This is a genomic window from Paenibacillus algorifonticola (assembly GCF_000971975.1).
GTDB classification, from domain to species: Bacteria; Bacillota; Bacilli; order Paenibacillales; family Paenibacillaceae; genus Pristimantibacillus; species Pristimantibacillus algorifonticola.
Genome location: NZ_KQ040778.1, coordinates 172,247 through 287,589, shown reverse-complemented (window position 1 = coordinate 287,589; position 115,343 = coordinate 172,247). Strand labels below are relative to the sequence as shown.

At 49.5% G+C, this 115,343-nt stretch carries 93 protein-coding genes, 1 pseudogene, 2 CRISPR repeat arrays and 1 riboswitch (1 of these 97 cut by a window edge); of the genes and pseudogenes, 28 read left to right on the top strand and 66 right to left on the bottom strand.

Going from position 1 to position 115,343, the window contains the following annotated elements; translation table 11 throughout:
• Both WH37_RS01265 and WH37_RS01260 read right to left on the bottom strand, forming a co-directional pair.
• Window positions 1-2,583, bottom strand: partial view of an AAA family ATPase gene (locus tag WH37_RS01265; protein WP_046228733.1) — the 5' portion only. 510 nt of this gene lie to the left of the window's left edge; 2,583 of the gene's 3,093 nt are visible here — the first part of the coding sequence; the start codon lies at window positions 2,581-2,583; its stop codon lies off the left edge, out of view.
• Window positions 2,580-3,755, bottom strand: a complete 1,176-nt coding sequence (locus WH37_RS01260) for an exonuclease SbcCD subunit D (RefSeq protein WP_046228732.1) — start codon at window positions 3,753-3,755, stop codon at window positions 2,580-2,582. Before WH37_RS01260 ends, WH37_RS01265 begins: the two co-directional genes overlap by 4 nt.
• A gap of 83 nt (window positions 3,756-3,838) precedes the next feature.
• Between WH37_RS01260 and WH37_RS01255 the strand changes: the two genes are divergently transcribed.
• Window positions 3,839-5,137, top strand: a complete 1,299-nt coding sequence (locus WH37_RS01255) for an amidohydrolase (RefSeq protein WP_046228731.1) — start codon at window positions 3,839-3,841, stop codon at window positions 5,135-5,137.
• A 1,185-nt stretch (window positions 5,138-6,322) separates the two neighbouring features.
• On the opposite strand, the pseudogene WH37_RS01250 reads toward WH37_RS01255, so the two are convergent.
• Window positions 6,323-8,173: pseudogene (locus WH37_RS01250) on the bottom strand (rhamnogalacturonan lyase); the annotation flags it as partial.
• 549 nt (window positions 8,174-8,722) lie between these two features.
• Between WH37_RS01250 and yhbH the strand changes: the two are divergent.
• Window positions 8,723-9,874: a sporulation protein YhbH gene (gene yhbH / locus WH37_RS01245; protein ID WP_046228730.1), complete on the top strand. Its 1,152-nt coding sequence runs from the start codon at window positions 8,723-8,725 to the stop codon at window positions 9,872-9,874.
• Between the two features lie 147 nt (window positions 9,875-10,021).
• Here the strand turns inward: yhbH and cysC are convergent, their stop codons facing one another.
• The 3 genes from cysC to WH37_RS01230 all read right to left on the bottom strand — a co-directional run bounded on the left by cysC (window position 10,022) and on the right by WH37_RS01230 (window position 12,625).
• Window positions 10,022-10,636, bottom strand: a complete 615-nt coding sequence (gene cysC / locus WH37_RS01240; protein ID WP_063837989.1) for an adenylyl-sulfate kinase — start codon at window positions 10,634-10,636, stop codon at window positions 10,022-10,024.
• Between the two features lie 12 nt (window positions 10,637-10,648).
• Window positions 10,649-11,488: an alpha/beta hydrolase family protein gene (locus tag WH37_RS01235; protein ID WP_046228800.1), complete on the bottom strand. Its 840-nt coding sequence runs from the start codon at window positions 11,486-11,488 to the stop codon at window positions 10,649-10,651.
• 99 nt (window positions 11,489-11,587) lie between these two features.
• Window positions 11,588-12,625, bottom strand: a complete 1,038-nt coding sequence (locus WH37_RS01230; RefSeq protein ID WP_046228729.1) for a glycoside hydrolase family 53 protein — start codon at window positions 12,623-12,625, stop codon at window positions 11,588-11,590.
• 247 nt (window positions 12,626-12,872) lie between these two features.
• Between WH37_RS01230 and glsA the strand changes: the two genes are divergently transcribed.
• The 11 genes from glsA (at window position 12,873) to WH37_RS01175 (ending at window position 23,349) form a co-directional block, all read left to right on the top strand.
• Window positions 12,873-13,790, top strand: coding sequence for a glutaminase A (gene glsA / locus WH37_RS01225; protein ID WP_231594079.1), 918 nt, complete (start codon window positions 12,873-12,875; stop codon window positions 13,788-13,790).
• 17 nt (window positions 13,791-13,807) lie between these two features.
• Window positions 13,808-14,209, top strand: a complete 402-nt coding sequence (locus WH37_RS01220) for a DUF4265 domain-containing protein (RefSeq protein WP_046228727.1) — start codon at window positions 13,808-13,810, stop codon at window positions 14,207-14,209.
• A gap of 273 nt (window positions 14,210-14,482) precedes the next feature.
• A complete protein-coding gene (locus WH37_RS01215; protein WP_046228726.1) occupies window positions 14,483-15,148 on the top strand; it encodes an RraA family protein in 666 nt (221 codons plus the stop codon).
• Entirely contained in the window at window positions 15,149-16,750 is a 1,602-nt protein-coding gene (locus WH37_RS01210) for an ABC transporter substrate-binding protein (protein ID WP_052736736.1), read from the top strand.
• A gap of 82 nt (window positions 16,751-16,832) precedes the next feature.
• Entirely contained in the window at window positions 16,833-17,642 is an 810-nt protein-coding gene (locus tag WH37_RS01205; RefSeq protein WP_046228725.1) for a carbon-nitrogen hydrolase family protein, read from the top strand.
• A 110-nt stretch (window positions 17,643-17,752) separates the two neighbouring features.
• Window positions 17,753-18,685: an ABC transporter permease gene (locus WH37_RS01200; RefSeq protein WP_143088448.1), complete on the top strand. Its 933-nt coding sequence runs from the start codon at window positions 17,753-17,755 to the stop codon at window positions 18,683-18,685.
• Between the two features lie 2 nt (window positions 18,686-18,687).
• A complete protein-coding gene (nikC, locus tag WH37_RS01195; RefSeq protein WP_082110606.1) occupies window positions 18,688-19,602 on the top strand; it encodes a nickel transporter permease in 915 nt (304 codons plus the stop codon).
• A gap of 16 nt (window positions 19,603-19,618) precedes the next feature.
• Window positions 19,619-20,602, top strand: a complete 984-nt coding sequence (locus WH37_RS01190; RefSeq protein ID WP_143088449.1) for an ABC transporter ATP-binding protein — start codon at window positions 19,619-19,621, stop codon at window positions 20,600-20,602.
• Window positions 20,599-21,570: an ABC transporter ATP-binding protein gene (locus tag WH37_RS01185; RefSeq protein WP_046228724.1), complete on the top strand. Its 972-nt coding sequence runs from the start codon at window positions 20,599-20,601 to the stop codon at window positions 21,568-21,570. The genes WH37_RS01190 and WH37_RS01185 overlap by 4 nt, the downstream gene beginning before the upstream one ends.
• A 70-nt stretch (window positions 21,571-21,640) precedes the next feature.
• Window positions 21,641-22,390, top strand: a complete 750-nt coding sequence (locus tag WH37_RS01180; RefSeq protein ID WP_046228723.1) for a creatininase family protein — start codon at window positions 21,641-21,643, stop codon at window positions 22,388-22,390.
• A gap of 23 nt (window positions 22,391-22,413) precedes the next feature.
• Complete coding sequence (locus WH37_RS01175; protein WP_046228722.1) at window positions 22,414-23,349, top strand: dipeptidase; 936 nt, start codon at window positions 22,414-22,416, stop codon at window positions 23,347-23,349.
• Window positions 23,350-23,471: 122 nt separating this feature from the next.
• Here WH37_RS01175 and WH37_RS01170 read toward each other — a convergent pair whose 3' ends face one another.
• From WH37_RS01170 to WH37_RS01135, 8 genes are all read right to left on the bottom strand, one after another.
• Entirely contained in the window at window positions 23,472-24,641 is a 1,170-nt protein-coding gene (locus WH37_RS01170) for a stalk domain-containing protein (protein ID WP_046228721.1), read from the bottom strand.
• 38 nt (window positions 24,642-24,679) lie between these two features.
• Window positions 24,680-25,348 carry a hypothetical protein gene (locus WH37_RS01165; RefSeq protein WP_231594075.1) on the bottom strand — a complete coding sequence of 223 codons (669 nt, stop codon included), beginning with the start codon at window positions 25,346-25,348 and terminating at the stop codon, window positions 24,680-24,682.
• 269 nt (window positions 25,349-25,617) lie between these two features.
• Window positions 25,618-26,847, bottom strand: coding sequence for a hypothetical protein (locus WH37_RS33225; protein ID WP_052736735.1), 1,230 nt, complete (start codon window positions 26,845-26,847; stop codon window positions 25,618-25,620).
• 55 nt (window positions 26,848-26,902) lie between these two features.
• The gene (locus WH37_RS01155) at window positions 26,903-27,460 is read right to left on the bottom strand and encodes an SLOG family protein (protein ID WP_046228720.1); all 558 of its coding nucleotides are present in this window, start codon (window positions 27,458-27,460) and stop codon (window positions 26,903-26,905) included.
• The gene (locus WH37_RS01150) at window positions 27,457-28,239 is read right to left on the bottom strand and encodes an RNA ligase family protein (protein ID WP_046228719.1); all 783 of its coding nucleotides are present in this window, start codon (window positions 28,237-28,239) and stop codon (window positions 27,457-27,459) included. The genes WH37_RS01155 and WH37_RS01150 overlap by 4 nt, the downstream gene beginning before the upstream one ends.
• A 308-nt stretch (window positions 28,240-28,547) precedes the next feature.
• Window positions 28,548-28,736, bottom strand: coding sequence for a CsbD family protein (locus WH37_RS01145; RefSeq protein WP_046228718.1), 189 nt, complete (start codon window positions 28,734-28,736; stop codon window positions 28,548-28,550).
• 88 nt (window positions 28,737-28,824) lie between these two features.
• A complete protein-coding gene (locus WH37_RS01140; protein ID WP_046228717.1) occupies window positions 28,825-29,373 on the bottom strand; it encodes a GerMN domain-containing protein in 549 nt (182 codons plus the stop codon).
• A gap of 41 nt (window positions 29,374-29,414) precedes the next feature.
• The gene (locus WH37_RS01135; protein WP_231594074.1) at window positions 29,415-30,905 is read right to left on the bottom strand and encodes an N-acetylmuramoyl-L-alanine amidase family protein; all 1,491 of its coding nucleotides are present in this window, start codon (window positions 30,903-30,905) and stop codon (window positions 29,415-29,417) included.
• A 247-nt stretch (window positions 30,906-31,152) separates the two neighbouring features.
• Here WH37_RS01135 and WH37_RS01130 point away from each other — a divergent pair, with 247 nt between their 5' ends.
• Window positions 31,153-33,678 (top strand): RCC1 domain-containing protein, encoded by a 2,526-nt coding sequence (locus WH37_RS01130; protein WP_143088450.1) that lies wholly within the window; start codon window positions 31,153-31,155, stop codon window positions 33,676-33,678.
• A gap of 325 nt (window positions 33,679-34,003) precedes the next feature.
• On the opposite strand, the gene WH37_RS35245 is transcribed toward WH37_RS01130, so the two are convergent.
• From WH37_RS35245 to WH37_RS01085, 9 genes are all read right to left on the bottom strand, one after another.
• On the bottom strand, window positions 34,004-34,423 hold the full coding sequence (locus WH37_RS35245) for a hypothetical protein (protein WP_143088451.1): 420 nt from the start codon (window positions 34,421-34,423) through the stop codon (window positions 34,004-34,006).
• 256 nt (window positions 34,424-34,679) lie between these two features.
• Window positions 34,680-35,590: a CRISPR direct-repeat array (repeat unit 33 nt; unit sequence GTTTCAATCCACGCACTCCATACGGAGTGCGAC).
• Between the two features lie 250 nt (window positions 35,591-35,840).
• The gene (locus tag WH37_RS01120) at window positions 35,841-36,818 is read right to left on the bottom strand and encodes an SWIM zinc finger family protein (protein WP_063837988.1); all 978 of its coding nucleotides are present in this window, start codon (window positions 36,816-36,818) and stop codon (window positions 35,841-35,843) included.
• Window positions 36,819-36,839: 21 nt separating this feature from the next.
• The gene (locus WH37_RS01115; RefSeq protein ID WP_046228714.1) at window positions 36,840-39,536 is read right to left on the bottom strand and encodes a DEAD/DEAH box helicase; all 2,697 of its coding nucleotides are present in this window, start codon (window positions 39,534-39,536) and stop codon (window positions 36,840-36,842) included.
• 309 nt (window positions 39,537-39,845) lie between these two features.
• Window positions 39,846-40,751: a CRISPR direct-repeat array (repeat unit 33 nt; unit sequence GTTTCAATCCACGCACTCCATACGGAGTGCGAC).
• 227 nt (window positions 40,752-40,978) lie between these two features.
• Window positions 40,979-41,554 carry an RNA 2'-phosphotransferase gene (locus WH37_RS01110; protein WP_046228713.1) on the bottom strand — a complete coding sequence of 192 codons (576 nt, stop codon included), beginning with the start codon at window positions 41,552-41,554 and terminating at the stop codon, window positions 40,979-40,981.
• 3 nt (window positions 41,555-41,557) lie between these two features.
• Window positions 41,558-42,976: an RtcB family protein gene (locus WH37_RS01105; protein WP_046228712.1), complete on the bottom strand. Its 1,419-nt coding sequence runs from the start codon at window positions 42,974-42,976 to the stop codon at window positions 41,558-41,560.
• A gap of 58 nt (window positions 42,977-43,034) precedes the next feature.
• Window positions 43,035-43,826, bottom strand: a complete 792-nt coding sequence (locus tag WH37_RS01100) for a nucleotidyltransferase domain-containing protein (protein ID WP_046228711.1) — start codon at window positions 43,824-43,826, stop codon at window positions 43,035-43,037.
• A 330-nt stretch (window positions 43,827-44,156) separates the two neighbouring features.
• Entirely contained in the window at window positions 44,157-45,275 is a 1,119-nt protein-coding gene (locus WH37_RS01095) for a slipin family protein (RefSeq protein ID WP_046228710.1), read from the bottom strand.
• 24 nt (window positions 45,276-45,299) lie between these two features.
• Window positions 45,300-45,581, bottom strand: a complete 282-nt coding sequence (locus tag WH37_RS01090; RefSeq protein WP_046228709.1) for a hypothetical protein — start codon at window positions 45,579-45,581, stop codon at window positions 45,300-45,302.
• A gap of 258 nt (window positions 45,582-45,839) precedes the next feature.
• Window positions 45,840-47,306: an RtcB family protein gene (locus tag WH37_RS01085; protein WP_046228708.1), complete on the bottom strand. Its 1,467-nt coding sequence runs from the start codon at window positions 47,304-47,306 to the stop codon at window positions 45,840-45,842.
• A gap of 222 nt (window positions 47,307-47,528) precedes the next feature.
• On the opposite strand from WH37_RS01085, the gene WH37_RS01080 reads away from it, so the two are divergent.
• The 3 genes from WH37_RS01080 to WH37_RS01070 all read left to right on the top strand — a co-directional run bounded on the left by WH37_RS01080 (window position 47,529) and on the right by WH37_RS01070 (window position 50,264).
• Complete coding sequence (locus tag WH37_RS01080) at window positions 47,529-48,848, top strand: WYL domain-containing protein (protein WP_046228707.1); 1,320 nt, start codon at window positions 47,529-47,531, stop codon at window positions 48,846-48,848.
• A complete protein-coding gene (locus WH37_RS01075; protein WP_063837987.1) occupies window positions 48,835-49,719 on the top strand; it encodes a WYL domain-containing protein in 885 nt (294 codons plus the stop codon). Before WH37_RS01080 ends, WH37_RS01075 begins: the two co-directional genes overlap by 14 nt.
• 164 nt (window positions 49,720-49,883) lie before the next feature.
• Complete coding sequence (locus tag WH37_RS01070; protein WP_046228706.1) at window positions 49,884-50,264, top strand: DUF4190 domain-containing protein; 381 nt, start codon at window positions 49,884-49,886, stop codon at window positions 50,262-50,264.
• Window positions 50,265-50,393: 129 nt separating this feature from the next.
• Here the strand turns inward: WH37_RS01070 and WH37_RS36180 are convergent, their stop codons facing one another.
• The 4 genes from WH37_RS36180 to WH37_RS01050 all read right to left on the bottom strand — a co-directional run bounded on the left by WH37_RS36180 (window position 50,394) and on the right by WH37_RS01050 (window position 53,935).
• Window positions 50,394-51,320: an HNH endonuclease gene (locus tag WH37_RS36180; protein WP_046228705.1), complete on the bottom strand. Its 927-nt coding sequence runs from the start codon at window positions 51,318-51,320 to the stop codon at window positions 50,394-50,396.
• Between the two features lie 97 nt (window positions 51,321-51,417).
• Entirely contained in the window at window positions 51,418-52,374 is a 957-nt protein-coding gene (locus WH37_RS01060; protein ID WP_046228704.1) for a 3'-5' exoribonuclease YhaM family protein, read from the bottom strand.
• The gene (locus WH37_RS01055) at window positions 52,371-52,934 is read right to left on the bottom strand and encodes an HD domain-containing protein (protein WP_046228703.1); all 564 of its coding nucleotides are present in this window, start codon (window positions 52,932-52,934) and stop codon (window positions 52,371-52,373) included. The genes WH37_RS01060 and WH37_RS01055 overlap by 4 nt, the downstream gene beginning before the upstream one ends.
• Window positions 52,935-53,224: 290 nt before the next feature.
• Window positions 53,225-53,935, bottom strand: a complete 711-nt coding sequence (locus WH37_RS01050) for an S-layer homology domain-containing protein (protein ID WP_046228702.1) — start codon at window positions 53,933-53,935, stop codon at window positions 53,225-53,227.
• Window positions 53,936-54,500: 565 nt separating this feature from the next.
• Between WH37_RS01050 and WH37_RS01045 the strand changes: the two genes are divergently transcribed.
• The 3 genes from WH37_RS01045 (at window position 54,501) to WH37_RS01035 (ending at window position 59,412) form a co-directional block, all read left to right on the top strand.
• On the top strand, window positions 54,501-57,377 hold the full coding sequence (locus WH37_RS01045; protein ID WP_046228701.1) for a 2-oxoglutarate dehydrogenase E1 component: 2,877 nt from the start codon (window positions 54,501-54,503) through the stop codon (window positions 57,375-57,377).
• A gap of 5 nt (window positions 57,378-57,382) precedes the next feature.
• Window positions 57,383-58,636, top strand: a complete 1,254-nt coding sequence (gene odhB / locus WH37_RS01040) for a 2-oxoglutarate dehydrogenase complex dihydrolipoyllysine-residue succinyltransferase (protein ID WP_074904707.1) — start codon at window positions 57,383-57,385, stop codon at window positions 58,634-58,636.
• 302 nt (window positions 58,637-58,938) lie between these two features.
• Entirely contained in the window at window positions 58,939-59,412 is a 474-nt protein-coding gene (locus tag WH37_RS01035) for a C40 family peptidase (RefSeq protein ID WP_046228699.1), read from the top strand.
• A 143-nt stretch (window positions 59,413-59,555) separates the two neighbouring features.
• Here WH37_RS01035 and WH37_RS01030 read toward each other — a convergent pair whose 3' ends face one another.
• The 5 genes from WH37_RS01030 to WH37_RS01015 form a co-directional block, all read right to left on the bottom strand.
• A complete protein-coding gene (locus WH37_RS01030) occupies window positions 59,556-60,464 on the bottom strand; it encodes an ArsR/SmtB family transcription factor (RefSeq protein ID WP_046228698.1) in 909 nt (302 codons plus the stop codon).
• Window positions 60,465-60,573: 109 nt separating this feature from the next.
• Complete coding sequence (gene arfA / locus WH37_RS01025) at window positions 60,574-62,082, bottom strand: arabinosylfuranosidase ArfA (RefSeq protein WP_046228697.1); 1,509 nt, start codon at window positions 62,080-62,082, stop codon at window positions 60,574-60,576.
• 219 nt (window positions 62,083-62,301) lie between these two features.
• On the bottom strand, window positions 62,302-62,607 hold the full coding sequence (locus WH37_RS33220; protein ID WP_052736734.1) for an ATP-binding protein: 306 nt from the start codon (window positions 62,605-62,607) through the stop codon (window positions 62,302-62,304).
• Window positions 62,592-63,074 carry a histidine kinase dimerization/phospho-acceptor domain-containing protein gene (locus WH37_RS33215; protein WP_052736733.1) on the bottom strand — a complete coding sequence of 161 codons (483 nt, stop codon included), beginning with the start codon at window positions 63,072-63,074 and terminating at the stop codon, window positions 62,592-62,594. The genes WH37_RS33220 and WH37_RS33215 overlap by 16 nt, the downstream gene beginning before the upstream one ends.
• A gap of 208 nt (window positions 63,075-63,282) precedes the next feature.
• A complete protein-coding gene (locus WH37_RS01015; protein WP_046228696.1) occupies window positions 63,283-64,461 on the bottom strand; it encodes an oxalate decarboxylase family bicupin in 1,179 nt (392 codons plus the stop codon).
• A 209-nt stretch (window positions 64,462-64,670) separates the two neighbouring features.
• Here WH37_RS01015 and WH37_RS01010 point away from each other — a divergent pair, with 209 nt between their 5' ends.
• The 4 genes from WH37_RS01010 to WH37_RS00995 all read left to right on the top strand — a co-directional run bounded on the left by WH37_RS01010 (window position 64,671) and on the right by WH37_RS00995 (window position 69,832).
• On the top strand, window positions 64,671-66,107 hold the full coding sequence (locus WH37_RS01010; RefSeq protein WP_046228695.1) for a SpoVR family protein: 1,437 nt from the start codon (window positions 64,671-64,673) through the stop codon (window positions 66,105-66,107).
• Window positions 66,108-66,750: 643 nt separating this feature from the next.
• A complete protein-coding gene (locus WH37_RS01005) occupies window positions 66,751-67,149 on the top strand; it encodes a RidA family protein (RefSeq protein ID WP_046228694.1) in 399 nt (132 codons plus the stop codon).
• A 165-nt stretch (window positions 67,150-67,314) separates the two neighbouring features.
• Window positions 67,315-68,028 carry an AAA family ATPase gene (locus tag WH37_RS01000; RefSeq protein WP_046228693.1) on the top strand — a complete coding sequence of 238 codons (714 nt, stop codon included), beginning with the start codon at window positions 67,315-67,317 and terminating at the stop codon, window positions 68,026-68,028.
• Window positions 68,029-68,188: 160 nt separating this feature from the next.
• Window positions 68,189-69,832, top strand: coding sequence for an Ig domain protein group 2 domain protein (locus tag WH37_RS00995; RefSeq protein ID WP_414811798.1), 1,644 nt, complete (start codon window positions 68,189-68,191; stop codon window positions 69,830-69,832).
• 132 nt (window positions 69,833-69,964) lie between these two features.
• Here the strand turns inward: WH37_RS00995 and WH37_RS00990 are convergent, their stop codons facing one another.
• The 5 genes from WH37_RS00990 to WH37_RS00970 form a co-directional block, all read right to left on the bottom strand.
• Window positions 69,965-70,855, bottom strand: coding sequence for a transglutaminase family protein (locus tag WH37_RS00990; RefSeq protein ID WP_046228691.1), 891 nt, complete (start codon window positions 70,853-70,855; stop codon window positions 69,965-69,967).
• Window positions 70,852-71,862, bottom strand: a complete 1,011-nt coding sequence (locus tag WH37_RS00985) for an alpha-E domain-containing protein (protein WP_046228690.1) — start codon at window positions 71,860-71,862, stop codon at window positions 70,852-70,854. Before WH37_RS00985 ends, WH37_RS00990 begins: the two co-directional genes overlap by 4 nt.
• Window positions 71,863-71,959: 97 nt before the next feature.
• The gene (locus WH37_RS00980) at window positions 71,960-73,417 is read right to left on the bottom strand and encodes a circularly permuted type 2 ATP-grasp protein (protein ID WP_046228689.1); all 1,458 of its coding nucleotides are present in this window, start codon (window positions 73,415-73,417) and stop codon (window positions 71,960-71,962) included.
• 248 nt (window positions 73,418-73,665) lie between these two features.
• On the bottom strand, window positions 73,666-74,676 hold the full coding sequence (locus tag WH37_RS00975; RefSeq protein WP_046228688.1) for a globin-coupled sensor protein: 1,011 nt from the start codon (window positions 74,674-74,676) through the stop codon (window positions 73,666-73,668).
• A gap of 270 nt (window positions 74,677-74,946) precedes the next feature.
• Window positions 74,947-76,842 carry a PrkA family serine protein kinase gene (locus WH37_RS00970; RefSeq protein WP_046228687.1) on the bottom strand — a complete coding sequence of 632 codons (1,896 nt, stop codon included), beginning with the start codon at window positions 76,840-76,842 and terminating at the stop codon, window positions 74,947-74,949.
• Window positions 76,843-77,111: 269 nt separating this feature from the next.
• Between WH37_RS00970 and WH37_RS00965 the strand changes: the two genes are divergently transcribed.
• Window positions 77,112-77,936: a DUF2161 family putative PD-(D/E)XK-type phosphodiesterase gene (locus WH37_RS00965; RefSeq protein ID WP_046228686.1), complete on the top strand. Its 825-nt coding sequence runs from the start codon at window positions 77,112-77,114 to the stop codon at window positions 77,934-77,936.
• Between the two features lie 44 nt (window positions 77,937-77,980).
• On the opposite strand, the gene WH37_RS00960 is transcribed toward WH37_RS00965, so the two are convergent.
• The 3 genes from WH37_RS00960 to trmL form a co-directional block, all read right to left on the bottom strand.
• On the bottom strand, window positions 77,981-79,180 hold the full coding sequence (locus WH37_RS00960; protein WP_046228685.1) for an aminotransferase-like domain-containing protein: 1,200 nt from the start codon (window positions 79,178-79,180) through the stop codon (window positions 77,981-77,983).
• A 354-nt stretch (window positions 79,181-79,534) separates the two neighbouring features.
• A complete protein-coding gene (locus WH37_RS00955; RefSeq protein ID WP_046228684.1) occupies window positions 79,535-79,783 on the bottom strand; it encodes an AbrB/MazE/SpoVT family DNA-binding domain-containing protein in 249 nt (82 codons plus the stop codon).
• Between the two features lie 177 nt (window positions 79,784-79,960).
• The gene (gene trmL / locus WH37_RS00950; protein ID WP_046228683.1) at window positions 79,961-80,425 is read right to left on the bottom strand and encodes a tRNA (uridine(34)/cytosine(34)/5-carboxymethylaminomethyluridine(34)-2'-O)-methyltransferase TrmL; all 465 of its coding nucleotides are present in this window, start codon (window positions 80,423-80,425) and stop codon (window positions 79,961-79,963) included.
• Between the two features lie 177 nt (window positions 80,426-80,602).
• On the opposite strand from trmL, the gene WH37_RS00945 reads away from it, so the two are divergent.
• Window positions 80,603-81,322: a response regulator transcription factor gene (locus WH37_RS00945; RefSeq protein ID WP_046228682.1), complete on the top strand. Its 720-nt coding sequence runs from the start codon at window positions 80,603-80,605 to the stop codon at window positions 81,320-81,322.
• Between the two features lie 81 nt (window positions 81,323-81,403).
• Here WH37_RS00945 and serC read toward each other — a convergent pair whose 3' ends face one another.
• The 11 genes from serC to liaF all read right to left on the bottom strand — a co-directional run bounded on the left by serC (window position 81,404) and on the right by liaF (window position 94,170).
• The gene (gene serC / locus WH37_RS00940) at window positions 81,404-82,489 is read right to left on the bottom strand and encodes a 3-phosphoserine/phosphohydroxythreonine transaminase (RefSeq protein ID WP_046228681.1); all 1,086 of its coding nucleotides are present in this window, start codon (window positions 82,487-82,489) and stop codon (window positions 81,404-81,406) included.
• Window positions 82,490-82,758: 269 nt separating this feature from the next.
• Window positions 82,759-84,183 (bottom strand): type I glutamate--ammonia ligase, encoded by a 1,425-nt coding sequence (gene glnA, locus WH37_RS00935; protein WP_046228680.1) that lies wholly within the window; start codon window positions 84,181-84,183, stop codon window positions 82,759-82,761.
• Between the two features lie 246 nt (window positions 84,184-84,429).
• Complete coding sequence (gene aroF, locus WH37_RS00930) at window positions 84,430-85,491, bottom strand: 3-deoxy-7-phosphoheptulonate synthase (protein ID WP_046228679.1); 1,062 nt, start codon at window positions 85,489-85,491, stop codon at window positions 84,430-84,432.
• Between the two features lie 193 nt (window positions 85,492-85,684).
• Entirely contained in the window at window positions 85,685-86,662 is a 978-nt protein-coding gene (locus WH37_RS00925) for a 4-hydroxy-3-methylbut-2-enyl diphosphate reductase (RefSeq protein ID WP_046228678.1), read from the bottom strand.
• A 31-nt stretch (window positions 86,663-86,693) separates the two neighbouring features.
• Window positions 86,694-88,202: a sensor histidine kinase gene (locus tag WH37_RS00920; protein WP_046228677.1), complete on the bottom strand. Its 1,509-nt coding sequence runs from the start codon at window positions 88,200-88,202 to the stop codon at window positions 86,694-86,696.
• Window positions 88,203-88,208: 6 nt separating this feature from the next.
• On the bottom strand, window positions 88,209-88,898 hold the full coding sequence (locus WH37_RS00915; RefSeq protein ID WP_046228676.1) for a response regulator transcription factor: 690 nt from the start codon (window positions 88,896-88,898) through the stop codon (window positions 88,209-88,211).
• Between the two features lie 117 nt (window positions 88,899-89,015).
• A complete protein-coding gene (locus WH37_RS00910) occupies window positions 89,016-90,644 on the bottom strand; it encodes a S1C family serine protease (RefSeq protein ID WP_046228675.1) in 1,629 nt (542 codons plus the stop codon).
• A 201-nt stretch (window positions 90,645-90,845) separates the two neighbouring features.
• Window positions 90,846-91,256: a YugN family protein gene (locus WH37_RS00905; RefSeq protein WP_046228674.1), complete on the bottom strand. Its 411-nt coding sequence runs from the start codon at window positions 91,254-91,256 to the stop codon at window positions 90,846-90,848.
• A 122-nt stretch (window positions 91,257-91,378) separates the two neighbouring features.
• A complete protein-coding gene (locus WH37_RS00900) occupies window positions 91,379-92,044 on the bottom strand; it encodes a response regulator (protein WP_046228673.1) in 666 nt (221 codons plus the stop codon).
• Window positions 92,041-93,075: a sensor histidine kinase gene (locus WH37_RS00895; protein ID WP_046228672.1), complete on the bottom strand. Its 1,035-nt coding sequence runs from the start codon at window positions 93,073-93,075 to the stop codon at window positions 92,041-92,043. The genes WH37_RS00900 and WH37_RS00895 overlap by 4 nt, the downstream gene beginning before the upstream one ends.
• A gap of 6 nt (window positions 93,076-93,081) precedes the next feature.
• Window positions 93,082-94,170, bottom strand: coding sequence for a cell wall-active antibiotics response protein LiaF (gene liaF, locus WH37_RS00890; RefSeq protein ID WP_046228671.1), 1,089 nt, complete (start codon window positions 94,168-94,170; stop codon window positions 93,082-93,084).
• Window positions 94,171-94,437: 267 nt separating this feature from the next.
• On the opposite strand from liaF, the gene WH37_RS00885 reads away from it, so the two are divergent.
• Window positions 94,438-95,733: an ammonium transporter gene (locus tag WH37_RS00885; RefSeq protein ID WP_046228670.1), complete on the top strand. Its 1,296-nt coding sequence runs from the start codon at window positions 94,438-94,440 to the stop codon at window positions 95,731-95,733.
• 107 nt (window positions 95,734-95,840) lie between these two features.
• Here WH37_RS00885 and WH37_RS00880 read toward each other — a convergent pair whose 3' ends face one another.
• From WH37_RS00880 to WH37_RS00835, 11 genes are all read right to left on the bottom strand, one after another.
• Entirely contained in the window at window positions 95,841-96,218 is a 378-nt protein-coding gene (locus WH37_RS00880) for a hypothetical protein (protein ID WP_046228669.1), read from the bottom strand.
• A gap of 168 nt (window positions 96,219-96,386) precedes the next feature.
• Complete coding sequence (locus tag WH37_RS36930; protein WP_269431252.1) at window positions 96,387-96,518, bottom strand: hypothetical protein; 132 nt, start codon at window positions 96,516-96,518, stop codon at window positions 96,387-96,389.
• A 65-nt stretch (window positions 96,519-96,583) separates the two neighbouring features.
• Window positions 96,584-97,231, bottom strand: a complete 648-nt coding sequence (locus tag WH37_RS36925) for a 3D domain-containing protein (protein ID WP_046228668.1) — start codon at window positions 97,229-97,231, stop codon at window positions 96,584-96,586.
• Window positions 97,232-97,306: 75 nt separating this feature from the next.
• Complete coding sequence (gene thrS / locus WH37_RS00870; RefSeq protein ID WP_046228667.1) at window positions 97,307-99,244, bottom strand: threonine--tRNA ligase; 1,938 nt, start codon at window positions 99,242-99,244, stop codon at window positions 97,307-97,309.
• A 436-nt stretch (window positions 99,245-99,680) separates the two neighbouring features.
• Window positions 99,681-99,884: a hypothetical protein gene (locus WH37_RS00865; RefSeq protein WP_046228666.1), complete on the bottom strand. Its 204-nt coding sequence runs from the start codon at window positions 99,882-99,884 to the stop codon at window positions 99,681-99,683.
• 19 nt (window positions 99,885-99,903) lie between these two features.
• Window positions 99,904-103,137 carry an efflux RND transporter permease subunit gene (locus tag WH37_RS00860; RefSeq protein ID WP_046228665.1) on the bottom strand — a complete coding sequence of 1,078 codons (3,234 nt, stop codon included), beginning with the start codon at window positions 103,135-103,137 and terminating at the stop codon, window positions 99,904-99,906.
• A 77-nt stretch (window positions 103,138-103,214) separates the two neighbouring features.
• A complete protein-coding gene (locus tag WH37_RS00855; RefSeq protein WP_052736732.1) occupies window positions 103,215-104,597 on the bottom strand; it encodes a sensor histidine kinase in 1,383 nt (460 codons plus the stop codon).
• Window positions 104,590-105,273 carry a response regulator transcription factor gene (locus WH37_RS00850; protein WP_046228664.1) on the bottom strand — a complete coding sequence of 228 codons (684 nt, stop codon included), beginning with the start codon at window positions 105,271-105,273 and terminating at the stop codon, window positions 104,590-104,592. The genes WH37_RS00855 and WH37_RS00850 overlap by 8 nt, the downstream gene beginning before the upstream one ends.
• Before the next feature lie 126 nt (window positions 105,274-105,399).
• Window positions 105,400-106,341 carry a putative sporulation protein YtxC gene (locus tag WH37_RS00845; protein ID WP_046228789.1) on the bottom strand — a complete coding sequence of 314 codons (942 nt, stop codon included), beginning with the start codon at window positions 106,339-106,341 and terminating at the stop codon, window positions 105,400-105,402.
• Window positions 106,342-106,444: 103 nt separating this feature from the next.
• The gene (locus WH37_RS00840) at window positions 106,445-107,416 is read right to left on the bottom strand and encodes a DMT family transporter (RefSeq protein ID WP_046228788.1); all 972 of its coding nucleotides are present in this window, start codon (window positions 107,414-107,416) and stop codon (window positions 106,445-106,447) included.
• A 150-nt stretch (window positions 107,417-107,566) separates the two neighbouring features.
• A riboswitch (FMN riboswitch) is annotated at window positions 107,567-107,715 on the bottom strand.
• 160 nt (window positions 107,716-107,875) lie between these two features.
• Window positions 107,876-109,375, bottom strand: coding sequence for an MFS transporter (locus tag WH37_RS00835; RefSeq protein WP_046228663.1), 1,500 nt, complete (start codon window positions 109,373-109,375; stop codon window positions 107,876-107,878).
• 127 nt (window positions 109,376-109,502) lie between these two features.
• On the opposite strand from WH37_RS00835, the gene WH37_RS00830 reads away from it, so the two are divergent.
• Window positions 109,503-110,342, top strand: a complete 840-nt coding sequence (locus tag WH37_RS00830; protein ID WP_082110603.1) for a MerR family transcriptional regulator — start codon at window positions 109,503-109,505, stop codon at window positions 110,340-110,342.
• 192 nt (window positions 110,343-110,534) lie between these two features.
• Here the strand turns inward: WH37_RS00830 and mqnC are convergent, their stop codons facing one another.
• From mqnC to metA, 4 genes are all read right to left on the bottom strand, one after another.
• The gene (mqnC, locus tag WH37_RS00825; RefSeq protein WP_046228661.1) at window positions 110,535-111,671 is read right to left on the bottom strand and encodes a cyclic dehypoxanthinyl futalosine synthase; all 1,137 of its coding nucleotides are present in this window, start codon (window positions 111,669-111,671) and stop codon (window positions 110,535-110,537) included.
• A 292-nt stretch (window positions 111,672-111,963) separates the two neighbouring features.
• Window positions 111,964-113,136: a trans-sulfuration enzyme family protein gene (locus WH37_RS00820; protein WP_046228660.1), complete on the bottom strand. Its 1,173-nt coding sequence runs from the start codon at window positions 113,134-113,136 to the stop codon at window positions 111,964-111,966.
• Between the two features lie 4 nt (window positions 113,137-113,140).
• On the bottom strand, window positions 113,141-114,304 hold the full coding sequence (locus WH37_RS00815; protein ID WP_046228659.1) for a PLP-dependent transferase: 1,164 nt from the start codon (window positions 114,302-114,304) through the stop codon (window positions 113,141-113,143).
• A 26-nt stretch (window positions 114,305-114,330) separates the two neighbouring features.
• Entirely contained in the window at window positions 114,331-115,248 is a 918-nt protein-coding gene (gene metA / locus WH37_RS00810) for a homoserine O-acetyltransferase MetA (protein WP_046228658.1), read from the bottom strand.
• Window positions 115,249-115,343: the final 95 nt, after the last annotated feature.

Here is a 115,343-nt window from a genome sequence, read left to right as displayed (position 1 = left end):
TTTAAGCATTTGATAAATGTCGAGCACCTGCTCCAGCTCCGCCTCAAGCTGCTTCACGCGCTCGCTCGTCGCTGTGAGCTGACGAATCAGCCGCGCAGCCTCCTCGCCATGCCGTGCAGCGGTTTGCAGTGCAGAGACAATCGTCTCTAACTGCTGCCTAAGCTCAGCGCCTGCTGCATGCAGCTCCTGCATATCCGCTGGCTGCTTTCCAGCCAGCTCCAGCTGCATATCCGTTACGCGGCTTGCCAGCGCCTGGACCGCAGATTTATATGCGTCCAGCTGCTCCTTAAGCGCTTGCCGCTCCTGCGGCGTTTTTGCAGCGGCGCGATAAGCCTCCAATGAATCAAATGCCGCTGTCCGCAGCTCGCTCAGCAGTCGCTCCTGAGCTTCTTCCCTGCTTCGCAGTGCTTCTTCGAATTGTTGGCGTGCCTGCACGGCATTCACGGAAGCTTCCGTCTCCTTAAGCTGCGCCTGCTGTAGTTGCTTGACAGCAGCCTGCCAGGCCTCTGCATGCTGACGAACCTTCATCCGCTGGGCCACCAGCGCCTGCTGCAATTGTTCGGGCCCGCGAAGCGGCTCTGGGATGCGCTCCAGCTCTCTGGCGAGCAGCGACTCCTTCGCGCCCAGCTCAATTTGCACCTGCTGATACGCCGCTTGCCGCTGCTCTTTATCCCGGATAAGCCGCTCCAGCTCCGCTTCCCGCTTTTCCGCCTGCTCTTTAAGCAGGCGCATTTCTTCATTTTGCTGCTGCAGCCTGTCCGTCTCATCCTTCAACTGCTTCCACTGTGTGCGCAAGTCAGCCTGCTGCTCGGCGAGATGCTCAACAGAGGCGCCGTATTCCGCAAGCTCGGCAGCGCTGCTTTCCCAGCCGGAACGGGCGGCGGCTACTTGCAGCCTTGACGCATTCAGCTCGCGCTCACAGGCAGCTAGCTGCTCCTTCGCCTGTGCGAGCTGCTCGCGAGAGGGCACGTCGGCAGCGGTTTGTATTTTCCCCGGATGCTCGACGCTGCCGCATACCGGGCAAGGCTTGCCGTCATGCAAATGAGCGGCGAGCAAGCCTGCCTGGCCTTCAATCCATTGCTGCTCCAGCCCATCATGCTGGGCACGAACTGTGGAGAGCGCCTGTTCCTGGCTCTCTTCCAGCCGCTTGAACTCAGCCAGCTCCTGCTCCAGCTTGATTAGCTTGGAGACGTATTTGCCTTGCTGCTCGACGCGCCTGAACTGCTCTTGCTTCGCTAGCAGCTGCTGGCCGTCGCTCTCCATGAGCTTCAGCCGCGCAGCGCTCTGCTGCTTCGCTTCCTTCTCCGCCGCAATAGCTGCATCTTCCCGCTCCAGCTGCGCCTGGCCCTGCTTCGCCCTTGCCCGCAGCTCCGTCACGGCCTGCCGCTGCTCGCCCATCTGCTGCACCGCTGGAGCAAGCTCCTCCAGCCGGTTCAGCTCACGCTCCGCCTCTCGCCGCTCTGGCTCGCGCTGCTCCTCGCTCGCATGCCGCTGCGAAGCCGCAGCCAGCGCTTGCTTCGCCGCCTCCGCTTCCCGCTGCTTCGCCTCGCTGACCTGCTGCTTCGCCTCCGCGTCCTTGCCGGCCCGGCTCGCTTGCTCCTCATAAGGCGTGAGCAGCGCCGCCTGCTCAGCCAATTGCAGCTCTCGCCCCTTCGCTTCCTGCGCGGCGCGGCCCAACTCCAACTGCTCCAGCTTGCTTCGCTCCGCCGCAAGCTCTTCGAACCTCGCGTTCAGCGCAAGCGCGGCGCGCAGCTTCTCTTCCTGCGCAAGCAGCTGCTCACCCATCTGCTGCCGCTGCACGTCTCCTTGCTGCACCAGTTCGCCGTAATAAGCAGCCTCCTGCTCCAAACTGGCAAGCAGTTGCGCCGCGTTATAAACCTCTTGGCTCAGCGTCGCTGCCAGCAAGCTCCCCTCGCGCTGAGGAAGCGCATCGCCCGCTTGCTTCATATACATGTCATTGCGCAGCCGCGCTTCCTTGAGCGTTTCATTCAGCTCACGGTTTTGCTGCTGAAACCTGAGCTCCAGCTTCTCATACAGCTCCGTACGAAAAATCCGCCGCAAAATCTCTTCTTTATTATCTGTATCCGAGGTAAGCAGCTTGCGAAACTCTCCCTGCGGCAGCATCACGATTTGATTAAACTGCTCCTTCGTAAGACCTATAATCGATTCCAGCTTTGCATCGACGTCGCGAACTTGAAAACGGTCGACAAGCGGCACAGCTTGTCCATCTACAAACTCATACAGCTCCGCCTTGCCGCCCGTCTCGCTTTTGTTCGAGCCTTTACGATGCGGAAGCTGACGAAATACTTGGTATTCCCGCTGCGCAACTGCAAAATGAAACTCAACCGACGTATGCGTATCATCTCCGGCAAAATGGCTGCGCAGCATGCGTGCCTCCGAGCGATCCTCCCCGCTGGCCGCACCATAAAGCGCAAAGCAAATCGCATCAAAAATCGAGGTTTTACCCGCTCCGGTGCTGCCGGAAATAACGAACAGCCGATGCTCGTCCAGCTGGGCAAAATCAATCGATTCCGCATCCCGATACGGGCCAAAAGCGTTCATCGTTAACTTGAGCGGTCTCATGCGCCCCCTCCTTCCTCGTGCAGCAGCTTCCCGAATACATCGGCGAAACGCTGCTTTTTACTCTCACTAAGCGGGCTGCCCTTGACCTCCTGATAAAAGGAAGCGAATAAGGCTATCGGATCAGCTTCGCGGCGGCGAACCGCCTCTATTTCACCATCAGCGGAAGCCTCCGTTTCTGCGAGCAGTCCCGCTTCCGGCCTGCGCTCAACATGCAGCGCATTCGGATAAATCGCCCGTACCTTCTCCATCGGAAACAGGACCGGATTTTCATTAAGCAGCGTAATAAATACGTAATCGTCGCTCAGCGCATGCTGCTCAATTTCCTCAATCGTTCCGGAAACGCGGCGCAAATCGCGCAGCGGCTGGAATGGCCGCTTTTCCACCATTACCGCGCCTTTATCATCCATCTCCACTATATAATAACCTTTGGCGTGATTCTCCTCAGAAATCGAATATTTAAGCGGCGAGCCCGCATATCTGATTTTATCGTCGCTGACATAATGAGCCTGATGAAGGTGGCCAAGCGCCGTATAATGAAATGGCGCAAAATAGCTGGCGCGTACATGCTCCGCCCCGCCAATCGCCAGCGGACGCTCAGAATCGCTCGTATTCGGCTCCGCCTCTCCGGTTGCCGTAACAAAGGCATGGCCGATAAAAACGTGGCGCGCAGCAGGATCAAGCTGATCCCGCAGCCGCTCCGTCAAAGCTTTCATCGCATCATCATGCGTGCGAATGCTCTCATTTTCCAGTGCGTAGCGCACATGTGCAGGATCGGCATAAGGCATGAGGTGAAAATGCACCTCGCCATGCTCATCGCGAAGCACGACAGGCTTCTGCTCCCGCTTCATTCTTCCGGCAATATGCAGCCCTCGGCTCGCCATCATCGCCGTGCCAAAATCAATCCGGTCCGGACTGTCGTGATTGCCAGCCACAGCCAGCACCGGCGTTTCAAGCTTAATAACGATATGCTGCAGCACCTCATCGAGCAGCTCTACTGCCTCAATGGGCGGAATGGCCCGGTCATACAAATCACCGGCAATAATTACTGCATCCGGGCGTTCGCGTTCAATATCGGCAATAAAATGCTCCAGCACATAACGCTGGTCTTCTGTCATATAAACACCTTGAACCAGCTTGCCGAGATGCCAGTCTGCGGTATGGAACCATTTCATAATGGCGAAACATCCTTTCTTGCCCTTGACCTTAACGCAGCGTCAACGTTTATCCTCCTAAGTATACCAAGGAGGGGACAAAGATGAGAACTCTAATTCAAAACGTTCAAATTTTAACGATGAAAAAAGGCGAAAAGTCTTTTCACGGCGAGCTGCTGATCGAAAATGACCGCATTTCGGCAATTGGTACGAATTTGCCTAAGACTGAGGCTAAAGCTAACAAAATCATCGATGGCAAAGGCATGCTAGCTATGCCCGGCCTAATTAATGCCCACCAGCATACGCCAATGAGCTTGCTGAAAGGTTTTTCCGATGACTGCAAGCTGATGGAATGGCTGGAGCATAAAATGCTGCCTGCCGAGGCGCGTATGACGCCTGAGGATATTTATTGGGGAGCCAAGCTTGCCATGGCGGAAATGATTAAATCTGGCACAACGGCATTCGCCGATATGTATGTGCATATGAATGAAATTGCTGCTGCTGTTCAGGAAACAGGGATGCGTGCCTCCTTAACACGAGGACTTGTATTTATGCAAAACGACGGCGGCAAACGGCTAACCGAAGCGCTTGACCTCATTGACCGCTGGCATGGCCAGGCCGACGGGCGAATTACAACGATGTTCGGCCCCCATGCTCCCTATACTTGCCCGCCAGAACCACTTGCAGAAATCATTAAGCTCGCCTCACAAAAAAATTTGCCTATCCATATTCACTTGGCGGAAACGGTAGAGGAAGTCGCCAAAATCAAAACCAAATACAACTGCTCGCCGACCGCTTATTTACACAATCTCGGGTTATTCACCGAGGCCCATACTTTGCTGGCTCATGGCGTGCATCTTACGCATGGCGACATTCAGCTGCTCAGAGGCATGAAGGGCGGCGTTGCTCACAATCCGGTCAGCAATATGAAGCTGGGCTGCGGCATTGCCCCGGTAGCAGCGCTTATCGATACTAGTGTTACGGTTGGACTCGGCACGGACGGATCAGGCAGCGCTTCGACAGTCGACATGTTTGAAGGGATTAAGGCGGCTGCCTGGATGCAAAAAATGGAAGCAGGCGACCCGTCCGTTTTTCCAGCCCACCAAGTGCTGGAAATGGCAACGGCTGAAAGCGCCAAGCTGCTACGCCTCGATCATGAGACAGGAACGCTTGAGGCTGGCAAAAAAGCCGATCTCATTTTAGTCGATATGAATAAGCCCCATTTGCAGCCTGTCCATCATGTGGAATCGCTGCTCGCCTACGCCGTGAATGGCAGCGATGTCGATACGACCATCGTCAATGGCAAGCTCCTGATGCAAGGTCGCAAGCTGCTGACGATAGACGAAGAGGAGCTGCTTCATCAGGCAGCGATTCGGGCACGGAGAATCGTAGACGGTATTTAGAACAGCAAGCATGCGGCAGCGCGGCTGCGTTTTTCGCAGTCCGCCGTTTGCCTGCCGTCGCGGAATGGCTGCTCTATTTTTCAACAATGGCTTGTAAGGTTAATTTGCATTTGCTATTCGTCGCATGGCTCAACAACGCTAACGTACCCTCTAGTTGTATCGTTTCTTTCGCCTTATAGCCATTATCCCCTTAGCTCAGAAAAGCCGCTTGAACGGTCCAATCCGGCATCATGCCTGATCACACCGCTCAAACAGCTCTCCAATTTCCGGATGACTTTAAAAATAATTTGGCATCAACTGCCAAGTCGCTTGAGTTGCACTCGCGAACCATTCCTTTTTCACTTGCTAGCGGTGCCTCCATCCAACTCACCTAAATACCGTTTCGCTGCTTCCTAGCTTTTTCGCTTCTTTTGTCATACAGTTCTTTAGACCTTTATTTCTTTAGTTCTTTAGTTCTTTAGTTCTTTAGTTCTTTAGTTCTTTAGTTCTTTAGTTCTTTAGTTCTTCAGTTCTTCAGTTCTTCAGTTCTTCAGTTCTTCAGTTCTTCAGTTCTTCAGTTCTTACTTCTTTAGTTACTACTTCCTTAGTTATTACTTCTTTTGTTATTTCTTCTTTTGTTATTTCTTCTTTTGTTATTTCTTCGTTGCTTCCCTCTATGCTGTTTTCTGTACGTTGTCTTAGACAGCCTTCCTATTCCGCTGTTTCTGAGCTAAGGGGATAATACCTCAAGCTTAATAAAATAGGAACAGTCTGTCCAAGGACGGCACTTACCGCTATACCTAAAGATGCTAGGGAAACTTGAGTCCGTTTAAATAGATGTGCCGGTTCCTCTTTTTGCGTTTCTGAGCTAAGGGGATAACAACCCTAGCTCTATGAAATAGGAGCAGCTTGTCCAAGGACTGCGCTTAGTGCTGCACCTGTGGCCCCTTGAGCTGCTGCACCCGGATCAACCGGGTCGGTTGGCATACTGTTGTCTGGCTGCTGCTCAGGAATGGGCGTCGTTTCTGGCTCTGTCTGAGGTTCTGTTTCTGTTTCTGGTTCTGTTTCCGACTCCGTTTGCGGGGCCGGCTCCTGCTCCTGCTCCTGCTCCTGCTCAGGGGCAACCACCGCTTCTTCCACAGCAGCCTGCTCCGCAAGCAAAGCATTGGCAGTATCTACTTCCGTAAACGATGCCTGTGGCAGCGTCGTGTACATGCTTGGCGCAGGAGGCGTGCTCATGCCATTTCCGAGAAAATAGCTCGTATGCGGCGGCTGGTTGTAGGCTACATTTTGCCACGCAACACCTAAGCGGTATACGGCATCATGCATCAGCGTGTAGAGACGATATGTCGTAACATCTGTCGTCGTATACAAGCGCAGCTTAGTGCTGTCCTCCGTGCGCCACAACACCTCCTCGCGCCAGTCGCCAATCAGATCGGCCTGCAAGCTCGGCGTACCTTTTGTCGTATTGTTCGAGTAAGTTCCCGTTGCCGTTAGCAGGCGGCTGACTGCACCGGTATTGTAATTCCATTTTTCAATTTTGCCGACGCCAACTCCTGCGCTTCCTGACCATACATGATCAAGCAGCTCGCGCAGCAGGTCGCCGTCCCACCAGATGCCGAAATTTTGCGAGGATGGAGGCGTGCTGGAAATGAGCTGCCCCGTACTCGTCCTCAGCCCTACACCACTGCCTGCCCAAACCTCAGCTCCCGGGTAACGAGGATCGATGTCGGCCGCCATGCCGCGCCCCGTATCAGCCCCCGTATAGGCACCCCATAAAATTTGACCAGTAGCCGCATCATGCACTTGGGCGCCATAAGGCTTGCTCGTATCCTCGTTTACCTTGAACACCTCAAGGCCAGCCCGGTTCGGGTCCAAATCGCTGACATGCATCGCATCGCCATGCCCCATATTTGTGTTATATAGCTTCTGGCCATTATCATCAACCGTCATTGCGCCAAATATAATTTCATCTTTGCCATCATTATCAACATCCGCCACACTAAGGCTATGATTGCCTTGTCCCGCATAAGCAGAATTGCCGGAACTGTTCGTATCAAACGTCCAGCGGCTCGTTAGCGAGCCGTTACGGAAGTCAAAAGCAGCAATGACCGTTCTCGTATAATAGCCGCGCGACATGACGATGCTTGGCCTAACGCCGTCCAAATAAGCAACACCAGCTAGAAAACGGTCGACACGGTTGCCATAGCTATCCCCCCAGCTTGATACAGTGCCTCTTGCCGGAACATAGTTCGTAGTCGCAAGCGCAGCTCCCGTCTGCCCTGAAAAAACAGTCAAATATTCCGGACCTGACAGCACATAGCCCGAAGAATTGCGGTAATCGGCAGTGGAGCTGCCTATCACCTGCCCTGTTCCATCAACGGTGCCGTCTGCTGTTTTGATGACGACCTCGCCTTTGCCGTCGCCGTCAAAGTCATAGACGAGAAATTGCGAATAATGGGCGCCTGCACGAATATTTTTGCCCATATTAATGCGCCACAGCTTCTCGCCATTCATTTTGTAAGCATCAAAAATAACATTGCCGGTATACCCCGATTGGGAGTTATCCTTCGAGCCCGACGGGTCCCATTTGAGCACGATTTCGTATTCGCCATCTCCGTCAAGGTCGGCTACACTCGCATCATTCGCGCTATATGTGTAGCTTTCACCGCTCGGTGTTGTCCCGCCAGCCGGCTTGTCCAGCGGAATATCTTTATAATTGTTCGCCCATACCGATACCGTGTTGGAGGCCGGGCGCTCAACGCCGTTAACAACGGCGCGGACATAATAGGTAGAGGAGTTGCTTCCGCCAGCATCCAGAAGATTCGTACTCGTTGTAATGACACTGCTGTTTACCTTCGTCCCGTTGCGATAAACGTTAAAGCCTGTATTAGCAGCCTCGCCGCCGAGCAGCCGCCAGCTGACAAATACGCCTCCGCTTACTTTTACCGCGACGACTCCTCTCGTTAAAGCTTCCATCTGCCTTGGGGCGGCAGCACTGACCTTCGGTTCAACAACAAAAGCAGGAATAACCAGCAAAGAAGCAACAGCGAGCATTACCGTTTTGCGAAATACGTTTTTAACGTTCATCTCTTCTTATTCAGCTCCTTTTCGCTAATGATATTTTATCGATACCTTCTAATGAAAGCGCTACCAAATTAATCGAAAATAAGTCTGTCTTATGCCTTTGAATTCCCGTAAGCACGAACGGTTTAGGACTCGGGCGAGCATCCACCTCCTTAATAAATCATACGATTTTATGAATCAAAACCATAATTTGGAATCGCTTTCAATGTCGATGATAGATTGTGTTCCGACATTTTACTACTTAAAAAACAGAGTTTTTTGTTAAAAAAACCGAGATTCATTCGATTAAATAGCTAGAATCAGATCGCTTTTGACTCACATATCCGCCCCGGACTTGAATATATTGAATAACAAGGTGAAACGGCTATCGCCGTCCTTTGGCGGCAAGGCGCGTTTCACTCCGAGAAATATAAGCCTAATGATAAGTGTGAAACTTATAAATTCTTATATTTCAACGAAAAATTAGATCCCCTGGCCCTGATCCAGATATTATTGATGAAAGATGGGAGTGTGGCGCTCATGGCAGAACCGTTATTTATCGTGTCACGGGAGGATTGGTCCTTGCATCGCAAAGGTTATGAAGATCAAGCCCGGCATCAGGAAAAAGTAAGAGAAGCTGTTCGGCAAAATCTTCCCGATATTGTGACGGATGAAAGCATTGTGTTATCCGATGGCAAGCAGACGGTGAAAATACCGATTAAAAGCATTGATGAATCCCATTTCGTCTACAACTACAACAAGAAGCAGCATGTTGGACAAGGCGATGGCGATTCACAGGTCGGAGATGTGCTCGGCGTTGATCCTGGGGCCACCAAAGGTCCGGGCAAAGGACAGGGTGCAGGCGATCAGCCGGGCGAGGACTATGTGGAGGCGGAAATTAGCATTGACCAGCTGGAGGATATGCTCTTCGAGGAGCTGGAGCTTCCTAATCTGGAGCAAAAACAGAAGGATGTTATGGAAACAACCGAGGTTGTCTTTCATGACATTCGCAAAAAAGGCATCATGTCCAACATCGACAAAAAACGGACGCTCATTCAAAATTTGAAGCGCAATGCCAATGAAGGACGCTCGGGCATTGGCGGCATCTCGCCGGATGATTTGCGTTTTAAAACGTGGAATGAAGTCGTAAAGCCCCAATCCAATGCCGTCGTATTGGCGTTAATGGATACTTCCGGCTCAATGGGATCTTTCGAAAAATATTGCGCCCGAAGCTTCTTCTTCTGGATGACGCGCTTTCTGCGCCGAAAATATCAGCATGTCGAGATGGTATTCGTCGCGCATCATACCGAAGCGAAGGAAGTAACCGAGGAGGAATTTTTCACTCGCGGCGAGAGCGGCGGCACGATCTGCTCCTCTGCCTATCAGAAGGCGCTTGATATTATCGACAGCCGTTATCCGTCTACTAACTGGAACATTTATCCTTTCCACTTTTCCGATGGTGATAATTTGACTTCCGATAATGAGAAATGCGTGAAACTCATCGACAAGCTGCTGGAACGCGCCAATCTGTTCGGCTACGGCGAGGTTAATCAATATAATCGCAGCAGCACCTTAATGTCAGCGTATAAAAACATAAGCAATAAAAAATTTATGTATTCTATTATTAAAGATAAAGGCGAAGTATATAAGGCGCTGAAAACCTTTTTCTCCAAGTCCGCAAGCGGCGCTTAATAACAGACATCAGGCTTCGCACAGCAGACAGCTGGTGAAGGCGGACCAAACGTAAAAAGCTTCCTCTTCGAGCGTTCCCGAAGAAGAAGCTTTTTTGCATCATTTTACTTAGCGTACCGCATAAGTATAAGCTGCCGTTGTCGCTCATTAGACCTGATCGGTTAAAATACCGCGCTGCTGCAAGCAGCGGATAACAGCCACAGCCGCTGTATCCGCATCTCCTTCACCAGAAAATAGCTCCAGCTCTGGGACCAGCGGCGCCTCGTATGGAGCAGATATGCCCGTGAACAGCGGAATTTCTCCCCGCCTCGCCTTGCTGTAAAGCCCCTTCGGATCACGCTGCTCGCATATTGCAAGCGGACAATTCACATACACCTCTACATAGGGCAGTGGAGCTGCAATCGCTCGCGCCAGCGCTCGATCCGCCTCAAGCGGCGAAACGAGTGCCGCAATGGCAATGCTTCCAGCTCCGGCAAACAGCTTGGCCACCTCCGCGGTGCGCCGCACATTTTCGCGGCGATCCTCTGCGCTAAAGCCAAGATCGCGGTTTAGCCCATACCGCAAATTATCGCCATCCAGTACCGTCGCTGACACGCCGCTAGCTTGAAGCTGTCTGTGAAGCGAAGCAGCAATAGACGACTTTCCCGATGCAGGCAAGCCTGTTAACCATACGATGCCGCCGTAATAGCCCCATTGGCCAGCCTGCTGCAATCCGCCAAGCTCATACGAATGCCATTGTACATTCGGGGATTTTTGATCCATCCGGTACTCCCCCTACTTTAGACGCTCATTCAGAAAAAGTACCGTCAGCCGGAGCGCTTCCTCCAAATTCGCAGTCGTACCGACAAAAGGATGCTTCGCGCCAAAGGTGTGGTCCGCTCCTGTCAGTGTAACGAACGTATGCTGCGGCGCAGCCTCGCGCATTCGTTCATAGCCTGATACAAGACGCTCCGAATCTTGATCCCCCTGTATCAACAGTGCCGGTACCGCAAGGGAGCCAAGTACCTGTTTAATATTAAACGCTGCTGCATTGCGCTCAAGGTCTTCAAAGAATACAGGCGATATCGGCATTTGCTGCTTCGTACGCATATTGGGCACATAACCGACGCCGCGGCTCAGTACCTCCTGCCGAAACGCCTCCGTAAAGAGATTCGCGTCGGCTATGCCATTCCACGTCACAACTGCCTGAAGCTGCGGGTATCTCGCAGCAGTCAAAATAATATTTCCGCCGCCACGGCTATGTCCAAGCAGAGCTATCCGGCTCGTATCCAGCTCCTCGGCAAAAGGCAGCTTCGCTTCCAGCAGATGCGCGATGATTGCATCAAGATCCAGCTGTTCACGGGAATACGTATTGACCGCGAATTTCTCCAGCTCGTCAAAGTCCGTTTCCCCTACGCCATTGCAGCTAAAATTAAAGGAAATGACAGCGAAGCCTTGCCTAGCAAGCTGCTCGCAGGTATAGGGCATAAATCCCCAATCTTTAAACCCTTTGAAGCCATGGGCAACGATAACAACCGGCTTCTTCCCCGGTTCGCCTGACACTCGAACGTCCCCGCGCAGCGTCAGGTTTGATTCCAAATCAATTGTAAAAGGTTTGCTATTTATGGCTTCCACCCACAAACTCCCCCGTTTCTCCAAATAGATTCGTCCTGCTTTCTATTATAAGTGAAAAAACAGGGGAATGAATAGCCGGGCTGCCTCGACGCCAAATCGCTAGTTCAAGAAGCCTTCCAATGCAATCGTCGGCTGGCCGTTTGCCTGCCATGCGCCTTTGTTATAGCCGCCATTGTAGCCCGGAGGCGCCTCCGGCTCCCAATAAAAGACACCTAGCCCCTTGCCGCCAGATATATTGCGAACCTTGGTTTTCATCGCGGCAACGAAGCTCTTGGTAGCCGCTGGCTGGTTATACTCAAGGCCAATTTCAGAAATCATAACCGGCTTGCCGTACCGGGCAATCATATCATTTGCATTGCTAATCGTTTGGTCAACCTTGGCAGACCAATCCGTAGCTGATGGATACAGCGACATGCCGATTATATCAAAGGTGGCGCCATTGCTGATCAGCCCCCCGATATTCCAAACGAATAGAGCATTATCATTGCCTCCTGCCAGATGAACAATCGTCTTCGTACCAGAAGAGATTGATTTCACCGCATTGTTCCCGGTATTAACCAGCCATGCGTAGTTTTGCATGCTGACAGTGGCTTTGCCGTCATTCCACAGCATGCCATTATTCGTCTCATTGCCAATCTGCACCCAATCCGGCGTCACGCCCTTCGCCTGCATCGCGGTCATAACCGCCCGCGTGTGGTTCCATACCGCGTCCATTAACTGCTGGAACGTGTAATTATTCCAGGCAGCAGGCTTTGTCTGTTGGCCTGGATCGGCCCATGAATCGCTGTAATGCAGCGTCAGCATAACGCTCATGCCTGCATTTTTCGCCCGCTCTGCTAGAGTTGCGGCCCGGTTCATATCCAAGTAACCGTTTGCATAATTGCTCGAAGGATTTACGAATACGCGAATTCGCACCGAATTAATCTGATAGTCATTTTTCAAAATTTGAATAATATCCTTGGTCGTGCCGTTTTTGTCCTTCCAGGTGTAGCCTTGCGCTTCAAGACCGGGAACCCAGCTGATGTCCGTCCCTTTCGCAAAGGCAGGAGCCGCCTCGGCCTGCTTGAGCGGCAGCTGTACCGTAATAAGCGCGACAATCATCATAGCGAATGCGAGCAGCCTTAGTCTTTTTTTCATTTTCAACATTCCCTCTTCCTTTAATAGTTTGCCGGATTACGTTTATGATTATAAATTCACGGCAAGCAGAAAAACAGGATGAAATGTGAATATAATGGATGATTTTACAACATCTTCTTCCTTCTTCACTCATGGTCACCCTGCATAAGCCTGATGCGTTTCACTACCAAAATGTATTATAATAGAGCCATTCATGCCAAAGTGGCGAGCAGGAGGAAACGAATTGTCAAATAGCGAGCTTAAGCATATGCAAACCCTGCTGCCCGAATGGGTAGAAACGAGCCGCCAGCAGGCTCTTCATGGCAAAGTGGCCTCCTACATACCCGAGCTTGCAAAATCCCCCAAGGACGCCTTGGGCATTCATATTGTGGGTGCAGAAGGTCAAGTAGCATCTGCTGGAGATTGCGGCATATCCTTTACTATGCAAAGCATTTCCAAAGTTTTCACGCTCATCCTGGCGTTAATGGACAATGGCGAGGAAGCAGTTTTCGCCAAGGTTGGCATGGAGCCGACCGGGGACAGCTTCAACTCCATGCTCAAGCTGGAGCTTGTGCAGCCCGGCATTCCTTTTAATCCGCTGATCAATGCTGGAGCGATTGCGATTTCTTCGCTGATTGCCGGAAGCAGCCGGGAGGAGAAGTCCGCCCGCGTGCTCGATTTTTTCCGCAATCTCTCGGGCAATAGAGCGCTGGATTATGATAACGACGTGTATCTCTCCGAAGCCAAAACGGCAAATTTGAATCGGTCGATGGCTTATTTTCTAAAGGATAAGCAGGTGCTGCAGGGAGAAGTCGAGGAAGTGCTCGACGTGTATTTTCGGCACTGCTCGATCAGCGTCACCTGCGCGGATTTGGCCCGCATGGCGCTCGTTATGGCGCATAATGGAACTGACCCAGTCACTGGAGCCGAGCTGATACCACGGCGTTACGTACAAATAGCCAAAACCTTTATGATTACTTGCGGCATGTACAATGCTTCGGGCGAATTCGCGATTCAAGTTGGATTGCCGGCCAAAAGCGGCGTATCCGGCGGTATTCTGGCGATCGTTCCAGGTCGTTACGGCATCGGCGTTGTCGGACCTTCCCTGCATCGCAAGGGAAACAGCATTGCAGGCGTGCATTTGCTGGAAACCTTGTCGCGAACATTTGACCTAAGCTTATTTTAACGAAGAAGGTGCCTATTATGAATCCATCTGTTGAGCTTGGCATTTCCTTTCATTCCTCCGGGCAGGAGATTGAAATGCTCAAGGTAACGCCGATTGATGATCAGCGCTACCGCATTGAAGAAAATCCATTATTTACGGAAATGGTATCATTCGGTGATATTATCAAGCTGGAGCAGCAAGGCAACATTTATTTTTATAAAGAGACAGTTCGCAAATCCCGCTTAAGAAGATATTCCTGGCTGCTCAGCCAGGACGTCGCTTCATCCGAGGAGCTTGCTGCTTTCAAAAATCGGGTCGCCGACAGCGGCGGCAACTGGGAAACGATTTTTGGAGGCATGCTCATTATCAACGTGCCAAGCCATATTGACTTTGATCCCGATGTGGAAATTAACAATATTACGGTGAGTAAGGACAGATAAGATACTTTCCAATAGCATTAGCCTCTTGCATCCAATATCGATTTGGATGCTTTTTTGTTTTTCTGCGCAATGAGGAAAAGAACAGGCGCAGCCTATTCTTTCAATCGTTCTATAGCAACCCGATAGTTTTTTCCAATTGGCTATTGAAATTATCTATATGTTTTTGCATTGACGGTCAAGAACGAGCAATGCTATTGTTTTCAACAAGCTAAAGCACACTAATCGCATCAGATTTATCAAGTTAATGTTTCGAGTGAGGGGAGAACACATCTAATGTTTCGCATCGAACCAAGAGTACAAGGAGTAACGGCTGAATTACTTGAGCTTTATGAACATATCAGCCCTTCCACGATTGGCCATTTGACGGATTTTGGGTTTCTCAACGGCTTGCAGCCGCTGTTTCGCCCTATTCGCCTATTAGGCAACGCAGTCACCGTACGGATTCCTCACATTGATGCTTCCGCCATTCGGCATGCTTTCGAGTTGGCACAGCCAGGCGATATTATTGTGGTCGATATGTCCGGTGATGACCAGCGTGCCTGCTGGGGAGAATTTGTGACGTATGCTGCACTGGACAAAAAGATTGCCGGAGCCATTATATCCGGCTCCGTCACCGACGTTCGGCCGATCACACAGCTTCGTTTTCCGCTCTATTCCAAGGGCATCAGCGCGCTGACTACCCGCTCGCTCCAGCTCGAAGGCGAAGTAAATACACCCGTCAGCGTTAGCGGCGTCAGCATTCAGCCAGGCGATCTCATCGTCGGCGATGATGATGGCGTATTCGTCATCAATCCGCTTCATGCCAGAGAGCTTGGGCTCATTGCCCAGGAAAAGCAGCACAAGGAACAACAGCGCCGGAAGGAACTCGGCTACGATAAGCTGTTCGCTGCACAGGCAGACCATCCAGCGGCAACCAATAATCAAGGGGGAAACAACTAGATGAGAAGGAATCTTTTCAAAAACAAGCTGGGCATTGCCCTTATAGCCTTATCCCTGTTCGCTGCTGGCTGCGGCAATGGCAGCGGAGCAAACAGCACCACAAATACGACCGCATCGCCGGATACAGCATCAAGCAGCGCAGGCGGAGCTTCTGATACTGCGGCAGCGAAGAGCCTGACTATCGCCTTGACGGGCGATGCCATCGGATTTGATCCGCAAAATGCGACCGACTCCATCTCCAGCTTTATTAATTACCAAATTTACGACCGTCTCGTTACCTTCAACGATAAGCTTGAAATCGTTCCTCAGCTTGCAGAAAGCTGGGAAGCCTCGGCAGACGGCAAAACATGGACCTTCCAGTTGCGGCAAAACGTGACTTTTCAAGATGGCACCCCTTTTAATGCCGAAGCGGTGAAAACCAATTTTGAACGCCTGATCAATCCGGATAAAAAGCTGTCCCAATACGCTACTTTGGGGCAATTTATTGAATCCGTCAGCGCGAATGGCGATTCCGAAGTCATTTTTCAGCTCAAGGAGCCGCAGGGCGCTTTCCTTAACAATATTGCCGTGACCTCCGGCAGCATCATTAGTCCTAAATCCATTCAGGAAGATGAAGCAGGCATTGCTAAAAAGCCCGTCGGCACAGGCCCTTTTAAGCTTAAAAGCTGGAGTTCAGGCAACGAGATTGTACTGGAGGCGAATGAGCAATATTGGGGCGGCAAGCCAGGAGTAAGTGGTATTACGTTCAAAACAGTAACCGAAAATGCTGCCCGCGTCATTATGCTGGAATCCGGCGAGGCCGATCTTATCGATAAAGTGCCGGGAACCGACATCGAGCGCTTATCGAATGACAGCCAATTTACCGTCAATACTCGCTCCACCAACCGCGTTGGCTATATCGGCATTAATACGAAGCATGCTCCTCTGGACAATGTGAAGGTGCGCAATGCGCTCAATCTGGCGATCAATCGTGAAACACTGGTCAACAAGCTTTATGAAGGCAGAGTCGAGGTCGCTACTTCGTTTATTTCAAAAAATTCCTTTGGCTACACCGATGTAGGCGCATACGCCTATGATGTGGAAGCAGCGAAAAAGCTGCTGCAGGAAGCTGGTGTGAAGGAAGGAACGACGCTGCGAATCGTGCTTGCAGCCAATGCTGTGCAGGATCGCCCGGCCGCCGAATTCGTGCAAAACAGCTTGCAGCAATTGGGCTTCAAAGCAGAGCTGCAGGTGCTGGAGCTTGCTTCTTATCTCGATGTGCTGAAAAATCCGGATAGCTACGATTTATTCGTCCGAGGCGCGTCTTCCGTTACAGGGGATGGTGATGCCCTGCTGCGCGACAGCTTTCTCTCGACGAGCAAATCCAATTATGCCTTCTATACCAATCCCAAAGTAGACGAGCTTATTCTTGCAGGAGGCCAAGCGCTTGACAAGGCGGAACGCCAGAAAAATTACAGCGAAGCTTTACAGCTCATCAAAGCAGACGCGCCTTGGATTCCCTTGTACGAGGATACGGTTCAAATTGCGTATTCCAGCAAAATCGAAGGCATTACGTTTCTGCCTTCCCTGCTCTGGGACTTGCGCGGCGTGAAATTCAAGTAAGTCTGGTGTTGCTGCGCGAGCGGCACCATTCGCATGGAAAGCCCGCTTTTTCAAAAAAATGACTATAGGAGTGAAAGCAGCAATGACCTTTCAAATCGTGATGGCACAGTTCGGTTCTTCAAGCAGCAAACAGGAAAATTTGGACAAGGCGGAAAAAGCGCTGCAGGAAGCGACCTCCCTTCACCAGGCAGATCTGGTTGTTTTTCCCGAAGCCTTCATGAGCTTCTATCAAATTGGAACGCCAAGGGAACGCAAGCTGGAGGACGCTGAGCCGCTGGAGGGACATTTCGTTACGACGATGCAGTCGCTTGCCAAGCGTTATGGCGTATGGGTCATTTTCGGAACGCGTGAGACGACGGAGGATTCAGAGGATGATCGGGTATACAACTCCACAGTTATTATTGATGCGGATGGCCAAATAACTGGCCATTATCGCAAAACGCATCTTTATGATGCATTCGGCGCGCAGGAATCACGCGATATTAAACCCGGCACGGCGCTGTTCGAGCCGATTGATACGCCATTTGGCAAGCTGGGACTGTTCGTCTGCTATGAGCTGCGCTTCCCGGAAATCGCCCGCTATCAGGCGCTGCATGGTGCCGACGTAATTATTGTGCCATCCGGCTGGGTGCGCGGTCCGGTCAAAGAGCGCCACTGGGAGAACCTCGTCACGACGCGGGCTCTGGAAAATACCGCTTATGTCGTTGCCGTTAATCAGGTCAATGAATTTTACATTGGGCAAAGCCTGATCGTGGATCCGATGGGCGTTGTCGTGGCGCGTGGCGCAGAGACCGAGACGCTAATCCCTTACCGGATTGATCTGGAGCGAGTGCATGAAGTCCGCACCAAGCTCCCTTCCCATATTCATCGGCAGGCGCATTTGTACGGCTAATCGCTTGGCCGCTTCATTCGAACGGGCAAGCGCTCCAACATCGATGCGTGCAGCCGCAGGCAGCTAGCAGTTAGCAGTTAGCTGCATACGGCCAGGAAGGAGTTTTTCCCTTGTTTAACTATGTATTAAAACGATTGCTGCAAATGATACCGACGCTAATCGGCGTATCCTTGCTCTCTTTTATTATTTTACAGCTCGTCCCTGGCGATCCCGCTGAATTAATTGCCGGGCTTGACGCCAGTCCCGAGGAAGTGCAGATCATTCGGGAGCGGCTCGGAACCGACCGTCCGCTCTACGAGCAATATATCGATTATAATTGGCAGCTGCTGCAAGGCGATTTCGGCACTTCGCTGCGTTCGGACAATCCGGTGCTGCAAGAAATTCTGGAGCGGTTCCCTAGCACGGTGAATCTGACGATATTGGCAACGCTGGTTACCGTCGTCATCGGGCTATTTTCCGGCATTATCGCTGCAACTAAACCCGGCAGTGTCCGCGACCATACCGCTATGGCTTTCTCTTTGTTCGGCATATCTATGCCCGTGTTTTGGCTGGGCATTATTCTGATTCTTGTTTTTGCCTATTATATTCCGATATTGCCTTCCGGAGGCAGCAGCGAGCTGAAGCATTTTGTGCTTCCGGCGCTCGTTCTTGGCATTTCCTCTGCCGCTGTGCTCTCAAGACTTACACGCTCCAGCATTCTTGAGGTCATTAATCAAGACTATATTCGCACTGCAAAAGCCAAAGGGGTCCGTCAGTGGCTCATCATTTACAAACACGCGCTTAAAAATGCCTTCGTTCCGATTATTACCGTCATCGGCATGGAGATCGGCAACCTGCTCGGCGGCGCAGTGCTTACGGAGACGGTCTTTTCCATGAATGGTCTGGGCCGCTATATTATTCAATCGATTCAGTTTAGAGATTATTCGGCTGTGCAGGGCAGCATATTATTCGTTGCGCTTCTCTTCGTCATCGTTAATCTGCTCGTTGATTTATGTTATGCCGCTGTAGACCCGCGAATCCGTTATGACCGGAAGGAGGCCTAACGATGAGTGAACCCAAAGCTGCATCCCTGCTTGCCCAAAGCATTCCATCCACTTATGCCGATGTGCCTGCCAAACGAGGGGCTCTTTACAAGCAAGTGCTCAAGCGGCTCAAAAACAACAAACGCTCCCTGCTCGGCCTATGGATGGTTAGCCTCTTTATTTTTATCGCTATACTGGCACCATGGATCTCCCCTTATGATCCACTGGAGCAAAATATGGATAAGCTGCTGCAAGCGCCATCCCTTAGCCATCCCTTCGGAACGGATGAATATGGGCGGGATATTTTGTCGCGGATATTTTATGGCTCGCGCATCTCGCTGATGGTAGGCATTGTTGGCGTCGTCATTTCTGTCGTTTTTGGCGTAGCCTTCGGTACAATAGCGGGCTATTTTGGCGGCAAAATCGAATCGGTCATTATGCGAGTCACCGATATTTTCATGGCCTTTCCCGGCTTTCTGCTGGCTCTTGCCATTGTAAGCGTGCTTGGTCCTGGAATGGTGAATCTAATGATTGCCATTGGCATTTTCTCCGTGCCGTCATTCATCTGGATAACCCGCAGCGCTGTGCTGTCGGTTAAAAACAAAGAATATATCGAAGCCTCGCGCTCCATGGGCGCCAAGCACCGGCGAATTATTTTCAAGCATATTATTCCGAACAGCATTGCTCCCATTATTGTGCTTTCGGCGCTGCGCGTAGCTACCGCCATTTTATCGGCATCAGGGCTAAGCTTCCTTGGAATGGGCGCTCAACCGCCATCTCCGGAATGGGGGGCCATGCTGAGCGCAGGCCGGGAATTTCTTCGCACCGCGCCCCATCTGTCCATCGTGCCGGGCATTGCTATTATGCTCGTTGTCCTTGGCTTCAACCTGCTCGGCGATGGGCTGCGCGATGCCCTTGATCCAAAAATGAAGGTTTAGCTAAGGAGGACCCGCTTTGAAACGCAAGCTACTGGAAATGAAGGCGCTCAAAACATATTTTTATACGGGGGATGGCGTCGTTCCCGCTGTCGATGGCATTGATATTACGATTTATGAAGGAGAGACGGTCGGTATTGTCGGAGAATCCGGCTCAGGCAAAAGCGTGACATCGCTGACCGCCATGCGTTTAACGCCGGGCAAAGTCGTTGAAGGCTCCGTCACCTTCGATGGCCGGGATATTCTTGCGCTTTCCGAGAAGGAAATGAGAGGCGTGCGCGGCAATGACATGGCAATGATTTTTCAAGAACCGATGACCGCACTCAATCCGGTGTTTACGATTGGCGAACAGCTGCTAGAAGCCATTCGCATTCATATGAAGCTCGGCCGCTCTGAAACGAAAGCAAGGGCAATTGAAATGCTGCGTCTGGTTGGCATTCCCCGACCGGAGCAAATGCTGCGGGAGTACCCCCACCGCTTGTCCGGTGGCATGCGGCAGCGGGTTATGATCGCCATTGCGATGGCCTGCAATCCCAAGCTGCTCATTGCCGATGAACCGACGACCGCATTAGACGTTACTATACAGGCCCAAATTCTGGAGCTCATGCAGCAGCTAAAAACGAGTCAGGGCACCTCCATTTTGCTTATTACGCATGATCTTGGCGTCGTTGCGGAAATGTGCGACCGCGTAGCCGTTATGTATGGGGGACAAATTGTCGAGGAATGCGACGTGCTTACCCTTTTCACAAGTCCCAAGCATCCCTACACACAAGGCTTAATTAAGTCGATGCCCACGCTTGAAACGAATGAGCGCAGACTGTATTCCATTCCGGGCAGCGTTCCACCGCCCGGAAGCTTGCGGGACGGCTGCCGATTCAGCCCCCGCTGCGAATTTGCGCAGGCGATTTGCCATGAGCGGCATCCGCAGCTGGAAGCAGTCGGGGCTGGGCATTCAGCCAGATGCTGGCTCCATGCAGCCGAAGCGAAGGAGGCGTTCCAATGAATGAATCGCTGCTTGAGGTGAACCATTTAACCAAATATTTTCCGATTAAAAAAGGTCTTTTCAATCGGACTGTAGGTCAGGTGAAAGCGGTAGACGGCTTGAACTTTACGATTTTCAAAGGCGAGACGCTTGGCCTTGTGGGCGAAAGCGGCTGTGGCAAATCCACGACAGGACGCTCGCTGCTGCAATTGCTTCGCCCGACGACAGGAGAAATTAAATATGAAGGACGAAATATGGTGGGACTCCCACCCGAAGAGCTGCGCAGGCTGCGGAAGGATATGCAGATGGTCTTCCAAGATCCTTACGCTTCCCTTAATCCTCGTATGACGGTAGGTGAACTGATTGCCGAGCCGCTCGACATTCATCAAGCAGCAAGCGGCAAGGAACGGACTAGACGGATCGATGAGTTATTGGAGATCGTCGGCTTAAACAGCCGTTATGCGGATCGCTACGGCCATGAGTTCAGCGGTGGGCAGCGGCAGCGCATCGGCATTGCCCGCGCACTTGCGCTGAACCCCAAGCTGATTGTCGCAGATGAACCCGTCTCCGCCCTTGACGTTTCCATTCAATCGCAAATTATTAATTTGCTTCAGGATTTGCAGGATCAGTTCAAGCTTACCTATTTATTTATTGCCCATGATTTAAGCGTCGTCAAGCATATAAGCAGCCGGATCGGCGTGATGTATTTGGGCGGTATTGTGGAGCTCGCGAACAAACGCGAATTGTTTGCAGAGCCGCTGCATCCCTATACCCAGGCGTTGTTATCCGCTGTACCCAGCCCTGATCCGCTTGCCAAAAAGAGCCGAATTGTTCTGCCAGGCGATGTGCCAAGCCCGGCCAATCCACCTCCCGGCTGCGCCTTCCACACACGCTGCCATGCCTGCATGGCCGTTTGCCGTACCGATAAGCCGGAGCTGCGGGATGTTGGCGGACGGCAGGTCGCCTGCCATTTATACAACCAAGCTTAGACAGCCCATCCTTGATAGAGCAAAATTGGTTATTCATGTCCTGAAACTCATACAAACGGGAGCGATCATTATGACGAAAAGCCGCAAATTACGAGACATCAGCTGGACCGTCTTCGAGGAATACAAAAAACAAACGGACCTGGCCATTGTTCCTGTAGGCGCAATCGAGGTATATGGCCCTCATCTGCCTCTTGGCTCGGATGGGCTGCTGGCAGACAAGCTGGCGGAGCTCGTTGCCGCGCGTGTTGGCGCACTGATTGGACCAACCGTAGAAACTGGAGATTCCACCGTACTGAATGAATTTCCCGGAACCATTACGATTCGCCCCGAAAGCTTGAAGGCTTATCTCGGCGACATTGTAAACAGCTTGTTAAAATGGGGCTTCAAACGTATACTCTTCATTAACGGCCACGCTGGAAATGTACCTGTTATCAATCAGATCGTGCATCAGATCAAGGAACAGCATAGCGACGTATTGGCCGCCCAGATCGATTGCTGGCGGTTCATCAAGGCACAGGATGACGGCATTTCCGAATCTGGAAAATTTTCAAACGGCCATGCCGGTGAAATTGGCACCTCGGTTCTGCTTCATCTTTACCCACAGCTTGTAAACCAATCCATTATCATCGACGAACTGCCTGCGATTGAAGATCCTTTTCCCGAAATCATCAAATACAACCGTCTGTCTTCCATTTCCAAATCCGGCGTCGTTGGGTACCCGTCTTTCGCGACAGCCGAGAAAGGCGAGACATTCGTGCAGCGCTCTGTTGACCGTATTATCGCTTTCCTAAGCGAGGCTTGGGATATTAAACCGCTGTAGATGGCGGTGAAGGGAGTCTTTAAATGAACATTATCGATTTGCACTGCGATGCTTTATTGAAGCTGTGGGAGAAAAAAGGCAGCCTTTCCTTCAACGATGCGCCTGAGCTGGATACGAACAAGCAGCGCCTGCTCACAGGAGGAGTCAAAGTACAAGGCTTCGCCATTTTTGTCATGCCGAACTTAACTGATCAAGAGAAGTTTCAATCGGCGCTCGACCAGGTGCATTATTTTTATGAGGAAGTATTAGGGAAAAATCCGGACATAAAGCACATAAAGGAATGGAAGGATATCGGCAAGCTGGCGGAGCACGAAATTGGTGCTTTTCTGACGCTTGAAGGCGTTGATCCGGTCGGCAATGATTTGCATAAGCTGAATATATTTCACCGTCTTGGCGTGTTGTCGGTCGGCCTGACCTGGAATTTCGCCAACCTTGCTGCTGATGGGGTGCTGGAGCCTCGCGGGGCGGGACTTTCCTCCCTCGGCCGCAAAATGGTACAGTTCCACAATGAGCACCGGATTTTGACCGACGTTAGCCATTTGAATGAGCGGAGCTTCTGGGACGTCGTGGAAACGGCCGATTATTTGATCGCCAGCCACTCGAACGCTAAGGCAGTATTCGATCATCCAAGAGGGTTGTCTGATGAGCAGGCGCAGGCGCTGTTCGCCAAAAATGCGACCGTCCATGTCGTCTATTATCCCGAGTTTATTAAGCCCGAGGCGGGAGGGATTACTACGATCCCCGATTTAATCAAGCATATTGACCATTACTGCGCTATTGGCGGCGTTCATCAGGTTGGCCTTGGTTCCGATTTTGACGGTATCGGCGCTTACGTGCAAGATCTCGAAAATGCCGCAAAAAGCCAAAACCTGATTAACGAGCTATTGAAGCATTACTCCGAGGAGCAGGTGCGGGGCTTCGCCCACAATAATTTCCTGCGCCGTGTCGCTTCCCTCTAATATTCAGGAACATAAAAACGCCGCAGCCCTCTGTCCTCCCCTTGCTGGGGAAAGATAGAAGCGCTGCGGCGTTTTGTTTTACATTTTGTTTCGGATCGTGATGCCGATTGTACAATCGGTTATTATTTGCGCTTCCAGACAGAGCCGTCGGAGAAGGCTACCCGATCGATTTGAATATTTTTGAGCTTGGTCGTGTCTTCATAGCCATATAAATCCCAAGTATACACTGGGCTTTCTCCACTCCCTATACTGCTATTTACAACCTTGCCATAATAGCGGTTCGAATATGGATAACCGCCCTTTACTGGATCGCCATAAGCATCATACGTACTGAAAGAAAGCTCGAATGAAATGATCTTTTTGGTCGTTAAATTCCAGAGCTTTATATTCGCTTCCGGATAGCCTAATGAATTATAAGTAATGCTGTAATCGACAACCTTAAACGGAACATTATTATTTTTCCTAAGCTCCTCTTTCAGCTGCTTCTTGTATTCCTCTTCCTTCTGTTCGTAGAGGGCTCTCATCTGCTTTTCAATCGTGCCTCCGTCGGCATAAAGCTGATTAGCGAGTCTATAGCTTTTGCTTACCGTTTCTTTTTCTCCCGTTACTACGCTATAGATCGTTCGGCCAAAAAAGACATAATTCGTACCGTCCGAATCGAAATTTTCGCCAGGCTTTACGGTCGTATTGTTAAAGGCAGCTTTGCCGCGCGCATTCAACGATGCTGAAAAATCATAAGCATGGACAGCGCCACCGGCATAATAATATTCTTTATAATTGACAACGATTTTTTCCGTGCCTAGATTTTTCACAGCGGAATTCGTAATTTGCAGCGGCAGGCCCGTATAATATTTGCTTTTGCTTGGGTCTACCGTTTTAATGCTGATTTGCTTGCCTTTCGTTTCCATAGATGCGCCTAGACCATCCGTCAGTAGACGAAGCGGAACCATGGTGCGGCCGTTCCTCTCTACAGCAGGCGTGCCCAAAAATATAGAAATGCCATTAACCGCAGCAACGGGCTCATTCAAAATAATCGAAATGGTCATTTCGCCGCTTGAAGCGATGATCCGCTTGTTGCCCTTGTCCCAGCTGAAGGCGAGGCCAAGTGCTTCAATCGTTTCTTTTGCCGATACAAGCGTTGTGCCGTTTTCGCTTATCGGTGCCTGCGCATAAGCGATTTTCTTGCCGTTCACAAAAACAGTTTGGCTCTCCGCCTTAGCGGCCGAAAGCCCCGTTGGGATTGCCAGCAGCATGACCATAGCCAGCAAAATGGAAACGAATCTCTGTTTCATGTTTAATTCTCCCTCTATTTATATATTTCGTGAAGAGACTATTCGCTGCGCAACGAGTAGACGTATTCCTTGCCTTCAATGGTAACGATAATATCAATCGGCTTCTTGTCTTTAGCGGCTTCCTTAGGCAGCTCGGCGATAAAATGAAGAACCCCCGTTTTTAATGGCTCAATACTCGTTATATTCGTATAGGTAAAGTTGCTTCCACCCGACTCTTCAATGGTTGAAAAGCTTTCATACTCATATTTGCTATCATATTTCACTTGTACAGAGGCAAAATCATCTGCACTTTTGGATGAGCTGAGCAAGCTTTTAAATTTAAGAACGACGTCCAAATAAATATTTTCGGCATCCTTCACCTCATAATAAGTGTAGAAGCTGTCCGGCTTCGGAGGAACGACTTTGGACGTAAACTCTGTCTTTGTGAGCGTAACCTCTGCGAAGTCGGCAATAACGAGCGCTTTTTTCAATTCTAGTACGCTGCCTGTGTTCGCGGATGGCTCCGGTTCTGGCTCTGAAGAAGCTCCGCTTACCGCAGCGGTATCAGCAGTTTCGGCGAGTTCAGCCTTCAGCTTCTCATTTTCGGCGCTCAACTGGCTAACCTGTTCCTTTAATTGGCTGACCTCTGCGGAAGAATCGGCAGCTGGACTGGCGCTGCAGCCGGCCATGACGAGCATTGCGGCAACTGCAAAAATCATTTTTTTCATAATGGTAAATACCCCCTATCATCTTTAACTATTTAATTTTCTACATAAAATGCTAAAATCCTCTAAAATCATTCCATTTTACTGAAAATTCATCAATTTTTTTTCGCTCTGTCATAATTTATCGAACTCTAGTTATTAACTGCTCCAATTAAGATCTTAAAATCCCATAACAAATTTACCAAAATAACGGTCAGAGGCTTTTGTAAACAAATAAAAACGTTGTTTCCACAAGGGGAAACAACGTTTCTTCGTTCATTAGGCTTATCGATTTACAAGATCAAATCAGCGAACAGGCCAAACAGCAATAAGTAAGCACAGACCGAAAGAACAATATACGACCACAGCTTCTCCTTCGTCACCTGGCTGGCTACCGACGCGCCGACCAAGGAAATGCCAAGAGTAGACAGCAAGGTGGCCGCCATTACAAAAAAGCCCAACTTGAAGCTAATGAGCGAAACGACGCCCGCTATTAAAAATCCGGCGCCAGCAAAGAGCTGCATCGCTCCGATCGACGTAATAAAAGCGCTGAGTGTTAGACGCTGAGTCGCTCTCCACAAGCTGATCCCCCATAAAGAACCGAGGAATGCAATAATCGATATTAGCGACAGCAGCAAGATTTTGCCGAATAGCGCTGCGCTCATGCCGCTTCCCTCACGCAATAGATCGGACGCCCCATAGCCGAAAAATAACCGGATGGCGCTGCCCGTCAGCAGCCCGAACAATAGGAAACCTATGATCGCACTGACGATGCCAATTATACCGTAGCTCAAATCTTTGGCCGGATTTAAATTCAGCCCCTCCAACGGGTTTTTCAACAGCTTCAGCAAAATTTGCGTATCTATCTGCTTGACCGAGCCGGATACATTTTGCAGCAGCTTGTTTGCCACCCCTGCTGCGCCACTTTTCGTTCCTGCACTTGCGCCAGCACCCGCAGCACCTGCCATTCCGGCAGCTTCATTCCTTCCTGATGCTGCCGTTCCAGCCGCTTCGTTTCTTGCTGGCGCCGCCGCAACAGCTGGCTCTGCATCCGTTGCTGCATCGTATTCGCTATTGTCATCGTCGTATTCGCCGTATTCGCCGTATTGGCCGTAATGCTTCTGTTGTCCCGGCTCTTCTTCTAAAACCGTGCGCTCCTGCAAAGCTGCTTGCTCGCGCGTTGCCCCAAGCAAGCGCGCATCTTCCTCCTGGCGCGCTATTTCTTCCTGCCGTGACGCTTCCGCCCGCCGCCGCAAAACCTCCTCCTGCCTCGCCGCCTCTGATCGGCGGGCTGCTTCAGCCTGCCTTTCCGCTTCCGCTTGGCGGGCTGCCTCGGCCCGCTGCGCCGCTTCTTCCCGCGCAGCTTGAGCTGCTGCATGCGCTGCTGCCTGTGACTGCTGCGACTCCCGCGGCTGGCGGAACACATGCACCGTCTGATTGGCTGGCTCACTCTTTTCTAAATCGAATGGCTGCGAATTATCCAGATCCTGCGCTTGCTTCTTATAATCATCCTGTTCATCCATCTCTGCGTCCTCCTCCTGATGTGACGAGCCCAAATCACTTAACTGCTGTCCTAGTCTAGTCCATATCCCGATAATTCGCCTCGTCAGCAATACTTTGGATATCATCCGAGCTGATGCTGATGTAGCGATAACCATCGGCCTGCTGCCGGCGAAGCGCACGCTCCTTGAAGTAGCGTGGACTGCCTTCCCCCGCATCCTCATCGTACACGAGCAAAATGCCATCGGTTTTGCGAAACAGCAGCTCATCCCTTGCCTGCAGCTGCCAGATGCCATCATAGGGCTTGTCACTGACCGACGCATAATAATCGACGCCCTTCAGCACCTGCTCGTAATATTCCTTCTTGTCATCCTTCCACTTCTCTTCCGGATTACTATAAGCCGTAATAATAGAAAGCCTGAGCTGCGGGTATTGCGGCTTAAGCGCGATAACTGCTTCACAAGCCCATAGATCAACGCCATATTGGCCGGGCGTAATGACCCATTGCAAGCCATCATCAATGAGCGGCAGCAGCTTATTCGTAATCGCCTGCTTAATATAGGCAATGCCTTCATGCTTTTGATTAAAAATATTTAACTCATGCGCGCGGTATCCCGACACTAGCAAATTGTTCATGCCTTCTGCGCATTTCTAAAGGTTCGTTCATAATCCTCGAACCGGATTTTACGAATCATTTTGCGATCAGCCGTTCGCGCAATGATCCCTTCTGATTTGCCTGCTGCATCCATTCCCACACGCGTGACCGCAAAATCGCCGAGAAAACGGCTCGTCTCCTCCAGCCCGACTGGAAATGCCGCTCCATCCAGTTCAGCCAGCAGCGGCGCAGCGTCGAGACTCCAGCGCGCGATAAACGCCGCCTTTTCTGCCTCTTTATAAAAAGGCTGACCGCCATGATCGCGCCATTTGGCAATTTGGTCAATGGGCAGTGCCAGCAGATGCTGAAGCTCCTCATGCGTCAGTGAAAACAGATCAAACACCCGGTAGCCTTGGCTGCCGCTTGACGTATAATTTTTAGATGCCTTTGTTTTTCCGCCGTAGCTTTCCTGAAAAATGACCGTCAGGCCGAGCTTCCCATCCGCCAAGCTGTCCTGCATCCGTTCCGCAATCGGAGTTAACAAGGTCGCCATATTGCCATAAGGATTACCGATTCGGTCCCCCTTGGCAAATAACAGCTCCTCCCGTGAGCCAATGAAATAATCCGTTCCTGCTTCACTATGCAGCAAAATCATGCGCGCATTTTCCCCGTCTACTTTTTCATAAACATAAACGGGCTTATCCGAATCGAAGGCTTGACCTTCGGTTAACGTGTCGTTTAAACGGCCGCGTTCCCCAAGCTGGTGATAGGTGAGGATACTCGGATATTTCGTTAAGGAATTCAGTTTCGTAAAATCCATTATTCATCTCCTGCATCATAATAAGTCTGTTATCCCATCATAATACCATCGTTTCCCGCTCTTGGTTAGTCTGATGGCAAGTTTGGGTAAGTAAATGATAAGCGAGAGGAGGGTTTGCCGGCCTGCACAGCAGCGGCGAACGCTCCTTTGCTTCGGTACGCTGTGCTTCACTGTACTTTATAATGCTTCGCGGGTACGCTCTCCACCTGCTTGTTCGTTATGCGCCGCAAGAAGCCAGCCTCCACGATTGGTGAAGACTGGCTTCTTGATGAACGATGCGGCTATATAGTCAAGCATTCGACCGCCGTCTACTTGCTGATTTTATTTTTTAGCTCACCGATTTTTTCCTGGGCGATACCTTTCACTTTATCCAGCTTGCCTTCTCCTTGCAACGATTCATTGTTCGTCGCTTTGCCGATCTGGTCTTTAATCTCACCTTTTACTTGATTGACTTTGCCTTTTATTTTATCGCCTAAACCGTTAGTTGAAGCTGTCATATGATCATCTCCTCTTTGGTTATATGTCTCTTTACCTCTTTAGAGAGAGGTTGAAACATTTCGATTGAGAGGTGAGCTGATATAGGAGCTATCTTGATCTCGTTCGCGTTATGGGATGATCTAAATCCGCATGTCCCATCAAGCTTTCGAGCTGTTTTCCATCAACCAGCAGATCGATTGTTTTGACTTCAACAAATTGAAACAAGGTCCAGGTCAAGGCATCCAAAGCAAGAATTTCACTGCCCGAACCGAGGCGCGCCGTGTCCGGCATACGAATGTCCAAAGTGAGCGCCCCGTCCTTGAAGCTGACCGATTTCAGCTTAATTTCCTGCGACCAGAGCGGAATCAGATTGACATTGTTACTGTTCTGCAAAGCTTTAAAGGCAGCCATATATTTTTCCCTAGCGGTTGAAAAAGAAATGTCCACCCCTGCTTTATCCAACCGTTCCCCTTGCGGGTCCGAATAAAACACTTCAATAGTCCGCGTTTTCACTTCTGCTGTGGGTACCGGAGTCTGGGCTATTTGCTGTGGCTCAGCCGCAGCCGCCGCGACTGTATGTGCCGACGACTTGTCCGCGCAGCCGGCTGTCATAATAATCGTTAGCAGGAGCGCTGCAATCGTTATTTTCGTGTTCATTCAAACTCCACCTCCTTGGGAATTGAAAGAAACAAGCTGTACTATTTAATACCCAAATATTCTTTAATTCCCTCAACGATGCCTTTTGCCATACGCATTTCCACCGTTTCATTCGTTATAACCGCCAAATCCGACGGGTTGCTCATAAAGCCTGTCTCGAGCAGAACCGCTGGCATCGTTGTCTCTCGTATGACGTGGTAGTTGGCGTATTTCACTCCGCGATCTCTCAGTCCAGTCGCTTCCACCAAATAGCGATGAATCGTCTTAGCTAATGGTATGCTCGAATCCCGCGCATAATACGTCTCTGTGCCCGAAGCTGTAGATGTCGTGTAGCCGTTGGCATGCAGGGAGACGAATAAATCGGCATTCAGTGCATTTGCCAGCTTCGCACGATTCGAAAGGCTGAGTGTAGTATCATCCTTTCGTGTCATCACCACATTAATGGCAGGCACCTGCCTCAGCAGTTGCTCGACTTTCAAGGAAAGCGCCAGGTTGATTATTTTTTCTTGCAGCCCTGTCAGCGCCACCTTACCCGGCTCCACTCCGCCGTGCCCCGGATCAATGACTACGATTTTTTTGCCGTCCGAACTGATTGGCGGAACAATCGGCGCACCGCCTACGTCGCCATCCACATTAAGGTCTACGACATAAAGGCCAGAATCATCGCTGACAAGCTGATAGGAGGTCGCCTGTCTCAAATCCAAAACGATGCGGATAGCCGATGGTTCGCGGGTAAACAAAGAATAACGCACCTTCGTAACATCTGAGCTGTCCGTAATGACAAGCTCGCCCATCTGGCTGCCATTCAAAGCTTGTCCATCGCCAAACGACGGTGCAAAAGCCGAATTTGGCAAATCGATGACAAGGCGATCCGGCGCCTTCATCGTGAAAATTTTCGGCCCTACTTTTCCGCTTGTCGTGACGATAAGGCGGTTGTCATTAAAGCTGATAGCGCTTACTGTTGACACGCCACTTGGGATAGCTCCATCAATAATGGTACCTCCCGTGTCGGAAGGCGACGGAATAACCGGGTCCGTTCCCCCCTCCTCGATGATCACTTCTGGAATCGGGCTCGTTAAAGTGACCGTCTTCGTCGTATTGTTCCAGCCGACCTTGAGATTCATCTGCTCGCCTACGAAGCGCAGTGGAACGAGTGTTGTTCCTTTTTTTATTACAGGAGGAACATCTATATCTACGGTAGCCGTATTGACCTTTGCCGCTTTCTGGCCTACCGTCATTTCAATGAGCGTGCCTTCTTTGCTAATTGTGACGGTCTGTGCCTGCTTATCCCAGAGCACGTCGTACCCCAAGCTTTCCGATACGACCCGAATCGGGACCATAACTTTTTTGTCAATAATTTCGGCTTTCGTGTTTTCAGGCTGGACAAGCTCCGTTCCGTCCAAAATCACCTTCGTATCCACTGCTGCTGCAAAGCTGTTGTCTGGAAGCGCCAACAAAAAGATAAATAATACCATCAAAAAACCAAGCTTCTTCATCATCCACTCCTGAAATTGTGTCATTTTTTGAATCATTGTTACCCCTCAATCCCAAATCATTTACAATAATTTCCCACAAAAAATTAGACGAGGATATTTTGAAAAAGTTGCATGAATCTAGTATTTATGATGGGATTCCTTTATAGATTAAAATAGGGAATTATATTGACCAAATAATGAGAACGAGTTATGTTTGTCACTGTGTTCGTCCTTTATGTTAGATTATGGATCAGCTAAAGTGAATAGAACATCTTGACTTTATACATAATCAGGGGGAAAAAAGATGAAAAAATGGTTCAGCAGTTTATCGCTTAGTCTATTTGTTATTTGCTTTATTTGTTCAAATACTATATTCGCTCAAGGCTTGGAGGACCATTCAAGATTGAATGCAACCCCAATCCCCTTCTCTTTGGAAGGATCGTACGAATACTATGTAAACTTTGACTCCAATCGGGTTGTAACGGTCGAAGGGATCATTATCAATAGCGCAAATTTAACCGTGGATTTAGAATTTATTGATCCAAGCAGCGGATATACATTAATCAAAACGCTGCAAGCCCCACTCAATGCTAAAGGCTACTTTAAAGTTGTAACTGAACCGCTTGATATTAGTGTAAGGCCCATTGTTGAAATCCAAAGTCCTACTGGCGCCCGCTATGGAACAGTGGATACAGAGCCTGGCACCCTGCTAAAAAAATATAAAAACAGCTTGGAATATGATCAAACAAAATCCAGCATCGACAGTACAAAAACGAGAGCAGAAATACAGGATTTAAAAAACCGTCTGGCTCTCGGAGATAGAGTTACTTACTCTGTTGATTCTAGCGGACAGTTATGGGCATGGGGCAGCATTCCGCAAGCACTATGTGATTCATCTAAAGCCTGCAAATCAACTGTTCCCAAAAAAATAACAAAGTTTAAAAATGTCAAACAAATAGCTGCCAACTATTCAACTGCCGCAGTATTGACAACAAAAGGCGAAGTCTATTTATGGCGCCACAATATTTCTTCTCCTATTTTAATGAAAGAGCTTCAAGGAGCTGTTCAAGTACAAGTAGGTGGGCAAGGGCATGGGATGGCTTTAAAAAAAGATGGAACGGTAATCGAATGGATTTTACCTTTCAATGAACCCTACCATGATGTTTACGAAACAGAAATAACGAAAGCACAAATTAAAACCAATCAGGTAAAGGGCCTGAAAAACGTCACAAAAATTTTGATCGGCCTTTCCTTCTATGGCGACTCCTATCTTGCATTAAAAAATGATGGGTCTGTCTGGGCATGGAAAGATGTAAGTGTGGCACTTAGCTATAAGCAAAAAGGGAAATCAACCGATACCGGCTTCTTGCAGCATGTATTAGCAAACACGGATACACCGCAAGAGCTAAAAGGTTTTCCCAAAGTAATGGATATTGGCTCACAGGATGCTGGGCCGCTACTTCTGACGGAAACCTATGATTTATGGGGTTATACAGATACAAAGGATAAGAAGGTTAACCTACCTGAAAAAGTTGCCAGCGGTGTCATTAGCACCTTTCAAAATATGAGATATGTGATGAAGGAAGATGGACGGTATTATCCGTTTGAAGCTGCGGGCAAACAAATATCGAATGAACCTTTCACCCCCTTTAATGACTACAAAATAATTGCTAGCGGTACGACATGGATTAATAATAGTTTGCATTATGCTGGAGTTAAAATAGATGGCACCTTAATGAGCTGGGGTGGAAATAATGGCGGTCAACTGGGGATTGGAAAAACGGCTGCCCTCAGTTTTGCTGTAAATCACATCAAAAGCATAAAAGACCCGATCGCTCTATCTGCCAATAGTGGGCATGCGCTTGCATTAAATAAACAAGGTGAGATTTATGGCTGGGGAAGCAATAAAGAGCATGAAGTTAAAAGCAGCAGTACGGAGGATGTTCTTGCTCCCTATAAAATTACGACTATCAAATCTACGATACAAGTAGCCGCAGGGAATGAATTTTCTCTCGCATTAACCAAAGAGGGCAAGCTTTACGGCTGGGGTAAACTAACTCGTTTAGGGGCAGCAGCCGATTCGGATAAGCCACTTCCTTTAGACCTAATCCAAGAGCCTATCAAAGAAATCGCAGCTTATAATAAGAGCGTCGTTATTTGGACATCAAGTGGGAAAGTATACCACCTTGGGGAGTGGGGCTCCAGTAACGTCACGAAAAATAAAAAGCCAGTGTGGCAGGTTAATATTAGCGATGTTATTTCTGTAGGTGTTAGCAACGACCGGGGATTTGCAGCCAAAAAAGATGGCTCTGTGTGGTACTGGTCAGGTCCAAAAAAAGAAGGCCCTATTACCGCTTCAAAAATCTCCGGCTTTTCAGGTATTACTAAAGTGTTTGCAGGCGGAGATTCGTTTAATGGAGATACGTTAATCGGAATCGATAAAAACAAAGGGCTATGGCGCTGGAATAGTTCGCAAAGTTTGGTCAGCAATATTAGGCAGAAGCCTTATCGAGCGACCAAAATCTATGTTGGACCCGTAAAAGAAAAATTAGATTATAGTACAGTTTCAACTACTGGACAATTAAGCCTTTATATAACGACACAAAAAGAATTATTATACGAAGGAAAGGCAATGGGCGGTTTGCTAGACCAGGACGGCCGGAATAAAAACGTTACAGCGATTGCAGCTTATGGAGAGAATTATTACTGGGTGTCTAAAGGCCGTTTATTGACCTATGGTTCAAGCAATAATGCTGGAGAGCTGGGTATTGGCACAAAAGGCTGGTATGAAGAGCCGCAAAAAGTAGTGGCTGCAACCAAGTTGTTTTAAATAAATAGCAATCAAACTTTAATTACGACCCGCAAGATGAACGCTTTGAAAAAGCGTCCATTTTGCGGTTTTTTATATTTTGATCACCTTAAATAAAATAAATAGAAAGTAAGGAAAGAACATTTTATTGAAAATATTGTTTCCCATCTTCAAAAGCCATGAATCGTTTCCTACATATCCAGTAACAAGACGCTACAGCCGTGAGTATCAATAATTCTCTTCATTTTCGCAAAAAAGCTTTCCTGCGAGTCCAGTCCGGAAATATCCAAAATCACATGATCAGGTGGATTAATTGCATCAGAATGGAGGATAGAGCCATGCCATGCTATGACGAGCAAGCGCTCAACCATGACAACTTTTGCCTTGCTGAAGGGAAATTTCTCCAGCTTATATCTGAGCAGCCCTCCGACCACGTCTTTAATATCCACATTTGCAGGGAGTCTACTTCTTGATAAACCAAAAAGTTGGCAGAAAACCATTTGCTTGCGCCTTGCTTTATCTGAAGCGGTTGATTTGCCAGCAGTTCAAACATCCCAAAGCTCAAGTCGCCACATTCGTAGCTAATTTCGATTGGGGCCTTCTTTTTTACTGAGACATTTTCTGGTGCATAGATATCCGAGAAATTCAGCAAACAGGTTGCAACCCCATCTGAATCGCCATTAGCATGAAAAAGATAATCGAATCCCTCAATCCATCCGGATGAAAATAAATGCCTTTCGGATTGACTAACCGTTATCTTAAACAAAGGGAACCCGCCTTTCCATACGAAGTGGTTAACGATGCGTTGTCAGAACAAGTATCTATGAATCTTAAGAGACTTGGGTCTTATAAATGATCTTGGCAGCTCAGTTGATATACATTGATAGCGGTGAGCAGAGACACTTGAAAAACGGTATTAGCCAATGTCTAAAAGAGCCTACCAGATAGATAGACTCTTTTATTTTGAGACTGTTCTCATGACTGCGACTGCAAAAGACAAGCATGCCCAGCAGCGTCGTAAAGTTTCAATCCACGTACTCCGTATGGAGTGCGACGGTAATGGTATTCAGACGTTATATGGCCATTTACAGTTTCAATCCACGCACTCCATACGGAGTGCGACATTGTCGAGGATTTCTTGCGCCGCATTAAGAAGCAGTTTCAATCCACGCACTCCATACGGAGTGCGACTCCTTGACCGAGGGCGGTCTATTTGTTTTTATTGTTTCAATCCACGCACTCCATACGGAGTGCGACCGACGGTGCAACAAGTCACAGGCCAAGCGGGGGCTGTTTCAATCCACGCACTCCATACGGAGTGCGACCCTCTAACACCGACTCCAAAATTACCGATTCTGGTGTTTCAATCCACGCACTCCATACGGAGTGCGACTCAGAGTGGAAGCAGCCAATTACGACGAATACCGGTTTCAATCCACGCACTCCATACGGAGTGCGACTACTAACAGGGGGGGTGCAAAAACCAAAATGGACTGTTTCAATCCACGCACTCCATACGGAGTGCGACTGAATCTATTATTAATGTTGGTCTCTTATCGCCTGTTTCAATCCACGCACTCCATACGGAGTGCGACGGGATACGCTCACCCGCTGTACGATTCAATGCTTTCGTTTCAATCCACGCACTCCATACGGAGTGCGACCTCCAACTGGATTAACTGGTACAGCTGGTGACGCGTTTCAATCCACGCACTCCATACGGAGTGCGACGACCTAAAAAGTCGGGAATTTCTTTTTGATTTTTGGTTTCAATCCACGCACTCCATACGGAGTGCGACATTCTCATAACCAACCATCCTATTTCAGTTTTGTGTTTCAATCCACGCACTCCATACGGAGTGCGACGAGGCAGCTTGAAGAGACTCAAATTCAGATCAAAGTTTCAATCCACGCACTCCATACGGAGTGCGACCGTGAAATTACATACAATTGATACCATCTTGGCATTAATTCATAATCTTTTCAAGAAAAATAATGCTAAGCGTATATGATTAAAACCTTGACTTTTTAAAGAATTTCTAAAATCCGACACATATCGACATTTTCTGAGGTGCGAATCCCCTAGGGATTTCATGGGAGCTTCACATTCGCACCAGAAGCGAACTTCGGGAAGCATCCCTTTTTCCAAGCCGCGCAGCAAGCAGCCACATGACCAGCCCCCTCTACAAACGTCTGCGACTCTTGCTCGGGACAGCGTCTGTTGCTACCTGAACTGCCTCAGCAACTGCCTTGTTTTTCGGCGGCCTTCCCCGGCGCGGCTTCGTTCCCTCGCTCCCTGCGGTCGGTTCAGCCTTTGAAGCGCTCGTCTCAGTATCCGTCTTTGCTCCGCCTATACTACGACCCGTTGCAGCCATGTTCCTGTCAGCCTGTTTCCCGATTCCTTTAGCAGCAGAAGTTCCCTCTTCAGCCCCCATATCCAGCTCAATTCCAAACTTGCTCCCCAGGTCACCGTCATCCACGACTCTCCGACTGCGGCGACCTCCCTTGCCAAGCATCTCTTGAGACTGCGCAGCAAGCGATGCTGAAATAAGCTCGTCCATCTTCACATTGCGAAGCTGGAAGAACAACGCCGAATCATGATCGAATCGGGCACCGATGCCATACAGCACAGCCGCTACATGCTTGCACATCACCGCATAATCCGGGCAGCTACAACGGAAGTGAATATCTTTGGGCGATGGAAATAAGCCTGTGCCCTTGGTTGTGAACAACTCAGACAGCCCTGCCGGAAACTTGCCCCCTACGAGTTCCTGCAGCGAGCTTATTTTGCCCGCACACTCCTTGACGATCTGCTTCCATACCGAACCAGGCAACGGACCCACTGTAATCTCTACCTTATATGGCTTAGTCGAACTGCCCTGAACAAGCGCCTCTACCTTGCCGCCAGCCATTTGCAAATCGAGTACCGCACCGTGCCTCACATAGCTGCGCCCACGATCAATCCGATTGCTGTAATCCGCATAGCTCTCCAGATTTGCACACCACGCCTTGCCCCACCAGGTTGCCGCAACGGTACGTCCCGTTATGACAACCGGCCATACTTTAGCATTTTTCTGCTGCAATTTTTCTGCTGCCGCCGCTGCCCTGCGCTTCCTCTCTGCAACTGACACATATTCAGGGAAGCCATTATAAAATGCCATTTTCCATCAACTCCTAAAGCTCTATTCCGTCAGCTTCATCAAATTCAACAGTTGGTCATTGTCCATTTCCGTTATCCAGCCCTCCTGAATATCTGGCACGATTTCCTGTGAAAGACGCACCTTGTCCTCGATGATTTGATCGATTTTCTCCTCAATCGTTCCTTGTGTAATGAATTTATGGACGATCACATTGTTCTGCTGACCAATCCGAAAAGCCCGGTCTGTCGCCTGATTTTCCACCGCCGGATTCCACCATCTGTCGAAATGAACCACATGATTCGCCGCCGTCAAATTCAGCCCAACTCCACCAGCTTTAATAGAAAGCACCATAAACGGCACATACTCCTTGCCCTGAAAAGCCTCCACCAGCTCTTGTCGCTTCCCAATTGGCGTTTCGCCATGCAAGACAAGCCCCTTATGCTGAAAAATCTGCTCTAGAAAAGCCTGCAACGCTTCCGTCACTTCCTTAAACTGGGTAAAAATAAGCACGCGTTCCCGCTTCTCATAGATCGTCTCGCATATTTCGCGCAGCCGTGCAAACTTGCCGCTATCCGGCTCCGCATACACCTGCTGCCCCAAATATTGATCAGGGTGATTGCAAATTTGTTTGAATTTCATTAACGCCGCAAGCACCAGCCCTTTGCGCTGAATGCCCCCTTCCGAAGCCATAAGCTTCTCCTGCAATTCCTTGACTAGCTTGTTATACAGCACGATTTGCTTTTTCGTAAGCACCGCATACGTTTTCATCTCGATTTTGTCAGGCAAGTCGGTAATGATCGTACGATCCGTCTTTAACCGACGCAAAATAAATGGACTCACCGTCTGCCGCAATCTGCCATAGCCCTCGCTGGAATCGCGTAGTCCACGCGTGAATGCGCCGAATTCCTTTACCGTTCCGAGCAGCCCTTTATTGAGAAAATCAAACAGCGACCATAGATCGCCCAGCCTGTTCTCTATCGGCGTACCTGTCATCGCGATGCGATAGGAGGCTTTGATTTGTTTGACCAGCTTCGTCTGCTTAGTGCCCGGATTTTTGATGGCTTGAGCTTCATCGAGAATGAGCATGTCCCACGCTTGCGCACTCAGCCACTCATGCTTGGCAAGCATGCCGTAGGTTGTAAGTACGAGCTGAATCCCCTCTCCAAGCGCATCAGCTTGTTGAATGTATTTATTTTCTGACGGATGGCATACGTAGTAATTCAGAGAAGGAGCAAACTTTCCCATCTCCCTCATCCAATTGCCGATCAGTGAAGCCGGAACGACGAGCAAGGCTCGCTCCTGCCGCACACTTCGAATGTAGTTAAGCAGCGCAATAATTTGTATCGTTTTGCCCAGACCCATATCGTCCGCCAGACAAGCACCCAGCCCCAGCGTCTTCATCATATGCAGCCAGCTTACGCCCCGCTCCTGATAAGCGCGCAGACTTGCCTGAAAATCCTCCCCGGCACCGCCAAGAGCTTCAATGCTGCCGGGCTGTTGCAAGCGATCCATAACCGTTTCCAGCCATTGCCCGTTCGTAACCTCGATCTCGACCTTGTCCGAATCCACTTGCAAGACGCGTTCCGCATTCATATGAAGCTTCATCGCCTCAATGATGCTTAAGCCCGAACCACCAGCGGTTTTCTCTGCCCGTTCGTAAGCATCCAGCGCCTGCTGCAAGCGCTTATGATTAACCTCCACCCATTTGCCCTTGATGAGTGCCAGCCCTTCCTGCTCGGTAAGCAATTGCCGCAGCTGTTCCGCAGAAATCCCTTCATCTCCCAGCCAAAGCTCAGCATTAAAACTCAGCAATGCGTCTGCACCTAAACGTGATGGCTGCTTTTCTCCAACGCTGACATTTAGCTTAAGCGAATGGGCTTTGCTGCGCCACCATTTGGGAATTCGGCACAACACGCCTGCGTCCTCATATAGCGCTACCTCACGCAGAAAATCATACGCTTCTTCAGAAGTCAATCCAATTGGATAAAAAAGATCGCCGGACTCCACCAGTTCGCTAATTAGCTCACTTTGCGCTGCCGCACGGTGTACCGTTGAAAGCAGTTCCAGCAGCTTGCCGCTGTTCTCACCATATTCCACCAGCGCCTGCTTGAGCGGCAAATGTCTTGTTTTGCCCGCTTCCTGCTCCTCTGCCGCATAAGTGGACAAGAAAGAAAAGGGAAACTCACTCCCTTCCTTGCTCTCTACGAGGTGGAAGTAGACACGCCCTGCTGGCTGGAAAGCAGACCCGCTATCCACAAACCATTGCGCCATGCTGCCGCTATGCCGATTTACACGAGCTGCAAAAGCGCGATGCAGGCCACCCCAAAGCTCCTCTATCCAGTTTTTGTCCAAAAATGGCGATCCAATCAGATACGGGGCAGCTGCCAGCCATTCCTGTACATCCTCTTTCTCCAGCGGAAGGACAACCGCATCGCGCTGCCCTTCCAATTCAGGATGGCGCGCCATTCCTCTCACGAATGCGGTCCCCATACGCTGCAAAAATCTGAGCGACTCCGACAACGTCTCCTTCTGCCGTTTTAAAGCCAGGTCTAGCAGAAATTCGTCCGGATTTTCACGAAACAGCTTGTACAGCTCATCTTGAAGGGCTTGCCCGCTGAATTCCGAATCGGACTGCAAGGTCTCCTCCTGCCAATCAAGCTCATATTGCCCGCCTTGGAGCAGAACGGCGATAAGCTGCCTCCTGCCGGTACCTACAGCTGTTTTGCTTTCCTGCTGCATCACTTTCACTCCTACTATATAGTAACGAGTTTACCTCTTTTCTCGTTTAAGCACCGAATCACGATCTCTTTCATTGACAAGCAAAGACGGTCATTACCCTCTATTTTCACACAACGCAAACTACGTTTCAATCCATTCGTCATCACAAAATGAAAACTTGCCCCATCTGTCCATAAATGGTCCAGTCACGCCGAAAAAGCCGCAAGCATCGCTTGCGGCCTTCACGATTTTAGCCTATCATCATACTGTTCCGTGCAGGTACGAAAGACGGGTTGTGTCTGGATGGAAGAACTGCGCCTTTGATATAACGTTTCAATCCATGCACTCCATACGGAGTGCGACTCAAAAACCGACATGATGCATTTAAAAAAACATTGTTTCAATCCACGCACTCCATACGGAGTGCGACCATTCATGCCTGTAACTCCAACGCCAATTTACAGTTTCAATCCACGCACTCCATACGGAGTGCGACTGGCATGAGGATGACCTTGTAGGCAGGTTGTTAAAGTTTCAATCCACGCACTCCATACGGAGTGCGACCTGAAAGACGCAGATGGCAAGCTAACGCAGCTTGTTTCAATCCACGCACTCCATACGGAGTGCGACGCAATTTATGATGTAGATTACCTGAGAGCGAGGTGTTTCAATCCACGCACTCCATACGGAGTGCGACAGCTGGGGATTAGCTCGGCGCTTGTACGGAAGTGGTTTCAATCCACGCACTCCATACGGAGTGCGACGCAAAAGAGCCTCATATCGAGCTGGTAGACGGCGGTTTCAATCCACGCACTCTATACGGAGTGCGACAAAAAAATCCTGAGAATTCAAATCTGAGTTTTCAAGTTTCAATCCACGCACTCCATACGGAGTGCGACGCTTGAGCATATCCAATTCCATGCATACCTCGTTGTTTCAATCCACACACTCCATACGGAGTGCGACTTTACCAGATTTTGAGCTGGTTACGAAACCCCGATGTTTCAATCCACACACTCCATACGGAGTGCGACACCTTCGCCTAATACTTTGACGTTGTAGGCCAAGTTTCAATCCACACACTCCATACGGAGTGCGACTGGTCATTGATCTACTTAATGAGACGGGTGACAAGTTTCAATCCACACACTCCATACGGAGTGCGACTTGCAGGGAATATGAGATGCTGGCGACAAAAGATTGGTTTCAATCCACACACTCCATACGGAGTGCGACAGCGAAAATACATACAATTGATCCCATCATGGCATCAATTCATAATCTTTTCAAGAAAAACAATGCTAAGCTCATATGATTAAAATGTTGACTTTTTAAACACTCCCTCAAAAACGACATCAATCGACATTTTCTGAGGTGCGAATCCCCTAGGGATTTCATGTGAGCTTCACATTCGCACCAAAAAACGGCTACGATTACCTCTGCTAAAATTGTAACTCTTTTGCCTAAGATTTCTCCGTATCCATCGGCAAATCATATATCCGACAGCATGCCGCCGGAATCTCCTCTGCAAGCCAAACCTCATTGCCTGCATAATAAAAAATAACGCCATGCTCTGCAGCGAGCTGCGTATCCACTTCCAAAATCACGAGCTTGCCCTTGCGGCTGCCCGCGAGGGCTGCAAAATCCAGCCCCTCCGACAGATGGCAATACTGGCGGCCCATCGCTTGAATGCCTTCGCGCAAAATCGCCGCCACTACCGCTTCATTCGTGCCATGATACAATACTTCAGGCGGCACCGCAGCCGGATAGCTCACCTTTTGCACGCTATGCCCATAACGGGCGCGAATGCGCCCGTCTGCAAGCTCAAAGCGCTGCTTCGAAGAGCGCTCCACAACATAACGAATATGCGCTTCCGTTATGCTGCTCCAATCCGGCTGCCGGTTAATGGCAGCCAGCAGCTCGCTAAGCAAGCAGGAGCCGTCGGCTTCATCGAGCAGGATGCCAAACTTTTCGGGCGCATGCCGCAAAATTTTGGTCATCATCTTGCTGAGGCTTTTTTCCCGTTTATCCGTTAACATCGCTTAAGCCCCCTTAACCGTTGCCAGCGGCTTGCATTTGGCCACAACCTCGGCCAGTCCAGCGCCAACGACGCTCTCAATAATTTGATCAACATCCTTGTACGCCTGCGGCGACTCATCGACCATCGACTCCAGCGAGCGCTGGTTGAGAACAATTTCGTCCTCCATCCCTACCCGCATCGATGCAGCAAACTCTTCAACTGTAATGAGCCGTTTGCTTGCACTCCGCGAGCGGATGCGTCCAGCGCCATGGCAGATGGAATGATAATTGTCGCGGCCTCCCGGCTTGCCCACCATAATGTAGGAGGAGGAGCCCATCGAGCCAGGAATAAGCGCCGGATGCCCGGTTTCCTTGTAAGGCTCAGGATTATCCGGATGCTGCGCAGGGAGCGCTCTTGTCGCCCCTTTGCGATGAACGAAATACGAATGCCCGTCATGCTCTTCCTCCCACGCGTAATTGTGCATGAGATCATAAAGCGTCGACATTTCAAATTTGCTGCCAAAAACATCCTTGCCCGCTTCGCGAATCGCATAAGCGATCAAATGGCGGTTGACGACCGCATAGTTGAGGGCGGAATACATCAGCTCAACATAATCTTTGCCAAGCTCATGCGCAAGCGGTGCGAACACCAGCTTTGGATCGGCAGTGCCAAGCCCTTCGGCTTTCATCATTTTAGTCATATTGCTGCTGCAATATTGGCTCACCGAGCCGCCCCATGCACGCGAGCCGGAATGAATCATGATGACGACCTGACCGTCGGTCAAGCCCCATGCTTCCGCGATTTCGCGGTTTTCCTCAGGAATTTCAATCGCCTGAATTTCAGCAAAATGATTGCCGCCGCCGAGCGTTCCCAGCTGCCTATGCGAGCGATGCCATACCCGTTCTGGGAACAAGCCCAGCGCACCGCCCTCCACATAAAATTTGCTGCTTTCCACATGCGTCAGCGAAGTCGCTTTGCGCGGTGTATAGGCGTCCGGAATATATTTTTTCGGCAAGCCATGCAATCCTTTTTTCACAACATGCTCTAAGCGAATATCTGAAAAATGGCCCCGCCCATGCTCTTCCATCGGCAAATATTTCTCAATTGCCTTCACCAGCTTGCGGCGCAGCTTCACATCCTTCAATTCATCCTTGTGCAAATTGGTCAAATGAACCCGCATGCCGCAGCCAATATCGCTGCCGACAATCGAAGGCGAGACGTAGCCGTCCTCCACATTCCATACCGCGGTCGTTCCAATGCACGTACCTACACCAACATGAACGTCAGGCGTGTAACCCATATAAACTTGATTCGGTATTTGCAAATTGTTGTTTGCAAGCTCAAAAACTTTATAATCCAGCGCAGCGAACAGCTCTGGCCCCGCATATACATGCACCTGCCCCGATGGCAGCTTCACTTGTTGATAATAGTTTTGTAACATAATCTAAATTTCCTCGTTTCTTATGCTGCGGCTGCGCCCTGCCGCCTTACCTGCTGCCCTATACCGCGCCCGGCCCCCATACTTCCCGAAGTGCCGAGCGAAATAGTTCATCCAGCGCTTGATCCTGCTTCTGCCCCGAAGCTGGCGCTTGCTTTGCCACTTCCTCATAATAGGCGATGCGCCTAGCTAGAAAATCGTTAATAACGCTGATTTTCGGCTCTAAATCCAGCTCAATGCCCGCTTTCTTGCGATCAAGCAGCGTCAGCACCTCATGCTTAAGCAACGATTCCGGCAGAAGTTCATGCACCAGCTCCTCAAATGACAGAGGCGGCACAGTGCCACGCTCTTCAACCCACTGGCAGGCGAGCACTGGGCGCAGCACGTAGAAATATTTTTTAATTTTCACTTGGTCGCCCTGCAAATACTCGCGAAAGTTTCCTTTCGCCATATGCAGGTAATGAAAGATGCTGGAACGTGGCGAGAAGCTCGCCGGGAGCAGCTTGCGAATTTGCTCCGCTACCGTCGTTTCCTCTAAATAGTTGATCGGCGATTGCAGCCATTCCAGCAGCGGCGGGTTCGATTTACGGAATAAATTTAGCGCCTTTTTCAAATCCCAGCCGTTAATATCGAGCATGTCGCTGATCGGGCGTTCGATCACATCGCGCTGCTCAAAAATCGATAAATACCAATCTGTCTCCCGTACATAAATAAATCTTACATCGTAATCACTGTCCTTTGATGGGAAGCCCCATGCACGGCTGCCTGACTCGCAGGCATACACAATACGCACGCGTTCCTCCACTTCTATTTGGCGCAGCTCGGCTGCTATTTTAGCTTTATAATCGCTCATCCGAAGCCCTCCTTTGTTTTTTTGGCAACAAAAAAAGAAGCCACAGACATTCGAGCATCGTCCATAGCTTCTTAAGTGAATAGAGCTATTGCAAGTCGGTATAGACAGCGCGCAGCTGGCCTATAACTCTTCGACTTACAGCAGTTGGTTCCGCTGAGGCCGATTCGCATGGACGATAGATATGAAATTGGTTTGTGGGATAATCATCATATTTACGGACATTTGTTTCGGCCTCCCTTCAAGTTATTTCGTTCATCTTACTTGCGTCCCCAGCATTTGTCAACCCATTTTCAGTAAAAAAATACCCCGATAGCCAGCAAGCGCCAGCTATCATTCATGCTTTGCGCTCAGCAGCGAATTAAGCTGCTCCAGCATATTGCCGCCGCTGGACAGCGAAATCGTGCCGATTTTCTCGCAAATTTTTTCCATGAATTCAAGCTCCTTGAGGCGGTACAGCGTCATATTCTCATCCATCAGCTTCGCTGTGTTCAGCAGGCTGCGGGTCGAAGCCGTCTCCTCGCGGCGGGTGATGAGATTAGCTTGCGCTTTTTTCTCGGCAATGAGCACGGTGTTCATAATGTCCTTAATATCGCCCGGCAAAATAATATCCTTCACGCCTGCGGACAAAAACTGGACGCCGTAATCATCGCCTTTCTCATTCAAGCGTGATAGCACGAAAGCGGCGATTTCCTGCTTCATCTTCAGCAAATCATCGAGGCGCAGCGTACCGACATATTCCCGCAAAATCAGCTGCAGCGCAATATACACCTGATCCTCGAACGATTTGATCATCAGCACTTTAAGTGGATCGATGATTTTGTATTGGCAGACAAAGTTGAGCCGCAGCGTCACCTTATCCTCCGTCATCATTTCCTGTCCCGTCAAATCGAGCTGCTGCTGGCGAAGATCCGTCTTGCGTACGAGCACCGTCGTAGGGCCATTCCAAAAATAATATTTGCCCGGCGCCAGCTCGCGCTGCATGACATTGTTGTAAAACAGCGCCGCTGTCTCATAATTCGCTACCTCCACGCACTGGTAGTAGCCATTCAGCTTCGACATAATCGCGAGATTAATGTCCTTGCCAATCTCAGGCTGGCGGATGTCCGCATGAACGAATGTATGCTTTTTCAGCACATTCCAGAAAATATGCTTGCCCGCCGTCAGCAGGGCACTAAACTTGCCGTCCACATAGTGCAGCACATATTCATAATCCTGTACCTCAACGATTGTAAGCTGGGCAAGCAGCTCCTGATCATGCAGAAACAGCTCGGCATCCTTGCCTGGAATTTGAAAGCGCTTCGTCACATTCAGCACGATCACCGTTTCCTCGCGCCATGCGGACAAGCGGTATTTGCCTGGCTGCAAAAGCTTAACATAGCCGCCTTTACGGAACAGCAGCGCACGCTCGTCGTCTTGTATAATCAATGGATTTTTGAGTTTAGTCGTCATATAAAGTCACCTCATTCAGGTTGGTTAAACGTTAAATGGTTGGTTTGATTTGTCATTTGAGTAGTTGTGATTCTTACAATCAGGAATGCTTCCTGCGGATAAAGCGGAATCAGGCTTAAGAGCATCGTCAGGCGCAGCAATCTGCGCGGTGCTCTGCGAAGCATAACGGTCCCGTTCAACTTCAACCGGCCGATCCTTCGCTTTGCGGGCCGCAAAATATACTCGCTTGCCCTGCTCGGTATCCACCGATTGCATAGCCGTGCCGCAGCGCCGCCGTACAGGCCGGCATGAGCATTCCTGCTGCAAGAGTCCCCTAATTTTTCGCTCCTTGGAAGGGAGTTGATGTGTGCTATAGCATAGCTACAGCTGCTCCAATGCTCCGTATCAAAACGGTTGGGATTCGAACCCCGATTCTAAAGCTGGTGGGGCCCAAGCTTCATGCACTTTGCAGCACACAAGCGCACAGCGTACGCCCGTACTGCTGGATCATATTGAAATCCATGCCATGGCAAAGCCATAAGCTAGCAACCCAATCTATTATTGAAGTTATCTTAAATAGCAATGTTAAGTGCCTTTAATAGCAGCCATCGGCTGGCATTTGGCAACGACAGCGGCAAGCGATGCGCCAACCACACTGTCGATAATTTGATCCACATCCTTGTAGGCTTGCGGACATTCATCGAGAATGTCTTGCAGCGAGCGGTGGTTGACCAAAATCTCATCGTCGCTCCCGACGCGTAGCGATTGCTCGAATTGATCGACGGTGACCAGCTGCTTTGTCGCCCGTCTCGATCTGGCGCGGCCCGCCCCATGGCAGATGGAATAGAAGTTTTTTAAGCCCTCATCCTTGCCGACCATAATATAGGATGCCGTTCCCATCGAGCCTGGAATGAGGGCGGGATGCCCCGTCTCCTTATAAGCAGGCGTATTTAGAAAATGGTTCGGCGGCAGCGCGCGTGTCGCGCCCTTCCGGTGAACAAGCATCGGCTGCTTGCGGTGAAACTCCTTCAGCGCGTAATTATGCATCAGATCATAAAGCACAGGCAGTTCCATCTCAGGGCCAAAAACATCCCTGAACGCTTGCTGGACGCCAAACGCAATCATATGGCGATTGCTCACGGCGAAATTCAGCGCCGAATACATCAGGTTGAGGTACATTTGCCCTTCATGGCTGGCAATCGGAGCATAGACCAAATTCGGATCGGGATTGCTGATCCCCCACTGGTGCATTGCTTCTTTAATCACTTTGTTGTGTTCACGACCAACCATTGCGCCCCATGCACGCGAACCGGAATGAATCATGACGACGACCTGCCCATCGAACAAGCCCCATTTTTCCGCCAATTCGCTGTATTCCTCGTTGATGTCCAAATATTGAATCTCAATAAAATGGTTCCCGTTGCCGAGCGATCCAAGCTGTCCGTGGGCGCTGCGTTTAATGCGCGGCGGCAAATGCTCCAGCGCTTTATGATCAAAGCCGAAGGCCGACTGCTCGACATGCGTTAGCCATTGCTCATTCGGCACATATTTGGCCGGGAGCCCTTTTAGCCCGTGCTGCACAACGCTCATAATGTCGATATCCTCATAATTCGTATTCGTCCGCTCATGGGTTGGCACGTATTTTTCGATCGCACTAATCAATGCTCGGCGCACCTCTTTATCCTGAATATCGCGCTTATGCAGCGGCGTTGTGTGCACCCGCATCCCGCAGCCAATATCCGAGCCGACAATCGAGGGCGAAATAAAGCCGTCCTTCATATTCCAAACTGCTGTTGTGCCGATGCATGTTCCTACTCCGATATGTGCATCTGGTGTATAGCTCATATATTGATTACGCGGAATGCGCAGATTGTTGTCAGCCATCGTATAAGCATTGGGCTCAAGCATTGCGAATACTTCGTCATTCGCGAACACATGCAGCTTGCCGTGGGCGAGACCAAGCTCGCGGTGATTTTTCCCTTTTAGCTGAATCGTCTTCTCCAAACCTTTAGCAGCTGCCTCAGCTTCTGTCTTTTCATTTGTTGTTTTCATCCTTGTTCCTCCTTCATGCTGCTGCGCCATTTGCGCTCCGTCGTCCGCCCTTGATAAATCTGATTTTGCCTTAAAAGCAAGCTCGCGAACATGGCGAAAGTATTACGATCAGGAAAAATATAACGATTTTTCACGCCTATGGTCTTTTTTTACAACCCTACTAATCCTTCATAGAATAATAGAATAGATAACGAGAGCAAGCCGGAAGGCAGGGGATCACAGTTGGCTAAAGAAAGCTTCGATAAAGAGATTCAGTTTCTGCGCATGCTTGTCTTAACGAGCGGGGCCTACAGTCGGCAGCAATTCGCAGACCGGCTCGGCATCTCCATTCATACATTTGATAAAACGATAAAAAAGCTCAAGGAAATTGTAAACGCCGTCTACCAGCAGCTTCCCGAGGAACAGGGCAAGGAATTTGCAGAGACGGTTCGTTATAGCTATTTTGATTCCGCCGATCATATGCTGCTCTTTCTGTTTCGCGCCAAGTCGCTGAAGGAAACCGAAAGCAAGCGCATTTCGCTGCTGCTGGAGGCGCTGCAAAGCGGCCGTACACTGACCGCCATGGAGCTGATGGACGCCTGCTGCGGCAATATGCCCGCTGAGCTGGCGCCCCCGGATGAGAAAACGGTGCGCAGCGATCTGAAATATTTGGAGGAGGTCGGCGTCATCCGTAAAGAACCGGGGCCTCGTCCGTACCGCTACCGGCTTGCAAACGAGCTGGTGCAGGAGCTGACGGAGGAGGAACTGCTGGATTTATACGATTTTGCCGACGTCATGGCGAATACGCATGTTCCTTCCGTGCAGGGCTATATGCTCCGCGACAGCTTGAAAAAGCATTTGCAGCGCACGCAGGAGGACACAGTCACGCTGGATGCTTTTTTATATAAATATCACTTTTACTCCCGCCTGCTGGATGAAGCCCATTTATTTAGCCTGCTGGCCGCCATTCGCGAGCGACGCAAGGTGAAATTTCTGTATTTTTCGCCGAAAAAAGAAACCAGCTATGCCTCCCGCAACACCAACCCTTTGTTCGAGCGTGATACAACGGGCAAGGAAGAGGTTGCCATACCGATTAAAGTCGTATACGACCATCAGTATGGACGCTGGTATTTGCTCGGCTTCCACTCAGGCAAAGGCATTGTGAAATACAGGATGGAGGGCATGACGCAAATTCAGGAGGGTGAAGCAGTGCCGCAGGAGCAATTTGAGCAGCATCTGGCGCAGCTCGAAGCGCGCACGGCGCGAAGCTGGCTCATTGATACGGGAAGAACTGTTACCGTGCGTGCCCGCTTCTTCCATCCTGTAGGAGCACCGCAAAACTTCATTAAGGAACGCGTGCAGCTGCAAGGCCAATGGGGACGCATTACCGAGGAGGATGGCGCGGATTCTTTCCTATATGAGATTGAAGTAAACGGCACGTTCGAAATCAGGCCTTGGCTGCGCAGCTTTGGATCAAGCTGTGAAGTGCTGGAGCCTCTCCATTTGCGCAAAGAGATGATTGACGAATGGAAGGAGATTGCTGACTACTATGAACCCGTTTGAGAAAATTTTCAATTATCAGCTCATGTCCCGCCTTGAAGACTCCGGCACCTTTATGGTGACGGGGAATGAACGAAGCTGGCTCAAGGCGATGCTGCAGCATTCAGAAGCGGTGCAGGCTTTTGCGCCCGGAACACTCGCAAAGCTCGAAAGCCTGCTTGAGCAGGACAGCTTGATGGAGACAGCCGGGCCGCTCATCCAGAAAGCCGCCAGCAAAGAGCTGCAAGTGTACCACCCGCTGCTGCGCCAGCTTAGACGCTCGATTATGCATCGCAACCAGATCAAGCTGAGCTATATGATCAAAAACGGCAGACAGCACGAACACCAATCCGGTGTGCCCTATAAGCTGGAATATTCCATGGTGAAAAAAGAATGGTATTTGCTCTGGTACCATCAGCGCCACAGGTCACTGATGAGCACGAAGCTGCAAACGATCCTCGCCATTCAGGATATGCCTTGCGAGCCCGAGCGTTATATCCAGCTTACCGCCTCCATCGAAGCACTGCTCGCTAAGCGCAGCACTAGCGCCGTCATTCAGGTTGTGGAAACGTACAACGCGGAGCTGTCGCGGATTTTGTATGCTTTTTCCTGCTTTGAGAAGGCCGTGTCCTACGATGACCAGCTTAAATCTTATACGATCAAGCTGACGTTCCTAAACAATGAAGCCGAATATGTATTGTCGAAAATCCGCTTCCTCGGCAAGCGGATTAAGGTGACCCAAGGCGATTATTTGCAGCGCCGCATGCGAGAGGCATCCTCCCTTGCGCTAGCGAGATATGGGGCGACGCCAGAACGAGAGAAAGGGGCAGTAACGGCGACAGGAATGAATACGGAAGCACAGGCAAAAGCGGGAGCAGACATCGTGCCAGAATAACCGGATTAAGCGAGCATCCAAGCCTCATCGGATACTCGCTCTGTCTATCACCGATCAATGGTTCAGCTCTTTACCAAGTAAAGTGTAGCCTTCGGGTAAAAAGAGACGTATAATAATGAAAACTCGCATTTTCATCATATTTCCAAGCTTAGGAGGAACCATCCTTGAACGACTATAACAATGGTCATAACTATCAAAATAATGCGCCATTCCAGCCACCTGTGCAGAAGACGAATGGTGCTGCAATTGCCGCGCTCGTTTGCGGCATTACATCTTTCATTCCATTCATCGGTGTACTGTTAGGCATTGTCGCTGTCGTAATGGGCATCGTTTCGCTTAATCAAATTCCCAAAACGCGAGAGCAAGGACGCGGCATGGCTATTGCCGGCCTCATTTGCGGAGCCATTAGTCTATTCCTCAGCTTGCTGTTGTTTCTACTTTTTATAATTGGCATGCTGAGCTACGAGGACAGCATGTACAACTATGGCTGGAACGAAAGCTACTATAATGCCTCGATCCAGCTTGTCAACGCACTGAACTTGTAGAGGCCAGCTCCACGTCCAACTCTTCCATACACAAATAAGCGCCAACATACCGCGCAGCACTTGCTGCCCGCTCGTATGTTGGCGCTTTTATTGTGTATGGTGACTGCCGCTGCTTTTCGTTTGCGGGAGCTACACTTCCCTCATAAAATCCTCAAGGTTTTTGTCTGCCTTCGACTGGTTGCATACATGGCAAGCGCAGACGCAGTTGTCCGGTGTCGTATGACCGCCCTTGGCGCGCGGAAGCATATGGTCGATCGTATCGCCATACTGCTTGCAGAAGAAGCATGTATAATTATCCCGCGTTAAAATATATTTGCGAAAATCTTTATTGCTGAATAGCCTGCGAATGGTCCTGCGATTCACGACAACCGCTGCATGCTCGTTAACGAGTATAACGGCCAGCTCCAGTTCAATTTCCTGATACCACTGCCTGCCCTTGTCGGTCTTGCCTCTCATCCATACCGTGCCTTGCCCGGAAGGACGCAAATACGTAGGATCCGTCGGCGAATGATTTGACGGCTTCGGCAAAGGCCGCTGCTTCGGCGAGCGGGCAGCTGTCTTCGCCCGCAGCGCCTTCTTCTCCGGCTTGCGAACGGCGCCTGGCCTGCTCGCCGCGCCTGCCTCCTGCGCCACTGCCGCCACCGCTGAATCCATTCCCGGTGGCTGGGCGCCTGCTTTCGGGGCTGCTGCGCTTGCTTTCGCCGCTTCCCTGCCGCCCGTCTCCTTCGCCGCTTGCTCAGCTGCGGCGGCTACTGCCGCTGCGGCCTTCGCCCGCCTTCTTCTCCCGCCGCGTTTCCTGCGGGACTTCTTCTGGACGCCAGCAGCAGCCGCTTCCGGCCTAGACTCATCTGCGGCGCCTGCTTGTACAACTGGCGGCTCCACAACAGCTGCTGGCGCGGCCTGCGAGCTCGCCCGCTCTTTCCTGCAGGAGCGGCAGGCGCCGCGCCGCGAGTCAGGACCCGAGCGCCTGCCTGTACGGCGCAAAAAATCGCCAAGCGGCTTGTCTTCGTTACAGTACGCGCACTGCTTGATCGGCGTTTGTATGATTTCTGCCATTGGTATTGTACGGGCCAGGCAAGCGTGAGCCTGCGTACCCGTTATTGTCACCTCAAATTTTTATAGATATGTTTGTTCCCTGTTCGTTTAAGTGGAGTTACAGCTTCATCCGATAGATAGGCTTATTTTCAAGCCCGCGAATAAATGGTGTCCACTGTTCCGTATCTGGCGTCGTATCTAGCGCATCCTCGACCATTTGCAGCTTGGCATCCATTGCATCAATATGATGCAGCGCGACCGCTTCTGCTGTCTGAGGCTGCACCGGACTGCCCCATTCGCCCAAATTGTGATGGGAAAGCACCAAATGCTGCAAGCCGAGCACCTTTTCCGATTCCAGATCAATATCACAGCGAATAGCCGCTTCCGTAATCCAGTTGGATGCGAGCGAAATATGCCCCATCAGCTTGCCAGACAGGCTGTATTCGGAAACGATGCCGAGTTGGGCAACCATTTCCTCGGGCTTGGCAATATCATGCAGCACAATGCCGGCCTTGATTAAATCGGCATTCAGGAATGGACGCTGCTTGCAAATAAAAGCGCCAATTTCCAGCATCCGCACAATATGATAGGCAAGTCCGGCGAAATACGCATGATGGTGCGTTTTCGCTGCCGGATAATGCATCAGTCTGTCCTCGACCTTATCCACGCAATACGTGACGATGGTCCGAATTTCCTGATCGGCAATGCTGGCTGTAACCTGCTTAATCGTATGCACGAGATCGACTGGACGAACCGGCGCCGAGCGGATGAAATCCGTCAGTGCTACCCCATCCTCTTCCGTAACCTTGCGCATGCGCGAAATTTTTATTTGCAGCTTCTCCCGGTACGTGTGGGCGTTGCCCTGGATTTTCACCAGCCCCATCGGGAAAAAGGTTTCTTTATCCGCACTCGATACATCCCAATATTTAGCGGAAAGCTGGCCGCTGGCATCGCATAATACGATATCAAAATAATCTTTCGGCGTTGCCCCGTTCGTCTGCTTCACTTCAAGCTCTCTGAGCAAATAAAATCCGGTAAAATCGTCTCCGCTCACCAGTTGGTTAATCAATGTCATAATGACCTGTCCCCGCTTTCCCTTTGACCAAACATCGCTTCAATTTTTTGCTTTAAAACGTCCAGCAGCGGAAAGCTGCCTTCATGGCCGAGGCTGTCCGCCACCGCCTTGTAATACCATTCCTGCTGCTTCCTGCCGCGGTTGAAGCGTTCCCATACCTTCTCGCCCTCCCGCTCATAAGCGGCAAGGGTCGAGCCCATATTATGAAGCTTATCCGCGCAGGCTACCGTCTTGATGTCGAGCGGTGCCTTTTTCAAATAATCCAGCTTATATTGCTTGCGCTCTTCCCAAGACAAGGATTTGTCTGGCTCCGTACAGCCAACGACAATGCGCGTCACTTCCGGGCCAAAGCGTTCCAGCAGCGCTTCCTCCGTCGCCTCCGTATCTTCGAGCGTATCATGCAAAATGCCTGCTGCAACCCACTCCGCCTGGCAACCAGCCTCCATTAATATCATACCCACACCGAATGGATGTGAAATATAAGGAATATTTGACCCTTTGCGAACTTGATTCCCATGCAGCACCGCTGCGTAATCAATCGCTTTTTGAATCAGGCTCATGAATGTACACCTCCAGGTTCGAGATCGTCCTTCCTTTATCTAATAGATGCATCGTGATTTCAACGCAAGCTGCTGTTGATTTTTTATGTTTGAAAAGCCGGAGTTATTCAGATAAATTCCCTATAACTTTAGTCTAGCATCTTCCTGTATATGCAAACAAGCACGCGTTTAGGCCTGAACGGAAAAATCCATCAATAAGACAGCGTTTTCAAGTCATAAACGCAAAAAAACCTCCAACCCCCATTTCTTACAGTAGGGTTGGAGATTCCTGTGCTGTTGTTAAATGTTTATTACTGTGCTGGCTTTACCCCTTGCTCTTCTAGAGACTGGTCGCCAGACTGTTCTTCGAGCTGTTCGTTATGCTCTTTAATGAATTGATGCGCATTGTAGAGCATTGCTGTAGATTCAGCACGGTTTAAAATTTGCTGCGGGTGGAATTCGCCTTTTTCATCCAAAGCAGTAAGCTTGTACAGCAAAGCTCGTTGAATGGTGCCTTGATATTCAGTCGTAATGTCACCCTCATCCGAAATGACGACATACATTTTGACGGTTGCATATTCGCCCGTCTTCTCCAGAGCCTGTACGAGGTAATGCGTGAACTGCTCGCGCGTCATTGGCGCATTCGGATCAATGTCGGCTGGAATGTCGAGTCCGTTGTAGTGCGCAATGATGAAGCTGTCCGCGTACCAGGCATTATTTTTCACATGATCAAAAATGCCTTCAGCTTCTGGACCTTTATTAAATGAAATGGCGGCAAGGCTAATTTGCGTCGTCTTCACAATAAGCGAAATACCTTGTGCATTTGTTAAGTTTTCTTCCGGCTGGAACAGCGATTGCGATACGCCATTTACGATGCCGAGCCCTTGTAGCGTCTCAATTTGTGCCTTTTGCGGGGAGGTTGCGATATCCTTAAATGAACTTGCTGCGAAAGCCTGACCTGTCAGCGCTACCGATAGAGCCACGGCAGCAGAAATAGATGCGGTTGCGATACGTTTCTTCATTAGAATCAATCTCCTTTAGTTGTTGAACGCGTTCTATTCCTATTAACGATGCCTGTTTCAAAAAGGTTGCAGCCTCCCCCGCTTTGAGCCGTTATCCCCTTAGCTCAGAAACAGATGGCCGCTTGCTGCAGGAGCAGCTCAAACCATTCCAACCGCCTGCACGCCCATTGCCATCCGAAAATAAGGCCCTGATTAAATCGTTGTTCGTTGCAAAAAATTCACATCGCCTCCCCCTTTTCTGAGCTAAGGGGATAACCCGCAAAAGAGAAAATGACCGTCGCCCATAAAGATGGATAATCGAAACTTTAGGCGGGCTGTCCCGTATAAATTGAAAGGGCATACATTTTTTACTCAAAGCCCTTAACAATCGGTTTTGAATAACCGATAAATGGGAGAGACTGAGAAGATGGACTGGCGGCTCACCGATTGATCTATTTTCAAGATAGTTATGATACATAATCGTTATTTAAGTTTCCATGTCGTTCTGTACTATAATGAAGTCATATGCTAGTTCTGATTCCGTCCATAAACTTACAAAATTCAAAGACGGAGGTATCTGTCGAAAATGTCGATTGGCAATGAAACTAACCCAAACCCGTGGGAAGGCTATTATGGTCCCAACTATGGGTACATCCAAGAACAATATGAGCTATTTAAACAAAACCCTGAAACCGTAACATCTGAATACCGCGATTTGTTTGCTCGCTTTGGCGAGCCGCCTGCTTATGCAGCAGGTCAAACTTCCGCTTCATCACAAACGGTGGGCGCCGCTTCAATCGATGCGAAAACGCTTCAAAATTTGGTCGCTGCCGGCAAGCTCGTATGGAACATCCGCGCTTTCGGTCATTTGGCGGCTGACATTGATCCGCTCGATATCGGACCTAAATCGAACACGAAGATGCTGAGCCCTGAAACGTATGGCATCACTCAGACGGATCTGCTGTCTTTGCCTGCGGAGCTTGTATGGACGAATGCCCCTTCCGATGTTGCAAATGCATGGGAAGCCATTCAGAAGCTGCTTAAAGCTTACACAGGAACGCTTGCTTTCGAATTCAGCCATGTGCATGATGAAGCGGAGCGTGCTTGGCTTAAGAAGCGTGTTGAGCGCGAGCTGCCTTCTGCTGCACTGAACAAGGAAGAACGCAAGAAGCTGCTCGTCAAGCTATTCGAAGCAGAGCAATTTGAAGATTTTCTGCAGCGCACCTTTGTTGGTCAAAAACGGTTTTCCGTTGAAGGCAACGACGTGCTTGTCGCCCTAGTTGATGAATTGGTTCACGAGCTGTCGAATGACGGTGTGAGCCAAATTGCGATGGGGATGGCACACCGTGGGCGCCTTAATATTTTGGCGCATGTGCTGGGCAAGCCTTACACCAAGATTTTCTCCGAGTTCCACAACTCGCCGAACAAGAAGCTCATCCCGTCCGAGGGCTCGATCGGCATCAACTACGGCTGGACTGGCGATGTGAAATACCACTTGGGCGCCAATCGTTCGTTCAAGACTGGCGAAACCGTTGAAACCCGCATTACGCTTGCGAACAACCCGAGCCATCTTGAATTCGTCAACCCGGTTGTCGGCGGCTTCGCTCGTGCAGCACAGGATGATCGCAGCAAGCCTGGCTATCCGGTAACGAACCTGGACACAGCTGCTTCCATCATTATGCATGGCGATGCAGCATTCCCTGGTGAAGGCATCGTAGCGGAAACGTTGAATATCGCCCAGCTGAAAGGCTATACAAGCGGCGGTACGCTTCATGTTATCGTCAACAACCGCATCGGCTTTACAACAGAAAGCCATGATTCCCGTTCGACGCAATACGCAAGCGATGTAGCCAAAGGCTATGAAATTCCAATCGTGCATGTAAACGCTGATGATCCTGAAGCTTGTATTTTTGCAGCGCGGATGGCCAGCGAATACCGTACTCTTTTCAAGAAGGATTTCTTGGTTGACCTAATTGGCTACCGTAAATATGGACACAATGAGACGGATGATCCGGAAACGACTCAACCTCTTATCTATAAAAAAGTACGGGCTCATGCAACAGTAAGCAGCATCTACTCCGATAGATTGATTGCAGCTGGCGCTATTACAGAGGCTGAAGTAGCAGAGCTTAAGCAAGGCGTCGTAGACCGTCTGAAATCAGCTTATGATGAAGTGAAAGCACGTGATGGCCAAGAGCCTGTTCATCAGACACAAGGGCTGCAAGGAGAAAAGGATAACACCACTTCCGTCTCCCCTGTATCCATTGAAACGCTGCAATCGATTAATGCTGAGCTGCTCCGTTTCCCTGAAAGCTTCACGGTGTATCCGAAGCTGCAGCGGATTTTGGAACGCCGCACGAATGCATTGAACGATGGCGAGAAGCTTGATTGGGGCCATGCGGAGACGCTTGCCTTCGCTACAATTCTTGCTGACGGCAAGCCGATAAGACTCAGCGGACAAGATGTGGAGCGCGCTACATTTGCTCACCGTAATCTGGTGCTGCATGATGCCGAAACCGGCGATACGTTCTGTCCGCTGCACCAATTGCCGCAGGCGAAAGCTTCGTTCGCCATCCATAACAGCCCGCTTTCCGAAGCAGCTGTGCTAGGCTTTGAATATGGCTATAACGTTCACGCGCCGGAAACGATGGTCATCTGGGAAGCGCAATACGGCGATTTCACCAATGTCGCTCAAGTGCTTATTGACCAGTTCATTTCTGCAGGCCGTTCGAAATGGTCGCAAAAATCCAGCATCGTCATGCTGCTGCCGCATGGATATGAAGGCCAAGGGCCAGAGCATTCCAGCGCACGTCTGGAGCGTTTCCTACAGCTATCGGGCGAAGAAAACTGGACGGTTGCAAACTTGACGAGCGCCGCGCAGTATTATCATATTTTGCGCCGCCAAGCTTCCATTACGGAAAGCGAAGCTGCACGTCCATTGATTATTATGGCTCCTAAGAGCTTGATTCGTAACCCGCGCGTCGCTTCCAGCGCTTCCGAGCTTAGCAATGGCTCGTTCAAGCTGGTCGTAGAGCAGCCGAACCTCGGCAGCAGACCAGAGCGCGTAGAGCGCCTGATTTTGTGCACAGGTAAAATCGCAATCGACCTGGAAGATGCGATTGAGAAGGAACAAGAGAAAGACTTGGATTGGCTGCACATTATTCGTGTCGAGCAGCTGTATCCGTTCCCTGAGAAGGAAATTGCTGAAATTATCGCCCGCTTCCCTCAACTGAAGGAAATTGTGTGGGTTCAAGAAGAGCCGAAAAACATGGGCTCGTGGCATTATGCCGATCCGCGCATCCGCGCGATTGCCCCTGTTGGTACAAGCGTAAGCTATATTGGACGCCCAGAGCGTTCCAGCACAGCGAGCGGCTTCCAGCAAGTACACGCTTTTGAGCAGCAGCATATTATTTTGCAAACATTGAAACATAGTCCGTCATTGACATACAACTCGGGGAGGTAGCCACTGTGCAACAAATTATAGTACCAGCAATGGGAGAATCGATTACGGAAGGCACGATTTCCAAGTGGATTGTTAAAGTAGGAGATTCGGTTAAGCAAGGCGATGTGCTGCTGGAGCTTGAGACAGATAAAGTCAACATCGAAATCAGCGCCGAGCAGGATGGCACGATTCAAGAGATTACACGCAGCGAAGGCGATACCGTTCAAATCGGCGAAGCTATTGGCTCCATTGCGGCAGGTGGAGCGGCTCCGTCCGCCCCTGCAGCTGAGCCAGCAAAAGCTGCACCAGCTGTTGAAACAGCAGCTCCGGCGCAAGCAGCACCTAGTGCGCCTCCTGTAGCAGAAGCAGACAGCAAAGGCGGTCAAGTTGCCGCTTCCCCTGCTGCAAGAAAGCTTGCAAGAGAAAAAGGCATTGACCTGACACAGGTTCAATCCCGCGATCCACTTAGCCGCGTTAGCTCGGATGATGTTCGCTCGCACGGCACACAGCCGGCAGCGCCGCAAGCACCAGCTGCTCCTGCTGCTAAAGCGCCAGCTGCACCTAAATTCCAATCGGCCAAGCCTTACGAGCGCAAAAAAATGTCGCGCCGCCGGGCAACGATTGCGAATCGTCTGGTTGAAGCTCAAAGAACAGCAGCTATGCTGACAACGTTCAATGAAGTTGATATGACCGCTATTATGGATATCCGCAAACGCCGGAAACAATCGTTCTTGGACAAGCACGAGGTTGGTCTTGGTTTTATGTCCTTCTTCACGAAAGCTGTCGTTGGCGCTCTGAAGGAGTTCCCGCTGCTTAACGCTGAAATTGAAGGCGAAGATATTATTGTGAAGCAGTTCTACGATATCGGTATTGCCGTATCGGCTAAGGAAGGTCTTGTTGTTCCGGTTGTCCGTGATGCGGACCGTCTGAGCTTCGCTGAAATCGAGCGCTCGATCGTTGACCTTGCTGGCAAAGCCCGTACGAACTCGCTCGGATTGTCTGACCTGCAAGGCGGTACATTCACAATTACGAATGGCGGTACGTTCGGCTCGCTGCTGTCCACGCCAATCATTAATGCACCGCAAGTTGGTATTCTGGGCATGCACAAAATTCAGCTTCGTCCAGTTGCTATCGATGCTGAGCGCTCCGAGAACCGTCCAATGATGTACATCGCCCTTTCCTACGATCACCGCATCGTAGACGGCGCTGAAGCGGTACGCTTCCTCGTTAAAGTGAAGGAAATGCTTGAAGATCCAGAAACGCTTCTGCTTGAAGGTTAATAAGCATAAGCGTTGAACGAATAGATTATGACATGCAAAAAGCACATGGCCTTTCAGGCCATGTGCTTTTTTACTTACAAAAAATAACTAATGAATGCCGAATCATTTATTGTTTTTCTCATTTTAGCCTTGATTTGAATGAGAAGTTTCTCATCTAATTTTAACAATTGGTATCAAAACACTATTAAATCTAGTTTTATGGTCTCAGAGGGAAATAATCTCAGTTTTAGTTGTGTTATTGTATAGCTATGAACATATAAGTAGACAAGCTATCAATCCAGAGAAGAGAGGGCATTCACATCATGAAAAAACTTCGTTTTGGTAAAATGGCTGCATCCCTTGCATTAACTGCATCACTTACTTTATCAGCAGTTCCTTTTACATCAGCACCATCAGCCTATGCGGCATCTGCTTCTACCCAATCGCAAATCGTATCAACCGCGAAAAGCTTCATCGGAACGCCTTACCAATTCAGCGCTTCCACTAGTTCGACTCGCGTTTTTGACTGCTCTTCTTTCACTAAATATGTTTTTGCCAAGGTCGGCGTTTCTTTGCCGAGAAGCTCGAAGCAACAATCAAAAGTCGGCTCGTTCGTATCTCGGAGCAATTTGAAGGTTGGCGATCTCGTTTTCTTCTATTCCCCTATTCATCATGTTGGCATTTATATCGGCAATAATCAAATCATTCATACATACGGTTCCCCTGGGGTGACCGTTACGAGTCTGAGTTCTAGCTGGTGGAGCAAAAATTACGCAACGGCACGTCGCGTGCTGTAGCTTACAAAGCCCGTTTTTAAGCCAGTATAAGAGCTATTCACACATTTGGTCAAACTTACACAAACGCCTCCTCAAAGAAAAGCCGTATCGCAATGGTCAGAGTCTCCCCCAATCTGACTGCGATACGGCTTTTCTTCATTTTCTTATTCCTCGTAATAAACCCGGAACATTATATCCTGATTGTAATTGCCGAAGCCTTTGCCATACAAGGTAAGGCCGCCTACATGCGCAGCATCCTTATCTACCGCGATTCGCAGCGTCCAGTGATTGCGATCCAGTGTAATCTGCTGCACGCTAGTGTCGCTTACCTGCTGCCCATCCACAAAGGTGCCGTCCTCCTGCACGCGAATGACTTTGAGCAAGCCATATTGATTCAGGTTGCCTTGCCACCAGGAAGGAGAAAATTTGCCGCGTGTATCCCCATAATCGCCAGGGCTTGTCCACTTGCCAATGGTCGTCCCATTTAAGCTGAAGCTGATATCAGACAGCCAGTTCGGATTGTAGCCTGGTGCTTCAGAGCCCAGCTCAAGCACAAGCTCGAATGCGCTCGGCCGCTGCCCCGGCAGCAAATAATTAGGGATTTTATATTCGACATATCCCCGGCCAAACCATAAAATGCCCGCATTCATCCGCTCCGGCTCTAGAAAAAAGCGCGGATCATCGAACTGGCCAATGACCTTCTCCACCGTTGCGATGCCGCAGGTCGGATGCACTTCATATTCTGTGTAATGTCCGATCGGCACAGTGCTTTCATGCATTTTTTTTACTTCGCGTGTATGATGGGGCAGCTCGATTTCAATATGCTGCTCGGCGAGCGTACATATTTTATGCGTGCCTCCCTGCTTGCGCACCATCTTCGTCTCGATAAGATTCGCTTTCTCCAGCTTGCGAATATGCATCGTCACAATCGCGCTGCTGAGCCCCAGCGCCTCTGCAAGCTCTTTGACATTCATCGGGCTTACTGCCAGCAAATCTATAATATGAAGCCGTACATGGCTCGACAGCGCCTCATAGAGTGGCAGCCAAGCTATATCTGTATTGGCTTTAATCATCCTGTTCACCCTCCTCTCCCTTATCATCGCATAAAATGAAACGAGAGGGAACAACCGCCTGAATAGCCCGTTCAATCAAGCTAAGCTTGCGATTGTTCCCCAGTAGACTTTACAGTTTAATTCGAATGACATTCCATGACGCTTTATTCAGCACAGCTTGGATTTGCCCTTTATCCGATAATGCGGCGCTGCCATTCGTGTGCGGCGTGACGCGGTTAGGTGCATCTCCTGTATTGGAAGCGGACAAATCATCATTTTCCAAAACAATATGCTCTAAAATTCGTCCCTGACCGAAGCTGCGCAGGTCGATATCAAACGAAATACTTTCTTCCAGATGACGATTCACTGCAAAAACAGTAACCTCTTGCTTCTCTTCATTATGCACCGCTACAGCCTCAACATAAGGCACATCTGTAAAATCTTTTGTGTCATGCTTAGGCGAGCTCACTAACGGTACGAGCACCTCGCCTCTGCCGAACACGCTCGCGTGCATATACGGATAATAAATCGTCTGCTTCCAGGCTGCTCCGCCATTTGTCGTCATAATTGGGGCGATGACGTTGACGAGCTGCGCGATACAAGCCATCTTCACCCGATCGGCACGCTTGAGCAGGCTGATCAGCATGCAGCCAACGACCAGCGCATCCTCCTGCGTATAAATATCTTCAAGCTGTGGAGGGGCAATTTGCCAAGGGTCAAGCTTTTTGTCCGATTCATTGGAATGGAACCACACGTTCCATTCATCGAAGGAAAGGTTGATTTTTTTCTTGCTGCGCTTCTTCGCCTGCACGAAGTCGGCTGTCGAAATGACTGTATTAATGAAGGAGTCCATTCCCACGGATTGCGCCAGGAAATTCGCCGTATCCTTCTCGCGGTTGCCGTAATACTGATGCAGCGAAATATAATCCACATCATTATAAGCTAAATCAAGCACCGTTGCTTCCCAATCCGGGAAAGTCGGCATGCCGATTGCCGAGCTGCCGCAAGCGACAAGCTCAATCGTCGGATCAACCCATCGCATAACCTTTGCGGTCTCGCTGGCGATACGTCCATACTCGACGGCGGTTTTAGCGCCAATCTGCCAAGGGCCGTCCATTTCATTGCCGAGGCACCAGGTTTTGACGTTGTGCGGATCCTTGTAGCCGTGCTGCACACGCAAATCGCTCCAATACGTTCCTGATGGATGATTGGAATATTCAAGCAGGTTGCGCGCCTCATCAGGCCCTCTCGTCCCCAAATTAACCGCCATCATCGCGTCCGTATTCGCTTTGCGGCACCAGTCCATAAATTCATTAAAGCCGATCCAGTTCGGCTCAATCGTGCGCCAAGCAAGCTCCAAACGTCGCGGACGCTGATCAAGCGGGCCTACGCCATCCTCCCAGTTGTAGCCTGAAACGAAGTTGCCGCCAGGATAGCGCACAATCGGCACATCCAGCCCTTTTACCAACTCCAGCACATCGGAGCGGAAGCCCTGCTCATCCGCCTGCGGATGATCCTTTTCATAAATACCGCCATATACCGCCCGGCCCAAATGCTCGATAAACGAGCCATAGATTCTTTTATCAACTTCACCTACTACAAAATCCTTATCAACGATCAGCTTTGCTTGTTTGGACATGTTCAGCTCACCTCATAAGATTAATGTTTTTGTTAACCGAATAATAAAATTACAATGTATATTTCCATTAAACACTATGCAGCAGCAGAACGCAAGCACGATTTAATAACGCTTCCATTCGTTTTGTCCATATGAAAAAGACGGTTGAAAGAGCTGCTTTTACAGCCTCCTTCAACCGTCTTTTTCCGCTATACGTTTCCTGTCATGCTATTTGATGCGCTATTCCGGAGCAGCAGCCCGCTCGAGCTGAAGCTCGCATATCGTACCTTGATTCAGTTTACTGTGAAAAAATATTTTGCCGTTCATTTCCTTGACCATATTCATGACGACCATCAGCCCGAGCCCGGTCCCGCGTTCCTTCGTCGTATAATAGGGCAAGCCTAATCGCTTAACCTGGGATCGATTCATCCCGCAGCCCGTATCGCGGACGAGAATTTGAATTTTATTGCGCACCAGCTCGGTCTGCACCGTCAGCTTGCCTCCTTCAGGCATAGCCTCAATGCCGTTTTTTATAATATTGAGCATACATTCTTGACCTCGCCGCAAATAATGAGCGGCTCCTTCGATAAATGGTAGACCTCAACCGTTATGTTCGACAGCGCCGAATAAGGCTTCAGCCAAGGAATGACTCCGTCGATTTCATCCTTCACATTCAGCAGCCGCCGCTCTTCTTCACTAGGCTTCGAAAAATTTAAATAATCGGTAATAATCGCATTGGCATGATCAATACCTTCAAAAGCATAGGTACGATAACGCTCGAACGTCTCATGGTCGAGCTGCTCCTTGTTCATCATTTGGAGAAAACCTCGCGTCGTTGTAAGCGGGTTGCGGATTTCATGTGAAATGGAGGCAGCGAGCTGGCCAACGATTTGATTTTTTTCGGAGATGATGAGCATTTGCTCGTACCATTCCCGATTTTTCACATTAAAATAAATAAAGCTGATCAGCAAAGACGAAAACGCCACTGCAACACCGATCACACTGAGCTGCATCGCATTTAAATCATGTATATTATCCCCATACTCTTTCTCATTTAATAATTTCTTACAAAAATTGTATTTAAAAATTTGATAAGATCACAATTTTATATTACTATACATAACCTTTCGTTGCCAATGGCAGCCTGTTTCAATTATAAAAAAAACCGGCTCGCCAGCAGGACATGCCCTTCAACTTTATTTGAAGGCATGTCCCGCTGTGTCAGAAGCCCGGGTAATCAACAACGGGCCATTTTTCCTTGCGCAGCTTGGACACAAACGCTTCATCTACGTTGAGATTGCTTTTTACAAGCTCCGTTGGAGTAAGCGCCATCCACTGGTTAAGGGAAACGTCTGCGAAGCGGTCGCTTTTGAACATTTCCAGAAACCAAAGGCTCGTGTTTCCGGTATTTTGCACATAATGGCCGCAGGCAAAGGGCACATAACCGACATCGCCGGCCCGCACATCATACGTCCTCGCATTTCCGTTGCCGGTAAATACAGTCATTCGGCCTTGGCCCGATAAATAATATTGCCATTCGTCGTTATTCGGATGCCAATGCAGCTCGCGCATAGCGCCGGGCTTAATTTCTACAAGCGCTGCAGCAATCGCTTTGGATGCTGGAAAGTTGGAGGAATCGACGATTCTTACACTGCCTCCTGGCGTAATGATAGGGGGCTGCTTCAGCAGCTCAAACTTAAAGGACTGCGGGATTGTTCCGTATGGAGATTCCACCTTCTGGCTCTCAATGGAGCCGGGAACCGTGCTTTTATAAATATAAACCTGATCATTAGGAATATGGTCGAAATCACTTTCAGGCACACCAAAATTGGCCGACAGCACTTCCTTCGGGGTATGGGCAAACCAATCAGAAATCGACAATGTGTTTAGATCAGAGAAATTCCCATCGTCAAACACGAGCAGAAACTCGCAGCCTCCCTCGAGCCCTTGAATCGAATGCGGAATGCCCGGCGGAAAATACCATAAGTCACCCGGCCCAATATCAGCTATGAAGTTTCTTCCGTTCTGATCCACCGCTGTAATCCTTGCATTTCCAAGCAGCATGTAGGACCATTCTGCCTGTTGATGCCAATGCATTTCCCGGACCCCGCCCGGAATTAGCGACATATTGACGCCTGCCAGCGTTGTCGCAATCGGCAGCTCTCGGGCCGTCACTTCTCTGGACCAGCCCCCTTGGTTCAACTGCATATGGGCATCCGAAAATGAAAATTTCATATTGGGAACGAGGCCTGCATCCGTTACAGGCGGAACAAACATATCCGGATTTTCCAAATCCCTCATCACATCGCGCGGTCCTAAATCCGGGCCTCCCGCCCCATCACTGCGAATCGGCTGTGGAATATGCGGATATCCCAGCCTCGTATTTTCAGATTCGCTCATAAATGACCATCCTCCTGCACATTAGTAGACTGCATCAGCAGTCACTATTTTCCAATATATGCTTGGTGGCTGGGATTATGAGCTATTCATTTCCTGCTCCGTAAACAAATGACGCACCTGGTAGCTGCCGTCCGGTTTCCCGTCATAAACTTGGCCCACTGCACATACCTATGGTATGAACGGTATTATCAAGTACGGGGGGATGGCTGATGAACCAGGATGAGATCCGCGCATTGGAGCGGTCCATCGATGAAATTACGGAAATCGCTCAAGGCTTTGGCCTCGATTTCTACCCGATGAGGTATGAGATTTGCCCAGCCGACATTATTTATACGTTTGGGGCCTACGGCATGCCAACGCGCTACAGCCACTGGAGCTTTGGGAAAACCTTTAACAAAATGAAGCTGCAATATGATTTTGGCCTTAGTAAAATTTACGAGCTCGTCATTAACTCGAACCCCTGCTATGCCTTTCTGCTGCAGGGCAATTCACTTATTCAGAACAAGCTGATCGTCGCGCACGTTCTGGCCCATTGTGATTTTTTCAAAAATAACGCCCGTTTCAGCACCTCCAACCGCAATATGGTCGAAAGCATGTCCGCTACAGCAGAACGCATTCAGCAATACGAAATGGATTACGGCCTGGAAGCGGTCGAGAAATTTATTGATGCCGTGCTTGCCATTCAGGAGCATGTGGACCCGGCTATTATTAAGCCATACCAGCTTGATAAAACCCGTTACATTGAAATGCTGACGACGGAGCAAAACCGTTCAGTCAGCACAGCTATCCCTTCCGAATACGAGGATTTATGGGGGCTTGACCCGGATGATGCAACTCGCCAGGATCAAACGCCGCCGCCGAAACATTTTCCGCCAGCTCCTGAAAAGGATTTGATCTGGTTTATTGAGGAGTATTCGCCTCAGCTTACGGACTGGCAGCGCGATATTATGTCGATGATGCGCGATGAGATGCTCTATTTCTGGCCGCAGCTGGAAACGAAAATTATGAACGAAGGCTGGGCATCGTACTGGCATCAGCGCATTATTCGCGAGCTCGACCTGACAAGCGAGGAAACCATTGAATTCGCCAAGCTGAACTCCTCAGTCGTGGTGCCATCCCGGCACACGCTGAATCCATATTATTTGGGGCTGAAAATTTTCGAAGATATCGAGCAGCGCTGGGATAAACCGACTACAGAGGAGCAGCGGCGCTTCGGGCGCGTGCCGGGCAAAGGCCGGGAAAAAATGTTCGAGGTACGCGAGCTCGATTCGGATATTTCGTTTCTCCGCAACTATTTGACCAAGGATTTGGTCAAGGATTTGGACCTGTATGTTTTCGAGAAGAAGGGGCCGGAGTGGAAAATAACCGATAAATCTTGGGAAAATATCCGCGACCAGCTTGTCTATTCCAAAGTGAACGGCGGCTTCCCCAGCCTGTTCGTTACAGATGGCGATTTTAACCGTGTAGGCGAGTTGTACCTGCTACACAAGTATGAAGGCATGGAGCTTGATCTGAAATATGTCGAGCGCACGCTGCCGCATGTGGTCCATCTCTGGGGCAAATCCGTCCATCTCGAAACCGTTGTCGAGGACAAAAAGATCGTCTTCAGCTGCGACGGCAAAAAAACGAGCCGCAAGTTTTTGTAACGATTAATCAATCGCGTTTAATGGCGTTTTGAGGCATTATCCCCTTAGCTCAGCAAATCATTTAAAAATGCGGGAAGCTGCTTGGAGGCAGCTTCCCGCATTTTTTTGTAAATTTAAAGCTCCGTCAGCTCGCTAGCCCTCCCCCATTTCCTCTCCCATACGTATACCTTTCCCTCTCCTTTACCCTTTCATTTTGCTTTTGCAGGTTATCCCCTTAGCTCAGAACGAGCGTCGCCGCTTGCAACTCGGATAAAAGAATCCTTTTTACGAGTAGGCCATAAACCTATTTACAATCACCCAATCCGTATTTCTGAGCTAAGGGGATAACAGGTATAAGAGAAAACAATACAATTAACCCTAGCCCTCTACTATTCCGAAATTATTAAACAGCAGGTTGATTAGGCTATACAGATCGCTGGAATTTGACTCCGTATATCGTTTCGCTTAGACTTTAACATAGATTACATCTTCCTATTTTAAGAGAAAGGAGTGTCCGGCCATGAAAAAAAGATCATTACATTTCATATCCTTTGGATACGGATACTCGACTGCTGTTTTTTTCTAAAATCCATTTTACGGGTGAAGTGTGCCCAAAATGCTTAGTTGAAAATGGCAGAATTCTTAAAATGAGAGGCGAAGATGCATGAACAATTTGGGAATCATCAGAAAAAATCCAGCAGGTATGCCTAGTCCAGTAGGGAATTACAGCCACATTACAAAAATTCCGAGAAATTCAGAGCTGTATGTTACTTCCGGCCAAATCGGAACGGACCAAAACGGCATCATTCCGACCAGTATGAATGAACAAATCAGCAATACGTTTGCTAACATCAACATTTTACTGAATTCCGAAGAGTTAACCTCCGATCATATTATTAAGGTGAACATATGGGCCACCGAAAAAATAGACTGGGATTATCTGTACGAAAAATGGGCAGAATTATTTGGCATTCATTATCCATCTATGACGATCGGTTATCTTTTGGAATTAGGGCTGCCAGAAATAAAAATAGAAATTGAAATATGGGCGGCTAAAGCGTAAAAATGCTTGAAACAGCAGCATCAGACTAAGACTTTTTTTCCAGTTCTTAGTCTGATGCTGTTTTCTTTTATTAGAGACGTTTTTCATAAATCATTAAATTCCGGTCATGGTCATGATGAAGAAAATAAAACAAACTACACCCTTCTGCCAAAGGAGCTGAACGCCTTGTATTTACGGAGTGCAGAGCTGCTCAAGGAGCGCATTACCAATTACAGCACTTATCCCTTTTCCATACCTGTTATCCGGTCAATGAGCAAGCTTCATTTTCATACCCACATCACCTTCTTTGTAGGCGAAAATGGTTCCGGCAAGTCCACCTTTCTAGAAGCTATGGCCTACCAATGCAGCTTTAACACTGCCGGCGGAGGGCGCAACAACAGCTACGACGTAGATGCCTCTGAATCTGCACTTGGCCCCTATATCCGGCTTTCCTGGATGCCCAAGCTCACGAACGGCTTTTTTCTGCGCGCAGAAACGTTCTATCAATTCGCCTCTTACCTCGATACAGTGCCCGAAAGCTTGCCCTATTACGGCGGCAAATCGCTGCATGAGCAGTCGCATGGCGAAGCCTTCCTATCGTTGTTCAAGCACCGTTTTGGCAAAAAAGCAATCTATTTGCTTGACGAGCCCGAGGCCGCGCTTTCTCCCGCCCGCCAACTCGCGCTGCTTCGCGTCATTAAAGATTTGGAACACGATGCCCAATTCATCATTGCGACTCACTCACCGATTTTGCTCGGGTATCCGAACGCGCAAATTTACAATTTTGACGCCAAGCCCGTTGAAGAAATTCGCTATGAGGACACTGCCCACTACCAGCTAACCCGTCGTTTTCTTGAAAACAGAAAAAATGTATTGAACGAGCTGTTCAGCAACGATTAGCAGCTCTTTCAATATCCCTTACATAAACTTAACACTCTATGTCCTAGTTTTCTCACGTGAATCTATTTCTATTATTTAGAAAAAATAGTACAATTGCCTTGCGCTTCCAACCAAGGAAGCCGCTCTAATTGAACCAACTACTAGAAGCGGAGGTTTGATGATGAAGGGTAATTTTTTGAAGCGATTGACGGCAGGAGCACTCATCTTTGCAATGTCTTTATCGGCAGGCACGGCGGTTTCCTTAGCGGAGGGGCCTACTGATCCAGCGCCCGTCCTACAGCCTGCTGGAAGCGCCAATGGCAAAAAGATTCTATTCGACAATGCCCATGCCCAAACAGCTGGTGCGGCAGATTGGGTTATTGACGGCGGCTTTTCCGATTTTGGACAAGCTCTTGCAGGCAAAGGCTATTACGTCAAGGAGCTTCGCAAAAGCGGCCCTATTACGCTAACAGACTTAAGCGGCTATGACGTCTTCGTAATTCCTGAAGCGAACGTGCCGTTCAAGACGAGCGAGCAGCAGGCTATGCTTTCGTATGTGCAGGGCGGAGGCAGCATTTTCTTCATCGCAGACCACTATAACGCGGATCGCAATAAAAACAGATGGGATTCCTCTGAGGTGTTCAATGGCTATAGACGGGGAGCCTGGTCGAATCCTGCACTGGGCATGAGTACAGAGGAAGCCAGTTCAGCCGCTATGCAAGGTGTCGCAAGCTCCGACTGGTTGTCTAGCAACTTCGGCATGCGCATCCGTTACAATGCGCTGGGCAACGTAAACTCGGGAACGATCGTCCCTTCCTCGCAATCTTTTGGCATTACTAGCGGCGTTACTTCGCTGACGATGCATGCCGGATCGACCATTGCCATTACAGACCCGAACAAAGCGAAGGGAATCGTCTACATGCAGCAGACTTCAGCCTCTTGGGGCAATGCGGTAGATCAGGGCGTCTATAATGGCGGAGGAATTGCCGAGGGCCCTTATGTCGCGATTGGCAAAAATAGCCTGGGCAAAGTAGCCGTTATCGGCGACTCTTCTCCTGTCGAAGACAGCACGCCTAAATATTTGCGCGAGGAAACAGGCGGCTCCAAAACGACGTATGACGGCTTTACAGAAGCGAGCAATGGCGCGCTGCTCGTGCAGCTTGTGGACTGGCTTGCTGTTAAAGAAAGCTATACGGCGCTGAATCAAGTAAGCGGCCTCACCCTTGACAACGCAACAGCACTGCTTGCTATGGAAACTCCGCAAACGTCAACCCAGCCGCAGGCTGAGCCATGGGCAGCACCGGCAGCCGGCTACAAATGGTGGGACAGCTCCACCTTCAAGCAAGGCTCCTACGGCTATGCTTCAACGTCGCAGCCGCCAACATCTGGCGCTGTAAACGAAACCTTCGAGACAGGCACCAAAGCAGCCTATACAGCAGCTTCGGTTACGCTCGGCTCAGGCTCGTGGACCTTCGATAATGCGCTGCTTGGCGATTTATCTACAGACAAGAAAAACGGAACCAAATCCGCACGAGTCAGGGCGGCAGGCTCCATCTATATGAATTTCAATGTGACAGGCGGCGCGACCAGCGTCAAGGTGAAGCATGCGAGCTTTGGCAGCGACACGGGAGCGACATGGAAGCTTCAGAAGTCGCTTAATGGCGGCTCCACCTGGACAGACGTCGGCAGCACCTACTCCAGCAGCCAGTCGTTAACCGAGCAGACGATTGCTGTAAATGAAACCGCAGCAGTCCGCTTCAAAATCGTAGTCGCCGGCACATCCGGCAGCCGCTTGAATTTTGACGATTTTACCATCGTCCAGTAATCCAAGCCTTCGAATTCAGGCCTTCCAATAAAACACAACGAAGAAGCCCCTCGGGCGCTTGTGCAGCTGCATGTAGGCTTAAGCAGCAACAGCCAAGCGCCCAAAGGGCTTCTCTTTCTGATTTTTTCCGCTTCATTCCTCGACCTTGCGCACATCCACCGTCACCTTCAACGTTTGCTGCCCGCTTCCACGATAAACGCCTTTTACCGGAACAATATCTTTATAATCGCGTCCATGGCCCAGCTTAACGTAACGCTCGCCGACAGGAGCTTCATTCGTCGGATCGAAGCTGCACCAGCCAAGCGATGGCACGTACGCCTCCACCCATGCATGAGACGCCTGCTCGAAATCTGCCGTTCCGCCTTGCAAATCGCCAACGAAATGGTACCCGCTCACATAGCGGGCCGGAACCTGCTGCGAGCGGCAGCAAGCAATCATGAGATGGGCAAAATCCTGACAGACGCCGCGCCTGCGCTCGAACATGTCGCTTGCCTTCGTCTCCACCGTTGTAGCATCTGGATCGTAGACGAACTCGGTTCGGATTTTTTGGGAAAGCGCCAGCAGCCACCCATATACGCTCAGCCCATTATTATTCCGGTCCTCAATGCCGACCGCATATGTCTCCACTTCCGGACTCAGCGCCGTGTAGGCGGTAGGCAGCAGAAACTCCACGAAACGATTGCCCGCATCCTCTGACTGCAGCCACTCCCAAGCAACTTCTGCTGCTCCTCCGCCGTTCAGAGCAGCAGCCTGCTGCTCAGGTGTAAGAGCCTCCTTCGTCACCACGGTCATTTGCGAGCGAATCGTCAGCTTGCGGTGTAAGCCGTTCACCGAAAACGAATGCACGCGATTGCCGAAAAAATCCTCATAGCTGAACAGCGGCGCATTCGGCTCAATCGCAATGGATTGCTGATAGCACGACTGGCGTTCATTGGTGCTTGGCGTCAGACGAATTTCATTGACACTGTCCGTAACCGACGTGCCATAATCGTATTGCGTCACATGCGAAATATTCAGCTTCATGCGCTGGCCTCCCCCATGCGAAAAAAGGTTTTGGCGAAGGTGCCGCCCATCGTCTGGCAGGCATCCAGCAAATGACCGACGATTGCCCCGTCACGGTCCAGCATGACATCTTCCTGATCCAGGCAGGCGAGATCCGCCTTCACCTTGCTTACTTGGCGAATAACCTTGTCGTGCGCTGAGCGCAGCTGCATATCCTGAAAACGGATATACCGCATATGCTCATCGAGCGTGTGCAGCGCGAAATGCACCGACCTCGGGAACACTTCATTTAAGATAACAAATTCGACAATCGACTCCACCGACATGCCATCGGCATAATAACGCCGGAATACCTGATAGCCGCTCAGCGATCGCAGCATAGCCTGCAAGTACGAGTATGCGCCTGTCGCATTACTATTACTCCAGCTCTCTCCGCTCGCAATCACCGTATTATAAGCCGCTTTAATTATGCGCAGCGTATTTTCTGCCCGCTCCAGATAACGGCCGCATTCAATAAAATGCCACTCATTCTCACGAGGCATGACGGACTGGCTGATGCCTTGGAATAGCGCCGTCCATTCCTTGATTTTGCCGAAAAATAAATGCGGCGATTCCGCCATTAAATCCTCCGGCTGCTTCTCACGCAGCCACAAATAAAAGCCGTTGACCGCATCCCACATCTCGCTCGGCACCTTCTCGCGCAGCGTGCGCAGATTGCCCCGGGCATGGCTCACGCAGGACACAAGCGAATTCGGGTTGTCGCGGTCAAGCGTCATATACCGCAGCACATCCTGCTCGCTGTAGCTGCCGTATTGCTGAACATAGGACTCTCTGCTGCCCAGCGCATCCACGATGCGCGACCATTTGCAGGTCGGTGCTGCCGCTTCCTGCCCTTTACCCACCGCCTCCGAATCTGCGCCATCCTCTGCTTGCAAATGATAGTGGACATCGATTAAACGCGCATGGTTTTCCGCCCGCTCCATATAGCGTCCAATCCAAAATAGCGCCTCAGCATTCCGATTAAGCATAGCCATCCCTCCGATTATTGGGCTCCCCGCCTCATTGTTCCCTGCCGGCTCACCGGCTTAGCAGCTTTACCGCTTCGAGGTTTCGAAGTATTCCGGACTAGCGGCTGAGCACCCACGTATCCTTAACCCCGCCGCCTTGCGATGAATTGACGACGAGCGAGCCTTCCGTCATCGCGACACGCGTCAGCCCGCCAGGTATGACATGCGTCTCCTCGCCCATTAGCGCAAAAGCTCTTAAATCGATATGGCGCGGTGCCATGACGCCATCCATCATAACCGGCGCTCGCGAAAGCTTCATCGTCGTCTGGGCAATATATCGCTCTGGATCGAGCTTAATCGCCTCAGCGAACGCTTTGATTTCCGCTGCTGTCGCGCTGGGGCCAATTAACATGCCGTAGCCGCCGGACAGCGATGTTTCCTTGACTACCAGCTCCGAGAGGTGGTCCAGTACATATTCCCGTTCTTCCTTGCGCGACAAAATATAGGTTGGCACATTATGCAAAATCGGCTCTTCGCCCAAATAATAGCGAATCATATCTGGTACATACGCATATACGGCCTTATCGTCGGCAACCCCGGTACCCGGGGCATTGGCAATCGCCACATTGCCTGCGCGATACGCATTCATCAGCCCTGGAACGCCAAGCAGCGAATCCGGCTGAAAAGCAAGCGGATCTATAAACTCATCATCAATCCGCCGATAAATAACATCCACTTTGCGAAGCCCGCGCAAATCCCGCAAATAAATGTTGTGATCCTTATAAACGAGATCACGGCCTTCCACAAGATGAATGCCAAGCTGCTGAGCGAGGAAAGTATGCTCGTAATAGGCCGAGTTGTAGGAGCCCGGCGTAAGCAGCACAATAAGCGGATCACGTTTGCCGCTTGGCGCAAGGGAGCGAAGCGAGCTAAGGAAGCAGTTGAGGCTGCGCTCGATGCTCTGAACAGACGAGGACAAATAAAGGTCATGAAACAGCTCGCTCATTAGCGTTCTGCCCTTGAATAAGTAAGAGAAGCCGGAAGGAGAACGCAAATTGTCCTCCAGTACAAAATAACGTCCCTTCTCATCTCGGATCAAATCGATGCCCGAGGCTGTAATGTATACGCCTGATGGCACATCCAGCCCAACCATTTCCGGGCGGAAATACGTATTGGACACGATCATTTTGCGGGGGATAATGCCATCTTTTACAATGTGCTGCTGGTGGTAGATGTCATGGGTGAAAGCGTTGAGCGCGCGGATGCGCTGGCGTACGCCGCGGTCAATATTGTCCCACTCATGCCGGGGAATGACACGGGGAATATAGTCGAACGGAATCGTCCGCTCTAGAGGCTCATTTTGATTGCTGCTGTACAGCGTAAAGGTAATGCCCTCCTCCATCATTCGCTGATTAAGGGCATGCTGACGAATGTTCAGCTCAGAAGGCTTAATTTTCCCGAACAAGCGATGAACGCTGTCATAGTGGGGACGAACTGAAAAATCCTTTTCAAACATTTCGTCATAAAATGATTGTGAATCATAATAATGCGACTGCGACTGTCTGGCCGTCGACATGCCAACCGCCTCCTCCAAGATGGCTCAACCTTACATCTAAAACCTGTAACAATAATGATCATTTTTGATCCAACGGCATATTAATGTTAGTTTTTATGACGTTAAACTTCATAAAACCGTCCATTTCTGTAGCTCAATCATACTAAAACCGAATATTCATGTCAACTTATATGTCATATAAAAAAGCCGAAATCCTCATGATCGAGGATCTCGGCTCCTTATTAATGTTATCTATTATAAAATGCGGCCTATGAGGATGTTGCATTAAGCTTGTTCAAATCTTTGGCGACATCATCGACCATTTTCACAAAGGCAGCAAGCTCCTGTGATTTCGCCGCCTGATTACGTGCTTCTGCCGACGTCTGATTGGACTCTCTGCGAACCGAATTAACCTTTTTCTCAATTTCACTAAGCTTATTTTGAATCGTTTCCTGTGCTCCACGTGACGACGCGGCCAGCTTGCGCACCTCATTGGCAACAACCTCGAAGCCCCGTCCATGGTCTCCCGCTCTTGCTGCTTCAATGGCCGCATTTAGCCCCAGCAAATGCGTCTGATCAGCGATTTCCCGAATCATCGTACCCATCTCCGTAATGCCGTCCAGCTCGCCCTGCAGCTCGCCAAGCAAAGAATGCGCTTTCTCTTGTGAATCCGAAGTAGACAGCGCCGTTGCCGCAATCGATTGGGCACCTTCTTCCAGCTCGACCATCAAACCAGCCAGCTGCTGCACCGCTTCCGTTACCGTCGACAGCATAATTGCACGCTCATCCGCAAGCTCCTGCACCTTTGTCTGCTCTGCGCGGTTATACGCTTCAAGCACGAATTGCGAGTCCAGATTGAACATCTTGGACAGTGAGTGAATAACCGGCTTCCACCCATCTGGCAGCACACGCTCAAATACATCCGTCGCAATGTTCAAGTAAGTCATATATGTACCTAAATACCAGTCGGTTGTAAGGCCGATTCGGGAATGCACTAGCCCAATTTTAATCCGGTTCTCAATAAACGCTTCATCAATAACACCGTCAGCAAGGGACAGCCAATATTCGCGCTGCGTTCCTTTCAAACGATCCACATTGCTGAATTTCTTCATTAAAGCTACCATTTCGGGATAGAGTCCGACATTATCATAGAAACGATCAACGACCTCATCGACTACCTGCTTAAAAATAGGCTTGCACTCCGCAAGCCGCTGCAAATCCGCTTCCTTAATTCCTGTATAGTCCAGCTGCCGCTTACGTTCCACTGTGACATTAATCATTGAAAAACCCCCTGTCTCTAAATAAATAACAACTGCTATATTAAGTATATCGGCATTCAGCCTCATATAGGTAGACATTTCTTTAATAATTCAAGAGAATTTGTCGAGATCTCTACAAAAATCGAGTGAAAAGCTGAATCTATAGTCCCATTTTTCCAGTCCTACCAACCTATTATAGCTCATTCACGCTCAATCCTAATCCAGACAACGCCAAAAAGTTCGGTGGGCAGCTGCTCCACCGAACTTCCTGTAACGATCCTATTCTGTTCGTTAGCGATTCAGCAGGCTGCCTACATAACGCAGCAGCTCATTGGCACATACCGGGCAATAGCCGTGCTCATCAATTAACCGCTTCGTCACTTCATTAATCCGCTTGAGCTGGATTTCATCCGGCGTCTTCGTGGAGGTCGTAATTTTCACGATGTCCTTAAGATCCGTGAACAGTTTCTTCTCCACCGCTTCACGCAGCCGCTCATGGCTGGTGAAATCGAATTTTTTCCCTTTGCGGGAATAGGACGAGATGCGAATCAAAATTTCTTCGCGGAACGCTTTTTTCGCATTTTCAGAAACGCCGATCTGCTCCTCAATGGAACGCATCAGGCGCTCATCCGGATCAAGCTCCTCGCCGGTGAGCGGGTCCTTAATTTTGGCCCAGTTGCAATAAGCCTCGATGTTGTCGAGGTAGTTTTCGAACAGCGTACGCGCCGACTCCTCGTAGGAATAGACGAAGGCCTTCTGAATTTCTTTTTTGGCCAGACCATCGTATTCCTTGCGCGCAACCGAAATAAAGTTCAAATAACGCTCCCGCTCCTCCTTCGTAATGGATGGATGCTGGTCGAGGCCGTCCTTCAAGCCGCGAAGCACATCGAGCGCATTAATGCACTGCATATCCTGCTTGATGAGTGCGCTCGAAATCCGGTTGATGACATAGCGGGGATCGATGCCAGACATGCCCTCCTCGGTATATTCGGTTTGCATTTCCTTGAGATCGGCATCCTTGAAGCCTTCGATTTCCTCGCCGTCGTACATCCGCATCTTCTTCACCAAATCCATACCCTGCTTCTTCGTCTCCTTCAGACGGGTAAGTATGGAGAAAATAGCAGCAGCTCGCAAAGCATGCGGCGCAATATGAATATGCTTCATGTCGCTCTGGCCAATGAGCTTCGTATAAATTTTTTCTTCCTCAGACACTTTCAGGTTGTACGGAATCGGCATGACGATCATCCGCGACTGGAGCGCTTCATTTTTCTTATTGCTAATGAAGGATTTGTACTCCGTCTCGTTCGTGTGGGCAATAATTAATTCGTCAGCAGAAATGAGCGCAAACCGTCCCGCTTTAAAATTGCCCTCCTGCGTTAAGGACAGCAGGTTCCACAAAAACTTTTCGTCGCATTTCAGCATCTCCTGAAACTCCATAAGCCCCCGGTTCGCCTTGTTCAACTCACCATCAAAGCGATAAGCCCGCGGATCGGATTCCGAGCCAAATTCCGTAATCGTGGAAAAATCGATGCTGCCGGTGAGATCGGCAATGTCCTGTGATTTCGGATCGGATGGACTAAACGTACCGATACCGACGCGGTTATCCTCAGAGATGAATACACGCTCCACCTGAACATTTTGAATATCGCCGCCGTATTCCGTTTGCAGCCTCATCTGGCAGGATGGGCATAGATTTCCTTCGATTCTTACCCCAATCTCCTGCTCAATCTCGCCTCTCAGCTCATGCGGAATGAGATGCAGCGGCTCTTCGTGCATCGGGCAGCCTTTAATCGCATAGACGGCGCCGCGCTTCGTTCTGGAATATTTCTCAAGCCCCTTTTTGAGCATCGTAACCAGCGTCGATTTCCCGCCACTGACAGGACCCATTAGAAGCAAAATCCGTTTGCGCACATCGAGCCTTCGCGCCGAGGAGTGGAAATATTCCTCCACCAGCTTTTCAACAGAGCGGTCCAGCCCATAAATTTCCTGCTCGAAAAATTTGTACCGCTTCTTCCCATCCCTCTCCTCGACCCCATAGGATTCAATCATTTCATAGACACGCGCGTGCGCCGTCATGGCCGTGGATGGATCCTGTCTCAGCAGTTCAATATAATCCTTGAAAGATCCACTCCAGGCCAGCTTCTCACTCTCTGCTTGATACTCCGATATTCGCTTGAAAATGTCCATGCCGTGCCTCCTCCCATCGCTTCCGCAATACGCAATTTTTCACTTCGCTCGGCATTTACTCGAAAGAACCTTAGCGAGTGGAACAAATTTTATTGAAGTATTACATGTCTATGCTTATTCCGCGTGGAAATTGACCACTATTTTAGGCGGTAATCATGCATATTACGACAAGTTCGCTTGCAGCGCAGCTTTGCTTGGACAAATAGAATCGATCTGCCCGCGCTCCATATCCTTTGTTATAATAGTTAGAAGAAAGTGGGGGAATGCACGTGGCAGTAAATAAGGAAGAGGAGCTTTACCAGCCGATAAAAGCTTATTATGAAGCGCGCGGCTTCGTCGTCAAAAGCGAGGTGCTGCACTGCGATCTCGTTGCGATGCACGCCGATACCGAAGAAACCATTATCGTGGAAATGAAAAAGACGTTCAATCTCGCCCTGCTGCTGCAGGGGATTGAACGCCTTCGTATAAATGATCAGGTTGTGCTCGTGGTAGAGCGCAATCGTAAAAAAAGCGGCGCGCACAACCAGCGCTTCGGTGAAATTACCGAGCTGTGCCGCATGCTCGGCATCGGCCTTATGACCGTCACCTTCTTCAAGACGAAGGCGCCTGTCATTGATGTGCTATGCGAGCCTGGCGAGGCGCCGCAGCGCGGAACACGCCGCAAGAAGCAGGCTAGGCTGCTTCTTGAATTTCGCGAGCGCAGCGGCGACTATAATGTGGGCGGCAGTACCGGCCGCAAGCTGGTGACCGCCTATCGCGAGAAGGCGCTGCGCTGCGCCTACGCGCTCCAGCGGCAGGAGGAGGCGCAATCACCCAGCCAGGTTGCTGCGGTGACGAGCTTCCCGCGCAGCGGCGCTGTGCTGCGCGACAACTACTACGGCTGGTTCGAGCGCCAGCAGCGCGGAAAATATCGGCTGCTCCCCGCCGGAGCAGCCGCCTTGACCGAATACGCCGATGTCATCGCCGATTGGGTTGCCGCTTTGCCGGGCAGCCAGGCGGGGCAAAATGCCCCTGCTGCGCCAATCGAATCGCAAACGTCTTTGGCCTCTCGCCCTTCCCGCCGTCCTCGCAAACGGCGCTCATCCTCCCGTTAAAGGGCAGGCGACCGCAATCTCAACGCCTGCTGTGAGCTGCTGTGTTAGGAGCGGGCCGTAAACTCGCGGATCGCTTCTGCGAAGCGCTCTACACCGAGCGCCGTTTTGGCACCGATGTTATAGGTAAAGTTAAGCCGCGCCGTATTTCGCTGTGGATCATAAGCGTAGAAGGAGCTTCCCGGCACGAAAGCGACGCCCTTCTGCACGGAGGCGCGGAGGAGCGCCTCCGCATCAAGCCCCTCCGGCAGCTCCAGCCATAGGAACATGCCGCCCTTCGGCTCAATCCAGCGCAATCCTTCAATATGCTGCCCCGCCAGCAGCCCTTGCATTTCGCGCATCCGCTCGCCGTAAGAAGCAGAGATAACTTTAATATGCTCATCCAGCGGGAAGCTATCCAACAGCTCGCTGACGATTTGCTGGTCAATCGCGCTGGAATGCAAATCTGCCGCCTGCTTCGCTTTAGCCATCATCGCAATGACTTCCGCTGGCCCCATTGCCCAACCTGTGCGCAGTCCCGGAGCTACCGTCTTAGAAAACGTGCTCGTATAAATAACCGAGCCTGAACGGCCCGCTTGCTGATCAAGCGCAAACAATGTCGGATAAACCGCATTTACATCATATTTTATTTCACCATATGGATCATCTTCCAATATCGGCACACCATAAGAGCTGCAAATCTCAAGCAGCTGTTGTCTGCGCTCCGTGCTCCAGACGCGGCCCGTCGGATTGCCGAATGTAGGCACGGCATACACAAGCTTTGGACGATGCTCGCGAATGAGCCGCTCCGCATCCTCCGCCACGATGCCATGCTCATCGCTTTCCGCAGCAATGACATTTAAGCCGTTCATCTCAAACACCTGCAAGCATGCAAGATAAGTCGGCCTTTCCACCAATATCGTATCGCCAGGCTCGGTCAGCACTTCAACAATGAGGCTGATCGCCTGCTGGGAGCCTGTCGTCAGCAGCATTTCGTCAGGGCGCACGTTCATGCCCTTGTGCCCCATACGCTCGCACAGCTGCTCACGCAGCGGCAAATAGCCCTCGGTCAATCCGTATTGCATAGCGCTTGCGCCCTTCGTAAACACCCGATCGGCAGCTTCGCGAATAGCCTGCACCGGAAACAGCTCCTCGGCCGGCAGCCCGCCTGCGAATGAAATCATATCCTTGCCTTGCGTCAGCTTGAGAATATCTCTTACGACCGATGATTTGAGAGCGGTCACTCGTGATGAAAAACGGTAATCCATGGTTCGACTCCTCCTAAGATGCAAGCTTTAACGCTTATAGCTCTATGTTATCAAGGTACAGCCCATATTTAAAGTTTTCTTTTTCGAGCAGGTTGGGTATAATGAAAACAGTTGCATGAGGATTTTGGAGGTGCCATTAATGTCCATCACATTCATTATTGTAATGACTGTATTCGTCTTGTTTTTGACGGCTATGTTCACGTCTTCTTACAACGATGACAAAACCAAAGGCCTGTAAGCTGAACCATCAGTTTACCTAAAAAGAAGCTTCTCCGAAGGAATGCAGCTGCGCTGCTCCATGGGGAAGCTTCTTTTTGTTCGTACTTATTTACTACTTATTAAGCATGTATGAGGTTAGCGGGCGAGCTGGCTCATTTCAGCCACACAAACGCCGCATAAAAAACGTTCTTTAAACTCGCGTACTTCTTCCATTGAACCGCAGAACACACATTTCGGACGGTAACGCTCCAAAATAATATGGTCGCCCTGCACTAAAATTTCAACCGGATCTCCCTCATTCATCTGGTAACGTTTACGCAACGATTTTGGAAGAACGATACGTCCGAGTTGATCTACTTTTCTTACTACACCTGCTGGTTTCATCGTTGTTCACCTCTCCTGTGTCTAGTTTGCAAGCCATTTTCGTGAAACCCCGACAGTTCATTGCCTTAACGCTCTGCCTCTGTTTCCCCATTCTGATTGTCTCTTTAGTAAATCCTTCACCATGCCGCCATGCTTTGAATCTGCAAGAGCAAAAACAGTTCGTACGCCGCCTCTATTTTAAGACAGTCCGGGAAAATCGTTCTGTTTAAGCGCTTCGTACACGATGATTGCCGCCGAATTGGATAAATTAAGCGATCTGACCTTATCCGTCATTGGCATCCGAATGCATGTACTTAAATTCGCCTCAATCAGCTCTTGAGGCAGACCTTTCGTTTCCTTGCCGAATACGAAAAAATCCCCATCCTGATACTGAAACTCATTATAGGCTTTGACCGCTCGCGTGCTGGCATAGAAATACCGCCCATCAGCATACTGCTCCTGCAGCTCCTGAAAGGAATCATGGTACTCGACATGAACCGCATGCCAATAATCCAGGCCCGCCCGCTTCAGCGTCTTGTCATCCGTTTGGAAGCCTAGCGGACGCACCAGATGCAGATGCGCACCTGTTGCCGCACATGTCCGTGCAATATTGCCCGTGTTAGCGGGTATTTCCGGTTCTACTAACACAATATGAAATGCCATCTTCTTGTTGTCACCCCTTGTCCCTTGCCTATTATACATGAATTACTATTTTATTTAAAATAGGAATGAAATTTTACATCCCGTTAACGTACTCTTAATCCCTGCTTGAACGTCTATCTTCATAATGTAGTCATGAGCAAAGACATGTTAAGGATAAGGGAGGCTTAATAAGACAACATGTTGAAAAAGAAAATTCTCGTCGTCGATGACGAGCCCTCCATCTCCATGCTGATTGAATTCAACCTGAAGCTAGCCGGATACGACGTCAGATGCGTAGATGACGGAGAAGCCGTTTTTGATATGCTGCGCCCCTTTCGACCGGATCTCATCGTTCTTGATTTAATGCTGCCGAAAATGGATGGCATCCAAGTATGCCGCGAGCTGCGCAAGCAAAACAACGCCGTTCCCATCGTCATGCTGACCGCCCTGCAGGATGTTACCGATAAAATCGCGGGCCTCGATAACGGAGCTGACGATTATATGACCAAGCCTTTTAGCCCGCAGGAGCTGATCTCGCGCATTCAGGCGATTTTCCGCAGGCTGCAATCGCTGCCCGGCGCAGCACCTTCAAGCGCCATCGACATTGGCCGCATGTCGGTTCGTCCCGATGAGCGAGAGGTGCTGATTGACGGCAAGCTGATTGAGCTGACGCCGAAGGAATTTGAGCTGCTCGTCTTCCTCTGCAAGCATAAAGGCAAGGTGCTGAGCCGCCAGCAGCTGCTTCATGGTGTATGGGACTATCACTTCCTCGGCGATACCCGTATCGTAGACGTCCATATTAGCCATCTCCGCGATAAAATCGAAAAAAATGCCCGAACCCCCGAATATATCATGACCGTTCGTAACGTAGGCTACAAGCTGCACGGCCCCAGTGCTCTGGAGCAAACACTTGCCTAATTACACGAAAGAACCGCCCGTTCCTTTCATAAGCGAAAGGTGCGGGCGGTTTTTCTATCATTTAATCACTGGGAGCAGCGATTAACCGTTGTTTTTTTGGAATTCTGCCATAAATTCAGCAAGCGCCTTGCAGCTTTCCAGTGGAACCGCATTGTAAGTCGAAGCGCGAAGCCCGCCAACATCACGGTGTCCTTTCAGGCCAACAAAACCTTCTGCTTCAGATTGCTTAATAAATTTCTTCTCAAGCTCTGCATCCTGCAGGCGGAATGTAATGTTCATGAGCGAACGGCTTTCCGGAGCAGCAAAGCCATAATAGAAACCGCCACTTTGATCAATCGTATCGTAAATGAGCTTTGTTTTGTCACGGTTGTACTGATTGATTTGTGCAACTCCGCCTCTTGCTTTAATCCATTTCAGTACCAGATTGACCATATAGACCGAGAAGGAAGGCGGCGTATTGTACAGCGAGCCTGCTTTCACATGTGTATCATAGCGGAAAATAGCTGGAATCGTCTTAGGGCTTTCTTTGACGAGATCATCACGTACGATAACAACCGTTACGCCCGAAGGACCGAGGTTTTTCTGAGCTCCTGCATAAATCAGTCCAAACTGGCTGACATCGACCGGACGGCTCAAAATATCACTCGACATGTCCGCAATTAGCGGAACATTGCCCGTTTGCGGGAATTCAGCAAATTGTGTACCGCCAATCGTCTCATTTGTCGTAATGTGTAAATAAGCGGCTTGATCAGGCAGCTGAATGTCGGAAAGTGCCGGAATGCGGTTGAACTTGTGAGCTTCTGAAGTAGCAGCTACCGCTGTCTCGCCAACAAGCTTCGCTTCCTTGATTGCTTTCTCTGCCCATGCGCCAGTCATCACATAAGCGCCAACTTTGTCTGGGGTGAGGAAATTCATTGGAATGGTTGCAAATTGCGTGCTTGCGCCGCCTTGCAGCAGCAGAACATGATAATTGTCAGGAATGCCGTAAATTTCGCGAAAAAGAGCCTGCGTCTCATTGTTAACTTGCTCATACAGCTCGCTGCGGTGCGACATTTCCATAATGGACATGCCCGCGCCTTGATACTCTACGAATTGCTGCTGAGCCTGCTCAAGTACTTCGAGCGGTAAAGCGGCCGGTCCTGCATTAAAATTGAATGCTCTCTTCATCTTCGGATAACCACCTTTAGTTATTAACATGATAACGCTATAATAGCAATTTTAAAGGCCCGCTTCAAGTAGTATCGTGTCTTTTCGTGACAAAAGTCGAACACTTTATTATTGATTTCTTGTTAATATTCGGTTTTTCAACATATTTGTATACAAAAGACCATCGGTTTCCGCTACTGGCTTGCCAATGTCCCTTTAAAGGATGCTTTTCACTCCAGCGATTAGGCAGAAAAAAAAGAGCCCCCTAGGAGGCTCTTTCAACGTTCATTCTAGCAATCGAAGTACAGGCTGTACTCGTGCGGATGAACACGGATCGATACAGTTTTCGCTTCGTTGCGTTTGAATGCAACGTAGTTAGCGATGAAGTCTTCGGAGAATACGCCGCCTTCAGTCAAGAATTCGGAATCTGCTTCCAAAGCGCTCAGCGCTTCGTCAAGCGTACCAGGTACGCTGCGGATGTCTTTCTTCTCTTCTTCTGGCAATTCGTAAATGTTTTTGTCGAAAGGACCATAGCCCAAAGCAACTGGATCAAGCTTACGCTTAATACCGTCAAGACCTGCAAGCAGCATAGCTGCAAATGCGAGGTAAGGGTTAGCTGTGGAGTCAGGCGTACGGAACTCGATACGACAGCCTTTAGGTGTAACGGAAGCGATTGGAATACGGATCGCAGCCGAACGGTTACCTTTGGAGAACACCAGGTTAACTGGAGCTTCGTAGCCAGGAACCAGACGTTTGAACGAGTTCGTGCTCGGGTTAGTGAGCGCGATCAACGCTGGAGCATGGTGCAAAATTCCGCCGATGTAGTTCATAGCCAGCGGGCTCAGGTTGCCGTAAGCACCTTTTTCAAAGAACAAAGGCGTGTCGCCATCAAAGATGGAGGAGTGAACGTGCATACCGCTACCGTTATCGCCAAACAGCGGCTTAGGCATGAAAGTTGCAACTTTTCCATATTGGCGAGCTGTATTGTGAACAATATATTTGTATTTCAATAGGTTGTCAGCTGTTTTAGTCAGCGTATCAAAACGGAAGTTGATTTCTGCTTGACCAGCAGTTGCTACTTCGTGGTGATGACGCTCAACGCGAAGACCAGCTTCTTGCATCAGACGAACCATTTCACTGCGGATGTCTTGTTGGGAATCAACCGGAGCTACTGGAACGTAACCGCCTTTAACTGGAACTTTAAAGCCAAGGTTTCCGCCTTCTTCTTTGCGAGCTGTATTCCAGCCAGCTTCTTCGGAATCAACCGAATAGAAGGAAGTGTTCATCGAGCTTTCGTAGCGAACATCGTCGAAAATGAAAAATTCGGATTCAGGAGCGAAAAATGCTGTCGTGCCAACACCGGATTTTTGCAGAAACTCTTCCGCTTTTTGAGCGATGCTGCGCGGATCGCGCTCGTAGCGTTCGCCATCAGGCGTATGAATGTTAGACATTACGTTCAATGTCGGGTGATCAGTGAAAGGATCGATAAATACCGATTCAGGATCTGGCATCATAACCATATCCGACTCTTCGATACCACGGAAACCCGGGATCGAGGAACCGTCAAAAGCTACACCATTTACGAAAGTATCGGCGTCAACTTCTGTCGAAGGAAGGGTAATGTGGTGCGCATGACCAAAAAGATCCACGAACCGGAAATCTACAAACTGAATGTTGTTTTCTTTAATTGTGTCCAAAACATTTTGAACTGACATCAGATATTTCCTCCATTTCCGAACATTTGCTTAGTATTGAACGGGTAACGTTCTCCTATCGTTCCAAACCATGACGTTATTATAAAACTACGATATTATCATCGTCAATAGTTATGTGAGGTATTTTTTATTCGGATGTTAGCTATACTTACAGGTTTACACATTTGTTCACAATTCCTCCTACACGGCAAAAGGAAAAGCCGTAATCCCTTTATTTTCATAGGAATTAACGGCTTTATAGGTCGATTATATTTTCCACTCTTTGAAAGCCTCTGCTGGCGCTTTCTCCGTGTAAAATTCTTTTCCAACAATTGGTGCGAGCTTCTCCAAATCCTTTAATAAATTAGCGAACTGGTCAGGAAACAGCGATTGTACCCCGTCCCCAGTCATCGAATTATCTGGATCTGTATGCATTTCGACGATCAATCCATTCGCTCCAGCAGCTACTGAAGCCTTAGACATTGGCTCTACAAGCTCGCGGCGACCTGTGCCGTGACTTGGGTCAGAGATGACTGGCAAATGGCTGAGGCTTTGCAATACAGGAATAGCTGACAAGTCAAGTGTATTTCTTGTGTAGGTCTCGAATGTTCGGATTCCGCGCTCACACAGCATAACGTTCGGATTGCCTCCAGCGAGAATATATTCCGCTGCATTCAGGAATTCATCGTACGTTGAGCTGAAGCCCCGTTTCAGTAAAACAGGTGTTTGGATCGTTCCCAGCTTGCGGAGCAGGTCGAAATTTTGCATATTGCGCGTACCCACTTGAAGAATATCAGCATATTCGGCGCATACATCTACGTATTCCGGCGTCATCACTTCGGTAATCGTTAGCAAGCCATGCTTGCGTCCCGCTTCCGCCATCATAACTAAGCCTTCAACGCCAACACCTTGGAAGCTGTATGGGCCTGTGCGAGGCTTAAAGGCTCCACCGCGAAGCACCTGCCCACCTGCCGCTTTAACCAGTCGGGCAATTTCATCAATTTGCTCTGGTGTTTCAACTGCGCAAGGGCCACCCATAATAACTAAATTATTTCCACCAATTTTAACGCCTTTAATGTCAATAATGGTATCATCTGGGTGAAAATCACGACTTGCAAGCTTGTAGGACTTGGAAATTTTAATGACATTTTCAACGCCCTTGAGCTGACGAAGATGCTCGGCTAGTGTAGGCGCCGCGCTTCCAATAATGCCAATTACGGTACGGTCCGTTCCTCTCGATACATGGGCTTGAACGCCTGCTGCTTCAATATGGGTAACAATTTCAGCAATTCTTGCTTCTTCAATATGCGGGTTAGTAATAACGATCATTTCAATCTCTCCTTTTCCACTTAAACGCTTGTTCGCTTCGACGCTTCTATGCTTTGTGGCTTTTATGCTTTTACTCGTTAAAGTGATTATATAAGAAGCAGCGCTTCCCGTCAAGGGGAAACTTTAAGCTTGTGCTTTGCCGGTTTTATGTCATTTCCCCTCTTGTGTAGCGAACTATAGAAAAAAAGACGCCTTAAGGCGTCTCTGGCACTTCCGGGCGCGCAACAACTGATTTTTTGCGGGCATTAGGAAGCAGCTTCTCCATATTGACAGTACGAACGATTTCCCACGTTGAAGGGTCGTCGTCGTTGTATTGCTCCAAATACGTAATAACTTCCTTCGTAAGCGGCGTAGGGGTCGAGGCGCCGGAAGTAACGGCTACACGTTCAATGCCAATGAGCCATTCCCGTTTAATTTCTGACACATCTGCCACACGGTAAGCGGTAACACCTGCGATTTCCTCCGACACCTGTGCCAGGCGGTTGGAGTTGTTGCTGCGCGGATCACCCACGACGAGACAAAGCTGGGCTTCTCCAGCCTGTCCTGCTACGGCCTCTTGGCGAACCTGCGTTGCCAGGCAAATTTCATTGTGGACTTCCGCCGTTGGAAACTTTTCAATAAGCTTGCTAATAATATGGCGAATGTCCCATTGCGACATCGTTGTCTGATTCGTAATGACGATCTTGCCTTCCGGCACTTCCAGCAAATCAATATCCTCGACACGCTCGATGAGATGTACGCGATCCGGTGCGACGCCAATGGCACCCTCTGGCTCTGGGTGATTTTTTTTGCCAATATAAATAATATGATAGTCCTCGGCCATCTTCTCGCGAATCAAATCATGGGTGCGCGTCACATCAGGGCAAGTTGCATCGACAACCGTCAATCCCTTGTCCTTGGCACGCTTGCGAACTTCTGGGGAAACGCCGTGAGCGGTGAAAATAACCGTTCCCTGCTCGACCTGCTCCAAAATTTCCAGACGGTTCTCCCCATCCAGCGTAATAACGCCTTCCTGCTCGAACGCTTCCGTCACATGCGCATTATGCACAATCATTCCCAAAATATATATTGGCCGCGGCAGCTCAAGATTTCTAGCCGTTTGCAGTGCGAGTACCATAGCGTCAACTACGCCGTAGCAATAGCCCCGCGGTGAAATTTTAACAATTTGCATGTTGGTGCACCTGCTTTCTGAACCGTGGGCATTAGCCCAAAGTTCGATCCGTTCCTTCTATTATAGACGAATCTGTCGTCTCAGAAAAGACTACTGGCAGCCAGATCGTAAACTCCGACCCTTCACCTGTGCGCGTCAGCACTTCAATGGAGCCGCGATGCTCATCAATAATCCATTTTGCAATCGATAATCCGAGCCCTGTTCCGATCGTTTTGCCGCGCGATTCGTCCACTCGATAGAAACGGTCGAATATATGCGGCACTTCCTCAGGGTTCATCCCCATGCCCGTATCGCTGACCGTAATCCCGATTTGATTGTCTTTGCTGCGCACGCTAAGCTCAATATGGCCTTCTACTGTATACTTGAATGCATTCTCAATAAAAATAAACAGCAGCTGCTGCAAATAATCCTGATTGCCTCTGACCTCAATGCCGCTGAGCTCCGACAAATCGCCTACGCGCCATTCCGCGGTACGCGGGAGCAATTGAGCGCGGCGTGCAACCTCCTCGACGAGCGGCTGCATCGCCACTACGGTTTTCTCCATTTCATAGCCGGCATCCGCACGGGCGAGCGCTAGCAAATCATTAACGAGCGTCGACATGCGGCGAGATTCCGCTGCAATATCCTGCATAGCCTCAACCGTAAGACCGAAGCGCTGGTTATCAAGCGCCAGCACGATGCCATCCAATGCATCGGGATCCTTCGTTTTTTCCCACATCCGCTGGAGCAGCTCAATATTGCCCCGAATGGTCGTCAGCGGCGTCCGCAGCTCATGCGACGCATCCGAGACGAACCTGCGCTGCGCCTTATAGGATTCATCGAGTTCATTGTAAGCCGTCTCCAAACGGGCCAGCATGACGTTGAGGTTATAAACGAGCCTGCCGACTTCGTCATTAGGACCACTCATTGGTATACGCACACTAAGATCAGAACCGCTTTGAATTTTCTCAGTTGATTTAATAACGCGTTCAATTGGACGCAGCACCTGGCGAGCGAGCAGCAAGCCAACTGTAAAGGCTATCAAGACGGCGATAACCGATGCGGTAAACAAAATCGTCTTTAAAGCCTTCAAATAACTTTCCTCGCTAGTAACAATGGCGCCAACCTGTATAAGACCAACTAGGTCCGTTTGGGAATCATCACTGTAAATGGGACGCTGATAAATTAAAAAGGTTATATTCGCATCATTTACCTTAATGTTGGCCTTTATAAAGCCAGCCTGTACTTTCTCCTTAACGTCAGGTATCGGATATTTTATGCCTGTACTGAGCAGTTCCTTGCTGGCATTAATAATGCCCTCTTTATATCTGACAATTTGCAAATAAAAGGAACGCTCATAAAACCGCCCTTGCGAAGGGGCAATCAATAAGTTGAGCTCGTTGACAACTACATTGTAGCTATCCGCTTCGCCCTTCAGCTGATCTTTCATCTGCCCGTACGTATTGTAATTAACAAATATATAGATGGCAAAACCAAATATCAGCAGCGTCATCGCAAGCAAAGCTGAATACCACAAAGTTAAACGCAGCCGTATGGTCATAGCTGATCAGCCCTCTCCCCGCAATACATAGCCTGTACCGCGAACGGTTTGAATCATGCGTTTGCCGCCGCCCTCCTCCATTTTTTGGCGCAGCATCGCAATATAAACTTCAAGGACATTCGACTCTCCGCTGAAGTCGTAGCCCCATATTTTTTCCATAATGACATCACGGGTCAATACGCGGCGCGGGTTCTGAATAAAGAGCAGCAGCAGATCATATTCCTTGGCTGTCAGCTCAATACGCCGGCCATTCCGAATCGCTTCGCGGGCATCTTGATCAAGAGCAAGATCCTCATAGACGATTTTACTGCCCGTATCCTCAATCTTGTCCGACTTGCGGCGCAGCAGCGCACGGACTCTGGCAAGCAGCTCTTCGAGTGCAAACGGCTTCACAAGATAATCGTCAGCTCCGGTATCCAGCCCTTTTACCCGATCGGTAATATCATCCTTGGCTGTCAGCATCAGAATCGGAACCGTGCTCCCGCCTTCGCGTACTCTACGGCACACTTCCCAGCCGTCTACATGCGGCATCATAACGTCGAGTATGAGCAGCTGTGGCTCCGCTGTCATCAGCAGCTTCAGCCCTTCTAGGCCATTGCTCGCCGTCGTTACTTCATATCCTTCAAAAATCAGGCTCCGCCTTAATAAAGAGGTGATTTTCTCATCATCATCCACAACCATAATTTGTGTTCTCATCCGTACGCCCCCATGTTCTTTAAGCTTCATAAAAACAGACGCAGAGAGATTGTTCGCCTCTGCGCCTGATTGTAACCATTCAGCACCGGCTGCACCGATATGCTGGCTGCTTTATTATTATTCTGCGTTGAACTTGTTGCGGTCGCCAATGGTGACCGTCAAATCCATTTTCGCACCTTTGCGGATAATATTCAACTGAACCTCATCGCCAACGGCTCTCTTCTTAATAGCCGCGATCAAATCCTGCGTATTATTATACACTTTGCCGTCAATGCCGATAATGACGTCAAATTGTTTCAGATCGCCCAGGTATGCAGGAGAGTTGTAATATACATTGCTGACAATGGAGCCTTCGGCCTTATCCATGCCAAGCTGCTTCGCCATAGCATCCGTTACGTCAGCAAGCTCTGCTCCGATAAAAGGCACCGGATCTTTCGGAACTTCAACGTTATTTTTCAAATTCTCCAATACGCCTTGAATCGTGCTCGTTGGAATCGCAAATCCGATTCCTTGCGCCTGTGAGCTTACAGCCGTATTGATGCCGATGACTTCGCCATTTACATTGAGCAGCGGTCCGCCAGAGTTGCCTGGGTTAATCGATGCGTCCGTTTGCAGCAAATGCTCGTAGTTGCGTGTTCCTTGCTCATCCGGAATGGAAATCGGACGTTCCTTCGCGCTGAGTACGCCAACGGTAATCGTATGGTCAAAGCCATATGGATTGCCGATCGCCGCGACCCAATCGCCGATTTTAATGCTGTCGGAGTTGCCTAGCGTCAAAGTAGGAAAAGCTTTAGAATCCGTTACTTTAAGCACAGCCAAATCCAGATTATAATCAGAGCCCAGCAGTTGCGCGGTAAGTGGCTTATCGTAGCCTTGCACCGTGACTTCGATTTTCTCTGCGCCGCCAACGACGTGCTGGTTCGTCAGAATGTAACCGGAGGCGTCGAAAAAGAATCCGGTACCGCTGCCCGTTGCCTGTAATCCGTTGCTGTTATTGTTTGGCTCCTGGCTGCCTGCTCCTGGATAATCCTGGCCAAAAAATTGTTCAAAGAAGGAATCAGCCGATGAACCGCCATTACTTCTTGTAGGCGAAGCAAAGGTCTCAATTTTCACAACGGCCGGGCTTGAAGCCTCGAACAGCTTAGCAATATCGTCCGGTCTGTCAGATGCTGCGGTGAGTCCGCTGTTTTGTCCCGTCGCTGTAGCAGTCCCCTGCTGGGATACAGTCGCTTCCGCCGACTTGCTGAACCAATTGTTCACATCCGAAGCATACATTAGAGAGCCTACTACTAAAACCCCAGCAATAAACGAAGAAAACATCGCTTTGAATGACGTTCTGCGCTGCGGCTCCTTCACCTGCCAACCGCCTCTTGAAGATGACTGCGATGAGCTGAACGGCCTTACTGAGGCAGGAGGCATGGTTTCAGCGAAGTTCGCCTGCTCCCCCTGCTGCTGGCTGAACGGCTGGGATGCCGCCGCTGATTCCTGGCTGGATGGCGGAGCGGGAGTCGCAATAGGATGATTGCCTGCTCCAGCCCCATCAGATAGCGCATTATTGTCCGGTGCGCCGCCCGACTTAAACGGTCCGTAAGAATAGTAGTAGGAAGGCTTGCTTGCCTGTTCAGAAGAATCAGCAGATGCTTCATCAGCTTGGACTGGCTGAACGTTATCCTCCTGCTTCCGCTGCCCGTCCTCACGATTTTGGAAAAAATCATCAAAGCCGTTCTTTTTATTCTGATCGTCCATTCCCGTTTCCTCCTCATCGGTATACAATGAAGCAATTCAGCCTCTCAGACTGCTTGCTGGTTAATTGTTGTACTCCTATCATGCACATTCTACCTTAAAATTAAATTAAAATACATTTAAACATACATAAAAAAACTCTCTATCGCGAGTGATAGAGAGCCTTTCGTCCTATTTTATTTATTTTTCGAAGTCCGCTTATGCTTAAGTCATTGCCTTTTCCACTTGCTGCAAAATGTCCTTGGCCCGCTCGACCCATTTGCTTTCAATGTCAGCATCTGGATCAATCGGCGATTGAAATTGATCGAATAAGGCGCCTACCAGCCGTACCGAAGCTTCCTCGTCATTACCTTCATTATATAAATGCTTAAGCACATAAGGCGTTCCCAGCTTAATACTGGCATCCGTATCCGAAGAGCTATTATCGATGGTGCCGTCCGTCACTTCAAAAGGAATCCGCAGCCACACTTTATGGGCTTCATCCAATGGACGATCGAACGAGCCAGCTGCATAATCCCAATTGCCGCCTAAAGCGAACGTATGCTGCGTCAGCATATCGCGGGTTTCAATAAAGGATTGATGGCTGGCTTCCAGCTCTGATGAAAGCAAAATCATAGCAAGACGCTCCTTTTATGTACGCTTTAGCACGGCTCATCTAGCCGCTGTACATAATTAGTATAGCCCGCCTTTTGCTGCATTATGTGATGGTTAATAATAAGGATACGTTTTAATGCTGATTATATGCTTCTAGCCCAACCCTTGCGATGAGCTAGCACTGCCAGCTGGGTCCGATCCTCCAGCTCACATTTCATTAATAAATTGCTGACATGCGTCTTGACCGTCTTAATGCTAATATGCAGCTCTTCACCAATTTCCTTATTTGACCGTCCCTCAGCGATAAGCAGCAGCACTTCTTTCTCCCGCTCCGTCAGCCCTTCATCTCCTGATTGTGCCGTTCGCTGCCGAAGGCCGCGCGTCAAAGCCTGAGATACATCGGCTGTCATAACGGGCATGCCCTTCGAAGCACCATTTAGCGCATAAATAAGCTCCTCCGCAGATACCGTCTTCAGCACGTAGCTGACTGCCCCTGCTTCAATGGCGGCATACACTTTATCATCCTCTAAAAAGCTCGTTAGCATGACGATTTTCACATCCGGATATTTCGCCATGACCCGTCTCGTCGTCTCAATGCCATCCATGTCTGGCATCATTAAGTCCATCAGCAGTACATCAGGCATCCCTTTTGGAATGCCGGCTTCAAGCTTATCAAGTGCAGCCTGTCCGCTGCCCGCCTCTGCAACGACTTCAAATTTCGGCTCCAGCATTAAATAAGTGCGCAATCCTGTTCGAACCATATCATGATCATCTATAATCATTATTTTCAACATTTCCTGGCTGCTCATTTTTTATCGCTCCCCCGCCATATTTTTGGAATAGATACCTTGACCCTCGTCCCGCTGCCTGGCTTGCTTATAATTTCTGCCGTCCCGCCAAGCTTCTGGGCACGCTCGTGCATCGTTGACAGCCCATAGGAGCCCCGTTTGACCTCATCTACTCGGAAGCCCGTTCCATCATCCTGCAGGCTTAGCACAATTTGCCGTTCATTTTCCGATAGCGTCAGCGAGCAGCCCATGGCTTTAGCATGCTTGACGATATTGGCCAGCCCCTCCTGCACGATGAGAAAAAGCTGATGCTCCTTCGCTTCCGACAACGGCTCAGTAAGCCGCCATTCCAGCTCGCCTTGCAAATGGTTTTGCCGGCAATAATCAGGAAACCACTTATCCAGCGCTTGGCGCAGCGTGCGGCCTTCAAGCTCCATCGGACGTAGCTGGGCGATAAAGGTGCGCATTTGCTTCTGGGCGAGCGTTGACATCTCGATTAACTGGCCCAGCACCTCTGCCGCGCGTTCGCTATCCACCTGTTGAAGCTTAGGCAGCGAAGAGGCGCACATGTGCATGGCAAACAGTTGCTGGCTTACCGTATCATGCAAGTCACGGGCGAGCCTTTTACGCTCTTCCAGCACCGCCGCCTCATTAGAGGCAGCCTCTGCCATAACCTGCTCCTCGCCTGTACGCTGGATGTAAGTCATCCGCTCCTCCATTTGCCTCGCAAGCACATTAAATTCCTCATAAAGCTCGGTAAATGACAAGCCTCCCCGCTCGGCAATCCGAATTTCAAAATTGCCGTTAACGGCCTGCTTGATCGCGAGCTGGAGCGTATCTACTCTGCGCTGTATGCGCCTGCCAGCCCAATAACCGCAAGACGCAGCAACAAGCAGGAAGACGGCTGTGGCAGTCAGCCACACTTCCCATCTCCCTGCATGCGGTATGAGCCCAAAGGCGATCATCGCCGCCGCTCCATAAGCCAGAGCAGCAGCGAACACAAACATGGAAATCAATTCCCATTTTCCACTGCGAAGCAACCGAACCATCATAAACGCTTATCCCACCCTCGTCACACGCACATCGCCAATAAACGAGCTAACGACCAGCCTGATTTTTTTATCCGCATCCGCATAGGAAGGGGAAGCCATATCCATCGACTTGAACATGCCGTGCTCCTTTTTGCCAAGAAACTTCACATCGCCAATGAATACGCTGCTTTGCACATGGATGCCCACCTCATAATCATTAGGCACATATACCTTCACATCGCCGATAAAAGAGGATACCGTAATTTTCGTTTCACCGTAAGCGATTTGCGCCTTCGTTAAGTCAATAACGGTGTCACCGATAAAATGTGAAATATTGATCGGCTGCAGCTCCCAATAATCATGACCGATATGAATATCGCCAATGAAGTTGGAGCGGGTCTGGGTATTCGGATCATTGTTCCACCACTCGCTTTTGCCACTCCAGTGATTTTTTTCATTTTTCCACTCTTTGCGCTGTTCCCGATATTGCTGTTTCCATTCTTTACGTTGATCGCGGTAACGCTGCTTGGCCTGCTCCTTCCACACGTTGCCTACAGGCTGTTCCTTCTCTAAATTAATTTTAGATTTCCCGTCTTCAAAGCGCTCTTTCTGAGATGGTGCCCCACTAGCGGGACCAGCTTGCTCATGCTCAGGAGGAAAAGGGTCCGTCGGGCCCGGATGCAGCGGCGGTGCTGGAGGAATTTCACCTTCCGTATAACCATCGTAAGATTTCCAGTCATCGGATGGCGGCTCATGCTTCTCCCGCTTCCTTCTGCTTGGCTTACGCAGCATATTGATACCGACCAAAATAATAATAATCGGCCAAATATACGGAATAATATCGCCTATGGACCAATCCGACCAGCCCATGTTCCGGGCAAGAAACACGACGCCAATAATAACCATCACCCAAAATCCGCCGCCATGCTTGTTGGAATTTCTCGAGAATATCCCTTTCAGCCCAATGACGATTAAAATAAGCGGCCAAAAGTTGGAGATGATTTCTCCAATGCTGAGCTGGGTGGAAATGATACCCATTTGATTGAGAAAAAAGACAACGCCTATCGCAATAACTATACCAGCTGTTATAAATCGATTAAAAAAGCTGCCATTCATAAGGTGATCAACTCCTGCCTTCAATTGGTTCAATCCTTGATACGTCTAAGTATAACGGACCCGCCAAACACAAGAAAGGGACGGCCGATTGAAATCCTGCTCAGTCTCTAGACCGAGACAAAGGAATATTACACCAGTTAAACCTAACATGCGTTACGAAACATTACATAAAAGCGTTGACATTGTTAACTCGGAATCATTATAATGATCAACGAATTAGCAATGTAACATCATTTTATATCCGAATATAAGGGGTTGGCCTACACAATGGAGTTGTCAGAACTGTCGAGAGGTCTCGATACAATCTGGGTTGTCTTGACAGCGGCTATGATTTTGCTGATGGAGGGCGGCTTTGCTCTTCTGGAGGCTGGCTTCGTCCGCCAAAAGAATGCCGTCAGCATCATTATGAAAGTGTTCGTTGATATTGCTTTCGGGGCGCTTGTTTTTTATTTTTTTGGGTTCGCTATTATGTACGGCAAAGATGTAAGCGGTCTGTTCGGCACCAGCGGCTTCCTGCTGAGCGGCGACCTTTCTCATATTGTACTTAATATCTCCCATGAAACGTATTGGCTGTTCCAATGTGCCTTCGTTATCGCGGTCATCTCCATCGTATCCGGTGCCGTGGCTGAGCGTATCCACTTCCGTGCGTACATTTTGCTGACGATCGCCATGACCGGACTCATTTACCCGCTTGCGGGCCACTGGGTATGGTCAACGGGGGGCTGGCTTGGCAAGCTCGGCATGATTGACTTTGCCGGTTCAGCTGTTATCCATGCCCTTGGCGGCTTTGCGGCTCTAGCTGCTGCCATTTTCGTCGGACCTCGCATTGGCAAATTCAGTCCGGATGGCAAGGTGAACATTGTTTCGCCATCCAATTTGCCGCTCGCATCCGTTGGCGCATTCATCCTTTGGTTCGGCTGGTTCGGCTTTAATGCCGGCAGTACGCTAAGCGCAACGAACACATCGATCGGGCATATCGCCGTTACGACGATGTTGTCCGCTGCAGCGGGCGGAGCCACCTGTATATTGTTTACGATGTTTCGTTATAAAAAAGCCGATCCCCCGATGGTTATTAACGGCTCGCTTGCTGGGCTTGTCGGCATTACTGCTGGCTGCGCATTCGTATCTGATGGCGCTGCAATCTTCATCGGTGCGATTTGCGGCATTATGATGGTGCTCGCTACCGAGTATATGGAAAGCAAAAAAATCGACGATCCCGTTGGCGCCTTCGCCGTACACGGCATCAGCGGCAGTATCGGGACGCTGGCGCTCGGATTGTTTGCCAAGCCAGAGCTTGCCGGCGAAGTCGGACAAGGCTACTACGGATTGTTTTATGGCGGCGGATTGAAGCTGCTTGGTGTACAAGCACTTGGCCTCGTCACCGTATCTGTATGGGGTTTTGTATTCACTTGGGGCGTATTATGGCTCATCCGCAAAATCATGCCCGTTCGCGTCTCCAAAGACGAGGAGCTTATCGGTCTGGACGTTGGCATTCATGGCGTTCCCGCTTACAGCTACGATACGGATTTTCTTGATGTAGACCGCCTGAAGAGCGGCAATTGATAGCTATATACGTTTAACAAAAAACCTCCATATCCCCAGCGATGCCAAGCATCCGGGATTATGGAGGTTTGTTTTATTTGAAAGGAATGAAATTTCTCTTCTATATCTTATAGCAAGTCATTCGCCAGCTCAAAGGGAACTGTGACCATATCTGTTGGAGCCGAACTGTTCTGGATAACGCGTACATTTTCAATTTCAAGCTTTAGCGCACGAACTTTCTCCATTGGCTTGCGTACGAAATGAATATGCTCAACCGCCAAATGATGAACCGGTTTCTTCCCTGACAACATACGCCTGAAAGCAGACATCGATTGATAAGCCCTCTCTTCCTTGAGACGGCGCTTCTCGTATCGCTCAACCATTTGCTCTATTTCGATAATTTCCTGTTCCTTCTTGGCGATATAAGCATCAATGAACGGAAGCACCTCAGCAGCTCTGCGATGCTCAGAAGCAGAATAGTTTGTGAATGTTATAGGATCAGTCATGAGAGTTCACCTGTCTTATCATGTGATTATTCGTTACACCGTAATCATACAATAAAACAGGATCGTTTGAAAACTGTTTTTTATCTCCTAATTTCAATGCCTATCCGCTACGTTAGAAAAAAGGAGCCATAGCGGCTCCTTTTCTCACTTATTTATTGGGGCAGATTGTTACTTCTGCTTTTTTTGTGTCGATTTAGCAGCTGCATTGCTCGTTTCATTATTTTGCCCAAATTCTTCCGCAAACTCGGTATTTAGCTTTTGGTTCGTTTGAGCTACTTTATTGTTTTTGTTCTTTGCCATGTTGGTTTTTCACCTCCCCGTCCATGTTATTATGGCGGGTTATGGCTCTAATATGCATGTTATTGCTACGATTCAAGATAAGCTTCGGGCAAGCCTTTCCCTACTTCTGCGGCTTTGTTAACCTTATTGAGCCAAGCCTGAGACAGCTTGCCGCTGCCCTTGCGAATGACCTGAACCTCCACTGTGCGCTTGCCCCACTGCTTGAATACATCCGCCGTTGTCTCGAAATACAAATCGATTCTGCTGCCTTTAATGGCTGATCCTGTATCAGCGACGACGCCATACCCGTATCCGGGAATATAGAGCAGAGAGCCAATCGGGAACAGCTTCGGATCAGCCGCAATCGTGGAAACCATATCCCTGCGAACCTTCACGCCTGAATAAGTAATGCCATAGCTCGGATGGCCGGGCCGCTTTCCTGTCGATTCAACTCCGGCTGTGTAGCCCGTTGCGACGACCTTCACTTTATCGTACGCCGGTTTTTGCGGCGTTAGCTGCTGCTTGACGGTTTGAATATGTTTATCTTGTACCATTGACATTGCCGCTGCTCCTGTCAATTTAACTGCTTCTGGACCGACTATTGCTGGCATATGCTGCGTCAATACTGCCTGATCAGGCTCCTTGTCTGGGTATGGCATTAAACAGATCGTAAGCAATACGAGCGCAGCGATTGCGAGCAGCATTTTTTTATAATGAAAAAAGCTTGTAACCATTTGGGCACTTCCTCCTCAGAAGAAGATTGCCCAAGTGGTACAAGCTTTATTCAAACAAGCTGTTGCTAGCTGCTCTTAAATCGCCTTCGTTTTAATTTCTTGCTCCAGCAATTCAGCTGTCTCGGCAATGGATTTTGCACCGATATCGCCTTCGCCGCGCTTGCGGATCGAAACCGATCCAGCTTGCATTTCGTTCTCGCCGACAACGAGCATATAAGGCACTTTCTCAATTTGCGCCTCGCGAATTTTATAGCCAAGCTTCTCATTACGAAGATCGCTTTCTACGCGAATGCCCGCTTCTTGCAGCTTCTCAGCCACTTCACGCGCATATTCCTCATAAACGGTGGAAACCGGAATCACCTTCGCTTGAATCGGCGACAGCCATAGCGGCAGTGCGCCAGCAAAATTCTCAAGCAGGAATGCAGTCATGCGCTCCATTGTGCTGATGATGCCGCGGTGAATAACGACTGGACGGTGCTTCTTGCCGTCTTCGCCGATGTATTCCAGCTCGAAACGCTCTGGAAGAAGGAAGTCCAGCTGTGCTGTGGATAGCGTCTCTTCTTTGCCTAGTGCGGTCTTGATCTGAACGTCCAGCTTCGGACCGTAGAAAGCCGCTTCGCCTTCTGCCTCGAAAAATGGCAGGTCCAGCTCCTCTACGACTTCGCGAAGCATGCGCTGCGACATTTCCCACATTTCATCATTTTGGAAATACTTCTCAGTGTCCTGTGGATCACGGTAGGATAGACGGAACCGGTATTCCTTAATGCCGAAATCCTCGTATACTTTGCGAATAAGGTTAACAACACGTGCAAACTCTTCCTTGATTTGGTCTGGGCGGCAGAAAATATGCGCGTCATTCAGCGTCATCGCGCGAACGCGGTGCAAACCAGTCAGGGCGCCGGACATTTCATAACGGTGCATCGTTCCCATTTCTGCAATGCGCACGGGCAAGTCGCGATAGCTTCTCATATCGCTTTTGAAAACCATCATATGATGCGGGCAGTTCATCGGACGAAGAACGAGCTCTTCGTTATCCAGCACCATTTTCGGGAACATATCCTCGCTGTAGTGCTCCCAGTGGCCGGATGTTTTGTACAGTTCCACGTTCGCCAGCACTGGGGTATATACATGCTCATAGCCAAGACGCTCTTCCATATCGACGATGTAGCGCTCCAATGTACGGCGAACTTTCGCGCCATTCGGCAGCCAGAGCGGCAAGCCTTGGCCAACCTCACGCGAGAACGTGAACATTTTCAGCTCGCGTCCAAGCTTGCGGTGGTCGCGTTTTTTCGCTTCCTCGAGAAAATGCAGATGCTCATCCAACTGCGCTTTTTTCGGGAATGCTGTTCCGTAAATGCGCTGCAGCATTTTGTTTTTGGAATCGCCGCGCCAGTAAGCGCCTGCTACGCTGAGCAGCTTGAAGGCTTTAATCCGTCCAGTAGACGGAAGGTGAGGCCCACGGCATAGGTCGAAAAATTCGCCCTGATCATAAATGGTAATTTCCGATTCCACAGGAAGATCGCGGATCAGCTCCAGCTTGAGCGTATCGCCAATATCGGTAAATACGGCAATCGCTTCATCACGACTGACGACGCGGCGGCGGATATCGAGATTTTGCTGAACAATTTTATCCATTTCCTTCTCGATTTTCACCAAATCTTCCGGAGTGATCGACTGCTCCATATCGATGTCATAGTAGAAGCCATCCTCAATAACGGGGCCAATACCGAGCTTAAGATCGACATCGGCATACAGACGCTTGATCGCCTGTGCCATCAAATGCGCTGTGCTGTGACGATATACTTCCAGCCCGTCAGCCGAATCCAAAGTGACAATTTCAACCTTTGCATCCTCGCTAATTGGCGTATAAACATCAACGGTTTTTCCGTCAATTTTACCTGCAATTGCATTTTTGCGCAGCCCGCTGCTAATCGAGCCAGCCACCTCTTCAATTGTTGTTCCTGCTTCATACTCCCTTATTGCGCCATCCGGCAAAGTTACTTTAATCGCCATTGTTATCATCCTTTCCATTCGCTAAGCTTCCAAGCTGCTGCGTTCTGAACGCAAAAAAAGCACGCATCCCGCGAAGGGACGAGTGCTTGTAAGCTCGTGGTTCCACCCTAATTCGATTGCTCGCCTAACGCCTTCCAGCGTATTTCATCCCGGCAGCAGCCAATCCTTAATTCATCTGGTAACGGAGATTTCCGGTACAGCTTATTGGCGCTTCACTAATTGAAGCCCGTTCGGCTATACAGCTACAAAGGGGTATATTTACATCTAGCTGGAAGGAAATTGCAGCCTTGTTTCCTCTCTCTGGACCAGTTGAACGTGTAAATACATGTCTTTATCATTGCTTTTTCATCTTATATCAGCATAATTATAGTCCTGAATAGCAAGCAGGTCAAGAGTTAGGACATACATTGCCATACGCACCTTTATTACGCCAGGCTTACGACAAGCCTTTTCCTTTATACATGCTGCGGCGGCGTACGCGAACGATCCGATACACGCTGAGCGAAAGCAGAATGAGAAGGAGCGGCATCAGCGCCACCTCACTGCCCTGCCGCGTAGGCACCTCAGCGAAAGCAGCCCCCAGCATTAGCACAGCAAGTACGCCAAACATCATGAATCTTCTTCCTTTACGTCCATTCATTCATCTCACTCCCTCTTCCTCATTCATAATCATTGAATGCATCCGCTTCAATAACCTTGTGTTTTTTCCATACCATTTCATAAATGACCGGCATGACGATCAGCGTGAGCACCGTCGAGCTGAACAAGCCGCCAATAACCGTAATCGCAAGGCCTCCTGAAATGAGACTCGTCGAGGAGCCGGATAACGCAAGCGGAACAAGCGCAAGCATCGTTGCAAAAGCCGTCATTAAGATCGGTCTGAGCCTTGTTCTTGCCGCCTCCACAATGGCTTCTGTAATCGGTATGCCCGCTTTGCGATTTTTCTCCACCCGATCAAGCAGTACGACCGCATTAGTAACGACGATGCCGACCAGCATTAGCATGCCAATCATGCCGCTCATAGACAGCGACTGCCCTGACAGAAGCAAGGCGCTGAGTGAGCCAATCGGAATAAACACAAGCGAGGCTAAAATTATAAGCGGCGTACGCAAACCTCCGAACGTCATGCTCATAATAATAAATACGAGACCAATCGCTGCCGCCATGGCGATGCCCAAGCTTGAGAAGCCGTCATTTATCATTTGCAGGCCGCCGCCTACCTTGAGCTCCACACCGGAAGGCAGCGTCAGGCTGTCAATATCCGCCTGTACCTGCTTTGTCACCGCAGATACTGCACTGGCATCCTTTACCGCTCCACTGACGAGAGCGTACATTTTGCCATCATCATGGCTGACCTTTATCCAGGTGTTCTGCTCCGTTATATCTGCGATATCCTTCAGCTTCTTCATGCCCGCTGCAGTAGGAATCTGTATATTTTCCAGCTCTTCCTTCGTGGCAATTTGCTGTTTATACGATAAGATTATTGCTTGCTCCTTATTATCGATTTTGTAAGTTCCGGCATCTACTGGACGAAGCTGCTCGCCGGTCAATTGCATAATCAGATAAGGGCTAATATTATCATCGATTCCGCTTTGATTGAGGGAAATGACCCATTTTGGCGTTACCTCATCCATATTGTTCGTAATATCCTTCAAATCGCTGCTTTCATTCATGAGATTTTCAATTTGAAGGGCAGTTTGCGCCAGCTTGTCCGCACTGTCCGAATAAATGCTCACATCAATATTGTTGCCCGAAGGCGGCCCCTGCTGTTCGCCCGCTTTAATATTGAGCGTCGTGCCCACCTGTTCAGCAGTGACCACTGTCAGCAGCTCAGTCTGCAGCTTCGAAGTCAATTGCGCCATATCGCTTCCTTCGGCGAATTGAACCGTAATCGTCGCTTTATTATTGCCGCCGCTGGACAGCAGCGGGTTAGCGCCTGCACCGCCAACAGAAACCTCATAGCTCTCCACATTGCCTTGCTTGCTTAAATAAGCCTCCACCTTGCCGCTGACATCGTCCGTCTGCTTCAAGCTGCTTTGCGCTGGCAGGGCAACATCAATGGCTAAGCTCGGAGTCGCGCTAGTCGGCAGAAAAGCAACGCCGATTAAAGGAATCATGCCGAGCGAGCCTACTAGGAGCACTACGGCTGACCCTAGGACGAGCGCTTTGCGCTTCAGAGCGCTGCGGATGATTTTTTCAAAACCATTCGAAAGTCTGCTTTCCTTCGTATGCGGCTTAACGTTTCTGAAAAAAAAGCTGCCCAGCACAGGAATCAGCATCATCGATACTAACAGCGAGATCGATATGGAGAGGACGACAGCAATCGAAAACGGACGGAAAAACTGTCCAATGATCCCGCTGACAAAAGCGAGCGGTGCGAAGACGACGATCGTCGCCGCCGTGGACGAGGCCACCGCCCCGATTACTTCACGGGTCGCTTGGTAGGCGAGCTCCTTGCCGCTCATTTTCTCGCCTTTTTCCTGCCGCCATCTGTATATATTTTCAATTACGACGATGCTGTCATCGACGATCCGTCCGACGGAAACGGCGATGCCGCCCAGCGTCATAATGTTAAGCGTATAGCCCATTTGATCCATAATCGCAATCGTGGCAAAAATAGAAATCGGCAGCGACAAAATCGAAATAATCGTCGCTCTTACATTGCGCAAAAACAGGAAAATAATAAGCACGCAAAACAATGTGCCATACAAGCCTTCACGAATGAGGCCGGATACCGATTCTTTAATTTCCTGCCCTTGGTCAACGATGACATGATAGTCCAGCTCGCCTGTATCTTGATAAGTGGTAAGCAGCTCTCTCACATTGTCAGACACATCCGCCGTGTTGGCATCCTGTGTCTTCTGAATCGAAATAACAAAGCTCGGCTCGCCATTAAAGCGTGTAATTTCATTTTGCTCCGAAACCGACTTAATGTCGGCAATATCTCCAAGCGTGATAGCTGCTGCGGCACCCGCACCGCTTGAAGCTCCAGAACCACTTGATGCTCCTATACCTGCACCTGCGCCGACAGCATTCCCTGATGCAGTACCTGCGGCACTGCCAGCAGCAGCTTGATTCGCAACATTGCCCTGCACACCACCTGCACCTGCTCCGCCCGCGCTGCCTGTCGCTGAACCTGCGGCGCCGCCTCCAGCCGTTGCCGTCAGCTTCAGCGCTTCAAGCTGCTTCAAGCTGTCGAGGCTGCCGGTCAGCCGGATCGGTATGACCGTCTCCTCCTGCGACACCGTGCCCAGTGGCAGGGCGTAGTCTAGCGCCTGAAGCGCCGTGCGGATGGAGCTGAGCGTAATGCCATGCTGCGCCGCTTTATTTTTATCTACAACAATACTAAGCTCATTCGTCGTTCCGCCCTTCAGCGTTACGTTCCCCACTCCAGCAAGCTTTTGCAGCTCAGGAACGACGGTGTTTTGCAGCTTATCAGCGAGCTTTGCCGAATCTCCTTCGGCAGCAAATACAGCTGCTTGATAAATAGGCTGGCTATTTGCCGACAAGCGCTGCACCGTAACATTGGCATTATCAGACAGCTTCAACTTGTTCAGCTCAGCTTCAACTTCGCTGTATTTTTTATCCATGTCGGTGCCAAATGGGAACTGGATAAAAATGCTGGCTGCATTTTCAGAAGATGTGCTCGTTAGCGACTCATATCCCTGCACACGCTTCAAATTGTCTTCAATTGGCTTCGCAACCTCCGACTCGATCTCCTCCGTGGAGGCGCCAGGCTGAATCGCCTGCACGAACACGGCCGGGAAATCCAAATCCGGAAACGTCTGCTGCTTAATTTGCGTGGAGGCGTACAAGCCATACCCCAGCACCAAAGCGCATAATAAAATGACGGCAACGCTATTTTTCAAACTAAATTTGGTCAATCGATTCAAAAAGCATCTCTCCTCTCGTTGTATAACCTCCTTTATCATAACGAGTAATTTTGTACTAATTATGTACTGGTCCGCTGTCAGCCCTTATTGGATTTATCTGGAGGGACGAGCGGCAGTACGACTGTCATCGTCGTCCCTTTGCCCACTGCACTCTCTACTCTGATTTCCCCCGCATGGAGCTCGACAATCCGCTTAACGATCGAGAGGCCGATGCCATTTCCCGGAATGGCACGCTCCCGCGATTTATCAATTTTATAAAAAGGCTTGAAAATATGCTGAAGCTCCTCCTCCGGAATGCCTGCTCCGCTGTCGGCAACCGACACGGTCACACGATGCTGGTTTGCCGCCAAGTTAATCGAAATGACCCTTCCAGCTCCTGTGAACTTAATCGCATTGCTCAGCAGGTTCATCCAAAGCTGGCTCAGCTTATCTTCATCTGCCGAAATGGCTACAGGCTCTAGGTTCAGATCGAGCTTAATGTTTTTGGCAGCCCAAAGCGGCTCGCTGGCAATCATGACATCTTTAAGCTGCTCATCCAAGCGATATTTGCTCATATTCGGCTGAATTTGGTCATGCTCGAGCGAGGACAGCTTAAGCAAATCCTGCGTCAGCCGGGATAGGCGGTCGCTCTCCTCCTCAATAATGGTGAGCAGGCGAAGGCGGCTTTCCTCATCTAGCTTTTTATGCTTAAGCGCCATTGTGAAGCCTTTAATCGAAGTAAGTGGAGACTGAATTTCATGAGAGACGTCCGAGACGAACTGCCTTCTCACCCGCTCCAGCGAATCGAGCTCCTGTGCCATCTGATTAAAGCTTGTCGTCAACTCGCCGATCTCATCCTTGCGTTTCGTAGCTAGCCTGATGCTAAAATCGCCTTTTGCCATTTTGCGGGTAGCCAAGGTTAGATGCTTCAACGGACGTACCATATAGCGGGAGGTGACGATGACGAGAAGCGTTCCGATTAATAGAACGAAAATAAGCTGCATGCGGAAATAGCCGAAAGCGAGGTTGGCAACGCTATTCGTTTCAGGCTTTATAAACAAGGCGTAAGCATGTCCTTCAATCTGAAAAGGGAGCCCTACGACGAGCCGATCATAATCTTTGTCCATTCCGCCCCGGTAAACGCCGCCGTTCAGCACGCTGCGCAAATTTTTTTCATCCACATTCAGCTTATGCTCGGCAATCTCGTCCGTTGCATGAAGCGCTCTTCCCTGCTCGTCATAAACGATAAAGGTAGAAATCGGCAGCGCAGTTATGCCTTCCATTAAAGTATCCACATTGTTAGGATACGAATGTTTGTAGGATTCGATTATCTTTTTGCCGCTTGTAATTAAATTGTCCTGAACGAAGTCGCGAAGCTTGTAACTAAACAGAAAATGGGTCATGAAAAAGCTTAAAATGACGCTCGCCATAACCGATGCAACAAACATAAGAATTAAGCGGACATACAGCGATTTAATCACGGTATACCTCCAGCCGGTAGCCCAGCCCCCAGATCGTCACGATTTTAAAATCCTGCTCATACGCGGCAAAACGCTCTCTCAGACGTTTAACATGCGTATCCACCGCCCGCTCGTCGCCTTCGTAATCGTAGCCCCAAATTTGCTCAATTAATGCATCGCGCTTGAACAGCTTGCCCGGATAGCTTGCCAGCAAAAAAAGCAGCTCAAATTCCTTAAGCGGAATCGACTCGCTTGAGCCTGTATCTTTTAAACGGATTTGATAGCTCGTTTTGTCGAGCGTTACCTGTCCCAGCTTGACGATTTGCGAAATTGAAATCCGGTACCGCTTCAGCAGTGCCTTCACGCGCATGACCAGCTCCATCGGGTCAAAAGGCTTCACCATATAATCGTCGGTGCCCAGCCGAAAGCCTTTAATTCGCTCCGGCGCCTCCCCTTTGGCGGTAATCATCATAATCGGCTTGTCCCCCGCTTCGCGTACCCTTCTGCACAGCTCCCAGCCGTCCATCTGCGGCATCATAATGTCGAGAATAATGAGATCAACCGGATGATTGCAGTAGTAATCCCAAGCGTCTGCGCCATTGCTTTTCTCTATAATGTCCATGCCTTCATCTTCCAAATATAAACAGAGCAGCTGCCGGATATGCTGATCGTCATCTACTACCAGTACAGTCGTCATGCGTCTTCCTTCTTCCCGATTTTAAGTACAGTTCTATGTCATAGTGTAATACACATTTTTGTATTATTTATGTATTGGAACAAAAAAAGACCCGCCGTTGATCGGCGAGCCTGCAACAGATTCATTTTATGGCTGAGTAACACCGTCGTTCCATTCACCCAAAGCATGGTTGCAAAGCATGCAATCACTGCAAACCGATACCCGGTTATCAAAAATCGTTTCAATCGTACGAATGACCTGCATATCGACATGCTGTGTATGAACGACGATTTGCTTCGGCGACGCCGCGATCAGCGAGCTGATGACCATGTCCTCGATGTTCATTTCCGTCTCCAGCATTTCGGCAACCAAACGGTCGGAATGCGGCTTTGGCTCAAACAATTGAAATTGATCATTATACAAAATAAATTCATGGTTGCCTTTATGGACCAAATGAACCATCGCAACCTTCGACTGCTGCAGCCCCACAAAATATTTAAGCAAAGAAATAAACTCCTGATATTGCTTATCCAGCACATATTCATCCAAGGCATATTCCACAATGTCACCTAGCTCGTGACGATACCCATGAAGTCTGAAGGTGGCGATGCCGCCAAGGTCCAGTCGCGTATTCTCATTCAAATACAGTTCGATTTCCTCGGCTACCTTAAGCTTGCGACGCTTTCTGTCCGCATCGAGAAACTTGGCGTTCAAGCCATCCAGATTGGTATCCTGCATCAGCTGGCTGCAATATTTTTCAATAACGGAGACGTCGGTAGAATGGCCGCCCTGATATTTTTTCTTAATGATGCTGATGAGCATTTCCGATTCCAAATTGGCTACAACAAATTCAGCGAGCGCTTTGGCTGCGCTGTGATACACCATTTCCCCATGCTTATTTAGTTGAAAATAAGGCGTTGCCGACTGGCACTTGATTGTGCCCTCCGACTCCAGATCGAACTGCACTAGCTGGCCTTTGGTTGCTGTTACAATATGTAGATCCTCATTCGTATATTGCGCCATTAAGGCCGCTAACCCAGCTGCCGTTGATTGAAGCTTGGAAGGCAACGTAACGGTGAATAGTTCCATAAACAAGCCAACCCCTTTCATTTCCCTCTAACAGTATATGGCGCACCAAGCACCGATATACGATGAAGACATTGGGAATGAAGGGGCTCTGAATGAGTTTGACTTAAGCTGCTGCTTGCGGCTGTTGAGCGGCCTGTTCATTGCTGCTGCGGCTCATAAGCCATAGGGTCAGCCAAATGAGCAGGAAGCCGCTAAGCTGTCCTAGCGTCAGCGTCTGGCCAAATACGAGCCAGTTAATTAATACGCCGACAGCAGGGAAGGAAAGCTCTGCAAGCGTCGCGTATACAGCTTTAGTTGAGGAAAGTCCTTTGTAATAAAGCAGCATGCTGATTAAGCCTGGGAAAAAGGCTTGAAACAATAAATTGACGGCAATGAGCGATAGCTGGCTGCCCTGCGCGTTCAGGCTCCATGCGTCGCCGCTTGCCAGTAAAATGACGCTGAGCAGCGGAAGTGCCAGCAGAAACCTAAGGGAAGTCACGATGGAAAAGGACAATTTTTTTTGCAGCAAATATTTGCCCATGACGGTCGAGCCGCCCCACAGTGCCGCTGCGATTATCGAGAATAGGCAGCTGAGCAGGGCAAGATCATGCAGGCCAACGAGCGGAGATCCAAACCCAAAGGTCAGTAAATATGTGCCTGCCAGCGCCGCTAGCAAAAAGATGAAAAACTTCTGCGGCAGCTTTTCTTTCAGCATAACTCTGGCGAGCACTATTGCAAATAACGGCTGGAGCTTCTGCAGCAGCAGCACCGCATTGGCGCTGCCATGGGAAAAGGCAGCGGTGAATAATACGGTAGCTACTGCCGAGCCGCCCCAAGAAATAAACAGTAGCGCCCCGATGACGCCAATCGACAGCTTGCCGACTAATGTACGACGGAATTTAAACAATACAGGAATTGCGTAAAAAGCGAGCAAAACATGCTCAATAAATACAATTTGTGCCGAGGTGAAGCTTTTGAGCAATAAAATACGGAACAGCGGGTCAAGCCCCCAAAGTGTCGCACCTAGCGCCACATACCATATACCGTTTATGCTCGCAATTCGTGATGTTCGCCAGCCCGCTTTCTCGCTAGCCAGCTCTAATGTGTTCTGCAATTCAAAAACCTCCTAAGAAAGTTTTGAATTGAACCTTCTTTTCACTTTGAAAAAGAAACAATGCCCCTGTCAGCAATCTGACAAGGGCATCATCAACAAACCTGTTAAATGAAAGTCATTTAACAAGCTGGTTCTGATCTTCTCCCGTCCGGACTATACCGTCGGCTCTGGATTCTCACCAGATCAGTCCCGGCTGCAAGCAGCCAGGAGTCGCGGGCTCTGGATGCTGCGAACGCATCCTTACCGCCGGTAGGGAATTGCACCCTGCCCTGAAGATTCATATTCGATTAAATCGTATTGTAACACAAAAGGTTACAGTTTGAACAGTCTATTTGTTTGGAAAATTTGCATTTGAAATGGGATCTTCTTTTTCCGACTTCATTTCTTGTATTCTATCTATCCCTCAACCAAATTAATAATTTACCTTCCTGCTTAACCGGATCAGGACTGGGCGGAGCTTTTTTTCTTAGAACGTGCTCCAGTCAATCCGACGATGACCGAGGCTGCCACCAAAAATAGGGCCACCCCCGCAATAATCGCTGAAAAGGACTGATTAAAAGCAGCACGGCCTGCTTCTTTTAACGCCTCGGCAGCCTGCGCGGGCAATCCTTCTGCAACCAAAAGCGCTTCATCCAGGCTGTCTTCTACATTACCCGGAACTTGGAGTCCAGCAGGGATTTTCATAGCCAAGGTGTATACAAGGCCTGACATGCTTCCGATGATCGCAATGCCCGACGCTCCCCCCATCTCATAGGCTACTTCCTCAATGGATGCCGCCATACCCGCTTTCTCAGGGGGAGCATAGCTCATAATCGAATGCGATGCTGCTGTCATCCCTGCTCCTAAGCCTGCCCCAAGGAGAGCCAGTCCAAGTATCTGCCCAGCAATGCCCGAATTAAATTGCAAAAGATACACGCCCATTCCCAGAGCGGCAAGCAGAAGAGCAGCGCTCTTAATACGGATTACATCATAGCGATGCAGGATCGATCCAGTCAGCAGACCCGCAATGAGTGCTGCTAACGGTACGCTTATCGTATATAGCCCCGCTTGAAGAGGACTCAGGCCTCCCACCAATTGAAGCCGTTGGGTCACAATATATTGAACCCCCAACTGCGCAAATGTACCGACCAAAGCAGTAATAAATCCGGCGGAGAAACCATTTATTTTAAATAAGGAAAGATCAATAAGTGGATTTTCGCTTCTATTTTGCCGATGAATAAAGATTATTAAAGCTGCGATCCCGATAACGGCTCCCGCGATAGCAAATGTCAGCGACCCTTCACGCCGGGCAAATTCTTTAATGGAATAGATAATTGCCACCATCGCAATCATAATCTGGATGGAGCTGATCAAATCCCACTTCTTTTCTTTATGGCCCGGATGATTTGGCACATATATCAGCGTCAAAACAAGCGCAATAATGGCGATAGGAAGGTTAATCAAAAACACCGAACCCCACCAGAAATGCTCTAGAAGAAGTCCGCCTACGATCGGACCAAGTCCTGCACCTCCGGAAGCAACAGAGCCCCAAATGCCGATCGCCAATCCAAGCTCACGTCCATTTGTAAAGGTGATTCTGATGATGGACAATGTAGCAGGCATCATCATAGACGCTCCGACGGCAAGAAGAACCCGTCCCACCACAAGCACATAAGGATCGGGAGAGAAAGCAGCAAGAAGTGAAGCCGCAGTAAAGACGAGCAAGCCGAGGGAGAAGATTTTTTTATGGCCCAAGCGGTCTCCGAGCGTTCCCATTGCTGGAAGCAGGCCCGCCATGACGAGCGAATAGCCATTCAGAATCCATAATTTTTCCGATGCGGACGCACCGAGGTCATGGGTTAAACTAGGCAATGCCGTATACAGGATGGTCATATCCATCACAATAAGTAATAGTGCGCTTGATACGATAACCAGAACCAACCAACGTTTGAATGTAGACATGATATTCCTCCAAGATACAAGTTAACTTGCTTTTATTTTAAAGTGTAGGGTTACCCTATAGTCAAGCGTTAATTGTTAAGGTGCAATTTTCGTGATTACATTTTCTTAGATTGTAGTGGAGGAATGAATGATGTCAGATAGCCACGGCCCATACTTTACGACCAGTGAGCTTGCCAAAACTTGCGGGGTTACTAAACATACCCTATTTCATTATGATGAGATCGGGCTCTTAAAACCAGAATTTGTAAACTCAAAAGGTTATCGTTTTTACTCCATTCAGCAATGTTATGCCCTCGATATAATCAATGTACTGAAGAAGGCGGGAAGCTCCCTACAGGAAATAAAGGGGTTTATTCAAAATCAGAACACGCCTCTGCTCATAGAGCTGCTCAGACAGAAACTGTATGACCTAGAAATGGAACAGATTAGAATAAAACGGATGCAGAGACTTTTAAAAGGCGCCATTGAAATGACGGAGCAAGCCCAGGGAGAGCTTCATGATGGACCGTCGATGGCGGAATATGAAGAGGAATATTTCATTGCCACACAACTGGAACAGGGCGATGGTGACAAGGAGTTTGCTCACAAATTAAATGAACATCGAAACTATTGCGAAAAACAATTTATTGACCACGAGTTTCCTATCTGGACCATTTTAGGGAAGGATCATTTTGAATCAGGTGATTATTATGGGGACTTTATTGCCAATAAGCTAAAGGCTCCGATACCGGGAGAGAGAATGATCACCAAACCCAAAGGTATCTATGTTGTCATGAATCATAGAGGATCTTATGAAACCATGTCTGAAACGTACTCCACTATAAAAAAATATATAGAGAGTAACGGGATGGCTGTATGCGGAAAAGCATACGCGGTTGAGGTGCTCAGCTACATCGCAGAGAAAAACCCGAGCAACTATATCATGCAGATATCGGTCGAGGTTTCTAAAGTGAGAAACGCGAATTGACGTGCCTCGCCGACTTTTTAACGAAAATACGCGCTGAGTCAAATGTTTTGCCAAACGACAAAAAACGCTTATCCATATCTATCCCTTAGCGGATAAAATATTAGATAAGCGTTATAGTCACCACAGTCGAACAACAGGATGGATGCTTCATTATTTGCCGAAAACAGCCCAAAAATATTCGATCGCTACAACTTAATTTTGCATAACAAAATCCTGCTCAGCCTTGTCGCTTTCATTGTACATCCGCAAAATTTCATAGCGCGTATTACGCTGAGCCGGAACCTTGCCCGCTTCACGAATGAGCTTCAAGATCAGCTCAATGTTGACCTTGTGCGTCGTGCCCGCAGCGGACACCACATTTTCCTCAATCATCGTGCTGCCGAAGTCGTTGCAGCCATAGGACAGTGAAAGTTTACCCATGTCAGGACCCATCGTTACCCATGACGATTGCAGATTATCGATATTATCGAGGAAAATACGGCTCACCGCCACAATTTTCAAATACTCTTCCGGCTTCGCTTTCTCCATCGGCATTCTCGTATTGTCCGGCTGGAACGGCCAGGAAATAAAGGCTGTAAACCCTTCGGAATCATAGCCATTCGCTTTACATTCATCCTGAACGTCACGAATACGGAGCAAATGCAAGGCGCGCTCCTCCATCGTTTCTCCAAAGCCGTAAACCATCGTAGCCGTCGTATTCATACCATGACGATGGGCCGACTTCATAACATCGATCCAGTCTGTATAAGAGCCCTTCTTGCGGCTAATTTTACGGCGTGTGCGGTCATCGAGAATTTCCGCGCCGCCGCCTGGCAGCGAATCCAATCCCGCTTCATGCAGCTGACGAACAACCTCATCCAGCGACAAGCCTTCCGAAACTTCCTTCATTTTCTGAATTTCTGCTGGCGAGAATGAGTGCATCGTAATGTTCGGGAAGCGCTGCTTGATTTCCTTCAGCAAATCCGTGTAATAAGTAAAAGGCAGATCCGGGTTCGTTCCGCCCTGCATCAAAATTTCGGTTCCGTTAACGTCAATTGTTTCTTGAATTTTGTTCATAATGGTCTCGTTATCGAGAACATAGCCCTCTTTGGAGCCTGGGGCACGGTAAAAGGCGCAGAACCTGCAATAAACGTCGCACACATTCGTGTAGTTGACGTTTCTTCCTACAACGAAAGTCGTTACAGGCTCGGGATGCTTGCGCAGCATAATTTCATTCGCAACTTTACCCATTTTCTCAATCTCGTCGGATTCGAACATAATAATACATTCTTCCAAGCTTATTCGCTCACCCCGCAGGGCCTTATCCAATATCTGGTCCAACGTTGCCATTACGCAAGACCTCCTTATCTATCGCTGTAGTTTTGATGTTGCGCTTTTTTTCACAAACTAATTAAGTATAGGCTAATTTTATCATACTAAGCACTAATTCGTCATCTTTCGTTTAAAGGCAATACAGCCGCCAAGGTGAAACGGCTGTCGCCGTCCTCTGGCGGCGCGGCGCGTTTCATTCCGAGAAATAGAGAGAAAGGATGGGAACATCGTATCCTTTCCTATATTTTAAAAAGGAAAAACACGGCTTGTCAGTAATGACAGCCGTCTTTTCCTCCACTTTACGAAGCCGTTAGCCGCGCAAAGCCTGATCCAAATCTGCAAGCAAATCTTCGATATGCTCAAGGCCTACCGAATAGCGTACGAGGCCATCCGTAATGCCGCGCTCATGGCGCACTTCCTTTGGCATTGCCGCATGCGACATCATCGCCGGATACGATAAAATGCTTTCTACGCCGCCAAGGCTGACCGCTACAAGCGGCAGCTTCACGCGGCCAAGCATCGCTTTCGCCCGTTCGCCACTGCCCACATCAAAGGATACAACTGCGCCATAGGCGGAGCATTGCTGTTCATGAACCTCACGGCCCGGATGATCCGCAAGGCCCGGATAATAAACCTTCGTTACTTCTGGATGTTCGTTCAACCATTCCGCCAGCTTGCGCGCACTGCGCTCGCTATGCTCCATACGGGCTTGCAGCGTCTTGATGCCGCGCATAAGCAGCCAGCATTCGTGGGCGCTCAGTACAGCGCCGAGGCCATTTTGCAGCTGATACAGCCTGCGTCCCAGCTCTGGATCAGCCGTTACGGCCAGTCCAGCCAGCACGTCACTGTGACCGCTCAGAAACTTCGTCGCGCTGTGTACGACAATGTCTACGCCAAGCTCAAGCGGACGCTGGTAATAAGGCGTCATAAACGTATTGTCCAAAATCGTCAGCAGGTTATGCTCCTTCGCCCACGAAGCCACCTCCGAAATGTTGGTGATTTTCAGCGTCGGGTTGGAAGGCGTCTCGATAAATACCGCTTTCGTATTCGCTTTATATGCAGCTTTAACAGCTGCAAAATCAGTCATATCGACGAATGTCGTTTCCATGCCTAGACGATTCAGCACCGTCGTTAGCAGACGATATGTACCGCCGTAAACATCCTCCGTCACAATGACATGATCGCCTGCCGACAGCAGCAGGAACGTTGTCGAGATTGCCGCCATGCCGGAGGCAAAAGCGAAGCCGCGCGTCCCGCCCTCCAGCAGCGCGATTTGATCCTCCAGCGCCTGCCTTGTCGGATTGCCGGAACGGCTGTAATCGTAAGGCGGGTTTTGAGACAAATCGCTTTGATGGAACGTCGAAGCCTGAAAAATCGGGGTGCTGGACGCACCCGTCTGTTCATCAAAAGATCCTTCGAAATGAAGCAGCTTCGTTGCAAAATGGCGCTTGGCAAATTCCTCTTTGTTATGTCTGTCACTCATGCTGCTATACCTCCCCAATCTCTTGCTTTGCTGCGGCAAGCGCCTGCTCCAAATCGGCAATCAGGTCATCCGCATGCTCAATGCCGACGGAGAAGCGCAGCAATTTATCATCAACGCCAACTGCACGGCGAATTTCTTCCGGTATATCGGCATGAGTCTGTACAGCTGGATACGTCATAAGCGACTCCACACCGCCCAGGCTCTCTGCAAAAGCGATCAACTGAATATGGCGCAAAATCGGTTCAATATAGCGGGCGTCCTTCACGCGGAAGGAGAAAATGCCGGTATTTCCCGATGATTGGCGGTTTTGCACCTCATGTCCTGGATGATGCGGCAAAGCTGGATAATAAACCTCTTCAATAGAAGGATGCTCAAGCAAGTAGTTCGCGATTTTCGTTGCATTGTACTCATGACGCTCCATCCGCAGCGCCAGTGTTTTCATGCCGCGCATTAACAGCCATGAATCCTGCGGTCCAAGAACCGCGCCAATGGAGTTATGCAAAAATGCCATTTCCTGCGACAGCTCTTGTCCCTTCGTCACAATGAGGCCAGCGAGCACATCATTGTGGCCGCCCAAATATTTGGTCGCGCTGTGGACAACGACATCTGCTCCCAGCTCAATTGGACGCTGGAAAAAAGGCGTCAGCAGCGTATTGTCTACAATCGTCAGCAGCCTTTTGGACTTCGCCCATGAAGCGACACGCTCGATGTCGGTAATCATCATTAGCGGATTGGTTGGCGTCTCGATCAGTACCGCCTTCGTATTCGGTGTACACAGCTCGCTCATTGCATCAATATCGTTCGTATCCACATAGGATGCTGTAACCCCATATCTCGACATAATCCGCTCCAGCAGGCGATAAGTGCCGCCGTACAGATCAAGCGATACGATTAAATGGTCGCCTTGGTGAAACAGTCCAAATACCGTTTGCAAAGCCGCCATGCCTGAGCTGCATGCGAAGCCAGCGTCGCCAGACTCAAGCTTGGCAGCCGCCTCTTCCAATACGGCGCGGGTCGGGCTTTTTGTACGAGCGTAGTCAAATCCTGTACTTTGTCCGAGCTTCGGATGACGGAAAGCTGTCGCCTGATACACAGGGAAGCTTACGGCACCGGTTTCCGTATCCTTTTGCGAACCAATTTGCGCTAATTCACTTTCGATTTTCAACATGGGCTATTGCTCCTTCTATTATATAGTTAGATGTTTGCTCCCAAATCAAAGGGTGTCTGCTGGTACACGTAATAGTTGAGCCAATTCGAGAAAAGCAGATTAGCATGCGACCTCCATGAGGAAACCGGCAGTGCATCAGGGTTATCACCCGGGAAATAGTTTCTCGGCAGTGCGATGTCGAGCCCTTTCGCTTTATCGCGATCATATTCATTTTTTAGCGAAAATGGATCATATTCCGAATGCCCGCTGACGAAAATTTGACGACCATCCTTGGATGCGACAATGTACACGCCCGATTCTGCCGATTCCGACAAAATTTCCAAACGTTCAACCTTCTCGATATCCTCGCGGCGAACCTCAGTATGGCGGGATTGCGGAACGAAAAATGCATCATCAAAGCCGCGCAGCAGCTTGACGTTCTGCTTCTCGATCGTATGCGGGAACACGCCAAATACCTTCGCATCCAATTCATATTTCGGCACGCCGTAATGATGGTAAAGTCCTGCCTGCGAGGCCCAACAAATATGGAAGGTCGAAGTCACCCGCCGGGCGCTCCAATCCATAATGTCCTTCAGTTCCTCCCAATAATTCACGTTTTCAAAATCAAGATGCTCGACAGGCGCGCCTGTAATAATCAAGCCATCGTAAAATTCATGGGAAATTTCATCAAACGTTTTATAAAAGGCTTGCAGATGCTCGTATGACGTGTTTTTTGACGTATGCGTCTTCGGACGAAGCAGCACAACCTCTACCTGCAGCGGCGTATTGCCGATCAAGCGAAGCAATTGGGTCTCCGTCGTTTCTTTCTCAGGCATCAGGTTTAAAATGGCGATGCGCAGCGGCCGAATATCCTGATGGTAAGCTACACTCTCATCCATGACGAATATGTTCTCACTGTTTAGAATTTCTTTCGCCGGCAAATGGTCTGGAACCTTGATTGGCATGCAGAATCACTCCTTGTTCTTGTGATTATCAGCATTCCCAAAAATATAAAAAGACCCTTTCTGTCGAGAGAAAAGGTCGTTTGCTCAAAAAATAA

Bases quoted from the DNA above. Each gene is read 5' to 3' on its own strand.
- WH37_RS00880 (WP_046228669.1), bottom strand. From the start codon at position 96,218: ATGACTGATCCTATAACATTCACAAACTATTCTGCTTCTGAGCATCGC.
- WH37_RS01110 (WP_046228713.1), bottom strand. From the start codon at position 41,554: ATGTTAACGGATAAACGGGAAAAAAGCCTCAGCAAGATGATGACCAAA.
- WH37_RS00910 (WP_046228675.1), bottom strand. From the start codon at position 90,644: ATGGACGATCAGAATAAAAAGAACGGCTTTGATGATTTTTTCCAAAAT.
- WH37_RS00970 (WP_046228687.1), bottom strand. From the start codon at position 76,842: ATGGACATTTTCAAGCGAATATCGGAGTATCAAGCAGAGAGTGAGAAG.
- WH37_RS01035 (WP_046228699.1), top strand. From the start codon at position 58,939: ATGAAAAAACTTCGTTTTGGTAAAATGGCTGCATCCCTTGCATTAACT.
- WH37_RS01230 (WP_046228729.1), bottom strand. From the start codon at position 12,625: ATGAAAAAAAGACTAAGGCTGCTCGCATTCGCTATGATGATTGTCGCG.
- WH37_RS00900 (WP_046228673.1), bottom strand. From the start codon at position 92,044: ATGAGCAGCCAGGAAATGTTGAAAATAATGATTATAGATGATCATGAT.
- WH37_RS00915 (WP_046228676.1), bottom strand. From the start codon at position 88,898: ATGAGAACACAAATTATGGTTGTGGATGATGATGAGAAAATCACCTCT.
- WH37_RS01180 (WP_046228723.1), top strand. From the start codon at position 21,641: ATGACGAAAAGCCGCAAATTACGAGACATCAGCTGGACCGTCTTCGAG.
- WH37_RS00920 (WP_046228677.1), bottom strand. From the start codon at position 88,202: ATGACCATACGGCTGCGTTTAACTTTGTGGTATTCAGCTTTGCTTGCG.
- yhbH (WP_046228730.1), top strand. From the start codon at position 8,723: ATGGCAGAACCGTTATTTATCGTGTCACGGGAGGATTGGTCCTTGCAT.
- WH37_RS36180 (WP_046228705.1), bottom strand. From the start codon at position 51,320: ATGGCAGAAATCATACAAACGCCGATCAAGCAGTGCGCGTACTGTAAC.
- WH37_RS01105 (WP_046228712.1), bottom strand. From the start codon at position 42,976: ATGTTACAAAACTATTATCAACAAGTGAAGCTGCCATCGGGGCAGGTG.
- WH37_RS01015 (WP_046228696.1), bottom strand. From the start codon at position 64,461: ATGAGCGAATCTGAAAATACGAGGCTGGGATATCCGCATATTCCACAG.
- WH37_RS00845 (WP_046228789.1), bottom strand. From the start codon at position 106,341: ATGGAACTATTCACCGTTACGTTGCCTTCCAAGCTTCAATCAACGGCA.
- WH37_RS00955 (WP_046228684.1), bottom strand. From the start codon at position 79,783: ATGAAACCAGCAGGTGTAGTAAGAAAAGTAGATCAACTCGGACGTATC.
- WH37_RS00985 (WP_046228690.1), bottom strand. From the start codon at position 71,862: ATGCTTAATCGGAATGCTGAGGCGCTATTTTGGATTGGACGCTATATG.
- thrS (WP_046228667.1), bottom strand. From the start codon at position 99,244: ATGGCGATTAAAGTAACTTTGCCGGATGGCGCAATAAGGGAGTATGAA.
- WH37_RS00945 (WP_046228682.1), top strand. From the start codon at position 80,603: ATGTTGAAAAAGAAAATTCTCGTCGTCGATGACGAGCCCTCCATCTCC.
- WH37_RS01145 (WP_046228718.1), bottom strand. From the start codon at position 28,736: ATGACAGCTTCAACTAACGGTTTAGGCGATAAAATAAAAGGCAAAGTC.
- WH37_RS01130 (WP_143088450.1), top strand. From the start codon at position 31,153: ATGAAAAAATGGTTCAGCAGTTTATCGCTTAGTCTATTTGTTATTTGC.
- glnA (WP_046228680.1), bottom strand. From the start codon at position 84,183: ATGTCAGTTCAAAATGTTTTGGACACAATTAAAGAAAACAACATTCAG.
- WH37_RS00850 (WP_046228664.1), bottom strand. From the start codon at position 105,273: ATGACGACTGTACTGGTAGTAGATGACGATCAGCATATCCGGCAGCTG.
- cysC (WP_063837989.1), bottom strand. From the start codon at position 10,636: ATGGATCAAAAATCCCCGAATGTACAATGGCATTCGTATGAGCTTGGC.
- WH37_RS01150 (WP_046228719.1), bottom strand. From the start codon at position 28,239: ATGGATTTTACGAAACTGAATTCCTTAACGAAATATCCGAGTATCCTC.
- WH37_RS33225 (WP_052736735.1), bottom strand. From the start codon at position 26,847: ATGGATGAACAGGATGATTATAAGAAGCAAGCGCAGGATCTGGATAAT.
- WH37_RS00925 (WP_046228678.1), bottom strand. From the start codon at position 86,662: ATGCAAATTGTTAAAATTTCACCGCGGGGCTATTGCTACGGCGTAGTT.
- WH37_RS01135 (WP_231594074.1), bottom strand. From the start codon at position 30,905: ATGATTCAAAAAATGACACAATTTCAGGAGTGGATGATGAAGAAGCTT.
- WH37_RS01005 (WP_046228694.1), top strand. From the start codon at position 66,751: ATGAACAATTTGGGAATCATCAGAAAAAATCCAGCAGGTATGCCTAGT.
- arfA (WP_046228697.1), bottom strand. From the start codon at position 62,082: ATGTCCAAACAAGCAAAGCTGATCGTTGATAAGGATTTTGTAGTAGGT.
- WH37_RS01205 (WP_046228725.1), top strand. From the start codon at position 16,833: ATGACCTTTCAAATCGTGATGGCACAGTTCGGTTCTTCAAGCAGCAAA.
- WH37_RS00995 (WP_414811798.1), top strand. From the start codon at position 68,189: ATGAAGGGTAATTTTTTGAAGCGATTGACGGCAGGAGCACTCATCTTT.
- WH37_RS01075 (WP_063837987.1), top strand. From the start codon at position 48,835: ATGAACCCGTTTGAGAAAATTTTCAATTATCAGCTCATGTCCCGCCTT.
- WH37_RS33215 (WP_052736733.1), bottom strand. From the start codon at position 63,074: ATGCAGCTCAGTGTGATCGGTGTTGCAGTGGCGTTTTCGTCTTTGCTG.
- metA (WP_046228658.1), bottom strand. From the start codon at position 115,248: ATGCCAATCAAGGTTCCAGACCATTTGCCGGCGAAAGAAATTCTAAAC.
- glsA (WP_231594079.1), top strand. From the start codon at position 12,873: ATGCAAACCCTGCTGCCCGAATGGGTAGAAACGAGCCGCCAGCAGGCT.
- WH37_RS01210 (WP_052736736.1), top strand. From the start codon at position 15,149: ATGAGAAGGAATCTTTTCAAAAACAAGCTGGGCATTGCCCTTATAGCC.
- WH37_RS00885 (WP_046228670.1), top strand. From the start codon at position 94,438: ATGGAGTTGTCAGAACTGTCGAGAGGTCTCGATACAATCTGGGTTGTC.
- liaF (WP_046228671.1), bottom strand. From the start codon at position 94,170: ATGAATGGCAGCTTTTTTAATCGATTTATAACAGCTGGTATAGTTATT.
- WH37_RS01085 (WP_046228708.1), bottom strand. From the start codon at position 47,306: ATGAAAACAACAAATGAAAAGACAGAAGCTGAGGCAGCTGCTAAAGGT.
- WH37_RS01260 (WP_046228732.1), bottom strand. From the start codon at position 3,755: ATGAAATGGTTCCATACCGCAGACTGGCATCTCGGCAAGCTGGTTCAA.
- WH37_RS00895 (WP_046228672.1), bottom strand. From the start codon at position 93,075: ATGATGGTTCGGTTGCTTCGCAGTGGAAAATGGGAATTGATTTCCATG.
- WH37_RS01175 (WP_046228722.1), top strand. From the start codon at position 22,414: ATGAACATTATCGATTTGCACTGCGATGCTTTATTGAAGCTGTGGGAG.
- WH37_RS00865 (WP_046228666.1), bottom strand. From the start codon at position 99,884: ATGAATGGACGTAAAGGAAGAAGATTCATGATGTTTGGCGTACTTGCT.
- WH37_RS01060 (WP_046228704.1), bottom strand. From the start codon at position 52,374: ATGACATTGATTAACCAACTGGTGAGCGGAGACGATTTTACCGGATTT.
- WH37_RS01255 (WP_046228731.1), top strand. From the start codon at position 3,839: ATGAGAACTCTAATTCAAAACGTTCAAATTTTAACGATGAAAAAAGGC.
- WH37_RS01095 (WP_046228710.1), bottom strand. From the start codon at position 45,275: ATGACGACTAAACTCAAAAATCCATTGATTATACAAGACGACGAGCGT.
- WH37_RS00990 (WP_046228691.1), bottom strand. From the start codon at position 70,855: ATGAAGCTGAATATTTCGCATGTGACGCAATACGATTATGGCACGTCG.
- WH37_RS01155 (WP_046228720.1), bottom strand. From the start codon at position 27,460: ATGAACAATTTGCTAGTGTCGGGATACCGCGCGCATGAGTTAAATATT.
- WH37_RS01050 (WP_046228702.1), bottom strand. From the start codon at position 53,935: ATGAAGAAACGTATCGCAACCGCATCTATTTCTGCTGCCGTGGCTCTA.
- WH37_RS00975 (WP_046228688.1), bottom strand. From the start codon at position 74,676: ATGATTAATGTCACAGTGGAACGTAAGCGGCAGCTGGACTATACAGGA.
- WH37_RS01045 (WP_046228701.1), top strand. From the start codon at position 54,501: ATGTCGATTGGCAATGAAACTAACCCAAACCCGTGGGAAGGCTATTAT.
- WH37_RS01055 (WP_046228703.1), bottom strand. From the start codon at position 52,934: ATGAGCCTGATTCAAAAAGCGATTGATTACGCAGCGGTGCTGCATGGG.
- WH37_RS36930 (WP_269431252.1), bottom strand. From the start codon at position 96,518: ATGGCAAAGAACAAAAACAATAAAGTAGCTCAAACGAACCAAAAGCTA.
- trmL (WP_046228683.1), bottom strand. From the start codon at position 80,425: ATGGCATTTCATATTGTGTTAGTAGAACCGGAAATACCCGCTAACACG.
- serC (WP_046228681.1), bottom strand. From the start codon at position 82,489: ATGAAGAGAGCATTCAATTTTAATGCAGGACCGGCCGCTTTACCGCTC.
- WH37_RS01100 (WP_046228711.1), bottom strand. From the start codon at position 43,826: ATGAGCGATTATAAAGCTAAAATAGCAGCCGAGCTGCGCCAAATAGAA.
- WH37_RS01165 (WP_231594075.1), bottom strand. From the start codon at position 25,348: ATGAAAAAAATGATTTTTGCAGTTGCCGCAATGCTCGTCATGGCCGGC.
- aroF (WP_046228679.1), bottom strand. From the start codon at position 85,491: ATGATCGTTATTACTAACCCGCATATTGAAGAAGCAAGAATTGCTGAA.
- WH37_RS01220 (WP_046228727.1), top strand. From the start codon at position 13,808: ATGAATCCATCTGTTGAGCTTGGCATTTCCTTTCATTCCTCCGGGCAG.
- WH37_RS00835 (WP_046228663.1), bottom strand. From the start codon at position 109,375: ATGTCTACATTCAAACGTTGGTTGGTTCTGGTTATCGTATCAAGCGCA.
- WH37_RS01030 (WP_046228698.1), bottom strand. From the start codon at position 60,464: ATGATTAAAGCCAATACAGATATAGCTTGGCTGCCACTCTATGAGGCG.
- nikC (WP_082110606.1), top strand. From the start codon at position 18,688: ATGAGTGAACCCAAAGCTGCATCCCTGCTTGCCCAAAGCATTCCATCC.
- WH37_RS33220 (WP_052736734.1), bottom strand. From the start codon at position 62,607: ATGCTCAATATTATAAAAAACGGCATTGAGGCTATGCCTGAAGGAGGC.
- WH37_RS01215 (WP_046228726.1), top strand. From the start codon at position 14,483: ATGTTTCGCATCGAACCAAGAGTACAAGGAGTAACGGCTGAATTACTT.
- WH37_RS01185 (WP_046228724.1), top strand. From the start codon at position 20,599: ATGAATGAATCGCTGCTTGAGGTGAACCATTTAACCAAATATTTTCCG.
- WH37_RS36925 (WP_046228668.1), bottom strand. From the start codon at position 97,231: ATGGTTACAAGCTTTTTTCATTATAAAAAAATGCTGCTCGCAATCGCT.
- WH37_RS01115 (WP_046228714.1), bottom strand. From the start codon at position 39,536: ATGCAGCAGGAAAGCAAAACAGCTGTAGGTACCGGCAGGAGGCAGCTT.
- WH37_RS01120 (WP_063837988.1), bottom strand. From the start codon at position 36,818: ATGGCATTTTATAATGGCTTCCCTGAATATGTGTCAGTTGCAGAGAGG.
- WH37_RS01170 (WP_046228721.1), bottom strand. From the start codon at position 24,641: ATGAAACAGAGATTCGTTTCCATTTTGCTGGCTATGGTCATGCTGCTG.
- WH37_RS00830 (WP_082110603.1), top strand. From the start codon at position 109,503: ATGATGTCAGATAGCCACGGCCCATACTTTACGACCAGTGAGCTTGCC.
- WH37_RS01010 (WP_046228695.1), top strand. From the start codon at position 64,671: ATGAACCAGGATGAGATCCGCGCATTGGAGCGGTCCATCGATGAAATT.
- WH37_RS00980 (WP_046228689.1), bottom strand. From the start codon at position 73,417: ATGTCGACGGCCAGACAGTCGCAGTCGCATTATTATGATTCACAATCA.
- WH37_RS01140 (WP_046228717.1), bottom strand. From the start codon at position 29,373: ATGAACACGAAAATAACGATTGCAGCGCTCCTGCTAACGATTATTATG.
- WH37_RS00905 (WP_046228674.1), bottom strand. From the start codon at position 91,256: ATGATTTTGCTTTCATCAGAGCTGGAAGCCAGCCATCAATCCTTTATT.
- WH37_RS00820 (WP_046228660.1), bottom strand. From the start codon at position 113,136: ATGAGTGACAGACATAACAAAGAGGAATTTGCCAAGCGCCATTTTGCA.
- WH37_RS00960 (WP_046228685.1), bottom strand. From the start codon at position 79,180: ATGGATTACCGTTTTTCATCACGAGTGACCGCTCTCAAATCATCGGTC.
- WH37_RS00815 (WP_046228659.1), bottom strand. From the start codon at position 114,304: ATGTTGAAAATCGAAAGTGAATTAGCGCAAATTGGTTCGCAAAAGGAT.
- mqnC (WP_046228661.1), bottom strand. From the start codon at position 111,671: ATGGCAACGTTGGACCAGATATTGGATAAGGCCCTGCGGGGTGAGCGA.